The organism is Brevibacterium permense (genome assembly GCF_025506275.1).
In the GTDB taxonomy this organism is placed as follows: Bacteria; Actinomycetota; Actinomycetes; order Actinomycetales; family Brevibacteriaceae; genus Brevibacterium; species Brevibacterium permense_A.
In genome coordinates, this window is the sequence record NZ_QYCP01000088.1 from 1 (window position 1) to 115343 (window position 115343).

Consider the following 115343-nt stretch of genomic DNA (forward strand, 5'->3'; position numbering starts at 1 on the left):
GGGCAGAGGCATCCGTCGCTTCGGCGTCGGGGGCCTGGTAGCGCGCAGCGTCGGCCTGTTCCCGGGCGGCGCGTTCAGCGGCTTCGCGTTGCAGCCGCAGTTCGCGGCGGGTGATCACATGTCCCTCCGATAGAAATTGAGGTGCGAACGGGAAGCGGTCGGGCCGCGCTGGCCCTGGTAGCGGTTGCCCGTGGCTTGGGAACCGTAGGGGTTCTCCGCCGCCGAGCTGAGTCGGAAGAAGCAGAGCTGGCCGATCTTCATCCCCGGCCACAGCGCGATCGGCAGCGTCGCGACGTTCGACAGCTCCAGGGTGACGTGGCCGCTGAAGCCGGGGTCGATGAATCCGGCGGTCGAGTGGGTCAGGAGACCGAGACGTCCGAGCGAGGACTTGCCCTCGAGCCGAGCCGCGACATCGACGGGCAGAGTCACGAGCTCATGAGTGGATGCGAGGACGAACTCCCCCGGGTGGAGGACGAAGGGCTCCCCCGGAGCGGCTTCGACGAAACGGGTGAGCTCGGGCTGCTCGAGGCTCGGGTCGATGACCGCGTACTTGTGGTTGTCGAAGAGTCGGAAGTAGCGGTCGAGACACACGTCGACGCTGGCCGGCTGGATCAGCGACGGGTCGTAGGGGTCGAGGGCGATGCGTCCGGAGTCGAGCTCGGCGCGGATGTCGCGGTCGGAAAGGAGAGTCACGCTTCCGATGGTAGTCGCTGCGAGCCCCGTACGCTTGAGCTTCCTCTCCTCTCCCCTCCGCCGAACCAGGGGTCGAGCACGCATCACCGGCCGGCAAAATCTACCGACACGCCGAAACTATGTCACAACACGGTAACGATTCTCGGGAATTCTCCTGATTTTTACCCGTGTGTCTCCCCATAGCGGCGGATGAATGCTTTAGGGTAATGAGCTGTACGGACCCGCGCACGATGGTGCCTTCCCCTTCTTAAGCCAAGGAATGCCGGGAGTCCATCGTCTTTCGTGGGTAGACAACAATCGAAAGGCATTACTGTGAAGACCTCGCGTCTTGTGCTTGCCCCCGCAGTAGCCGTTGCATTGACAGGTCTTGCTGGCGCCCCGGCGTTCGCAGCGACAGAGTCCACCGCTTCGGTCCCTCAGCAACCGCTGTGCGCCCAGGGTGATCAGCAGTCATCGAGCAGCTCCGAATCGGATTCTTCGGTTCCCGACGAGTCGGACCCGCAGGCGACCCTTGCGCAGGCGCAGGTGACCCGCGCCGACATCGCTGACGACAAAAAGGGAATCGGCTTCTCCGGCACCGGATTCAGCCCGGACCAGAAGGCCACGGTGACCGTCGTCGGCACCGATGGCACCGAATACTCGCCGGACAAGAAGCTCACGGTCGACGAAGACGGAAAGGTCTCCGGCACCTACTTCTTCACCGTCACCGACGGTGCCCAGGTGCCTGTCGGCGAGTACTCGCTCTACCTCACCGATCTCAAGTCCGAGAAGAAGTCTTCGAAGGTGACTTTCGAGGTCGTATCCAAGGCCTCCGAGGTCGACGAACCGGGCAAGGGCGACGACGACAAGTGCGATTCGGCCACCGGTCCCATCAAGACTCCGGACGAGACTCCCAGCGAAACGAAGTCCCCGGAGCCCTCGGAGACGAAGACCGAGGAACCCACCACCGAGGCGCCCAAGCCTTCGGAGACCAAGACCGAGGATCCGACCACGAAGGCTCCCGAGCCGTCGGAGACCAAGACCGAAGAGCCCACCACCGAGGCACCGAAGCCCAGTCCGTCGGAAACCGCCAAGGGCGAGGACAAGGACGACAAGGCTCCCGCTGATGGTGTGAAGCCGGGACCGGCCGAGGGCCCGAGGGACGAAGCGCCGAAGTCCGACGAACCGACCGGCCAGCCGTCGGAGTCCGAAGACGCGACCGAAGACGACAAGAAGGCCGAGGACGAGACTCCCGAGTCCACCGGTCCGGCCAGCCCCGGCACCGAGGACAAGAAGCCTGCCGCAACTGCTCAGGCCTCCATGTTCATCAACCCGACCGAGGTCAGCTCCGAGGACTTCCTCGACGACGGCATCAAGATCGGCGTCAGCGGAGCTCAGCCCGGCGAGAAGGTCTCGATCACGGTCGAGCATGCCCAGGGCAAGGTCGACCGCTACACGATGTCCAAGGAAGCCGATTCCGAAGGCAATGTCACGTTCGGTGTCCAGGCCAAGGTCAAGGCCGTGCTCGGCACCTACAACGTGCGCGCCCAGGCCGAGAGCTTCGATGAGCCCCAGGGCGGAAGCTTCACCGTGCTCACCAACGGCACCGCCGTCGACGAGGGCGGAAACGGGGCCGGGAACGGCAGCGGCTCGAACGATTCGGGCAGCGACCTGCCGCGCACCGGTGCCGAGATGACCGGACTGGCACTCGGTGTCGGTCTGCTCGCAGTCGGTGCAGCAGCTGTCATCATCACCCGTCGGCGGATGAACGCCTCCGACGATCCCGCGGAGTTCTAAACCGCATTGAACGATGAATTGTCCCTCGCGGGGCTGCAGCTCGACGGACGCGAGATCGACCTCGGACGTCTGCGAGCAGGGACAATGCTCGGACTCATGGGCAGCCCGGACAGCACCACCTCGGTGGTGCTGTCCGCGGCGGCCCTGCCCCACGTCGCACCACCACCACGCTTCCCGACCGGTCGCCGGTCGGGCCGCTTGCGTGTGCGCAGCTGGATGAAGAGCTATCTTCGCGAAGCCGATGCCGGATCTGGGGAGGCGGCATCGGCAGCGGATCCATCGGCTGCATTGACATCATTCGGACTGCGTCCCGATGTTCTGCGCAGTCGTCTCGGCGACCTCGACGCGACCGATCGTGCCCGCCTCGCCCTGGCCGCGGCCTGGGCGAGCGGCGCGAAGTGGCTGGCTCTCATCGACCCGTTCGGTTCGGTCCCCGGCCATCTGCGCACCGGGCTGCGGGGTCGCTTCGCCGAACTCGTCGCCCAAGAGGGTCGCGGTGTCGTCTTCAGCTCGAATTCGCTGACCGACCACACCATCGCCGAGGCGGGGGTGGCCGATATCGAAAAGGACCAACTCGTCGCGCTCGGCTCCTTGGAGCAGATCGTCACCGAACCGCGCGGTTCGCTGCCGGCCGAGCTCAGCGGCGTCAATGTCTATTCCGGGCTGGCCCGGAAGGGGTGGCTGTCCATCGGCCACTCAGCCGTGCGCGCCCGCACCGAACTCGACGGGAAGGTGTTCGTCACCCTCGGGTGGCGTGCCGCCCTCCTGTCACTGGACGAACACGACCCGGCGTTCACCTCGGCGACGGTGTTCGAAGCCATCGTCACGGGACTGCGCGATCGCGGTTCCTGTCTGCAGGCGAAGCTCTCACCGGTCGACACGGAGATGGGACTCGCCCTCGACGTCGACCTCGCCGACCTCGCCGGAGTGCCGAGAACGCAGCCGGATCCGACCATCGGTTTCGGGGTCCTGCACCCGGGACTCGGCGCGACGATCTCCGAACTGCGCACCAACGTCAAGGTCGGAACGCACGTCTTCGTCGAGGTCGACACCTCTGCCCTGCATGCCTACCCGGTCGAGTGAACCGCGGAAGATAGACTGAGAACTGCCCAGCCCCCTCAAGTCCCCAACCGAATCAGGAGCGCCATGCGAACGTCGCGCAGACTTCTGATCTCAGCACTGACGGTCGTCGTCCTCACAGTGGCAGCGGTCCCCCTCCTCAACTTCACCGTCTACACGCCCGCGCGAGCCGCCGAATCCTATATCTCGGCGATCGAACGCGGCGATGCGCAGAGTGCCTTCTCCTACCTGTCCACGCCGACTCCGACATCGACCTTGGCGCTCAGTGACGAGGTGCTCTCCGCAGCTCCCGACCTGCCGCGCGAGCCCGAGGCCGAGACCGTTTCCGTCGACGGCGATCATGCGAAGGTCCGCCTCAGCTACGACCTGTCCTCGCGGGAGCAGACCGCCGATCTCACCATGGTCCGCCTGCCTGCCAGCGCGGGACTCTTCAACCGCTGGGCCATCGAACAGGAAGAATGGCCGACCTTGACCCTGGACGTCTCCGGTTCGTCGACGGCGACGGTCAACGGATACGGTGTCAGCACAGGGAGTGTGCCCGTGCTGTTCCCGGCGAGCTACCTTGTCGGTTTCGATGCGACGTATCTGAAGTCGCGATCCCAACGCACCGAGGTGACCGCCCCCGGCGACTCCCCCACCGTGAAGCTCTCGCCCGAGCCCACGGCCAAGCTCGAGCAGACCGTGGAGGAGCAGGTCACCGAACATCTGCAGGACTGCATGAAGTCGAAGACGCTCATGCCGGCTGGCTGCGTCTTCGGCTACGACACAGACAACGAGATCATCGGCGATGTCTCCTGGTCGCTCGAGCGCAGTCCGCAGATCGGGCTGACCTCGTCCGGCAGTGATCTCGAACTCACTCCCTCGACGGTCGAGGTGCGGGTCAAGGGACGCTACCGGGACATCGTCACCGCCGCCGAACACGACTTCGACGAGAAGCTCGCCTTCGTCCTCGGCGGCTCTGTGGTCGTCAAGTCCTCACAGGTGAGCTTCGAACCGCGCCGCCTCGGCGACGTCACCATCGCCTGAGGGACGCTCCTCCTGCTGGGGGCCCAGTCCGGCTCCACAGGCCCGTGTCCGGACCTCCGACGGATGCGCCTCTCGCGGTTCTCCTTGCCACAGTGATTGTTGGGTCGATCTACGGCGTTCAGAACGCCGAAACCACCGTAGATCGACCCACCAATCTCCGTGTATGGGCTTTCAACGATGACTGCCCGCCTGATCGACATCGGCCCTCGTTCCGGTGGCCGAGCGCTCAGGCGCCGCGGAGGTCGAGGGTGAGTGCGTTCGGAGCCGAATCCACGAGTTCGACGGGGATGCCCCAGTCCTGCTGGTAGAGGTGGCAGGCCGCGTGCAGCGGGATCTCTCCCCCGGGCTCACCGTCGCAGGCTGCAGCACGCGCTGTCACGTGCAGCACTCCCTCGGTGAACTCGGGATTGATGACGATATCTCGGCTGAGCCCCTCGGCTCCGCCTTCTCCGGACGAGATGAGTTCCGGCGGCGTCGCGGACACCTGCAGGAACGTGGGATCACCCCACCGGTCGTCGAGCTTCTGACCAGCCGGGACAGTGAAGCTCACGGTCAGCGACACCGGACCGGAGGCGATCTCCGTCGAAGGGCGCTTCGTCGTCAATACGCCTTCGTCGACCTTCTGGGCGTCCTTGGGCAGCTTCACCCGGGTGAGTGCGTGTGCGGCGGACTCGACGACGATGAGTTCCGCGTCATCGGGGGTGCCTTCGTTGTCGATGAGGACGATGTCCGAGGGTTCGCGCAGGCCGCGCGCCAGGGTCGTGACTTCCTCGGTCCTCGGGTCGAAGCGACGGATCGCGCCGTTGTAGGTGTCGGCGATCGCGACCGACCCGTCAGGCAGGCTGCGCACTCCCAGGGGGTGCTGCAGGCGGGCTTCGGCGGCCGGTCCGTCGCGGAAGCCGAAGTCGAAGAGTCCGACGCCCACCAGCGAGGACACCTTACCTGTGGCGGGGTCGAGGCGGCGGATCGCCGAGGTCTCGGAGTCGGCGACGAACACCTCGCCCGCTGACCCGAGGTCGAGACCGGAGGATTGGGCGAACCAGGCTGACTCGCCGTCGCCGTCGACCAGGCCCTCGTTCATCGTGCCCGAGAGGATGCGGATCGTGCCGTCCTTCGGATCGAAAGACCAGATGGTGTGGTTGCCTGCCATCGCCACGACCACCTCGGCGGTGGAGGGGACGAAGAGGACATCCCACGGCGACGACAGCTTCACATCACGCGCGGGTCCATCGTATCGTCCCAGCTCACCGGGCTTGCCGCGGACGTTGTCGATGGCTCCGACCATGTGCTGCTCACCGGTGCCGGCGATGGTCGTGACTGTTTCGTTCGTCAGGTCGATCCCGCGCAGGGCGTGGTTGACGGTGTCGGCGACGACGAGATCGTAGCCGACTTCGGCCGCCAGATCGGCGGGCAGGACGGTGATGCCGCCGGGTTCGCTGAAGCTCGCCGAGTCGAAGTCACCGTCGTCCGCGCCGCGCTCACCGGTGCCGATACGGCGGATGATCGTGGCTGCATCGTCGTCGTATTCGACGAGGCTGTGGTGTCCGGAATCGGCAACGATGAGGTGGCCCGAGGGCAGGCGGGTGGCCTTTCCGGGGTAGAACAGGTCTGTCTCCGGGGCCGGGGGCGGAACGTAGGGTCCGTCGCCGGAGTGGAGGGTGCCCTTGGCCGAGTGTTCCTCGATGAGGCCCTCGATGATCTCGGTGAGACCGGCCGCGTGACCTTCACCGGACATGGTCGCTACAAGGTAGCCCTCGGGGTCGATGACGGCCAAGGTCGGCCAGGCGCGGGCGGTGTAGGCCTGCCAGGTGACGAGGTCGGGGTCGTCGAGGACGAGGTGCTCGACCTGGTACCGTTCCACGGCCTGGTCGACGGCTTCGACGGTGCGTTCGAACTCGAATTTCGGCGAGTGCACGCCGATGATGACGAGCTCTTTGGAGTACTTCTCCTCCAACGGGCGCAGTTCGTCGAGGACGTGGAGGCAATTGATGCAGCAGAAGGTCCAGAAGTCGAGGAGGACGACCTTTCCGCGCAGGTCGGCCAGGGTCAGATCCTTGCCGCCGGAGTTCATCCACCGGCGGCCGACGAGTTCGGGCGCACGGACCTTGACGTCCCGTGCCGACGAGGTGGCTGACGCGGAGAATTCTGGACTGCTGTTCATGGTTCCATGATCGCAGATCCCCCACCGAGGCGGCCTCCCCGGTGTCATTGTGTGACAGTTCCGCTCGCGCCCGGCCCGGCATTGGCTCTGTCCGCAGGCAGACCGGTGCCGGTTCCGACTGCGATCGGCCCGGCGTTGGTTTCGGCCGCTGCCGATCAGCGGAGGGAGGGACTGTCGTTCAGGAGTAGTCGCGGGCGCCGAAGATGCTCGAGCCGACTCGGACGATCGTGGCGCCTTCGGTGATGGCGAGTTCGAAGTCGTTGCTCATACCCATCGACAGCTCGGTCGCCTCGGCGGGCATGACCCCGGCCCCGCGCAGCTTCTCGCTGAGTTCGCTCAGGTCGGAGTAGCTGGGGCGGATCTCTTCGGGACTGCTGCCGGGCAGGCCGATCGTCATGAGTCCGCGCAGCCGCATCCGGCCGAGCTCCCGGGTCGCGGTGATGAGCTCCTCGGCGTCTTCGGGCGCGACACCGAACTTCGAGTCTTCGCGGGAGGTGTTGACCTGGATGAAGTAGTCGATGGTCTCATCGAGGACGTCGAGACGGTTGTTGATCTTCTCGGCCAGCGGGAGGTTGTCGACGGACTGGATGCAGTGAGCGTGCCGCAGGGTGTGATTGACCTTGTTCTTCTGCAGGGGTCCGATGAGGTGGGTTTCGGGGTTGAGGTCGGCGAGAGCTTCGGCCTTGCCGGTGATCTCCTGCACCTTATTTTCGCCGATGAGGGTGAACCCGTGCTCGAGGGCAACGCGGATCTTCTCTGCAGGCTGCGTCTTCGTCGCCAGCAGCACGCGCACGTCGTCACCGCTGCGACCGCTCGACTCGGCGGCGGCGCGGGCACGATCGGCCACCTCGTCGAGGTTGCCGGTGATGGCTGCGATGTCGTCGGCGGACAGTGAGGGGGAATCAGGCGTACTCATGTCTCCAGTCTTTCATGAGCCGCGCGAAGTTTCAGGTCGCCGAGGATGCCCGGCCGGGAAACGAAATGCGGACGATCCAGGTCGAAATCATCGTGATTCCTCGACTTGGATCGTCCGCAGCCCAGTGCCGCCGTTGTGAGCGGGCAGTGCTTGTCCAACCGCCTCGACGTCGGTTGAGTGCTTACTTCGGCAGACCCTCGGCGTTCGGGTCGATGTTCCTGATTAGCGCGGAGGTGTCGAGACCGCCGAGGTCTTCGTCCATGAGCTTCTGCAGCTGGGCATGGACGAGGCTGGCCGCCGGGAGGTCGACACCTTGGGTCTCGGCGCCGGCGAGGGCCAGGCCGACGTCCTTGTGCATGAGTGCGGTGGCGAAGCCGGGCTTGAACTCGTTGTTCGCCGCGGCCGTGGTGGTCACGCCGGGCACCGGGTACCAGGTCCGCAGCGGCCAGGAGTCGCCGGAGGACACCTTCGCAATATCGTGGAAGACCTTCGGATCGAGGCCGAAGCGATCGGCCAGCACAGCGCCTTCGACGACACCCTGAAGGCTGATCGAGAGCATCATGTTGTTGACGATCTTCGCGGCCTGACCTGCGGCGTCACCGCCGGCGTGGAAGATGTTCCCGGCCATTGCCTCGATGACGGGTCGGGCCTCTTCGATGTCGGCGTCGTCGCCGCCGAGCATGAACGTCAAGGTGCCGGCCTCGGCACCGGTGACGCCGCCGGAGACGGGACCGTCGATGAGGCGGAAGCCTGCCTTCTTCGCCTCAGAGTGGAGGAGGCGGGCCGAATCGAAGTCGATCGTCGAGGAATCGATGAGGAGGGTCTTCTGGTCTGCGTTGGCCAGGACGCCGTCAGGCTCGAGGTAGGCGGTGCGCGCGTGCTCGCCTTTGGGCAGCATCGTGAAGACGATATCGGCACCGGCGACCGCCTCGGCGATGGAATTCACGGGGTTCACCCCGCTCTTCGCGGCTGCGTCCACCGCCTCGGGGACGAGATCGAAACCATTGACGGTGTGACCGGCCTTGACCAGATTCGCAGTCATCGGGCGGCCCATGTTTCCCAGGCCGACCCATCCAATCGTCGACATAATATGCCTCCTCGCATCATGTTCAGCAACTCTTACGTGTTCCCTCTCACAGTACGCCAGTCGATCGCCGGAAACCCGGCGGGGAGCCTCACCTCTTCCGCACCGGTTATGTGCGCGTACGCAGATAGAATGGGTTCACTATGGCTTCCTATGCACCTGGCAGTTCCGGTCCGCAGATCGCCCCCGAGGATCTGCTGACTCTGCTCGCCGTCGCCCGGCTGGGGAAGTTCACGGCCGCGGCACACAGCCTCGGCCTCAACCACACGACCGTGTCCAGGCGCATCGCCGCGCTTGAGAAGGCATACGGCGATCGCGTGCTCGTGGCCTCGCCCGACGGGTGGGAGCTCAGCGCTGCCGGGCGTCAGCTGCTGCCGATCGCCGAGGACATCGAGGCCGCTCTGGGGCGCATCGATGCGCACTCGAACTCTGCTCTGTCAGGGACGATCCGGCTGGCCTGCCCGCAGGCTTTCGCTCTTGAGTACGCCGTTCCGGCTCTCACCGCACTGCAGGGGCAGCATCCGGGACTGCAGATCGAACTGATCACCGCCACGCAGCGGGCCCGGCAATATCGGTCGGGCGTCGATATCGAGATCGTCGTCGGTCGTCCTGATGCCCCGCGCTCGATCGCCAAGCACATCCGCGACTACCGGCTCCAGCTCTACGCTTCGCAGGATTACATCGCCTCTCATCCGGTGCCGCAGACGCTGGACGATCTGGCCGACCACCGGATGGTCTACTACATCGAGAATTCGCTGCGGGTCGATGATCTCGACGAGGCGGCCGACGCGCTTCCGCGCGGGAAGGGATTCTTCCGGTCGACTTCAGTGCATGCGCATGTGCTCGCGACCTCACACGGGGCCGGGATCGGCATCCTGCCTGACTTCCTCGCCCACGGCAATTCCCGCTTGGTGCAGGTTCTGCCCGAGCTGTTCTCCAAGCAGGTGTCGTATTGGGCCTCGGTCCGTCACGAGTCCCTGCGCAACTCCGGAGTCCGCAAAGTCCTAGAATCCCTCTAATTGCTACCTGACGGCGGCCCAGCAACCTCGCGCGAGGTAGCTGGGCCGCCGTCAGGTAGTGCTGGGAGGGGAGCGAGGAGCTGGACAGTTCAGGCGGCCACCCAGCCGCCGTCGATGCTGTGCGCGCTGCCGTTGATGACCGCGGCACGGTCCCCGGCCAGGAAGGTCGCGATCGCCGCGACATCCTCGGGTTCGGCGAGCTTGGGCACCGCGGAATGGCCGAGGAAGACCTGCTCGAGGACCTCGTCCTCGCTGATGCCGTGAGTCTTCGCCTGATCGGCGATCTGCCCCTTGACCAGTGGCGTGAGCACGTAGCCGGGATTGATCGCATTGCACGTCACTCCGTGCGGGCCGGCTTCGAGCGCGGTCGTCTTCGTCAGCCCCATGAGACCGTGCTTGGCCGCGACGTACGCGGACTTGTTCGCTGAGGCGCGCAGACCGTGGACGGAGGAGAGGTTGATGATGCGTCCCCAGCCGCGTTCGTACATCTTCGGCAGCACCGCCTTGGTGAGCACGAACGGCGCTTCGAGCATGAGCGTATTGATCAGCCGCCAGTCCTCGAGCGGAAATTCCGTGATCGGGTGGATCCGCTGGATGCCGGCGTTATTGACGAGGATGTCGACGTCGAGCTCGGTGCCGTCCAGCGCCGAGGTGTCCGTCAGGTTGACTGCCCACGCTTCGCCGCCGATCTCCTCGGCGACGGCCTGTGCAGAGTCAGCGTCGACATCGGCGACGATGACAGATGCTCCGGCCCGTGCGAACGACTGAGCGATCGCTTTTCCGAGCCCGGATGCTCCGCCGGTGACGAGGGCGCGTTTGCCGGTGAGGTCTCCCATGAAATGTGCCTTTCGTGGTTCGGGTCTGTGGTGCGTATCCATCTTCCACCCCGAGGAGGCCGAGGATTCATCGAGGTGGGCGCCGAGGCGGCTGCCGCGAGCAGGTTGCACTCCGACAGGCGAGCTCGGTGCCAGGCAGACGGGCGGTGCCGACTTTCACCGACACCGCCCCGTCACCTGGTCACCATCCGGCCTCAGTTGGCGGTGGCGACTCCGCGGCGCACCTTGTCTGCGTGGTCGAGCGAGCGCAGGTCGATGCCCTTGGTCTCGCGGGTGAACATGAGTGCGATGAACGAGATGATCGCAGCGGCCAGCAGGTAGAGCGCGATCGGCACCGAGGAGCCGAAGGCGTCGAGCAGTGCGGTGGCGATGATCGGCGCGAAGGATCCAGCGACGATGGCCGTCACCTGGTAGCCGGTCGAGACGCCCGAGTTGCGCATGCGGGTCGGGAACATCTCGGACATGATCGCCGGCTGGCCCGCGTACATCAGTGCGTGGAAGACGAGACCGATGAGGAGGGCGAGGAAGATCATGCCGGCACTGCCGGTGTCGTACATCGGGAAGGCGAAGAAGCCCCAGGTTGCGGTCAGGATGATGCCCACGGCGTAGGGCATCTTGCGTCCGATCCGGTCGGTGGCGGCACCGACGAGCGGAACGAGGACTGCGTGGATCGCGTGGGCGCCGAGGAGGAGACCGAGGATCTCGGAGGATTCGATCTTCACCTGCGTAGCGAGGTAGGTGATCGAGAAGGTCACCACGAGGTAGTAGTGGATGTTCTCGACGAAGCGCAGGCCCATCGCGGCGAAGACCTCCCGCGGGTAGCGCTTGAATACGGCCTTGATGCCGTAGTCGACGCCTTCCTCGATCTCCTCGGCCTGAACCTCGTCGAAGATCGGCGCGTCGGAGACTCGGGTGCGGATGTAGTAGCCGATGAGGACGATGACGGCCGAGAGCCAGAACGAAATGCGCCAGCCCCACGACAGGAAGTGCTCTTCGGTCAGCGTTGCAGTGAGAACGAAGAGAACCGCGGTGGCCAGCAGGTTGCCCAAGGGCACGCCGGACTGCGGGAATGAAGCCCAGAAGCCGCGCTCCTTGTTCGGAGCGTGCTCGGCTACGAGGAGGACAGCTCCGCCCCATTCGCCGCCGACCGCGAAGCCCTGGACCACGCGCAGCAGCACGAGCAGGATCGGAGCAAGGTAGCCGATCTGGTCGAAGGTCGGCAGACAGCCCATGAGGAACGTGGCCACACCGACGAGGACGATCGAGAGCTGCAGCAGCTTCTTGCGTCCGTACTTGTCGCCGAAGTGACCGAAGACGATGCCGCCGACGGGGCGGGCGATGAATCCGACGGCGTAGGTGGCGAAGCCTGCCAGGATCGGTGTCAGCGGATTGTCTGAAGGTGGGAACAGAATGTGGTTGAACACCAGCGTGGCGGCCGAACCGTAGAGGAAGAACTCGTACCATTCGACGACCGTTCCGGCCATCGAGGCAGCGACGACCTTGCGCAGCTGAGCGCGGATCGACTTCCTCTCAGCATTGTTCTGAGAACTCATGGGACTCCTTCGTTTCCACAATCCGCGTCACCGTTGAATGCGCGAATAGGCTTGTTCTGGCGCCGACCGGCTGACAGTCCGGGACCCGAACCGCATCGGCGCGGCCGGCGAACCCCTGCCTCAGCGCAGTGTTTCGGGCGCTTGGATATTTCTCATCCAAGGATCAGTGTGCGCCACGTTACGGAATTTTTGGTAACGACCTGGCCATAATCCGAGAATTTCCGGTGCACATTCGTGCACAGCAGATGTGCAACAGTCAGCCGTGACTGCTGCGAGCGAGCAAGGCCCATTGCGGCGCGAATCGTCCCTGCGCGTCAGGCCAGCACCCCCGCGTCTAATCACCACGCCAGCCATCGAGGTACCACCGCAGTCAGCGCAGCGAGCACAACCCCGAACCTCACCGTCGGCGCGGAGGCGCCTTCGCATCGCGTTCGGCCATCGAGGCGAGCATCGCATTGTAGGCGCGCAGCTCGGCGTCGTTCGTGCGGTCTTCGCTGCGGTCGATGCGCTTGGCTTCCCGGTCCGAGGACTTCGCCCATTGGACGCAGACCATGATCGCGATGAACAGGGTCGGGAACTCACCGATGCCCCACGCGATGGAACCGCCGAGCTGCTGGTCGTCGATCGCCGTGTAGCCCCATCCTGCGCCGACGTTGCCGAACCAGTCTCCGGCGATCAGCACGTTCGAACTCATGATCGAGATGCCGAAGAATGCGTGGAAGGCCATCGTCACCAGCAGCATCACGAGCCGCATCGGGAAGACAGGGCGCTTGACGCCCGGATCGATGCCGATGAGGGCTTGGGCGAACAGGTACCCGGCGCCGAGGAAGTGCGCGATCATCAGTTCGTGCCCGATATGAGTATCGAGCGCGTAGTACATGATTCCCGAGTAGTAGAAGACGACCAGCGAACCCGCGAAGTTCACGCTCGCCACGATCGGGTGCGCGAAGAAGCGCAGGTACGGAGTATGGACGAGCCAGAGCACCCATTCGCGCAGGCCGGCGGACCCGTCCGTGCGCGCCTTCGTTCCGCGCATGAGCATCGTGATCGGTGCTCCGAGCACGAGCGGCAGGGGCACGACCATGACCAGGAGCATGTGCTCGATCATGTGCGCGGAGAACTGGACCTCGCCGTAGACCCGGGGTCCTCCCGAGGTGACGTAGACGAGGAAGACCATGCCCACCAGCCAGCTGATGAGTCGCAGTACCGGCCACTTGTCGCCTCGGCGGCGGAGGTTGATGAACGCCACGACGTAGGCGATGGAGGCGCCCGCTGCGATCGCGATCCACAGCGGATCCATCGACCATTCGCTGAAGTAGCGGGACAGGTTCGGCTTCGGCGGCAGCGGATCACCGGTGAGGATCTCGGCCGGGGTGGGGTCGCCGACAGGCTCCTGCGGCACGGGCGGCTGCGACCGGGCCAAGGCCACGGCCATTCCCATCGTGACCCCGAAGAGGATGAATTCGACGGTGATGAGGCGCCAGAATTCCACCGTCGCCGAGGCGGCTGTGCCCAAGCGTGAAATGACGAACTGACGGTGCCAGAATCCGATCAGACCGAGCAGGACCGTCGCGAACGCCTTTGCGAGGATGACCTGCCCGTACGTGGTCATGAGGTCGTCGAAGCCCTGCACGCGCAGGAGCGAGTTGACGACTCCGGAGAAGACGATGAGGCCGAAGGCGATGAGGGCGATCGTCGAATACCGTTCGACGATCGGCTTGAGGTTCTTCGAAGCGGCCAGACGCGTGCCCAGCAGGGCGATGACGAAGAGCCCACCGAGCCAGAGGACCGCGCCGAGGATGTGCAGACCGAGGCTGTTGACGGCCTGCGTGTGCCCGGAGGCCTCTGCGGAGTGGCCCATCAGAGCCAAGGGGAGGATCACGGCGACGCTGAGCACTCCGGCGGCGGCGATGCCGATATGGGAGCGGGTGCCGAAGCTCAGGGTCGAGGCGACGGCGATGAGGACGACGATGAGCACCCACAGCTGCCCGTAGGCGATCTGAGTGACGAACACGCCGAGTTGGTTCGAGAAGTCGAGATAGGCCTGGGCGCCCACAGTATCGACGAACGAGAAGACGAGCACGGCGACCGCGGACAGCGTCCACACTACCGAGGAGTATTCGGCGATCTGAATGGCCTTCGTCCACAGCGGGTCGAGAGGCACGTCCTCGTCCGTGTCCTTGTGCCGGCGGGCGCGACCACCGGCCGTGCGCGGGAGGATGAGGACGGCGAACATGAGGGCGCCGACGGTCAGCGACATCGCAATATTGAAGACGAACTTCGCTGTGGGAAGACCGAAACGGACGACGGAGCCGGGGTCGTTGAGCAGAGTCGGGTTGGCTGCTCCGGTGAAGAAGAGTGCGGCCAGACCGGCGATCACCCCGACGAAGACGACGATGGGGACCGCGGCACGTTGCACGAACCGTGTGATCGGTTCGATTCTTGGAGAACTCACTGCGCGCGGACCGCCCCTTCTGACATGACCCAAGGATATCGTTCGGCGTCGCCGCACTGCCAACCGGGAGATCTCTTCGTGGCCGAGATCTCGGGGAGCCGCCTCGGCGAGGATGGGGTCAGTCGTACGGGACGACGATTCTCCACATTGGAAGGCAGTCTGAGACGCTTGAAGACGCTCAGAGACAGCAAATGGCCCGGATCAAACGATCCGGGCCATTCGACGCTGCTGCGTTGATCAGTTCGGGCTGCCAGCGGCACCCTTCAGCTTCGAACCAGCGGACAGCTTCACGGAGTAGCCGGCCTTGATCTGGATCTCTTCACCGGTCTGCGGGTTGCGACCCTTGCGAGCGGCACGCTCGGTGCGCTCAACGGAGAGCCAGCCGGGGATGGTGAGCTTTTCGCCCTTGGCCACGACGTCGGAGAAGACATCGAAGACACCATCGAGCACGTCCGAGACCTGCTTCTGGGTCAGGCCGGACTTCTCGGCAACTTCTGCAACGAGCTCACTGCGGTTCTTAGCCATAAAAGTGTCCTCCTTAGGACAAGTCGGTAGGTCACCGGTCCGTTTTTCCGATGACGAACTTCCTCGAGATTACCAGCTCGACTTGGTAACGCCGGGCAACTCGCCGTTGTGTGCCATTTCGCGGAAGCGAACTCGCGAGAGTCCGAACTTCCGGAGGTAGCCACGCGGACGACCATCCACCTGGTCGCGGTTGCGAACGCGAACCGGCGAAGCATCGCGGGGAAGCTTCTGCAGTGCGAGGCGTGCTTCCTCGCGCTGCTCATCGGTGGAATCGGGGTGGGTCAGCTGACGCTTGAGAGTCGCGCGGCGCTCTGCATAGCGTTCAACGATGACGCGACGCTGCTTGTCTTTTGCGATCTTTGACTTCTTAGCCATGTGCGCTCAGCGCTCCTCTCGGAAATCGACGTGCTTGCGGACTACGGGATCGTACTTCTTGAGCACGATGCGGTCCGGGGTGTTGCGGCGGTTCTTGCGGGTCACGTAGGTGAACCCGGTGCCGGCCGTCGACTTGAGCTTGATGATGGGACGAACATCCTGTGCCTTAGCCATCAGAGCTTCACTCCCTTGGCGATGAGTTCGTTGACCACAGCGTCGATTCCGCGAGCGTCGATGACCTTGATGCCCTTAGCAGACAGGGTCAGAGTGACGTTGCGGCGCAGCGACGGAACGTAGTAGCGCTTTTTCTGAATGTTCGGGTTGAAGCGGCGCTTCGTGCGGCGCTTCGAGTGGGACACGTTGTGTCCGAAACCGGGGACTGCCCCGGTTACCTGGCAGGTTGCTGCCATGTCTCTCCTCCAGTTCACAAGTTACCGACTCTCGAAACAAGCCCCTGCGGGATTGCACTTGCGCGCTCTCTCCGCTTGCTTGCGCCGATGTCGGAAGACATCAACAAATTTTCTCGACTGTCACCGTGAAAATTGTGTACGCCAAAACAGGTCTGCCCGTTCGGGCGAGATGTCTCACCAGCGCTGAAGCCGTAGCCTGTGAGAGATGGCCGAAGCTGGAGTGCAGCGGTGGGTGAGCACCATGCGTGTCCTAGCAGATCGATCGGTGACCTGCCTGCTACGACACAACAAGAATCAATCTTAGTGAGATTGCGGGCCAGAGGGCAAATTCATCCTGGTTTCTGCGGTGGGGCCTTCGTCACTGACATCGTCCGCGTGGAAGGGCTCGTACGGTCGCCATCGATGCTCGGAGGGACCTTCGTCGACGCCCGGAGGGACTTTCACAGCTGGAGCCAAGCCAACTCGGTGATTTCCGCAGTAGGCTTTCGACGGCAACGCGTCCTGTCGGCGATCCTGTTGAACGACTGCTCGACTCGTGCCAAGGTAAGTAGATGATTGCCACCACATCTGGCATTCAGGAGGACTGATGAGCGACGTTCCACAGAGGCCGCGCATTCGTCCGGCGACTAGCGACGACTGGCACAAGGGTTCAGGTGAATCCGCTGGTCAGACCCCGTCGTACGGGAATGAGGCGGACCGTTCGTCTGCCGTTTTCGACAACTCGACCTACTACGAGTACCTCGAACGGCACACGGGGGAACAGTCGATCTCGAAAGCTCGCAGCGGCAATGTCTTCGCCCCTGCCGGAGGCTCACCCTTCGATGACGCTCACTCTGCCGGTTCCCACCAGTATGCGAATTCTCAGCAGTCCCAGCAGCCTGCCGGCGGTGGTGCCGGCAATGGCGTCGGCGGGCCGGCACAGAATGGAGCCCAGGCTCCTCCTCCCCCGCAGTTTCCGCCCGCCGTCCAAAACGATTCTTCCTCGCGCAGTGGTCTGAAGATCGCCGTTGTCATGATCGCCATCCTCATGGTTCTGGCCTTGGTGGGATTCTTCGGCATCCGGTGGCTCGCGCCGTCGTCGGGAACCGTCCCTGTCGATGTCGGGTCCAGCGAGCCGGCGAGTCCGTCGCCCAGCCCTTCGGATGACCTTGTCCAACCGACGAAGAGCCCGGAAGACCAGCTCGACGCCTATACCGAAGAAGGCACCGAGAAAGCCGCTGACCTCGAAGGTGAGTGGGTGACTCAGGTGAGCGCGAAGAACGTCGGCCTCAAGGCCGACGGCAAGACCTGGTCAGCGCAGGACATCCTCAACGAATACGAGGCCAACAAGGTCAAGTATCCGGGCGCGATCCTCATCCACAGCGGCGACTGGGCCTCGTACAAGGACGGCAGCTACTGGGTCACGGTCGTCGACACCGGCTACAGCAATCCGGAGCAGGCACTCGACCAGTGCCGCTCGTGGGGTCTCGACCGCAACCACTGCATCGCCAAGCGACTCGTCAAAGACGGCAGTCCCAAGGACAACAGCGCCTACCTCGATCAATAGGGCGGACAGCCGCGCCGGCCGGAGCACATGCAGGTCTGCCCGTCGACGAGCATCCCGCTCAGTGCTCCAACTGCATCGTCAGCAGGTGGTAGCTCAGCGTCTTCCCATGTCCGTCGAGGTGGCTGACTCCCGTGACACCGCCGCCCAGCATTCCCTTGAGTTCGAAACTCATGGCATTGAGCCGCGGCAACAGGCAGCGGCGGACTCGCGCGACCGGCAGCCCGAAGTGATTCGCCACCGCCTCCTCGGTGACGGCGCGACTCAGCTCGGAGAATTGGGCCCCTTCACGGACGACGACGCCGAGGATGAGCGTATCCCCTTTGTCTCCGGTCCTGACTGTGGCCAGGTCATCGACGGTGAGCATCTGCTCAGACTTCGCGGTCATGGGACACCTCCTCATGGTCAATGAGTTCGTCGGCGTGAATGACGGAGACCTTCGTGAGTGCACGCGGCAGCGAACATGACTTGACGCTGAGGCTCTCCCGAACGGATGTCCTTGCGCCGCCTCCTCCCGCTGGTCCGTTGGTATAGAGCGCCTCGACCTCGGCTCCGATCGCGGAGGCACGTCTGCGGCTCTGAGCAGCCCCTGCCACCCGCAGTCGCACTTCGGGCGGATCCGACACATCGCTGAGGCCCCTGAAGCTGGCTCCGGCGCCGATGAACTCTACCGAGAGTTCGGATTCCTCATATCCGTGTATGCGCTCCAAACGACGAACGACGATGTCTGCAGCGAGCTGAGCGCGCAGCAGGGCCCGCGGGCCGGCATAGGTGATCTGTCCTTCTGCTTCCCACCCGCCGAGGTAGCCCAATGTCACCTTGAGATCGACTGGTGCGGCAACTCCTTTTCCACCCGTGACAGCGATCCGATCGGTCCCGTCCTCTCGGAGCACCGTTCCAGTGAAGTCTGCGACCACGTCAGGGGTGATATAGGCGCCTGGGTCGGCCACCTCGTAGACCAGCTGCTCCGTACAGGTCCGGACGGTGACGGCTCCCCCGGTACCCGCAAGCTTCCCGATCACGGCGTCGCCGTTGCGTGAGACATCGGCGTAGGGGAACCCTAGACGATCCAACCCTGCCACGGGCTTCGTCATCGGGTCGGCGAAGTATCCACCGGTGACCTGGCCTCCGCATTCGAGGAGGTGGCCGATGACCGTGGCTTGCCCGATGAGGTCGGCGTCGTCGTCCGACCAGGAGAAACTGTGGCTCAGCGGCCCGACATACAGCGAGGGGTCGGCGACTCTGCCGGTGATGACGATGCGGGCACCTTCGTCGAGCGCACGTCGGATTCCGGATGCGCCGAGGTAGGCGTTGGCAGAAGCGAGCCGGGGCTCCGAGCTGGCAGCCGGTTGGGAATCTTCCCACGTAAGGGGATTCGTCGCAAGCACTTGGTTGAGCACATCGTCACCGATGACAACTGCCACCGGCATGTCAATGCCCATGTCGTCGAGAAGCCCAGCGACGGCGCGCCCTGCCGCAAGCGGATTGGCTGCTCCGCCATTGGTGATGATGCGAGTTCCGTTAGCCGCGCAGGGCGGTGCGGTGAGCCGAATCCTATCGAGCAGGGTCGGATCGTAGCCCGCAGACGGGTCATTCAGCCGGGCTTTCTGAGCGTTCGCGACAGTCCGTTCACCGAGGAGCTCGAAGACGAGGAAGTCGAGATGCCCAAGCTGCGCGAGTTCGAGGGCCGGGTCGAGACGGTCGCCGGCGAACCCTGCTCCCGATCCCATGCGAACTGTCCCAGGTTCTGGCGGATCAGCTTCTCTGGCCGTTGAGCCCAGATCCTGTGCTTTTACGATACCCACAGCGGAATCACTCCTAGTGCGATGGCGACGATGGTGACGACGATGCTGACCAGCCACAGCCAGCCGGTGGCGCGGATGATGTGCTTGCCGATCGGGACCCCGGCTAAGCCGACAAGCAGATAGAAGGAGCCGGTCAACGGGCTGATGGGGAAGCCCAATGTCTCCTGCCCGATGATCGATGCATGGCCGAGGACGACCGGATCGATGCCGTAGGTGCTGCCGACGCTCGCCAGCACGGGTAAGAGCCCGAAATAGTATGCGTCCGGGCCGAACAGCAGACTCATAGGCACGCCGAGCACAGCGACGATGATCGGCAACACCGGCATGAGGCCGGCGGGAAGCACAGCGGTCGCCGACTTGGCCATCGCCTCGATCATTCCGCTTTCGTCGAGCACTCCCAAGAGCACACCGGCTGCCAACAGAGTGCTGGCCATGAGCATGCATGATTTGGCGTTGAGGTCGAACTGTTCGGACTGACCCGCCATTCCGCGATGGTTGATCAGCAGAGCGAGGATCGTTGCAACCATAAAGGTCAGTGCGGGTGAGATCACGCCAGTCATCATCGTCGCCAGGGCAGCGACGAGCACGACGCCGTTGAGGATGAGCGACAGCACCGTCGGACCAGCCTCCGCTGGACCACGAATGGAGTCCGAATCACCCTCAACATCGGTTCCGTCGGGTGAGCCCGAAACCGCCGTCCGGTCGGTTCCGGCCGGTTCCTCCGAACCCGGTGCTGATCGGATTGTGCTGGATGCCTCCGCCGAACGGCCGGCTTCTGCGGCCGACGTCGCTGCGACCATCACCGAATCGGCAGACTCGTCAGCAGGCAATCGGTCGAGCCGCTTTGCTTCACGATGCCCGAGGTACCAAGCCACTGCCAGCGCCGCAATGATCCCAGCGATCTGAGCCGGGATGAGAGGGACCCACAAATCGTTCGCATCGACCTTGATCGTTGCCGCCGCACGGGCAGTCGGCCCTCCCCAGGGCAGCATGTTCATGACGCCGGCGCCCAGCGCCACGCACGTCGACAGCGTCAACCGGCTCATCCCGAGACGTTGGTAGAGCGGCAGCATGGCTGGGATCGTGACCAGGAACGTCGTCGCACCTGCACCGTCGAGATGAACGACACATGCCAGAAGTGTGGTCGCAACGGCTACATTGCGCGGTGAGGATCCGCCGAACCTGATGATCCGGTCGATGATCGGGTCGAAGAACTTCGCATTGCGCAGGATTCCGAAGAAGACGATGGCGAAGATGAACATGACGACGACGTCTGCGACTCCAGCGATTCCGGCTGAGACGAATTCACTGATGTCGGTCGGCGACTGTCCGGCGATCAGCGCCGCGACGAGCGGCACTCCGGCCAATGCGACGACCGGAGAGACCTTCTGCGTGAGCAACAACGCCAGAATGATGAGCATGGTGACATAGCCGATAAGTGAAAGCACCTTTGATTCCCTTCTCGATGAACGTATTCATCCTTGTTGAGCATGAGTAGGGCCGTCCAATATCCATTGCGGCTAGACTCATAATTCATGGTTATCAATCTGTCATTGCACCACCTGCGAGCAATCGAAGCGGTGCAGCGCACGGAGAGTTTCACCCGTGCGGCCGAGGAGATCGAGGTCAGCCAGCCGGCTCTCAGCCGTACCGTTGCGGAGGCAGAACGACGCATCGGCACACAACTGTTCGAGCGCACCACCCGCAAGGTCACCGCAACGGTTACCGGCACCGAAGTGGCACTGTACGCCGCACACGCAGTTCGCTCGTTCGACTCGGCACTGGAACGGATCTCCGGCTTCGTCACCGGCAGTTCGGGGCAGGTGAGAATCGCCTGCCTGCCATCGTTGGCAGCAACTGGCCTGCCCGAGGTCGTTCACGCGTTTCGCCGGGAGTTCCCGGAGGTCGAACTCGTCATCCGTGATGCGGCTCAGGATCAGGTCGTGCCGATGGTGACCGAAGGGACGGTGGACATCGGCCTCGTCGCCTTCACGGATTCTCTCCCTGCCGATCTGGCAGTGACTCCATTCCTGTCCGACCCCTTCGTCGCAATCGTTCCACGCGGTCATCGATTGGCTGCGCGCGCATCGGTGCGGTGGGAGGACTTCCACGGCGAAGAGTTCGTCGGCTTCAATTCCGTGACGAGCATCGCGCCGATGGTGCGGCGAGCTCTGCTCAAGGCAGCAGCAGAACCCCATGAAGTGCAGACGGCGGATACGATTCCCGCGGTCGGCGGCATGGTGGCAGCAGGTATGGGCATCACCGCAGTGCCGAGGTTGGTCGTCCCGCTGATGAATTTCAGCGATCTCGTCAGCATTCCGATCACGCCCGCGACCGAACGCAGGCTGGTATTGACCTATCTTGCCGAGGCTCCGCTTCCTCGCCCGGTCTGCAATTTCAAACAGCGGCTGATTGCCGCAGCCGCCCACTGACCGGCGAAATGCTCGAGCACCCCGCGTCCGCTGTCAGGCCCAGTCCTTCCATGCGCTCACGGCCCCGTCTGAGTCAGATAGCCCAGATTCGAACATGTGCTGTCTGACTCGAACTGGGCCGCGACCATCTAAGAGAACAGAACGCCCCAGCCTCGCACTATGCGAAACCGGGGCGCTCAAGCTCCCAGAGCCGGCTAAGAGCCGACGTCAGGATGAGAATCAGGCCAACATCAGGGTCGGGTCCTCCAGACCCCGTCCGACGTCGGCGAGGAACTTCGAGATGATCTCGCCGTCGACGACACGATGGTCGGCGCTGACCGACAGCGTGGTGATCTCGCGCGGAACGATCTCGTCGTCCACCACCCACGGCTTCTTCCTGACCTGTCCGAACGCGAGGATCGCAGCCTCACCAGGATTGATGATCGGCGTACCGGCATCGACTCCGAAGACGCCGACATTCGTGATCGTGATCGTGCCCCCGGCCTGATCAGCCGGCGGCGTCTTGCCCGACCGCGCCAGAGCGGTGAGATCCTGAATGCCCTGCGCCAGTTCGCCCAGCCCCATGGCCTGCGCGTTCTTGATGTTCGGCACGATCAGTCCGCGCGGAGTGGCGGCCGCGATGCCGAGGTTGACGTACTTCTTCACGACGATCTCGTCACCTTCGAGGCACGAGTTGATCCGCGGGTTGCGTCCCACGGCCCACGCCACTGCCTTGGCGACGATGAGCAGCGGTGAGACCTTGACGTCCTCGCCCAGGAACTTCGTCGATTTCAGCCGGCGGACCATCGCCATCGTCTCGGTGACGTCGACGTCGAGGAACTCGGTGACGTGCGGCATCGTGAATGCCGAATCGACCATGGCCTTCGCCATCATCTTCGTCACGCCCTTGAACGGGATCCGCTCTTCGAGCGCTCCCTGATCACTCGCCGAGGCGGCCGCCGGTGCCGTCGCACCCGACGAGGGAGCGGCGGCCCGGTTGGCGGCGGCGTGCACATCGTCGCGCGTGACGTCCCCGCGGGGCCCGGTCGGTGTCACCTGGGAGAGGTCGACCCCCAGATCCTTCGCGAGCTTCCGCACAGGCGGCTTCGCCAGCGGCTTGCTCGGTGAAGCGGGAGCCGAAGCGGACTGCGACTGCACTGCCGGAGCAGGTGCCGACGCCGACTGTGCTTGAGCTGCCGGAGCCGCGGCCAGTGCAGGCGCGGCCGCCTCCGCAGCCGGGGCAGCCGACGCTGCGGGATCGGCGCCAGCGGCGGGAGCGGGGACGGAAGCACCCTTGCGTGGACGCCGCTTCGACGACGTCTCCTTCGCTCCATAACCGACGAGAGTGGCTCCGCCGTCGGCATCACCGGAGGCATCGGCCGACTGCTCAGCCGGACCGGAAGCCGGCGCATCAGCGGAGGCGGGGGCCGCCTCGGTGTTGGAATCATCTCCGCCGAACCGGATGATCGGGGTGCCGACCTCGATGGTCTGGCCCTCCTCGACAAGGAGCGCACCGACGGTGCCTGCCTGCGGACTGGGCAGCTCGACGAGCGATTTCGCGGTCTCGATCTCGACGAGGATCTGGTTGACGGTGACAGTGTCGCCGGGGGCGACCTTCCATGCGACGATGTCGGCCTCGGTCAGGCCCTCACCGACGTCGGGAAGAGGAAATTCGAATGACATTCTTGACTCTCCTCGAAATCAGTAGGACAGGGCCCGATCGACACCATCGAAGATGCGATCGAGGTCGGGCAGGTAGTGCTCTTCCATCCGCGAACCGGGGTACGGGGTATGGTAGCCGCCGACCCGGATGACCGGGGCTTCGAGGTTGAAGAAGCAGCGTTCGGTGATGCGCGCGGCGATCTCCGAACCCAGTCCCAGGAAGGTCGGTGCCTCGTGGGCGACGACCAGTCGGCCGGTCTTCGTCACGGACTTCTCGACCGCGGTGAAGTCGATCGGATTGAGGCTGCGCAGGTCGATGAGTTCGACGCTCTTGCCCTCCTCGGCAGCCGCGGTGACCACGTCCTGCGCCGTCGGCACCAGCGGCCCGTAGGCGACGAGCGTGACATCGGTGCCTTCGGACACGACGCGTGCGTCGTGCATGCCCAGCTCGCCTCGGGCCGACGTGTCGACGTCCCCGCGCATCCAATAGCGACGCTTGGGTTCGAAGAACATCACCGGGTCCTCGCTCTTGATCGCGTCCTGGATCATCCAGTACGCGTCATGAGCGTTCGACGGGGAGATGAGCCGCAGTCCCGCGTGGTGGGCGAACACGGTCTCGGGGCTCTCCGAATGGTGCTCGGGCGAGCCGATGCCGCCGCCGTAGGGCACGCGGATGACCAACGGGATGTTCTCTTTGCCCAGGGTGCGGTTGTACAGCTTCGCCACCTGGGTGACGATCTGGTCGTAGGCCGGGAAGATGAACGCGTCGAACTGTATCTCGATGACGGGACGGTAGCCGCGGATGGCCATGCCGATCGAGGTGCCGACGATGCCGGACTCGGCCAAAGGGGCATCGATGACGCGCTGCGGGCCGAAGTCCTTCTGCAGACCCTCGGTGACGCGGAAGACGCCGCCAAGTTTGCCGATGTCCTCACCGATGAGGACGACCTTCGGGTCGTCCTCCATGGCCCTGCGCATTCCGGCGGTGATCGCCTTCGAGAGGGGAAGTTTCTCCATCAGGCCTCACCCGCATCGGCGAACGAGGCCTGGTATGCCAGGAATTCGGCACGTTCCTCGTCGACGAGGGAGTGGGGTTCCGCGGTGACATGGGCGAACATCTCGACGCCATCGGGGTTCTCCATGGTCATGCAGTTGTGGCGGATGCGGGCGGCGAGGGTGTCGGCCTCGGCATCCACCTCAGCAAAGAATTCGTCGCTGGTCTCGGTGTGCTTGTCCAGGTAGGCCTTGAGGCGGGTGATCGGGTCGCGGTCCTCCCAGATCTCCTCTTCGGCTTTGTCGCGATACTTCGTCGGATCATCGGCCGTGGTGTGGGCGCCGCGACGGTAGGTGAAGGCTTCGATGAGCATCGGGCCGTGGCCGGCGCGCACGGAGTCGAGGCTGGCGCGGGCGACGGAGTACATCGCGATGATGTCGTTGCCGTCGACGCGGATGCCGGGGACTCCGAATCCTTCTCCGCGGGTCGACAGCGGGGCTGCGGTCTGGACGTGAGTAGGTTCGGAGATGGCCCACTGGTTGTTCTGGCAGAAGAACAGGACCGGGGCGTGGAAGGCTCCGGCGAAGGTCAGCGCCTCGGAGACATCGCCCTGCGAGGTCGCGCCGTCGCCGAAGCAGGCGATGGCGACCGTGTCGCGTTCGATGTCGCCGGTGCCGACGTCGCCGTCCAAGGAGATGCCCATGGCGTAGCCGGTGGCATGCAGGGTCTGCGAGCCGATGACGATGGTGTAGGTGTGGAACCGGTGCTCCTGCGGATCCCAGCCGCCGTGGTTCTGACCGCGGAAGATGCTGAGCAGGGTTTCGGGTTCGACACCGCGGGTATAGGCGAGGCCGTGTTCGCGGTAGGTGGGGAAGACGAAGTCTTGGGGGCGAGCGGCCCGACCCATGCCGATCTGGGCTGCTTCCTGTCCGAACAGAGGTGCCCACAGGCCCAACTGTCCCTGACGCTGCAGAGCAGCTCCTTCTGCGTCGATGCGGCGGACCAGGACCATATCCCGGTACAAGCCGCGCAGATCCTCATCGGTGAGTTCTGCTGCGAAGGCATCGTACTCACCGGATTCGACGCGGTTTCCGTCTTCGGTGAGCATCTGGATCATTCTGGGCTCCGAGGACTGACTGTGGGCAGCGCCGGTTCCCACTGAAATGTTGGAGGTCATTTCAGTTCTCCTTTGTTCGAGGTCCATCTTCACCGGAGGTGACCAGTGGTGGACCGTGTCCGTCGGGCAGGCCCTCGGATGTGAGAACTCGCCCTCGAGTGATCTGATTCACAGGTGATATCACAATACCGAATCCACTCACTGCTTGCCACTCTCCCCATGCGGTTCGAGTATCAAAAGTGCAGGTCAGGAACAGACTATGGCCCGAGCTCGACACATGTGGCCGAGTTCCAAAGCGTTCCGTGGACAATTGTCGATCACGGCAGAGATGCTCCATCGTCCGACCAATGCACATCCGAGCACCGAGGCGGCCCATCTCCGAGAGGTCGTGTGCAGGATTCGCACGATCCCATATCGCGCCGAGGCGGCCCATCTTCGGGAGATCGAGGCAGGTTCCATGAGGTCCGTTGGTGCGCCGAGGCGGACCATCTTGTCGATGCCGAGTGCCGTACCGCGAGTCCGAGTTCAATGGCGTCTGCGCTTGCCCTGGTAGTCGCGCGTCTTCCCGAGGTCACCGGTGAAGAACCCTGAGTTCTTCGAGGTGAAGCGGTCGATTGCGGAATTCCCGCCCTTCAGCAGCAGACCGATCGAGGCCGCATAGGCGACGGAGGAGTGCGCCGCCCCGGCCGAGGCGAACATCTCATCGAGTTCGGCATCGGTCTTGTCCGCCAGTTCGGGGACCTTGCGCAGTTCGTCGGGGTCGTAGTCGACGGTGATCGTCGACCAGTTCTTCGTCGCCGGGTTCTCGTTGCCGTCGAGATCGGGCACGAGGTCCTGTTCGTGTTCGATCGAAAGCACGTCGATTCCCGAATCGATGGCGAAGTCGGAGACCGGAGCACCGACCGTCATCAGGGCAGTGACGTTGACATCGTCGAGGAACGCCAGGTCCGCGGCGAGAGAGCCTGCGGTGATTCCTCCCTGTGAATATCCGACGAGCATGACCTCGGCGCCGCGGCCGATCCCGGCATCGGCGATCGCCTGGCGCACCATTTCGCGCATCACGGTGTCGTTGCCGGCCATGCCCTGCACGTTCGTCGTCAGGTCCGTCGTATTGTCACCTGACTTCGGAGACCAGTCGGTGGTGGCGGGGACGTAGACGATATAGCGGGTCGTCCCATCGGGTCCGACGACCTCCTCGATGCGGACCTGTCCGGAATCGGCTCCGCGGTGGCAGTTCGCTTCGCGGGAGAAGAGGTCTTCGACGTCACGCGGCGGTTCTTTGTGCGGAGCAGTCAGGCCATTCGCCCTCCATACCTCGACATCGGAGGGCAGCAGCAGTCCGAACGCGTTCGCACCTGCCAGGACCCAGATCGTCATCGAGGTCGAGTCGTGCGGCCAGAACGCGTGATCGCCTTCGGAATCGAGGATGAACGGAGGCAGCCCGAAGAATCCGACGACGAAGCCCGGCAGCACATGCTCGATGACGGCCCCGGTGACGTCGGACTGTTCGAACGCGAACGTGATCAGCGCTTCCTTCGCTTTCGCCTTCGTCTTGCTCAGGTCGATGCCGAACTGCTTGGTGATGACATCGTCGAGTCCGGTGACGTCGAGGATCTTCGTGACCACGACGACCTGGGCGCCTACGACGAGAGCGACGGGAATGATGACGGGCAGGCTGAGCGCGATGATGCGGCCGGTCGCGTAGCCGAGAGCGTCGAGCAGTCCGCCGAAGACTTCGCTGATGCCCTTCTCCGCCTGCCGGTAGGCGAAGGCAGCGGCTCGAACGGCGAGCAGTGTGGCCTCGAGTTCGAGCACCGAGACGGTCAGTTGGGCGTGGAACTGGATCCGGCAGGCATCGAGGTTGAGCGCCGTCACCGGGGCGGGGACCTGGGTGAGCAGGGTCGCGAGATCGAAGTCTCCGACAGCGGCGTCGATGGACAGATCGCCGATCTCGGCGATGACGGTCTGCAGTGCGTCTCCGCTGCCGTCGGCACGTTCATCGACGGTGATCCGTCCGCCTCCGCGGGTCGTCGAACAGATCATCGCGGGTCTCCTCTCATGTCTCGCTCCCGACCGATCTCAGTCCTGAGTCCCCGCCGGCTTCGGAGGCCACGAGTTCCCAGCGGTCAGAGGCTGCCGGCGTCAACTCGGAGCTCCTGCCGTCAGCGTCCGCGTGAGCACGGCGCTCAGCAGCATTCGCACCGCCGATTCGCCGGCGTCGACGTCATCGTCGACGGTGACGGAATCGCCGGCGCGCTCGATGACCGGCCGGAACCATGTCCCGCCCTCTCGGCGGAGGAATTCCAGCCCTGTCGCACCCCGTCCGGACGCCCAGCTGAGCGTGAGCACACAGTCCTGGTCGACGAGCTCGGTGAGATCCTCGACGACGTGCCCGATTCGTCCCGGCTCGATCCGGCGCAGCAGTTGGTGCCGCGCGAAGTCCTCGAACCCCTCCCCCTGCAACGCGAGGATCGCATGCGCGATGCCCGGCCCCAGGCACAGTGTCAGGTGGACGGTTTCGACTCCCGATGACACGACGACGCTGATGCGCGTGCGCGCCCTATTGAGTTCGGAGGCGAAGCCGCGCAGCCATGCGGTGAGCACATGGAGGTCCCGTCTCGCGCCCCCACTGCCCTCGCCCATTCCCGACGTTCCGGCACCAGTCCCCGAACCTGCGGCCGCAGTCCCTGCGGTTGCATTGGATCTTTCCTCCTCCGCCGAGGCGGCTCGGGAGTCCCGGTCGACCCGGCGAGGGAGCAGATCGGGCGGCCAGAGACGACGGAGCCGTTCGGGCAGTCTGCTGATCCGGTCGAGGTCGACGACGATCCAACTGTCGATGCCGGCGCCCTCACGTTCGGCGGGGTGAGTGTTCACAGCTGGATCCGTCCGCCCACGGACACGACCTGCAGGTGGAGGTCATACGCCTCGGCGAGCTTCTCCGCCCTCTCGCCCAACTTGTCGATCGATTCTGCGCACGAGGCCACCCGGTCATCGAGCAGCCCTCCCGCCGGGGAATCCCATCCGTCGATCTGGCGGCAGCTCTGCGCCAGGGAGTGCAGCACCTCCGCTCGCCGTCTCCACTGCTCGCGATTGCGCTCCAATTCGTCAGTGATCATGCCCCAGTCCTCCCACCTGCCTGTTCGGCATCCGAGCCCGAATCACTCGACCGTAGGCGGCAGCGGCTCGAACAGAGAAGCTTCGATTCCAAGGCTGGGGAAGAGGCTTGAGCGTCCACAGGGCACAGGCGTCGAAGTCACCACCGAATCCACAAGGGGCGATGCTCGAGTCCCGTGGTCCCGCCGGCCCCTGGCGATCGGTCGGCGCGGACAGGTGCCGCTCCGCTTCGCCGCTCATGAGAAAATGAGAGCATGCCGACTGTTTCCCTTGCCGAAATCTCGCCCGCCATCGCTCTCGGACCGCTTGATGGTCGCTACCGCAAAGACACCGCTGACCTCGTCGATCATCTCTCCGAGGCGGCGCTCAATCGCAACCGCATCATCGTTGAGATCGAATGGTTCATCCATCTCGCACAGAACTCGGTGATCGAGGGCGTTCGCACCCTCACCCCCGATGAGATCGACGCACTGCGTGCCTTCGCCGCCGACTTCGACGCCGACACCATCGCCACGCTGGCCGCTCATGAAGCCGTCACCGTCCATGACGTCAAGGCCGTCGAATACACAATCAAAGAAGCCCTAGTGACGATCGGCGCCGAGGACCTCGGCGAGCTCGTCCACTTCTGCTGCACGTCCGAAGACATCAACAACCTGTCCTGGGCGCTGGGCATCAAGGGTGCCACCGAACAGGTGTGGCTGCCGAGAGCGAAGGCCCTCATCGACGCTCTCGCCGAGTCCGCCGCGGAACTGGCCGAAGTTCCGATGCTCGCCCACACCCACGGACAGCCGGCCACTCCGACGACGATGGGCAAGGAGCTCGCCGTCTTCATCCACCGCCTGCGCCGTCAGTACGAACGCATCGCCGCCACCGAGTTCCTCGGCAAGATCAACGGCGCCACGGGCACCTATTCGGCCCATCTGGCCGCTGTGCCGGGAGCGGATTGGCCGCAGATCGCCCGCACCTTCGTCGAAGACCGTCTCGGGCTGACCTTCAACTCGCTGACCACGCAGATCGAATCCCACGACTGGAACTCCGAGCTGTTCGCCGATATCGCTCGGTTCAACCGGATCGCACACAACCTGGCCACCGATATGTGGACCTACATCTCGATGAACTACTTCAAGCAGATCCCCGTCGCGGGTGCGACCGGTTCGTCGACGATGCCGCACAAGGTCAACCCGATCCGCTTCGAGAACGCCGAAGCCAACCTCGAACTCTCCTGCGCCCTGCTCGATTCCCTCGGCTCGACGCTGATCACCTCGCGGATGCAGCGCGACCTCACCGACTCGACCTCGCAGCGCAATATCGGTGTCGCCTACGGCCACTCGGTGCTTGCGCTCAACAACCTGGTCAAGGGCCTCGGTGCGCTTGCCATCAACGAGGATGCTCTGGCCGCCGACCTCGACGGCAACTGGGAGGTCCTCGGTGAAGCCGTCCAGTCGGTCATGCGTGCCGCCGGGCTGCAGGGCGTGCCGGGAATGGACAACCCGTACGAAACGCTCAAGGAACTCACTCGCGGCAAGCGCATCAACCAAGCCGATCTGCAGGCGTTCGTCGACGGTCTCGGACTGCCCGAGGAGCGTGCCGAACTGCTCAAGGCCCTCACGCCTGCCACCTACACCGGTGTCGCGGCTCAGCTCGCCGAGTCCGAGGTCTCGGACTGGCAGGCCTTCAGCGAAGGCTGATCTCAGGCCCTGACAACGCGTCGAGGCCGGTCTCCGAATTCGGAGATCGGCCTCGAGGCGCATTTCGCTGGTCGGCGGACGCCGCCCTGCCTCATGCTTGGCGGGTCGCAGCCACATGACTCACGGTTCGCAGCCGCCGCCCTCGCGAGTCGGCCTCGAAAGTCAGACGGAGGGGACGTCGAAGGTCGTCGTGAACTCCGGGACCTTCTCGTCGGTTCCCAGCACCTTGCCGGGTCCGCGTTCGTAGCGGATCGTGTAGGCGTCCTGCTTCTCGTTCGGAACATAGGCGAGCCAGCCCTGGTGGGTTCCGCCGTCTCGGCGTCTGACGTCTTCGAAGGGTTCATAGCCGGCAGCTCGCATTTCGGCTTCGAGGCCGTCGGTCTGGTCGTATCGGTAGTCCGCCCCGCCGTCTTCGGAGATCTTGAATGCTCCGGACTGGATGAGTCCGCTGTATTTCTGCCCTGGGGTGATCTTGACTTCGAGGAGGACGACTTCGCCCCCGAGTTCGATCGCCGATGCCCTCTTGGACGACTCGAAGTTCCGCACCGCAGAGAGCACCTCGATCTTGTCCTGCATCTCCGGATCCTCGAAGTTTTCGCCGATGCTGACCTGCCCCTGGCTGCCGGACGACGCTCCCGAGTCCGAACCGGTGGACCCGTCAGCCGCCGAGGTCGATGACGAGGCGTTCGAGGTCGACTGATCGGAACTCGAGTCCTGACCACCGGTCTGGTCCTGTCCGGTCTGATCCTGGCCGTTCTGGTCGGCATTCGACTCCTGGCCGTTCTGGTCGCCCTGATCCTGACCGTTCTGATCCTGGCCGCCCTGATCCTGAGCGTCGGTGTTCGACTGTTCTCCGGTCTGGCCCTGTTCGGGCTGGACGGCCTGGCTGATGAGCGAGCAGCCCGAGAAGGCGAGTGTGCAGCTGAACAGGGCGGCAGCGGTGAAGGTGGCACGCTTCATGCGTTTCATGATGACTCCTTGATCGGTCTCTCACACCCGGGAGTCGTTCGCCCGAATGCGTGTTCTGAAACCAACCTATGAGCTCATCGAGCGCGAGATGTGCGCAGAGTGTGGCAGAACGGCAACGCCTGTCACCGATCCGCCGCAGCCCCCGGCCACGCTCTCAAGCAGGGACGAGATGTTTGTCCGCGTCCACCTCGGCGAGGGTCTTCTTGCCCATGCTGCGGGCGAGGATGAGGGTCGGGACTCCGGCGACGACGATGACCACGGTGGCATAGATCGCCGGCGCCAGAGTGATGCCCGTCGACGACATGAGTGCCGTGGCGATGAGCGGGGAGAGACCGCCGAAGAGCACGGTGGCGACGTTGTAGCCGATCGCCATGCCGGAGAAGCGGCTCGTGCCGGTGAACTGCTCGGGCACCATGGCAGCGGCCACCGCGCTCCACCCGGCCGCGGGAATTGCGAGGAACGCCGACCCTGCGATTGCGATGCCCGCAGACTGGTTGGACAGCAGCACGTACGCGGGAATCGTCGTGAAGACGAAGACAGCCATGAGTGCTGCCAGCGTGATTTTGCGTCCGAACCTGTCCGAGGCGAGGCCGAAGAACGGGGTGACGACGATGGCGACGACGGCCGCGACCGTGCCCAGTGCCAGGGAGCCGGAGTTCGGGATCTTCGCCACCTCTTCGATGTACGTGGGCACATAGGTGATGTTGAGGAAGTAGCTGACCGAGCCGATCGAGGAGATGAGGAACGCCACGAGGATCGCCCGCGGCTGTTCGAGGATCGCAGTGATGAGCGGGGAGCGCTCGAGGGCCGTATCTTTCGTGCCCTTATTCTCCTTCTCTGCCTGCTGCAGCCGTTTGAAGGTCTCGGTCTCCTCCATCATCGACCGCAGCGGAACCATGAGGATGGCGAGCACAGCACCGAGGACGAACAGCAGCCGCCAACCCCAGGAATCCATCGCCTCGGGACTGAGCGTATTCGCCAGCAGCGCACCGGATCCCACCGCCAGGAGCGCACCGACCTCGCTGTTGGCCGCAGCCCAGCTGGCCGCCAATCCGCGCTTTCCCGGTCCCGCCGATTCCATGAGGAAGACCATGATTCCCGTGTATTCCGCGCCGACGGAGAATCCGGACAGGCAGCGCAGGGCGACCATGAGGACGCCGGCCCAGATGCCGATCGTGTCGTAGTTCGGGATCACCGCGATCCCGAGCATGGAGATCGCCATGAGGACCGCGGAGATGATGAGCGTCGATCGTCGTCCGATCCGATCACCGAGGTGGCCGAAGACCATCGCGCCCAAGGGCCGAAAGAGGAATCCCGCCGCACCGACCCCGAGGGTCAGCAGCAGAGAATCCGTCTGATCGCCGAAGAACTCCTTGGTCAGGGTCGTGGCGACATAGAAGAAGATCGAGAAGTCGTACCATTCGACGACGGTGCCGAATGCGGCGACGAACATCGACCTGCGCCGGCCTCTCTCCCGCTCGCGGCTGGTCGCCCGGCTGGGAGATGCGGGATGGTTCCGATCCGACGCGGTCATTCTCTGAGCGTACCAGCAGGCTCGGACATGGGATCCCGCGAAGGAGTTCGGTGAATTCCTGCCGAGGATTGCGGCGGGGACGGGCCGGGGGCTGCAGCGGGAGGGTACCGAACACGCCGGCACGGATGGCAACGCCAAGAATTATATTACCGACTAGTAGTGCCCTGGCGTCACGGTGATTACGCTGAAGGATATGGACTCACTTCTCAAGCAGGACGTACGCATCCCGGTGCCGAGCCGGTACGGATCCAGCGACCTCGAGGGGCATCTCTTCCTCCCCACGGCCGACCCCCGTGCGGTGCTGACGATCCACCCGGCGACCGCGACTCCGGAACGCTTCTACTTCTCCTTCGCCGAGGCGGCCGCCGCGAGAGGGTTCGCCGTGATCACCTACGGCTTCCGCGGCGTCGGCGATCGAACGGAAGCTCGCGCACATCGCCACATCCGCATGCGCGACTGGATCTCCGAAGATGTGGCGGCAGCGGGAGCCTGGGCGGAGGAGAGATTCCCTGATCTGCCGCATACGGCGTTGGGCCACAGCGTCGGCGGGCACGCTCTGCTCCTGGGATACGGCGGTCAGCGTCTGAGTGGAATCGCCACGGTCGCCACAGCGATGGTGGCGGCGCGCCAAATCGCACCCCGCAGCGAGCGCTTCCGAGTGGAATTCGGCCTCGGGGTCTGCGGCAGAGCGATTACTCGGGTGTTCGGGTACATGCCCGGCAGCCGAGTAGGACTCGGTGAGGACATTCCCGCTGCCGCTCTCTACGAGTGGACGAAATGGCTGCGCCGCCCCCACTTCTTCTTCGATGACCCGAGCTTCGACGCCGAGGCGCGAGCCTCCCGACTGCGCACACCTGTGCTCGCCATCGGCACCTCAGACGATCCGTGGGCGACACAGGCGTTCATCGATGCGATCACCGACCGGCTGCGACTGGCCCCGGTGACTCGTCGCACTTTCGCCCCGGAGGAGCTCGGGGTGACGAGCATCGGACATCACGGCCTGATGCGCAGATCGACCGCCGAGGCGGCCTGGCCGGAGATCCTCGACTGGCTCGGCGCGCGAGCAGCCGAAGAATAGGTCACTGCCGGAGACTTTCCGCGCCCAGGAGTATCCGTTTGCGACCACTTGTCGACTGACCTCCCCTCAGCCGCCGACGACGCTGACCTCCCCTCAGCAGCGGGTGACGCTGACCTCCCCTCAGCCGCGGGTGACGCCGAACAGCGAGTCGGTGAAGCGGTTGCCGAACATAGCCTCCGGATCCAGTCGAGTCCGCAGGTCGCAGAAGTCCGCGAATCGCGGATAGAGCTCGTGCAGGTCAGCGGCGGTACGAGTGTGGATCTTGCCCCAGTGCGGGCGGCCGCCGTGCCGGCACAGGATCTCCTCGACGACGCGGAAGTACTCGGCGAAGTCCTCTTTGATGAAGCGGTGGACGGCGATGTACATCGTCTCCCGCCCGGATGCCGTCGACAGCGGCACATCATCGGCGGCGGCGCACCGAACCTCGAGGGGGAATGAGATCGCCCACCCCTTGGCCCCGATGACGTCTCTGATCTCCCGCATCGCCTCGGGCCCGGAGTCGAAGGGCAGCGCGTACTCCATCTCGTTGAACCGCACCCGCCGCGGGGTGACGAACACATCGTGACCCGGCGCCCGGTACGTCCGGTCCGCCACGACTGACTGAGCGATCCGATTGATCGACGGCACCACGGCCGGGACTTTGGCACCGAGCTCGACGGCCAGCCGCAGCGCCCCGTTCTCCACCACCTCTTTGTCGAGGAGGTTGAGCCACCGATTGCGCACCCCCGCCTCGGCGAGGTGACCCGGCCCGGCCTGTCCCGGCTCCACTCGGGTGTTCGTCTTCGTCAGCACCGAATCGGTGTGCGGGAACCAGTAGAACTCGAAATGGTCTGCCCCGCGCATCCGCTCGGTCAGCTCGTCGAGGAGCTCGTCGAATCCGGCGACCTTCTCCTCGGCGATGAGGTCGAAGGCCGGCACGCACTGGAGTTCGACCTCGGTGATGACTCCGAGGACGCCGAGGCTGACCCGTGCGAGGTCGAAGATCTCCGGTTGCGCCTCGGCCGACAGTTCCCGTACTTCACCGTCGGGGCCCATGAGGCTCAGTCCGGTGACGGTCCCGGCGAACCCGGTGTACCCGATCCCGGTGCCGTGTGTGCTCGTCGAGATCGCACCGGCAAGGGCCTGCGGATTGACGTCACCCTGGTTCTCCAGGGCCAGGCCGAAGGGTGCGAGGAGGGCGGGAATGTCCCGCAGTCGGGTGCCGGCGTGGAAGCGGACCCGGCCGGCCGCCTCGTCGACGGCGACGATCCCCGACAGTCCGTCGAGGCTGACCATGACGTCACCGCCGGCGGCCACGGGAGTGAAGGAATGCCCGGCCCCGACCACCCGCAGACGGTCCCCGGCCACTGCAGCGGCCGTGACGATTCCCGCTAGCTCCTCCGCCGAGGCGGGGCCCGAGAAGGTGTGCGGATGTGCGTGGACGTGCCCGGCCCAGTTCCGGAACGCTCGTCGCTGCGCGGTCCGAGCGCGCGTTTGCGTGCTTCGGCCTCTGTTCATCGTGCTCACAGCACCAGTCCCTCTCCCCTGTATGTCGACCAGGTGTCGATGATCGTCGATCCCGAGACGACGAGGAATTCGTTGAAATGTTCGGCCAGTTCGCCTGCTTTCGCATGCCTGAACCACACGAGATCCCCGATGCGCAGCACTTCCGTGCCGGGCCCGGTCAGCGGAGTCTGCACCTCGCCGGGACCCTCGAGCCCGGAGTACTCGAGGCCCGCAGGCCAGGCGATGGTCGGCAGACGGTCGGAACCAGGAACTCCCGAGGCGATGAATCCGCCTTTGAAGACCGTCACCCAGCCGGGGCCGGGTCTGCGCACGACGGGTGTGACGAAGTACGCGGCCGGCCGATGCCGAAAGTGCGTATAGCCGTCGAAGAGGCCTGGGGAGAAGAGGCCGGATCCGGCGGCGAGTTCGGTCAGAGTGCCTTCGACGGAGCTGGATTCGAAAGAGCCGGTCCCCCCGCCGTTGACGAATTCGAGGTCGGCAACCTCGCGGACTGCGGCGATGACGGCTGCTCGTCGTTCGGCGAGTTCGACGACCGAGGCCTTCTGCATGGCGCGCACGATCGCCTGCCGCACCGTTCGTCCGGCATCGGCGGTGCCGGCGATCTGCCCCTCGTAGAACATCATCCCGACGAGGTCGAAACCTGGCCTGGCCGCAACCTGCCTGGCGAGCGCAATGGCCGCTCGCCCGTCACGGATCGGCGAGCGCCTGGCCCCGATATGGACGCGGTCGCCCAACCAGGATTCGGCGGGTCGATAGGAGGAGTCGACGTCGATGCACACCCGCACCGAGGCGGCTCCCGCCTCGGCGAGGTCCTTCCCCTCCCCTGTGGGACCGGTCCCGTCCGAGGAGGACGTCCGCCCCGCCTCGGCGAGGTTCTCTCGGACGTCGTCGATGATGTCGAGGTGGTCCACGGAATCGATCATCAGGGTGATGTTCGTGCACGCTCCCGCCTCGGCGAACATCCGACTCAGGGAGGCTCGGTCGAGGCTGGGATAGCCGATGACGATATCGCGGACGCCGCGGGCATGGAGGAACAGCGCCTCGGGGACGGAAAAGGCGAGCACCCCGGAAAATGCGGGGTGGGCGAGCGCCCGGTCGATGGCGGCGGGCACGCGCAGGGACTTCGTGGCCAGGCGGATCGGCAGTCCGCGAGCCCGCTCGGCAAGGGCATCGAGGTTCGCGTCGAAGGCGTCGAGATCGAGGACGGCGGTGGGTGCGCCGGTCCCCTTCAGCGCCCTCCGCAGATCACTCGAAACCATATTCGGTAGTCTAGCCTGCGATGACCTACGTCACAGAAAGAGGAAGCCGATGAGTACAGAGACCACCGCACGCACCTCCGAAGCAGACACTGCCGGGACCCCCTCCGCGCATGTCACCGCGGCGCTGCGGGACTTCCTCGACACCGAACCGTATGCTGACGCCTCCGGCTCGGGCGAGGTGATGCGCGGAGTCGAGCCGTTCACCGGCCAGGAGGTCGACCGGTTCGCCCGGAACACTCCCGACGATATCGAGGCCGCCTACGCCACCGCGCGCATTGCCGGCGAGGCATGGGCCGCTCAGTCGGTCGAGCATCGAGCGAAGGTGCTCACCCGTCTGCATTCCGCACTGGCCCGGAATGAGGATCTGCTCCTCGACATCATCCAGTACGAGACCGGCAAGGCCCGCATCCACGCCTATGACGAGATCCTCGATACCTTCAATGTGCTCCGCCACTACGGGGTGATGGCCGCCCGCTATCTGCGCCCCGAACGTCGGCGCGGGGCGATCCCCGTGCTCACCCGCACCGAGGTCACCCGCACCCCGTTGGGCGTGATCGGGTTCATCACACCGTGGAACTACCCGCTGACCCTGGGGGCGACCGACCTGTTCGCGGCCCTGACGGCCGGCAATGCCGTCGTCCACAAACCCGATTCGACGACGACGCTGACCTCGGTGTTCATGCGCAGGCTGGCGATCGCCGCCGGCCTGCCCGCCGAGGTATGGCAGCTTGTGCCCGGGCCCTCCGCCGAGGTCGGACCCGCGCTCATGGCCGGCGCCGACGGAATCTCGTTCACCGGGTCGACGGCCGCTGGGCGGTCGATCGCCGCCGAGGCGGGGCAGCGTCTGCTCCCTGCCGCGCTCGAGCTCGGAGGCAAGAATCCCCTGATCGTGGCCGCCGATGCGGATCTGGAGAAGGCCGTCGAGGGTGCCGTGCGCGGATCGTTCTCGTCGGCCGGGCAGCTGTGCATCTCCATCGAGCGCATCTACGTCCACGAGGACCTCTATGAGACCTTCTGCGCCCACTTCGCCGAGGCGGCCCGTGCCTACCGTCTCGGTGCCGCGTTCGAGTACGGCCCGGACATGGGCACCTTGGCGGGACCGAAGCAGCTCGAGACGATCACCAACCATGTCGAGCAGGCGCGCAGCGCCGGTGCCACGGTTCTCGCCGGCGGACACCCGGTGCCCGATCTCGGCCCCTACTTCTACGCACCGACCGTGCTCACGGATGTTCCTCCTGAGGCGGAGCTGCATCGGGAGGAGACATTCGGTCCCGTCGTCTCCGTCTATTCGGTGCCGTCGGATGCCGCGGCGATCGCTGCGGCCAATGACAGCGACTACGGACTCTCGGCATCGGTGTACTCGCGCTCCCACGGGCGTGAGATCGCGCGGCAGGTCGAGGCCGGAATGGTCAACGTCAATGAGGTCTACCCGGCCAGCTGGGGATCCATCGACGCTCCGGCGGGCGGAGTCAAGGCCTCGGGAATGGGCCACCGGCACGGCCCTGAGGGCCTCTTTCAGTTCATGCACTCGCACACGATCGCCGAACAGCGCCTCCACCCGATCGCACCGGCCGGCCCCCTCGATCAGGCGAAGTTCGCAAAGGCCATGACCGGGGCGCTGCAGGCCATGCGGTCCCTGCGCATGAAGTAGGCCGACGAATACAGGTCACCATCGGATACTTCTGGCGCCGAAGAGTATCCGATGGCGACCTATGTTTCGGGCTGATGGTCCGATTGTGACCTATTCTCCTGCCCGGGCCGAGTTGGGGAGGAGATCCTGCGGCGTCAGGCAAAGCTCCGCCGATGAGTGGGGCTCAGAATCTCAGCGGGACTCAGCACTCGGTGGCGTTCAACGCCTCGGTGGAGTCAGTTGACGTTGTCGAAGAATTCGTGCGCCACCGGCACGGCCGCCTCGGCGCCGAATCCGCCGTCTTCGACGAGCACGGCCACGGCCAGGTCGCCCTGGAATCCGGCGAACCACGAATGGGTGCGCGGCGGGGAGTCATTGCCGTATTCGGCCGTTCCGGTCTTGCCGTGGACGGGATCGCCGGGAACGTCCTTGAGATCGGTGGCGGTGCCCTCGGTGACGACCGCTCGCATCATCTCCGAGATCCCCTTCGCCGCTTGGCCATCAAGGGCCGGAGGATCGTCAGCCCCTTCCGCGCCCGACTCGTCGACGCCTGCATCGTCGAGGGCATCACCGAGCACGAGCTGCGGGTCCACGGTCTCCCCTGCCTGCACCGAGGCGGCCATCGTCGCCACGGACAGCGGGCTCGCCTGCACCTTGCCCTGACCGATCATCTGCGCAGCATGCGTGACCTCGTCGTCGGCCGGCACCGAGGCGGTCTTCGCTCCGATGCCCAATGTCGCAGCCGTCATGCCCAGCTGCTCGGCTGCTGCGGTCAGGTCGTCCCCGGTGACCTCGTCCCCGGAGGAGACGAAAGCGGTGTTGCACGAGTGTGCGAAGTCGTCGGCGAAGCTGACGTCGCCGAGCACTTCATCTTCGGCGTTCTTGAACCTCTTGCCACCGACCGTGACTGTCTGCGGGCAGTCGATCGTGTCGTCCGGCTTCACTCCGGATTCGAGGAGCGCGAGGCCCGAAGCGATCTTGAACACCGAGCCGGGAGCGTACTGACCGCTCAGCGCTCGGTCCCAGGCCGCTCCTTCCGGGTCGTAGTTGGCCACGGCAAGGACGTGACCGTCGCTCGGTCGGATGGCGACGAGAGCTGTCGGTTTCCTGCCGATCGCAGCCGCCTTGTCCGCGGCTTCTTGGATCCGTACGTCAAGGGTGGTCTCGAGATTCTCGCCGTCTTCGGCTGTGAAGGCATGGAGACTCGTCAGCTTCGTCGTTCCGCCTCTGTCATCGCTCGCGTCGCCTTTCGCGAAGACTTCGACGCCGCCAGGTCCGCTCAGCCGATTGTTGAATGTCTTCTGCAGGCCCGTGCGGCCGATGATCTCGCCGGGGATGATCGCAGCCTGGGATTTCTCGATGTCGTCGGCGCTGGCCTGCCCCACGGAACCGAGGGTGGCCTGGGCGAACCCGCGGGACCGGGTCAGGGTCTGGGTATCCTCGGTGAACAGCACTCCCGGCAGATCGTGGATGGCGTCCTTGACCGACTTGTAGTCGTCTTCGCGCAGCGTCACGACGGGGACGAGCTGGTTGCCTTCGGCGTCATCGACGGACTTCTCGAGATCATCGGCATCGAGGTCGAGGGCGTCGACACCGTCGTTGAGTCCGCTGACGAGTCGGCCGATGGTGTCGGGTTCGAGTCGATTCGGGTGGACGCCGATGTCGACGACCTCCCCCTCCTCCATGAGCACTTCATCATCGGCGCCGAGGATGTTCCCCCTCCTTCCCTGGTTCGCGCGCAGAGCGAAGCGACCGCCCTTGCCGAGCTTCGGGTGGATGGCCTTCTCAGTGAGATCTGCCCACCAGAAGAGCCCGTTCTTCTCCAGGGGCAGCTGAGAACTGTACTCCCAGGACTCTCCGTCGTTGTTCGCCCACGTCCAATCGAGTGTGGCCACGTCCCGACCGTCGGCCTCGGTGATGTCGTCGACGGTGACCGACCGCAGGGCCACTCTCGTGCCCAATGCCTTCGTGACGCGATCGAACAGGCCCTGGGCGAGGTCCTTCTCATGCCAGATGTCCGAGCGCAGCTGCTCCTCGGCGAGGTCGTGGGCGGCCGCCTCTGCGGCGGAGGACTTCGTCATCGGCAACCGGAAGAGGGCGAAGACTCCGGCTCCGGCGAGCAGCACGAGGATGAGGGCGACGGCCAGCCAGACCCGGGACTTCTTCGACATGGGCCCATCCTCTACCGAGGGTCGCCCGATGTCCATTGCTCTGCGGCGAGACCGGCGCAACGTCGGCCCCACGACCGATTGTTGGGTCGATCCACGGCGGTTTCGGCGCGTTCAGAACGCCGTGGATCGAGCCAACAATGCTTGCGGCGTTGGTCACGGGCGCAGTGCCAGAGCGATCAGCCCGCGGCGTCGGTCACGGTGGGCTGCTCGCGCACGTAGTCCGCGGTCAGCCTGCGTCGGGGACGACGGTGTATTCGAGGACGGGACGACCGGCCGAACCGTATCGGGGACGGCGTTCGAGCATACCGGCGTCGGCCATGGATTCGAGATAGCGACGAGCGGTGACTCGCGAGACGCCGAGGCCTTCGGCCAGCTCTGCTGCGGACTGTCCGGGATTCTCATTGAGCAGGCTCTTGACCTCGGACTGGACCGCATCGGGCACGCCCTTCGCGGTCGCCGCCACGGTGTGCGTGCGCAGGGCCGAGATCGCTTTGTCGACCTCGGTCTGGGTGACCTCGCCGTCGTTCGAATCCCCGCCGAGGCGGTTGCGGAAGGACGAATACGCCTCGAGTTTGGATTTGAAGACGGGGAAGGTGAACGGCTTGATGATGTACTGGGCGACGCCGTAGGACAGAGCTTCCTGCACGATCTGCATATCCCGGGCAGCGGTGACCGCGATGATGTCGACGTCGACGCGTTGGCCGCGGATAGCGCGGCAGACCTGCAGCCCGTGCCCGTCGGGCAGATTCATATCGAGGAGGACGAGATGGACGCCGGAGGGATCGAGGCCGTAGATCTGACCTGTGAGAGCAGCCATCGCCTGAGTGGCGTTCTTCGCCACTCCGGCGACGTGATAGCCGTCGATGCGGTCGATGTACTTCGCGTGAGCACGGGCGGCGACCACCTCATCCTCGACGACGAGCACACCGATGCTCGATTCAGGCGCAGTTGTGTCCGACATGCCGCCAGTCTATCTTCACCCGTTTGACAGCGTCCCGGATCGTGTTGCAGTCCCGTCACATCCGGTTCCGGCCCACCTGAGCGGTTGCGGCCCACCTGAGCGGTGCCGGCATCACCGGCGATCGCCCGCCCCTATCCGACCTGCCCGTCGCCGGACTGTCCGGAACCCGACTGGCCTGCCGCGGTCTGACCCGCATTCCCCGGGTCGGGCAGCCACACCGTGAGCACTGCGCCCTTGAATCGGTCACAGTCCTCCCCGTGGCCCTGCACATCGACGGCGCCCCCGAGGCGGCGGATCGCCTGCACGACCAGGGACAGCCCGACCCCGCGGGTGCCCGTCTGCTGGCGACCCTGTCCCTGGTCGGTCTCGACGCCATCGTGCTTCGTCGACCAGCCGCGCTCGAAGATCGCGTCGAGGTATTCCTCGTCGATTCCCGGGCCGTCATCGCTGACCTCGATCGTGAATCCGCCGGGACCGCCGGAACCGGAGAGCTCGACATGGACTCTCTTGTCTTCGGACAGAACATCCTGCCTGCTCAGGGCGTCGAAGGCATTGTCGACGAGGTTGCCGAGGATCGTTGCGAGGTCGCGATCATCCCCGCCGAGGTTGCCCGTGAGGTCCGCGGTGTCCACCGTCATCTCGATGCCCGCCTCGGCGGCTTGGGCGATCTTCGACAGCAGCAGGGCCGAGAGGACCGGGTGGTCGAAGGTCATCGATCCGTCCCCGTTCACCCGGTTGAGGTCATCGATGTCCTTGGCCGCGAAGTCGATGGCCTCATCGACGTGCCCGGTCTCGAGCAGGGACACGACCATGTGCAGACGGTTCGCGTACTCGTGGGTCTGCGCGCGCAGGGAGTCGGAGAAGGACCGCACGGAGACGAGCTCGCCGGAGAGCTCGGCCAACTCCGTGTGATCGCGCATGGTCACGACCCACGTGTCGCTTTCCGCCTCGGTGGGCTGCTGATTGACGACGAGGACGCGGTCGTCGGTGTAGTGGATCTCGTCGCGGGCCCATCGGCCGGAGGCGAGCAGATCATGCAGCGCCTCGGGCAGTTCGAGTTCACGCAGCGGCATCTCCTCCGCCGAGGTGGGGCCTTGGTCTGCATCGTCGCTGGCGGGCGGCATGCCCAGCAGTTCCCGGGCCTCAGCGTTGATGAGCACGATCCCGCGGGCTCGGTCGACGAGCAGCAGACCTTCGGAGACGGCTGTGAGAACGGAGGAGTAGAAGTCGAGCATGCTGCGCAGCTCGTCGGCACCGTAGTCACCGGTGACCCGGCGCAGTCCCCGCGATGTCACCCAGGACGAGCCGATGCCGAGGACAAGGGTGAGGGCGGCGATGCCGATGAGCCATTTGCCCTGCGCCAGGAAGCCTTCGCGGACCGAATCGGCGGAGCTGCCGACGATGACGGCGCCGACCACGGTGTCCGATCTCAGTCCGTCGAGGCCGACGTGTTCGGCGTAGACGGGGGTGACGACGTACATGGTGCCGTCGGCCGGGCCGCCGTCGTTGATGAAGCGCACGGTCGACCTGCCATTCTGCAGGGCCTGTCCGTCGACGGCCTGGGCCAGCTGGTCGATGGAGTCCTCTGGAATCTTCCCGGAATCCGCCGAGGCGGTCTTCGCCTCCAGCGCCTGCTGGCGTCCGGGTGAGCCCAGGGTCGGCGGGGTGAGGAGGAAGTCGATGGGCACGACCGCGGCGATGTCGAAGCCGTATTGGCTGATGACGTTGTCCAGCAGCGTCTGAACGTCGTCGCGGGATTCGGAGTCGAGATAGTCGTCCTGACCGACGTCACCGGTGCCGATGAGGCCCAGCGACATCGAGATGTTGTCCGCGGCCGACCGCAGCAGGTCCTGTTCGCGCTTCGTGTTCAGTTGGGAGAGCTGGAGGTAGAGCAGACTCGTCGTGAGCACCATGATGCCCACGAGCATGATCGAGTTCGCGAACATGATCCGCCCGGCCGCGGAGAGGCGGACCCACCGACTCAGGCGACCGACCGGTCCGGCGGGCCCCTTCGACAGCACGGTGCGCTTCTTCTTCGGCATGGAATCCATTGTGCCACCCGCCCAGCCGCTGTCTGCCTGATCGGGCCGGCAGCTCATTCGGCCGGTTCGGAGGGCCTGCTGGGTCAGTCTGCCTGGTCGGTCAGCCGGGCCATTCCGGCCGGTCAGCCTGCCGGGTTCAGAGCGCCAGACTGATGGGTCCGGCGGGGACCGCGGAGCACACGAGCACCTCGTCGCTCTCGACGCGGGCGGCAGGTTCGATCGGATAGAGCACGGACCCGGCGGCCAGGGACACCGAACAGGTTCCGCAGGATCCGCCTCGGCAGGAGCTGGGCGAGCGGAATCCGCGCGCTTCCAAGGATTCGAGCAGGGTGCCTTCCTGCGGCTGCCAGACGAAGCTCGTGCCCGATTCCTCCAGTGTCACCTCGGCGGGCGAGCATGCGGCGATGGCCTCGCTCATCCCCGTGTTCGGAGAGGCGAAGGTCTCCTGGTGGACGGCGGGAACGCCGGCCTCGTCCGCGGCGGCGAGCACGGCCGCCGTGAAGTCGCGGGGTCCGCAGACCATGACGTTGTCGCAACCGGCCACCCAATCCACGAGTTCCCGGTGGCCGGGTCGACCGGCCGTCGCGGTGTCGCGGTGGTGGGTCTCGACGGGCACGGCACCCGAGTGGGCACGATCCTGCAGCCGGTTCCACAGACAGGCGGTGCGGTGATCGCGGTCGACGTGGACGAGTCGGATCCGGTCGGTGGCGGGCAGGTCGGCCAGCCCATCGCTGCGCAGCAGTCCGAGGCTCGGGGTGATGCCGATTCCCGCGGTGATCAGGGCCGTTGTGCCGCCGAAGACGCGGGAGGCGGTCATGGTTCCGTGCGGGCCGGAGGTGAGGATCCGCTGTCCTTCGTCCAGCGAAGCCACGGCGCGGGAGCCCTTGCCTTGCGTGCGCACGGCGATGCGGACGATGTCGTCGTCGACGTCGGTGATCGTATAGGTTCGCCAGAACGGTGCGCCCAAGTCGAGATGGACGCGCAGGTTCGTGCCCGGTTCGTCGAATTCGCGGATCCAGCCGAGGTCGTCGCGCAGGGCCACCTCGACGATGTCGTTGCAGATCTGCCGGCGGCCGACGACGGTCATGAACCGCGGAGTTCGTGCGACCTTGACCAGTTCGCGTGGGGCCGGGCCTTCGACGGTGATCTCGTCGCCGGCCGCGACATCGCCGGTCTCGAGGATCTGCCCGTAGATTCCGCAGTGCAGATGCCCGCAGGCGGAGTTGAGCAGCCGCGGCACGTTGACGTCGACCTCGGTGGTCGTCGGGTTGACGGTCGTAGCCGGGCAGCGTTCGATCGTCGAACGGATCGCCAGGCGCACGCCGCCGAGGCGGATGATCGAACCGATGAGCGCGAACTCCTCGAACGGTGCGAGTCCATCGACGAGGATGTTGCCGCGGAACCGCAGCGGGTCGAGCTCGGCTGTGGGAGTGGCCGGGTCGTCCGTGTCCGCCGGGCCGACCGCCGTACGACCAGCAGCTTCCGCGCTCAGGCCGAGGGCCGCGCGGGCCTCGTCGGTATCGGCGATCGCGGCGACCGTGGCGGGGTTGATGAGCGAGATTCCGGAGCGCTGCGAGTCGAACATCCCCTGGTCGGCGACGGCCAGGCAGCGCGGGAATGCACCCTGAGGGGGTATCCGCTCGGAGAGGAACATCGCCGAGGCGGCCCTGCCCTCTTCGTCATCCGTGGAGAAAGTCGTCGACTCCCCCGTCGGGGCTGTGAGGGTCACGGTCGCGGAGATATCGTCGACCGCCTCGGCGGTGGCGCTCCGGCCATCCGGTTCAGGCGCGGTCACGGATTCGGTGCCGACCGCCTCGGGGAGGGTCGCTGCGACCCGCCATTTCTGCAGGTCGGTATCGTTCTTGAGCACGGTGAAGGCGGAGTACGAGTGCCAGGCGTCGGCGGGGACGTCGAGGCTGCCGTTCGTGAACGCCGCGATCCGGTCGCCGCGGATTCCGCGGTCCTTGACCACTCGGGCCTCGGTGAGCTCCTCGGCGGGGAATCCCTTGACCGGGAACCGGAACAGTCTGGCAGCACGCATGATTCGATTGTAGGAGCCGGAGAACACGTCAGGGTCAGGGTGAGAGCAAACGCACAGTCGCCTCGGCGAGGATCGGTCTTGATTTATACCCTATAGGGGTATACGGTGTGATTATGACTGAGCAACATGGATACACCCCGCAGAAGGACGCTCTCGCACGGAGGATGAAGCGGATCGAAGGTCAGGTCCGCGGAATCGGGAAGATGATCGATGAGGACAAGTACTGCATCGACATCCTCACCCAGGTCTCCGCCGCGACAGCCGCGCTGCACGCGGTCTCCATCAACCTCCTCGAAGAGCACATCGCTCACTGCGTGGTCGACGCCGCCTCGTCGGGCGACGACGAAGAAGCGCGGAAGAAGGTCGAAGAGGCATCAGCCGCCATCTCCCGACTCATCAAGAGCTGAGTGGAGGGCCGCGTCCGCCCGATCGGGGTGCGACGACGCCTGAGGCTCTGACATCGGGAAACACTCACAGCTGATAGGAGAGCACAATGACGACCACCACCATCACCGTTTCGGGAATGACCTGCGGACACTGCGAAGCCGCTGTCAAGGAAGAGCTCGGCGCACTTGCGGGCGTCTCGGACGTCGCAGTCGACCTCATTGCCGGGGGCGATTCCCCGGTCACGATCACCTCGTCGGCCGCACTCGACGACACGGCGATCCGTGCCGCCGTCGATGAGGCCGGTTATGAGGTGAAGTGATGCCTCGCGAGCTCGAGCTCGACATCACGGGCATGACCTGCGCGTCGTGCTCGGCGCGGATCGAGAAGAAGCTCACCCGCCTCGACGGGGTCACGGCGGAGGTCAACCTGCCGCTGGAGACCGCGCATGTGGTCATCGACTCCGAACTCAGTGACGACGACATCACCGCCGCCGTCGAGAAGGCCGGCTACGGCGCCACGGTGCGCAGCCCCGGCGCGGGCGGTGCCGGTCCGGAGATCGTCGACTACGATCCCCGCCACCTGCGACCGCGCTTCATCGGCTCGCTCATCCTGGCCGTGCCGATCGTCGCGATCTCGATGATCATGAGCTGGCACTTCACCGGGTGGCAGTGGATCGTCGCGCTCCTCGCCCTGCCGGTCGTCACCTGGGGTGCGTGGCCGTTCCACTCGGCGGCGTACAAGGCCGCCCGCGGTGGCTCGACGACCATGGACACCCTGGTCAGCGTCGGTATCACCGTTGCGAGCCTGTACTCGTACTTCACACTGGGTCGGGCCGTCGCCGACGGTCACGGCTGGGCGATTCCCGCCGAGTATCACGTGTGGTTCGAGGCGGCCGCGGCGATCACGGTGTTTCTGCTCATCGGCAAGCTCACCGAGGACCGGGCGAAGAGCCGAGCGACGGCTGCGCTCAAGGCGCTGCTCGATCTCGGCGCGAAGTCCGCGACCGTACTGCGCGAGGGAGCCGCCGCGGACAGTGGGGCCGCTTCGGGCGAGGCTGCCGCGAATGGCGGCCGTGTCGAAGTGCAGGTGCCGATCGACGAGCTGACCGTCAATGATGTCTTCCTCGTCCGTCCCGGCGAGAAGATCGCCACCGACGGCGAGGTGCTGACCGGTCATTCGGCCATCGACGAGGCGATGCTCACCGGCGAATCCGTGCCGGTCGAGGTCGGCCCCGGAGATTCCGTCACCGGAGCCACGATCAACACCTCCGGTGTGCTCGAGGTCCGCGCCACCCGAGTGGGTGCGGATACGACGCTGGCGGCGATGGCCGATCTCGTCTCTCGTGCGCAGAACGGGAAGCCTGCCGTGCAGCGACTGGCCGATCGGATCTCGGCGGTGTTCGTGCCGATCGTCTTCGGCGTCGCCATCCTCACCCTGCTCATCTGGGGCTTCGTCACCGGTGACTGGGCGGCGGGACTGCATGCCGCGCTCACCGTACTCATCATCGCCTGCCCCTGTGCCCTGGGTCTGGCCACGCCGACGGCTCTGGCGGTCTCGTCTGGACGCGGATCCCAGCTGGGCATCCTCGTCTCCGGGCCCGAAGCGTTGGAGTCGACGCGGTCGATCGATACGGTCGTCCTCGACAAGACCGGCACCCTGACCACCGGCGTGATGCGCCTGACCGGAACCGAACTCTCACCCGCGGACTTCGATGTCCTGTCCCGATTGGAATCGCGCAGCGAACACCCGATCGCCCGCGCCATCGTCGACGCCGCAGCCGAGATCGCCGGGACGGGCTCAGCGGGAGCTGCCTCGACCGGGACTGTCTCGACCGGATCTGTCTCGTCTGTGCCCGATTCGATGGGATCGACCGAGGAGTCGGCCAGGGCCGCCTCGGCGAGGTCGGTCGAAACCGCGGCCGGGCCATCGGTCACGGATTTCGAGAACATCGCCGGCGGCGGACTGCGGGCCACGGTCGACGGCGCCGAGGTGCTCGCCGGTCGCCCTGATCTGCTCCGGGAGCGCGGAATCGCGGTCGACTGCCCGACCGATTCGATTCCGCGTGGGGCCACGATCGTCGCACTGGCGATCGACGGTCAGTTCCGTGGGTTGAGCTTCGTCTCCGATGAGGCCAAACCGACGGCCGAGGCGGCGATCGACGAACTGCATTCGCTGGGACTGAGCACCGTGCTGCTGACCGGGGACAATGCTCAAGCCGCCGAGGTGGTCGCCGAGGCCCTCGGGATCACCGAGGTCCGCGCGGATGTCCGCCCGGAAGGCAAGGTCTCCGTGGTCAGCGAACTGCAGGGGCAGGGCCGGGCCGTGGCCATGGTGGGCGACGGGGTCAACGACGCCGCCGCACTGGCCGGTGCCGATCTCGGCATCGCTATGGGGTCGGGCACGGACGCGGCGATGGCGGCTTCGGATGTCACCATGGTCAGGTCCGATCCGCAGCAGATCCCGCAGGCGATCCGACTCTCGCGCCGAACCTTGGGACTCATCAAGGGCAACCTGTTCTGGGCCTTCGCCTACAACACGGCAGCGATCCCGATCGCGGCGTTCGGCCTGCTCGACCCGATGATCGCCGGTGCAGCGATGGCGTTCTCGTCGGTGTTCGTCATCCTCAACAGCCTGCGCCTGCTGCGCTTCAAGTAAGCGGGGAGGGGCGGACCGCGACCGAGCTGCGGGCAAACGTCGGCCGCACAGCGGTGACCGACAAGCAGCCTCTTCCCGGACTGCGAGCATCCCCCACTGAAAGCGCCATAACGCCCTGCAGGAGCAGGGCGTTATGGCGCTTTCGGTGTCTGATGCCTCAGCAGCTGTAGGAAATGACAGCCATGCGAGAGTGTGCCGCAGGAGACGAAGACGGCGTCCGGCGTCTCAGCGCAGGACCGGGGCGTCTTACCGCATGACCGGGTAGGACTGGTTCTGGTTCTGCGTATCCTTGCGCATCACCCAGTTGAGGTAGCTCGTGAAGCCCGACACCAGGACAAATGCTGCTCCGGCGTAGATGAATGCGTAGCCGAAGGCGCGGCCGTCCTGCCAAGCTCGGGTGACGATGATCGCGAGGACGAGAGTGACGATTCCGCAGACGGCGCCGACTTTGATCGCGTCCTTGTAGGACACCGTGCTGGTGGGCTTGCCGCCTGTGGACTTCTTCTTCGGGGTGTGCGTGGGCGCCATGCCCCTCATTCTACCGGTCCGACCTGAGAGCCGACTCGCCTCGGTGCCCGAGATCCCTCCGGCACCGAGGCGGGCCCCGCCAACCGTCCATCCCAGGCACCGAGGTGGCCACAAGACGCCTTGAACCCGGCGGAAGACACGAACGCGGGCGGATCCGACTACGGCACCGAGCTCCCTGCGCCGATGATCAGGTGGACTACAGGCTCGGAACAGGCAAAAATGAGGATGTGCCCGTCACTGTCAGACGCGCCTCCGGGGAGGCGCTGTGCTCGTTTCACTCCAGCCAGGCCCCGCCTGGCCGTGAGCCGTGCGCGGGCGCCGTGTCATGCGCAGACGCCGCTGCCCCGAAGGCCATCAGTCGCACCGTCCGCACGGTCACCGCTCTCCTCCTTGCAGCGGTCATGACTCTCACCTTCACAGCATGCGGCCCCGATCGCGGCCTCAAGGTCTCCCCCGAGGGCAACCCCTCCCCCTCTCTCTTCGCGCCCAACACCGAGGCCGCCGGCCAGGCGAACGAACCGTTCTCGCTCGACGAGGTCCGCAAGGCCATCGAATCGTCCTCGGGAATCGCCGTCACCGGCAGCGCCTCGGAGACCGCCGAGGTCGTCGCCGACTGCAAGGACTGCCTGAAGTTCGCGTCGCCGTTCCTCAGCGGCAAACAGAAGTTCCAGCTGGTCACGGTGGCCAACCCCAAACAGCGGAATGAGATCATCGCCGGCGCTGTCATCAGCGAACAGAAGGGCGAACCCCGCCTCGAGCTCATCGCCACAGGCAATCAGCTCAAGGTCAGTCCCGGCAGAAATGGGACACTGGTGGTGCAGGAGGCCATGTTCGCCGACGGGGACAAAGCATGCTGCCCCTCCGGCTGGTCGGTGCAGGTGTTCCGCCTGCACGACGGTAGGTTTGAACCAGGTCAACGCTTCACGCGGCTTAATGGAGAAACGTAATGCACATAGTTCTGGTCGAGGATGACGAGGTCATCCGCGAAACGACGCAGATCGGACTCGAACGCTTCGATTACACGGTCTCGGCATTTGCCGACGGCCGCGAGGGCTACGAGTTCGTCTCCGCCAACGGCGCCGACGTCCTGCTTCTGGATCTCATGCTGCCAACGATGAACGGCGCGTCCATCTGCCGTGCCGTGCGCGAGCGTTCGACGATCCCGATCATCATCATCTCCGCCCGCTCCGATGCCATCGACATCGTCCAGGCGCTCGAGGCAGGAGCCGACGACTACCTCACCAAACCCTTCGACATGCAGGTGCTCAACGCCCGCATCCGCGCGGTCGTCCGCCGATTCATCACCACCGGCACAGACCGGTTCGGCTATTCTCCCGCCCCCGAGGCGGATGAGCATCATGAAACCGTCATCGGTCCCGGCGGCTTGGTCACGGGCGACGGCATCCCCGAGGTCCTCGGCGCCAGCCCCGGAATGGACACCCGGGATCGGTTGCGAGCACAGCTCGAATCCGATGACACCTACCTCGGTGCCGGTGGGAAATTCACCACTGCCCCCGAAGCGGATGACGACGAAGAGCCGATCGGCGGCACCGGGGTCCCGCCCCGCCCGAGCGGATCGCCCACGGTGGCCCAGGAGTCGTCCGACTCCGACGCCGGGATGGGTCCGTTCCGCACACGACTGGGATCCCTCGTCCTCGACACCGGCCGGCTGACCGTCGAGGTCGACGGAGAGGAGGTCCACCTCACCCCGACCGAGCTGCGCGTCCTTCTGCTGCTGACCGAGCAGCCCGAACATGTGTACTCCCGGGAGAAGATCGCGTTCACGGTATGGGGATACGAATGGGCCGGCGATTCGCGCGTCGTCGACGTCCACATCCAGCGCCTGCGGAAGAAGATCGGGGCGAACATGATCGAAACCGTTCGCGGATTCGGTTACCGCTTCGCAGGCTGATCGCATGTCGCTGCGCTGGAAGATCTCTCTGCTCATCGTCGCCTCGGTGATCATCGCCGTGCTGTCGTGCTCGATCGTGCTGCGCCAATCCGCGGCACGGGCCGAGGACGACAGGATGCGCTCGACCGTGACGGAGCAGCTGACGAATGCAACGGCCATCTTCTCCGAAACCGGAGTGCTCACACTCAACGCCCGCATCGATGATCCCGAGCTGCCCAGGGAAGCGCGCAAGTCCGCCCTCAATGGTCAGAGAGTGACGATCCGGTCCGAGGTCGACGGCGAGGAGATCGTGTGGGCCGCCGCCCCGATCGAGGTCGGCTCGCACACCCAGGTGATTTCAGTGCGCGCCTCGACGAAGGACAGCCAGGAGCTCATCGGCCGCATCGACCAAGCACTGCTGGTGGGCATGATCGGCTCCGCCCTCGTCGTCGGCGGTGTGGGATCGATCGTCGCCGGCCGCATCTCCCGCAGGCTCACCCTCGGTGCTCAGGCCGCCAGGAAGATCGCCGCCGGTGACACGACCACGCGCATCGCCGACGTCATCGACGAATCCGATCAGGAAGTGTGGGCCTTCGCGACGGCCGTCGACACCGCGGTGGCCCGCCTGACCGAACGCATCGACTCCGAGCAGCGCTTCACCGCAGATCTCGCCCACGAGATGCGCACCCCGCTGACCGGTCTGGTCAACGCCGCCAACCTGCTCGAAGAGGATTCCCGCCCCGCTGAACTCGTCAAGGACCGGGTCGTGCGCATGCAGGTCCTCGTCGAAGATCTCCTCGAGATCTCCCGCCTCGACGCCGGCCGCGCCAACCCGGAGTTCACCCGCGTCGACGTCGATCAGGCGATCCGTTCCCTGCTGGGCACGATGGAAGCCTCGGGCGCCCTGGCCGGTCATCAGATCGACACCCATCTGGCGGCGCTGAATTCGACGCTGGTCACCGATGTCCGCCGTTTCGAGCGCATCGTCTCGAACCTGCTCGTCAACGCGATCAAGCACGGCGGAGATCCCATCCGCCTGGAGACGAGCACGCGCAGCATCGTCATCACCGATTCCGGTTCCGGCTATCCGCCGGACATCGTCAACACCGGCCCGACCCGCTTCGTCTCCGCCGGCGGCGGCGGAATGGGCCTCGGTCTCGTCATCGCGCAGGGGCAGGCTCGCCTGCTCGGAATCAAGCTGATCTTCAGTAACGACCCCGTAACGGGAGGCGCGCGAACCGAGGTGATCTTCCCCGACGAAGAAGCCCAGGAACGTGCGCTCCGATAGTGCATCGAGAGCCGATCCGAATGATTTCGCCGAGGCGGCCCTCAACGCCCTTCAGGGCGATGACCTGGCCTGATACCGGGCTTCCGGGGTTTCGCTGAACCCGGCCTGAACATCGGCTGACCGCCCGTGAGTGCGACTCGTCACCAAAATATGACAGGTTCTATATATTCCCGTTACACTTTTGTGATGTTGTATTGAAGTCGTCGAAACCTCGGCGGACTTCGACGAGTCACAGTCACACGGAGAGTTATGTCAGAGTCATCATCGGCCACAGAACCAACGGTGCGTCGACGGGATCTGCACAGGCGCCGCTCATCGTCCCCGTTCTCACGCGCACGCACCTCGTCGCACAGCACCGGGGCGCCGACCGCGCCTGCACCCACTGACTCTTCAGCAGAGTCTCTGTCGCCCAGGCGCGCAGCAATGGCCGCCGAGGCGCGGGCCGCTCAGACGTCTCCGCGTCGTGCCGCAATGGCGCGTGAAGCAGCCGCGGTCCCCACGACCTTCGGCTCACCGTCTGCCTCATCTGCCCGTCGGGTCAGCGCAGGAGCCGCCGAGAGCCGCGGGTCCGATGGTGCGCTGCTCAAGTCCGTGCGAAAGAAGAAAGTGCGGACCGTTTCGACCCTGGCTGCCGTCTCAGTGGCGGGTGCCGCCACCGCAGTGACCATGCTGGTCAACAACCTCAGCGGAGGTGCCGAGGTCAAGACCGACCCGACCGCCGCCGGTGAGCCCGCCGCCATCAACGCGGAGAAGGTCAACGCCGACGTCCCTGAAGTCAAGGGAAAGTCCTCGATGGAGATCGGCGTGCCGAGCGCCGAGCAGAAGAAGGTCGAAGCCGCGTCCCGCGCTGTTGAGAAGAGCGCCCTGCCCGGCTGCGATGCGAAGCAGAACTTCGATCAGTCCGCCGGCAACGGCGAGCTGCCCGATGAGTGGCTGTGCGACCTCGGCAAGGAAGACCATCGACTCCGCGCGGACGCCGCTGTCTCCTTCGCGAAGATGAACGCCGCGTACAAGAAGGACACCGGCAAGGAGCTCGAGATCACGGACTCCTACCGCGACATGGCCGGACAGCTCTCTGTCGCCGGCAGGAAGCCGGGACTGGCCGCCAAGCCGGGCACCTCACTGCACGGTTGGGGCATCGCCCTCGACCTCGGCGGCGGAGTCGCCAACAAGACCGGAGCCTGGAACTGGCTCGTCGAGCACGGAGACGAATACGGCTGGGAGAACCCGGACTGGGCCAAGGCGAGCATGTACGAGCCGTGGCACTGGGAATACACTCCCGCCCGCGACTCGATTCCCGGCAAGTGACCGATCAGCTGCGCAGTGCCCGTCCGTAGCGCCGGCGGCAGATGATCTGAGCGAGCCGGACGAACGGTTCGCCGAGTCTCCAGATGCCCAGCCCCGCCCGCGAGACCGATCGCAGGACGAGGAAGACCCGGTCATCGGCGGTGCGGATGAGGATGAATGACTCCTCTCCGGTGATCGGATGTCCCGGCTTCGTGCCATAGGTGAAGCCGCATCGGGCCTCCGTTTCGAAGACGTCGATGACTCGTGAGGGCTCAGGCAGGCGGAAGGGCCCGAGGCGCACGCGGATCGTCGGCTCCTGGCCCGGCTCCACTCGAGGCGGCAGGCCAGAGCCCACTCCGTCCGTGCGAGCGTCGACATCGGCCGTCGACTCCGCTCCAGCCGCTCGACTGACCGTGTCCGCACTTCCGACGAGGACGTCGTCGACGTCCACCTCGATGTCGAACCCGCTGCGGATCTTGACCTCCCAGTGCAGGAGCTCCTCGGCGCAGCGCTCGAACGTGTCTCTCCCGTGGCCGACGAAGTACGCGGATTCGAAGTGACGGTAGCCGTTGGGACGCTCCAGCCACCTCGGCGAGAGAGGATTCGTCAGTGTCTCCGGGCGCTCCTGTGATTGTTCGGCTATGCCTCCAACCTAACGGACTCGAACCGTCAACCTAACGGACTCGGACCGTGGGACTCACAGTCCGGACGGCTGTGTGGCGTCAACCGGACGGCCACGTATGATGCCAAGAACAGCGGACCTCAATCGAATGTCCGCTCAGCATCTGAGCCAGGATCAAAGGAGAACCACGTGCGCACAATCAACGGCATCGACGAGATCGAATCACTCATCGGCCAGGGGCTCGGCTCCTCCGAGTGGATGACGATGGATCAGGACGCCATCAACACCTTCGCCGACGTCACCGGCGACCACCAGTGGATCCACGTCGACGAAGCGCGCGCGGCCGAGGGGCCATACGGCGCGACGATCGTCCACGGATTCTTCACCCTATCCCTCATCCCGAAGTTCTCCACGGAGGTCTTCACGATCGAAGGCGTCTCGATCCGCGTCAACTACGGGCTCAACAAGGTCCGCTTCCTCCAGCCCGTCGTCGTCGGCTCCCGACTGCGCGCAACCATCAGCGTCAAGGACGTCATCCGCGGCGACAAGGGCACGCAGGTCATCCTCGAACACACGATCGAGATCGAGGGTCAGGATCGCCCCGCATGCGTCGCCGAGGTGGTCACCCTCCTCGTCGAGTGAGCTGATCGCGACAGGACTGCTGGCACTACTGAGTATCCGCCGTCTGACAGCAGGATAAGTGTGCGCAGATTGCCCATTTCCAGCTCGGAGTTGGCAATCTGCGCACACTTATCTCTCGCCGAGCGGCCCTGCGGCCGCGCCGCGCGCAGGCCAGTCGGCAGAAACGGCGCGGCGCATACTCAGATCAGGCCACCGGCACGCAGGTGGTGACCGATCAGACGGCAGGTCTCCGCCATATCCGAGTCTTTCGAGACTCGGATGACCGTCCACCCTTCAGCCTGAAGTGCCGAGATGCGCCGATTGTCCTCGGCGAATTGGGCTGGTGAGCTGCGATGGTGATCGCCTTCGTACTCGATGGCGAGCCTGATGGACGGATAGCCCATGTCCGGGTGGAGCAGCGCGCCGATGAGTGAGCACATGACAGCCGGATGGACCACAGGTTCAGGCAGTCCTTCGTCGATGAGCCGAAGCCGCAGCCTCGTCTCCGGCGGAGAGTCCACATTCTCCCGCACCAAGTCGAGCGCACGCTCTGCGGTGAGGCGTCCATTCACTCGGCGACGGGCGGCAAGCTCAGAGCGGATCTCGTCGATCGTCGTCAGCGGCCCTCCGTGCCATCGGCCGACGGCGGCGTCACCGAGCTCCACCAACTGTCTCACCGTCAGCACCCGCGCAAGTTCGATGAACAGATGTGCCGCCGTGATGAGCGGCAGGCCGAAGAAGATCTCCGACCGAAGCCATTCGTACCGATGGAAGGCAACATTCTTTCGGCGCTTTGGCCAGCCCTTGTCCTCGCGGGCCACATGCACCCGCGCGTCGGCGTTCCACGGCACCGGCAATCCATACAACCGCGCCGCAGTGACGTTGCAGGCGACTACATCAGGATCGATGCACACCAGGCCCGTCAGCTTCACTCGCTCGTCGATCCACTCAGAATCCGCCCAGGTCGGAGCGACGACCCGAGTGGTGGGAGCGGTCTCGACCCACACGCCGTATTCGAGCTGCTGATACCGCTTCTCATCGTCCAGCGCGCGACGGGTGATTCCCCGCGACATGGCCTGTGCCCTTGTGAACGGAATCGCGGCGGTCATGAGCTGGCGGGGTTTCTCAGTCCAGGAGCGAACCCGCAGCTTCCGCGGATTGGCGCGCTGAGCAGCGCCGAGAGACTGCTGCGCTGAAGCCTGATTGTTCATAGGCAGAGACTGCCCGGCCGCGGCGAAGAAGGCCAGTGGTGATCTCACGCTTGTGGACAGAGCCTAGTTATCCACAGACCAACTACGTATGAGTCGCCGCACCCTAGCTGCGCAGACCGCTCTCAGCGCTGATCGCACGCTGAGCCGGTCGCGCGCTGTAGGAAAGCGGAGAAAAGTGTGCGCAGATTGCACAGATCCGCGTTGAAAATGGCAATCTGCGCACACTTATCGCGTCGCGCGGACAGGGTCCGCCGCGGCAGGCAGCGTTGCCTCAGCTCGGGCGGTGGGCGTCGAGCTGCTGGGCGACGCGGATGTAGCCGAGGTGTGAGTACGCCTGCGGGTGGTTGCCCAGGTGCATCTCGGCAACGGGGTCGTATTCCTCCGACAGCAGCCCGGTGGGGCCGAGCAGGTTGTCGATCTGCCGGAACAGATCCCAGGCATCATCGATGCGGCCGACCTTGATGAAGGCTTCGATGAGCCACGTCGTGCAGATGTGGAATCCGCCCTCGAGCCCGGGCAGCCCGTCATCGTAGCGGTAGCGGAACACCGTGGGGCCGACCCGCAGTTCGCGTTCGATCGCGTCGACGGTGGACACGAACCGCGGATCGTCGGCGTCGAGCAGCCCCGAGAGTCCGACGAACAGAGCCGCCGAATCCAGATCCGTCTCACCGTAGGCGACGGTGAATGCTCCTATTTCCTCGTTGTAGCCATGCGTGAGCACGTCGTGGGCGATCTCCTCGCGCAGCTGCCGCCACGCACCGGGCGGCTCCCGATCGAACCGGTCTGCGATCCGCAGCGCCCGATCGACCGTCACCCAGCACATCACCCGCGTGTACACATTGTGCTTCGGCGGACGCCTGGCCTCCCAGATCCCGTGATCGGGTTCGAACCATCGCTTGCTCACGGCCTCGACCATCTGACAGGTGAGCGTCCAATAGTCCTCCGGCAGCTCGCCGAGGTGGTCGCTGAGTTCGTCGAGGAGCTCCGTGACCGGGCCGAACACGTCGAGTTGGACCTGATGTTCGGCGGCGTTGCCGACTCGCACCGGCCGTGATCCGGCGTATCCGGGCAGGTGGTTGAGCACCGCCTCGGTGGTCAGGGCCGAGCCGTCGACGGCGTAGAGCGGATGCAGCTGTTCGGGCGAGACCGTGCGCGCGAGGATGCCGGAGAGCCAGGCGAGGAACCCCTCGGCCTCACCGGTGGAACCGAGGGCGAGCAGGGCGCGGACGGTCATCGATCCGTCGCGCAGCCAGGTATAGCGGTAGTCCCAGTTGCGGACGCCGCCGATGCCCTCGGGCAGGGAGGTCGTGGGGGCGGCGAGGACTCCGCCGGTGGGTTCGTGGCACAGAGCGCGTAGGGTGATCGCGGAGCGGATGACCTCTTCGCGGTGGTGACCGGGCAGAGTCAGCGATTCGACCCAGTTCGTCCAGAAGTTCAGGGCACGTTCGCGCACATGATGCTCGCCGCCGGTGGCCATGTATCCGGCGTCGCCCGTGCCCGTCCCACAGGCGAGAACGAGGACGACGGATCCGCCGGGCTGCTGCGAGGGGACGACGGTCGCCTCGGCGGTGTGGGAGTCGCCGTTCTCGACGATGTCGAAGTCGACTCCGGGGGCGTGGAGTTCGATCGGCTCCGCGGTGCCGAGCACCGCCACACCGTCATCGGTCCTGGTCATGCGGGTGGGAACCGTGGCGTAGTCGAGCCTGGGTGCGAAGCGGATGCGGGTCGGGGTGTCGCCGGTGAGCACGCGGACGACGATCGTGTCGTCGCTGTGCCCGTCGACGGGAGCGAGGTAATCGACACAGCTCAGTCCGGCCCACCGGGTCTCGAACAGGGTCGAGTTCCCGAGGTAGCGCTGGGTCAGCGGTGCGGCCCCGTTGGCCGGGGCGACTGCGAAGAATCCGGCCGCCTCGGAGCCGAGGATCTCGGAGAACATCGACGCCGAGTGCGGCAGTGGGTGCGGCATCCAGCAGATGCTGCCGGTGGGATCGATGAGCGCGGTCGACTGTCCGTTGCCGATGAGGCTGTGCCGCTGGATCGGGGTGGCACGACGCCCGAAGAGCCAGGACTTGCGCAGTTCGAACAGGGCGCTGAGGACGGTGGAGACCTCGGCCGGCGAGTCCAGTCGGAAGTCGGCGTGAGTAGGCGCGGTCTGAGTTCCGACCTTGAGTCCGAGGTCGTCGGCGCCGAGGGTTTCGAGAGCGACTTCGTCGGCGGTGTCATCGCCGATGAAGACGACGGCTTCCGCCCCTGTCTGGCCGCGCAGTCGGGTCAGCGCGTCGGACTTCGAGGAGGGCACGACGGAAAGGTCGATGACCTGTTTGCCGCGAGTGGGGTGGATCGGGTGGGCACCGGCGAGCTTCTCGACGGCGGCTTCGATCTCCCGCCTGTCGGTCTCGTCGAGTCCGCGCAGGTGCACGGCCGCGCCGGTGGTCTTGTGCTCGATGACATCGCGCGGCAGGGCGCGGGTGAGGTCGGCGCGGAAGTCGGCGAGGACCGCCCGCTGCGTCTCGGTGAGGGTGTCGACGGTGAATGTGTCGGTCTCACCGCCGTGAGATCCGAAGAGGTGGACCTCGCGGGGCAGGCGCGACATCGCCGCGAGGTCACGCAGGCTGCGACCGGAGATCACCCCCGCCGAGGTGGACGGCAGCAAGGCGAGCGCGCGCAGTGAGTCGACCGAGCTCTCCAAGGGAAAGGCTTGGCTGGGCACGTCGACGATGGGGGCGATCGTCCCGTCGTAGTCGGTCGCCACCAGCAGCGATGGGGCACGGGAGAGCGCGAAGAGTCGCCGGAAGAGATCGGGGTCGAGGGCTCGGCTGGCTTCGGCCAGGTCGCCCAATAATTCGGAGGACCTCACCGAGGCGGCAATGGTGGCCAATCGGGATTCGGTTGCGCTCTCGTGCTCGACAGTGCTCATCTCACCTCGGGTGTCTCGGTCGGCTCGGGTACCGGTCAGGGCTCTTTCGTCACTGGGGTGCCGGTGTCCGGATCGTCCGGATCACCGGAATCGGCGGCGTCGGCTTCGCCGGCAGCATCGGCTGAGTCGGACGTGTCCGCGGCCTCGGACGGGTTCGCATCGCCGGCGGCGTCAGCGGAACCCGAGGGGGCAGCATCAGCGGACCCGACCGCCTCGGCGGGGGTGTCGATCTGTTCGGGCAGGGCACCGAGCTTCGCCAACTGGCGGCCCTTACTCAGGCGGGAGTAGCCGCCGATGATGAAGATCACGCCGGCGATGAGGGTCGCCGCTCCCGTGAAGCCGAGGATCGACAGCGCCTCCATGCCGTCGCCGAAGACGAGGATGATGCCGAGCAGGACGTGGACTCCGGAGGCGATGAGGAAGTCCGAGGCCATGGGCTGGGACCGCAGCTGCCGGTAGGCCCAGAATTCGAGGGCGCCGTGCAGCAGGGCCCAGATGCTCAGGGCCGCGCGCAGTTCGGCGGGCTGGTCGGCCAGGAAGAGGAAGACGATGGCCGGGATCGCGATGACGGCCTGTCCGAAGATCGCGGTGCGCACGTTCAACGGCGAGCGCACAGCCTGGAAGACCACGGCCACGGCGAAGAGGATGAGGTAGCTGATCGCGAGGTGGTCGACGACCTCGGTCGGCAGGCTCAGCTGCAGCGGATTGCTCGAATCGCGGGGCCAGAAGACGGTGACGATGCCGAAGGCGACGCCGAGGATTCCGCGTACGATCATCGGCCAGCCGAGTCGACTCGCTGCGGCAATGGCCTGCGGGGCGGCTTCGTTGCGCGGGGCTGTGGATTCGGTGCGCGGATCTTCGGTACTCATCACGGCACCAGTCTAGGTCGCCTGCCTGAGTCTGTCCGATCAGCGTCGGTTCAGGGTCGGGTGAGAGGCGCTTCTCTGCTTTTCATGTATTTACGTAATTACGTACTTCCTGTATTGTCGAAGCATGGAACCAACACCGTCGGCAGAAGATCGCCTCTCCGCTCTCGAACAGCGAGTCGCCGAGCTCGAGGCTGCTGCTAATGGGCCGAAGCGGACTGCAGCGACTCAGAAGGACGTGGGCGAAACGTCGTCGGCTGGAACGGAGTCGCCAGCATCGTCCGGCACTGCGGGCTCGCCTGCAGAGCCCAGCGAAACGGGATCCGCCCTGCCGGGCGACAACGAGACGTTCTGGGCGCTGCATGGGCTCGTCGACCACCTCGGCGAGGACGGAGGAGTGACCTACACCGGGTACACCACTCCCCCGGGCGGCACCGGACCCGTGGCGTGGCAGATGGGTCTGAGCAGCGCAGGGCTGGCGCAGATCGATTTCGCCGAGGCAGCCGGATCCCTGGCAGCCCTCGGTCACCCGGTCCGCCTGCAGCTGCTCCAGGAGATCTATGAGGGCACGTGCACCGTGGCCGAACTCGGCAAGGACGAACGTTTCGGCACGTCCGGGCAGATCTATCACCATGTGCATGCTCTCGCCGGGGCCGGCTGGTTGGAGAGCGCGCGCCGCGGACACTGGCGTGTGCCTGCTCAGCGGGTCGTTCCGCTGCTCACCCTCGTCCTCATCGGAACGCACTGACAGAACCTCTCGCCGGCGGGCAGCTCGCCCACCGCACGCCCCAGTCCCGACCACCACACTTTCCACCCCTGCTGACCAGGAGGAACGATGACCGCCTTCGACAATCACCGCATATCGGCGGCTGCGGGACGGCCGCCTCGGCGAGTGTTGATTGCCGTGATCGCGGCAACCATCACGGCTGCTGTGCTCGCGGCGATCACTCCGTGGCCGCGCGGCTTCCAGGGCACGCCGACAGGGGACGCCGAGCTCATGACCGAACTCGAAGGCGCACTCGGCAGCCAGCATTGGCAGCACGTGTCCGCGGCTCGCATCGACGGCGACGGAGTGACCTTCGCGGGAACCGGAGCCGATGAGCATACCGAATTCGAGGTCGGCTCGATCACGAAGACATTCACGGCAGCGCTCTTCGCCGAGGCGATCGACCGGGGCGAGGTGAAGGCGGACACCCGCCTCGGCGAGGTGTGGCCGAACCTGGAGGGGAAGGTCGCCGAGGTGACGCTCGAGTCGATTGCGATGCAGCGGTCGGGGCTGCCCTCCCAGGAACCCGCTCCGAGCTTCAGCGACGGAGTGATGAGCGTGCTGTCGAACTACCTGCACACCGACCCGTACCGCGGGGACCCCGGGGACATCGTGGCGAGCCTCAACGACGTGGACGTGGGCGAGCCGGAACCCGAGTATTCGAACTACGGGTTCGCCGTCCTCGGCCAAGCCCTCGCCGAGGTGGCCGGAAAGGACTATTCCGAGCTCGTTCGCGACCGCCTCACCGAACCCTTGGGAATGAAGGAGACGTTCGTTCCCGACTCCGCCGACGGCCTGTCCCACGGGTTCACGGCATCGGGGCTGCCGGCCGCTCCGTGGACTCTCGGCGGCTCGGCGCCTGCCGGCGCGATTCGATCGACGACCCATGACCTGTCGATCTGGCTGCGAGCCGTGAGCGACGGAACCGCGCCCGGCGCCGAGGCGGCCGAACCTCGGGCCGACTTCGAGGACGACCGCATCGGCTGGGCGTGGTTCACGACGACGCACGACGGATCGACCATCACGTGGCACAACGGGGGCACCGGCGGCTTTCGGTCGTACCTCGGATTCGACAGGGAGACCGGTGACGGCATCGTCGTCCTGAACGACTCAGCCAACGACGTCGATGCTGCCGCGACGCTCATCGGTACAGCATCCGCGGACGAAGGCTCAACGAAGGGAGAAAGCTCATGAGTCCCGAACTCGTCTCAACAGTCATCGGGGCCCTCATCGTGGCGTGGGGTGCATTCACCTCGTGGCGAGCTCCCCGTGCGGCTTCCCGAATCGGGCTGCTCTCGGGGATGGTCACGGCGGTCGTATTCGTGCTGCTCATCCGCCTCATCACACCGTTCGGAGGCTGGGAGAGCTGGTTCATCTATGTCTGGTTGGCCGGAATGTTCGTCATCGCCGTCTCCGTCTTCCGGGGTGCGCTCGTCTGGGCGGACCTGCCGTGGCGATCCGACGATGCGAAGGCACGCCGGAACGAAGCGAGTGGGCTCGGCTTCTCCGCCCTGCTCGCGCTCCTCATCGCCGGCGCCCTCGTCCTCCCCGGGCTCTTCCTCTGACGGAGTGTGCCCGACTCCGCGAACGGCCGACCACGGCGGGCTGCGTAGGACGGCGGCGGCTTGAGTCGGTCCCTACGTGCCCTACTGCCCCTTGACGGTCAGTGTGCCGCCGCTTTCGGAGACCTCGTACTTCGGCAGCGGTTCCTCGGCCGGACCGGAGATCACCTCTCCGGTCGTCACCGAGAAGTTCGAGGAATGGCACGGGCAGATGATGGCCTCCTCGGTGATGCGAGTGACCTGGCAGCCCTGGTGGGTGCACACCGATGAGAACGCGAAGAACTCGCCTTCCTTCGGCTGAGTGATCACGTAGGTGTCCTCGATGACGGTGCCGGAACCGACGGGAACGTCGGAGGCCGACAGGCTCGAGTCCTTCGTCGGCTCCGCATCCTCGTCGGACGAACACGCCGAAGTGGCCGCCACCGAGCCGCCGATGACCGCCACCGTTCCGGCCACGCCCGCTGTCTTCATCACACGACGTCGGGTCGGATCCGCTGGCGCGGCCGGGACGGTGTCGACGGGGCTGTTCGGAGTCGTCGTCATCGGAATCTGCTCCTTCTCGCGGGTGCGCACAATCCGCCATGCCGCCAACAGGCATGGACTCGTAAGTTCCAGCGTACAATCGCAATCGGTTCACCGCCTGCAGGCACCTGTCAGGATCGAATGGCACCGGACCGGTCCTCGGACGATCGGGGCGATGGGTGCGGTGGGCCACCTCGGCGAGGGACGATCTCAGACGGAAAAGGGGTGCGGCAGTGGCCGACGAAACGGCGGCAGCACACCGGCGACATCCGGAACCGCGCGTCGCGACGGGATGGGGATTGGCCGCCTCGGTGTACGTATTCACCGTCGTCATGATGGGCACCACCCTGCCGACGCCCCTCTATCCACTCTATGAGGAGCGGTTCGGGTTCGGCACCGCATTCACCACTCAGCTCTTCGCGATCTACGCGGTCGGGGTCATCGGCGCGCTCATCGTCTTCGGTCGGCTCTCCGACGGACTGGGGCGTCGGCCGGTGCTCAGCCTCGGGGTGATCTTCTCGATCAGCTCGGCGGTGCTCTTCCTCATCGGGTCCCACATCGGCCTGCTGCTGACCGGCCGGGTCCTGTCCGGGCTGGCCGCGGGGATCTTCACGTCCACCGCCACCGTCACCGTGCTCGAGAATGCGCCGGCCGGTCGCGAGCGGCTCGCCGGATCCTTGGCGACGGCGGCGAATATGGGCGGGCTGGGACTCGGGATCCTGTCCTCCGGGCTGCTCGCCCGCTTCGCTCCGGCTCCCCTGCTCACGCCGTTCCTCGTCAACGCGCTCATGCTCGTCATCGCAGGCTTGGCGCTCATCCTCGTGCGGGACCGAACGCGGGGCGGGGCGACGGCTGTGCGGTTGCAGCTGCCGGGGATTCCCGCCTCGGCGAAGCGCATGTTCCTGGCCGCCTCACCTGGGGCGATCACCGGCTTCGCGGTGTGCGGGCTGTATTCGGCGATCGCGCCGAGCTTCATCGGGCAGACCCTGCACCTGACGTCGACCGCGGTCACGGGAGCCGTCGTTTTCCTCCTCTTCGGTGCCTCGGCGACTGCGCAGGTGCTGCTGCGCGGGTTGAACGACCGTCGGCTCATCGTCGGCGGGACCGTGACCATGATCGTGAGCATGGGTGCGCTCGTCTTCGCACTCGTGGCGGGGTCGCTGCCGGTGCTCATCGTCTCCGCGGCGTTGGCCGGGGCCGGGCAGGGGCTCGTGTTCATGACCGGGATGCGCGCGATCACCGCGGTGACCGCGCCCGAGCACCGCACCGAGGCGACCACCTCATACTTCATCCTCGCCTACGTGTTCATGTCGGTGCCGGCGATCGGTGCCGGATTCCTCGCCGCCGAGGTGGGACTGGCGAATGCGACCGTCGTCTTCGCCGTCGCGGTGGCCGTGGTGTGCGTGTTGGGACTCGTGGCGGCACGGAGGTTCGCGGGCCGTTAAGTATGGGATTGCCAGGTCGCTGGGCCGTCGAGACCAGGTCGCTGTGGTGACGGGGCCAGGTCGCTGTGGTGTCGGGTGGTGGGTAACTGGACTGTCGAGGCCGTTGGGGCCGTTGGGGCCGGGTTCGCACGGAACCGCGCGGCGGACGTCGGCCAGAGGCCTGATTTCCGGAGATCTGCCTCCCGGCTCCCGATTAATGGTCACTTTCGGATACTTTCCGGAAAATGTAGGTCACCATCGGATATTTTCCGCGCTTCGAAGCATCCGATGGTGACCCATATTTCTCGGCAGGTCCCATCTCCACTCTCTCCCACACCTCGACTTGTCGCATCGGGACCTCGGTTTGTTTCCTCCGAGGTCTCAAACCACTCCTCCGTAGTCTCGTCTCCGATGGAGGTTCGGGTCAGTGACGTGAACTAGGGTGGGAGCCATGACCTCCGCAGCCACGACCTCCGCCCTCGATGTCCTTCACGATGTCTTCGGCTATGAGGAGTTCCGGGGTCAGCAGGCGGCCATCGTCGACCAGGTCGTCGGCGGTGAGGATGCGGTCGTGCTCATGCCCACCGGCGGCGGCAAATCCCTGTGTTATCAGATTCCTGCCCTGGTCAGAACCGGTACGGGTGTCGTCATCTCCCCGCTCATCGCGCTCATGGCCGATCAGGTCGCGGCACTGGAGAACCTCGGTGTGCGGGCCGCCTATCTCAACTCGTCCCTCGACTTCGAGACCGCCCAGCAGGTCGAACAGCAGCTGCTCGCCGGAGAGATCGACCTGCTCTACCTCGCGCCCGAGCGTCTCGTCCTGCCGCGGACGATGCGACTGCTCGAGCAGGCACAGATCTCCCTGTTCGCCATCGACGAAGCCCACTGCGTGTCCCAATGGGGACATGACTTCCGCAGCGACTACCTGGGACTCGGCGTCTTGGCCGAAAGATTCCCCGATATCCCGCGCATCGCCCTGACGGCCACGGCCACGCCGGCCACCCACGCTGAACTCACCGAACGACTCCACCTCCAGGATGCCGAGCACTTCGTCGCGAGCTTCGACCGACCCAACATCACCTACCGGATCGAGCCGAAGGCCTCGGCGAGATCGCAGCTGCTGAGCTTCATCACCACCGAACACCCCGGGGATTCGGGCATCGTCTACTGTCTGTCCCGGCGCGGGGTCGATCAGCTGGCCGAAGCACTCGTCGCCCGCGGCCTCACAGCCCTGCCGTACCACGCAGGGCTGCCCTCCGAGGTGCGCGCGGAGAACCAGGCGAGGTTCCTCCGGGAGGACGGCATCGTCATGGTTGCCACCATCGCCTTCGGTATGGGCATCGACAAACCCGATGTCCGCTTCGTCGCCCACCTCGATCTGCCCCGCTCGGTCGAGGGCTACTATCAGGAGACCGGTCGCGCCGGCCGTGACGGACTGCCCGCAGACGCGTGGATGGTCTACGGCCTCGGCGATGTCGTCTCCCAACGCCGGCTCATCGAATCCGGCGAAGGCGACCAGGTGTTCAAACGCCGCCAGATGAGCCACCTCGATTCGATGCTCGCGCTCTGCGAGACCGTCGACTGCCGACGTGTGCAGCTGCTGCGGTACTTCGATGAGGTATCCGCACCGTGCGGCAACTGCGATACCTGCATGACACCCCCGGTGACCTGGGACGCGACCGTGGCCGTGCAGAAGCTGCTGTCGGCCGTCATCCGACTCGACCGAGAACGCGGGCAGCGTTTCGGTTCGGGCCAAGTCATCGATGTGCTGCGCGGCAATGACAACGACCGGTCCCGGGCCTCGGACCATGAGAGCTTGAGCGTCTGGGGCGTCGGCGAGGACCTGTCCGAGAGCCAGTGGAAGACCGTCATCCGGCAGGTGCTCGCCCGCGGCCTCCTCGAATCCCATGGTGACTACGGTGTGCTTGTGGTCGGCGAGAACGCCGGCCCCGTACTGCGCGGAGAAGAGGAGATCTCACTGCGTGTCGACCCGGTGAAGAAAGCCGGAGCGAAGAGGGCCGGATCAAGTCGCCGAGGCGGCCCCGAAGTCGAGCTCGACCCGGCCGAAGCCTCCCTGTTCGAGGCTCTGCGCTCCTGGCGCGGAGAGCAGGCGAAGGAGCAGGGCGTGCCCGCCTACGTCGTGTTCCCCGATGCTACGCTCTACGGCATCGTCGAGGTCAAACCGACGACGATCAGCGAACTCGGTCAAGTCAGCGGCGTGGGTCTGAAGAAGCTCGACCGCTACGGCGATTCCGTGCTCGAAGTCCTCGCCGCGCACGCAGGCTGAACCGCCTCGGCCCCCTCAATCACCCCTATTACTACCTGACGGCGGCCCAGCAACCTGGCGCCAGGTTGCTGGGCCGCCGTCGGGTAGTTCGGCGTCCCGGCCGGCCCCAAATCGGTTTCGGGCTGATCAGGCTCAGTTCTGCTCGAAGGCCTCGGGACCTTGCTCGGCTGCCGCCGGGTCCATCCACATGAACTCGAGGATGTTGCCGTCGGGGTCGGTCATGCTGATGCCGTACATGAACCCGAGGTCCTGCGGTTCTTTGTTCTCCCCGCCGCCGGCGTCGAGGATCGAGGCGCGCATCGCATCGACCTCGTCGCGGGATTCGCGGCTCATCGCAGTCAGCGCCTGAGCCGCGGTGTGCGGGTCGACGATCGGTTTGTCCGTGAACGTGGCGAGATAGTCCCGGGTGAGGACCATGAAGAAGATATCATCGGTCCATTTGATGCACGACGCGTTGTCATCGGTGAACTCGGGCACCACCTCGGCGCCGATGGCTTGGTAGAACGACTTAGCGCGCTCGAGGTCGGTGGTCGGAAGGTTGACGAAGATCTGGGTCATAACTGCTCCCTTGCAGTGACGGCGACGGATCGGGAGACGCGACACCGGACGGTCCACGACAGCTGGATGGCTGGACGGTGGGAATTCGATTCTTACCGCGCCCAGGCCCCCTGTCAACACCCATTTGCTACCTGACGGGTGCTCAGCAACCTGGCGCGAGGTTGCTGGGCCGCCGTCGGGTAGTCCTGGGAGGTCAGTTGGTCTTCGTGACGGTGACGTCGATCGGGGTCGGGTTGGTGAAGATGTCGAAGACGGGGCAATGAGCGTCCACGGTCTCCTGCAGCTTCTGGTAGTCCTCGTTGCTGTCGGGTCCGGCGATGTTGACGCTCACGCGCACGGACGAGAATCCGGGGCGCACTGTCTCATCGGCGCCGAAGAGTCCCCGCACATCCAGGTCGCCTTCAGCGCTGACATCGAGTTCGTCGATGGTCAGTCCGAGGTTCTGGGCGTAGAGGCGGTAGACGACGACCTGGCAGGAGATCAATGCGCCGAGGGCGTATTCGACGGGGTTCGGGGCGGCGTCGTCGCCGGCCAGCGGGGTCGGTTCGTCGACAGTGAAGGTGTGGCGGCCGGCGGTGATGACCGAGGACACCGAACCGCGAGCGGTGCCCGAGGCCGAGAACGTCAGCTGCCCGTTCTTCGCCGAGGCGGCCAGTCGTTCGTTCCATGCGTTTCCGGCTGTGGTCAGCCGCGTGGCGCGTTCTTCGTCGCTGATGGCGATGGTGGTGTCGAACTCGGTGGTGGCTGCAGTCATGATGGTGGGCTCCTGATCGAGTGGGCGAGCGTGCGGTCGAGATCATGCGGGTCGGTGCTGATCTCAGACTAGAAACGATCGCCTGGCGGTGTCCTCCGCACCGTCGGCTGCCGTCGTCTGGCGTCATGAGCAGGACTTAGATCGTAATCAGCCGACGCACGGTAGCCTGGAAGGCAGACGAACCCACAGGTCCCCCCACCACGTGGAAGGCGACGATGACGACCTCTGACCGGACAGCCACCTCGGCGAACTCAACTGGCTCCCCGACTGCAATCACCCGCGCGGACTGCGAACAACGCGATGCGAACGATCCCCTGCACGGCTTCCGCGAAGAGTTCCTGCTCCCGGAAGGCACGATCTACCTCGACGGGAACTCTCTCGGCCCGCGCACAAAGGGAGCCGCAGACCGCGCCCAGGAAGTCATCACCGACGAATGGGGCACCGGCCTCATCGGGTCATGGAACACCGCCGGCTGGTGGGATCTGCCGGCAAAGCTGGGTGAGAAGGTCGCCGGGCTCGTCGGCGGCGGGGCCGGGTCGACCGTCGTCACAGACACCACGTCGATCAATCTGTTCAAGGCTGCCTCGGCCGCGCTGAAGATGCAGGCCGAGGACAACCCGAACCGGCGCGTCATCCTCACCCAGCGGGAGAACTTTCCCTCCGATATCTACATGCTCGAAGGATTGGCCGAGCAGCTCGGCGACGGCTACGAAGTCCGCCTCGTCGACGATGAGGAAGTCACAGCAGGGTTCCCGACCACGATGTCCGACGAGGTGGCCCTCGTCGTCCTCACCCATGTGAACTACCGGACGGGTCGGCTCTTCGAAATGGGCACGACCACCTCGGCGATCCATTCCGGCGGCGCCATGGTCATCTGGGACCTGTGCCATTCGGCCGGTGCTCTGCCCATCGATCTGGCCGGAACCGGTGCGGACATGGCGATCGGCTGCACGTACAAGTTCCTCAACGGCGGTCCCGGCTCTCCTGCGTTCATCTGGGTCGCCGAGGCGCTGCAGAACCGATTCAGCCAACCTCTGTCGGGGTGGTGGTCGCATGCGCAGCCCTTCGATATGGCCCCGGACTACCGGCCCGCCAACGGCATCCGCCGCTACCTCACCGGAACGCAGGGAATCCTGTCGATGTCCGTGGCGGAGCTCGGCCTCGACATCCACTCGCGGGTGGACATGGAACAGGTCCGGGAGAAGTCCCTGGCATTGTCGGACCTGTTCATCGATCTCGTCGATGAGCGTTTGGCCGATCACCCGGTCGAGGTCGTCACTCCACGTGAGCACGCTCATCGCGGTTCCCAGGTCTCGATCCGGCATCCGGAGGGATTTGCGGTGATGAGCGCGCTCATCGAGCGCAGAATCATCGGCGACTACCGTGAGCCGGAGGTGCTGCGGTTCGGATTGACCCCGCTCTACATCGGGTTCACCGAGGTGTGGGACACCGTCGAGGCCCTGCGCGACATCCTCGACAACCGACTCTGGGACACCCCGGCGCACAAGATCCGCGGCGCCGTCACCTAATTGCTACCCGACGGCGGCGCAGCAACCTGGCGCCAGGTATCTGGGCCGCCGTCACCTGCGTTGGGACGTCGCCGCTCAGGTGTCCGGAGCAGCAGAGGTTTCGATGATCTCGGCATTGACTCCGAAGTACGGTTCACCCGCCTCATTTCGCGGGCGGCTGGCGGCAAGCGTCTTGAGCAGATTGCTGCCCCGCTCCCCAGTGATCGGGTCGAGATCGAGGATGGCGCACCGCGCAATCGGACTCCCGATCCGCACACGCAGCGCGCCGATGCCCGGCACGTTCACCGTCACATCCCGGCCTCGCCAGGTCTCTTCGATGAAGGGTTCGTCCGTGTCGAGGACGAGGGTGGCACGAAAGCGGGCAGCCTCATCAAGCAGCTCATGATGACCCGACCGATCGGCGAGTTCCCTCATCGAAGCAGTAGTGACGATCGACAGGCCAGCTCCGTAGACCACGTCTCCACGATGTGCGCGGGCCAGCCGAACCGGCTTTCCCAGCCACTCGGAGGCGAGTTCCGAATGCGGACCGTCAGTGAGTTCGAGTTCGACCGGTCGCTTCCAGTAGCAGCAGATCAGGTGCTCGCCCGAGCCGACTGGCACCCCAGATGCAGAGCGCCCGTCGGGCAGGGTGATCGTCAGCGTGCCGTCGGCGAGTGAGGTGGTCATGCGGATGAGCCGAGGATTCTGCACGGTTTTGAGCACCTGCCGTCGTTCGACATCGACGAAGCAGAACTCACGATCGCCGACCGGACCATGAGCGTCGACGACTGCTCCCGGCCGAGCCTCATGCCGTGTGCCTTTGACGTGGGCGAACCCGAGCGATGGCACCCTGAATCCCCGCGCAGAAGCAGGTGACGGCGGCCCAGATACCTGGCGCCAGGTTGCTGCGCCCCCGTCAGGTAGCAATTGGGGCATGGGGGTTGCGCCTTCCTGTGATGGCGTAAGTGCCGATGGCCACCGCTCCGATGGCCAGGACCGTGCCGCCGATGATGACGGCTCCGGGGATCGTGGCGATCGTGCCGAGCACTCCCACGGTGACTCCGGAGAAGGTCTGCATCCCCGGCCCGAACGTCGCATAGGAGCCGATGACGCGGCCGCGGATCTCCGGCGGCGCTTCGAGTTGGATGATCGCCATCTCGGTCGACTCGGCGGTGATCTTCGAGACTCCGGCAATGACGAGCATGATGACGGCCAGCCACAGGTGCGAGGTCAGGGCGAAGAACAGAGAGCTGATGCCCATCGCCGCGGCGGCCAGTGCCGCGGCAGCCGGGACGGCCTTGATCCACCCGGTCGCCTCGAGCCCGAAGCCCCCGAGCACCCCGCCTGCACCCATGGCGAAGAGCAGCACGCCATAGGTGAAGTCGCTGTCCCCGCCGACCGGGTTGAGAATGTCGCCGAACACCGGCATCGCCGTCTGCAGCACCGCCCCGATCGTCGTCGAGGCGAGCGCGGCCAGCAATAGCATGCCGACGATTGCGCGATTGTGGCGGACGTCGATGAGCACCCGCAGCGACTGGATGAGAGTCGTCCGCGCAGTGCGCACTCCTCCGCTGCGCAGATGTCCGGTGAAGGGGGTGCGGATGAGGAAGATCGTCAGCGGCAGATAGAAGACGATGTTGATGAAGATGCCCCATGTGGCACCGACCCCGAGCAGCAGAGCGGAACCGACGACGGGACCGAAGAGGATGCCGAGGCTGCGGAACGTCGCATTGAGCCGGACAGCGCTCGGCAGCTCCTTCCGATCGACGAAGTCATGGAGCATCATCTGCTCGGCCGGACCCCACAGGCATCCGGCCAGGCCATGGATGACGAGCAGCACGCAGGCCTGCCACAGCTGCAGAGAGTCCGTGAGGAAGAGGATCCCCCAACACAGGGACACGACCATGAACATGATCTGTCCGATCTGGATGAGGCGGCGGCAGTCGAAGCGTTCGGCCAGTGACCCGGCATAGACGGACAGGAGCAGGAAGGGCAGCCAGTGGCTGATGAGCTGGAATCCGACGAGTGCCGGGGATTCGAACTTCTGCCACAGCACCCAATAGGTGATGACGTGCTCGATGTTGTCGCCCATCATCGCCGTGCCCGATCCGATCAGATAGGGCGCCGTCTTCCAGCTGCGCAGCACGCTGAACCGGCGCGGACCGGCGGCACCGCCGTTGTCCTGAGAGAAATCGCTCACTCCCCCATTCTCACACTCGCGGAACCGACCGGCACCGACCTCTTGTCTGCTGGGATCGAGGCGAGGACAATGATCCTTGATCAAGGAGGATCATATGTCCACATCCCAACCGCCGACGTCCACCCGCCCGAACTCCGCCCTCGTCGTCATCGATGTCCAGAACGGGGTGATGCAGGCCAGTTGGAACTCCGAATCGGTCATCTCCACGATCTCCGATCTCGTCGACCGTGCCCGGGACACCGGCACCGAGGTGGTCTGGGTCCGGCACAGCTCCGGTGAGCTGCCGATCGATTCCCCGCAATGGCAGATCGTCGACACGCTCTCCCCGGCCGACGGCGAATCCATCGTCGAGAAGACCCACGGCAATACCTTCGAGGACACGGACTTCGAGGAAGTGCTCGCCGGAAAGGACGTCGGCCACCTCGTCGTGACCGGTGCCCAATCGGATGCCTGCGTGCGCTCGACGATCCACGGCGGCTTCGCCCGCGGCTACGACGTCACCCTCGTCACCGACGCCCACACCACCGAGGATCTCACCGAGTGGGGTGCTCCCCCACCGGAGCAGGTCGTCTCCCACACAAACCTGTATTGGCAGTTCGAATCCGGTCCCGGCCGGCAGGCTCGTGTGCAGGAATCGAGCGAGGTCGACTTCACCAAACCCTGATCGTTCCAGCTCCTGCCACCCTGGAGTCTGCCATCATTAGTCCATGAGTGAAGACATCCGCAGCATCGAACTGACCCGCATCGCCGAAAACCACTACCGCGCCACCGCCCCCAGTGGAGCGAGCATCGAATTCGGCCGCGGCGAGGGCCTCATGACCCCCGTCGAACTGCTCCTGGCCGCCGTCGCCGGCTGCTCGTCGATCGATGTCGATACCGTGACCAGCCGTCACACCGAACCGACGAAGTTCGACGTCTCCGCGACCGCAGACAAGATCGACGAGGACGGGGCCTCCCGTGTGGACAACGTCCACCTCGATTTCGACCTCGCATTTCCCGACGACGAGCAGGGCCGGAGGGCCGATGCCCGCATCGAACGTCTCGTCGGGCTCTCTCACGACAAATACTGCACGGTCTCCCGCACCGTCGAACACCCCACGAAGGTCGACTTCAGCATCCGTCGCGACTGAGAACCTCAGCTCTCGACGAGCCGTTTCTTCTCGACCTCCACGTTGAAATCGGCGGCGGGCCACTGCGGGTCGATGTCGACCAGGACATCGAGCAGCAGCCGCTGCACAGCCAAGCGTGCGTACCATTTCCGGTTCGCGGGCACGACGAACCACGGTGCCGCCTCGGTGGAGGTGCGGTCGAAGACGGCCTGGTAGGCGTCCATGTAATCCGGCCACAGGAGTCGTTCGTCGACGTCTCCGGGGTTGTATTTCCAGTACTTGTCCGGCCGGTCGAGGCGTTCGGCCAGGCGCTTCTTCTGCTCGTCCGGAGAGATGTGGAGCATGACCTTGACGATCCGCACTCCCGCCGCGACCAGTTCGGCTTCGAAGTCGTTGATGACTGAGTAGCGGAGCTCGATCTCGGCCTCGTCGGCGAGTTCGCGAACGCGGCCGATGAGCACATCCTCGTAGTGTGAGCGGTCGAAGACTCCGATCATTCCCGGCCCGGGCACGCGCGGGCGGATGCGCCAAAGGAAGTCGTGGGCGAGCTCTTCATCAGTCGGTTTCTTGAAGGCGGCGAGCTCGACGCCCTGCGGATCGACGGCGCCGACGACATGGCGGACGATTCCGCCTTTGCCGGCTGTGTCCATGGCTTGCAGGACGAGGAGGACAGCGGGGCCGGAGTCCTCGTCATGGTGAGCAGCGAAGAAGCGCTCCTGCAGGTCATTGAGTTCAGCAGACAGCGCCTCGAGATCCTTCTTGCCACTCTTTTTGTCCCCGTCGTAGCCGGGAGTGGATTCGGGATCGACCTCGCCGAGGCGGAATCCCTCCCCGGCGCGAAGAAGTGGGGCGGGATCGGTCGTCCAGTTGCTCGTCGGCTCACTCATGCGTTCATCTTTCCAGGTGGGAATGGCCGCGTCTATACCGATGAGTCACCGGTGAACGCTCACCGCCTGGGGCCTTGTGGAGGCCGATGACGGGGATGAGGAGGACGCTCCTGGACCGGCGGACCGGGCCGCTGACCTGGAGCAGGACCCGGCTGGTTCCTCTGCGGCGGCTGAGGTCCGTCGATGCCCGGCAGCGGGTTCTCGTTCGTCAGTCCACGCCGACGCCTATCATCCACGTATCTCTGGTGGGCCACATCGCGTTCCGCCGCGGTCATCTGGGCCTTCGGCTTGTCGATGACATTCCGCAGTGCCGCCAGCACGGTCAGCACCGCCAGACCGGACAATGCCACGGCCAGCCAGATCATCGTGGCGAGCAGGCTCGGCGGATTATCGAAAACCCTCACACCGGCGAAGCAGATGAGGAAGACGAATCCGAGATATGGCAGCAGCAGCCACAGTGCCACCTTGTATCCGCCGATCATCATCGGCATCATCATGCACATACTCCACGCCATGCCGCCGATGAAGAAGAGCAGGACGAGGAAGAAGCTCGCCGGATCGGCGTTGAGTTCCGCTGCAACCGTTCCGGGAACGGCCCGCTCGCCGAGGAAGAACGGCCAGACCAGCGCCGCCAACGTGACGATGACTGCGGAGGCGACGACGCTGAAGAGAGCCAGCGGGATGAGACCCTCACGCCGGAACCCGTCGTCCGGGCGCTTGTGCTTCATGAACAGGAATGGGAAGAAGAAGGCCAAAATTCCGGCGCAGATCCCCATCCAGACTGCGTCCGCTTCGATGACTTCAAAGTTCTGCTGCAACATCAGCTCGGTCGAGGCGAACCAGATGAGGAAGGAGAAGAACAGTGCCCCAGACAACGAGACCCCGAGGACGCGCAGGAAGTCACGCGTCCATGTCGGGACCTGCTCCACCTCGTGCAGCGGAAGCGGTCCGAGAGGGGGCGGTCCGGCCGGTGTCTCACTCATGATTTCATCGTCGCATAGGTCACGACGGCCGGTACCCGCAGCGATGTGTCAGCCTCGACACCGCGGACTGCAACGAAGCGAGACTCCGACACCCCCTCAGTCCGGTTTCCGGAACACCGACGGCAGCTTCTTCTTCACGCGCTGTCCGGTGTCCCGGTACGACCATTGCCGCATCGGCTGCGGCACCCGCCACTGCAGCTTCCAGGCGAGCATGCGGAAGCCGAAGGCGGCGGCTGCGATGATGAGTGAGGCGATGGCACCCAACAGTCCGGTCACCTCGGCGAGGATCGTCAGCCCCGAACCGAACAGGGCGGGGATGAGGTAGAGGTCGGTGCCGCGGAAGATCGCCGGATCCTCACTGGCCACGGCATCGCGCATGAGTCCGCCGCCGCACGCGGTCAGCGCACCCATGAGCAGCGCCGCCGGATAGTTCGTCCCGGCGGCGAGCGCGATCGTCGTGCCGGTGACGCTGAAGAGGCCGAGGCCCATCGCGTCGAAGGCGACGATCCAGATCCGTGCCCGGGAGATGTGGGAGCCGATGATGTAGATGAGCAGGGTCGCAATCACCGGCGGGGCGAGGTAGATCGGTTGGCCGATGGCGTTGGGCACCCGGTCGAGGAGCACATCGCGGATCATGCCTCCGCCGATGCCCGTCATCGTGCCCAGCACCAACCCGCCGGTGATGTCGAAATTGCGTCGCGCGGCCAGCAGCACTCCGGAGACTGCGAAGACGAAGGTGCCGGTGAGGTCGAGGGCGAGGAACAGGAACTCCTGCAAGTTCATCTCCACCTCGGCTCCTCTCGTCGCTCCGTGCCCGGCCCGGTGCCAAGCGACCTACCAGCCACTGTAATCCGCTTCGGCATCCAGTGAGCCATTTGTCTGGTGTTCCGTTCCCATCGCCGAGGCGGGCGCTAGGCTGAGGAGATGACGCAGCCGACGTTCATCCTCGTCCACGGCGCTTTCGCCACTTCCTTCTCCTTCGCCCCGCTGCAGGCCGAACTCGCCTTCCACGGAGTGCGCTCGGCTGCGGTCGACCTGCCGGGTCACGGTTTCGCCGCCACCTTCCCGCTCGGGTATCAGGCGCCTCAGGACGTCGCCCAGTTCACCTCGGAGCCGGGATCGATCAGGGGTGTGACCGTCGACGACAATGTCCAGGCTCTCACCGAGGCGGCCACCCGTGCCGAGGAGCACGGACCGGTGGTCATCGTCGCCCACAGCCGCGGCGGGGCCACATTGACCGCCTTGGCGAACGAGCATCCGGAGCTCATCGACCACATGGTCTATGTCTCCGCATGGGCACCGGTGGACCTCCCGGCCGCCGAATACAATGTCGAACCGGAGATGGCCGACGTCGACAATGCGGCTCTCGCCCGGGCCCTGGCCGGTGATCCCGGGCAGTTGGGACTGCTGCGCTGCAATTTCCGCCAGGCCGACCCGGAGGTCCTCGACGGCCTGAAAGCACTCTTCTGCGCCGACGTCAGCGATGACGAATTCCGCATCTTCCTGAACTCACTGCAGCCGGATGAGAACCTCGACGCGGGAGGCCCCGAACACCGAGCGCAGGCGGGCACGTGGGGGACGATTCCGCGTACGTTCGTCCGCCTCGGCGAGGATCGGAGCGTGCCGACCGCGATGCAGGATCGCCTTATCCGCGAAGGTGATGCGCTCACCCCGGACAATCCCTACCGGGTGCGCACACTCGCGTCGTCCCACGTGGGATGGCTGATCCGCCCCGCCGAGGCGGCCGTGCACTTGGCGCAGATCGCCGCCGACGTTGCCGCGGAGTCCGACAGGTAAAGCGCAGGCGCCGACGGAAGAGGCCCCGACCGTGACAGTCGGGGCCTCTCGTTGTCTGCTCAGCCGGTTCAGCTGAGCTGGAAGTCGTCCGGGTTCTTGTAGGGTTCGATCTCGACGACCGGGGTGCCCTTGCCCATGAGCAGTTTGGAGATGGGGCAGCGAGCGTGGGCGCGGGCAGCGTACTTCTCGGCGTCGGTGTCCGAGACTCCTTCGATGGAGATGAACGCCTTCGGGGCGAAGTAGAAGCCGTTGCCGGAGGGTTCGTTGTGCAGCTCGACCTCGACGCGCACGCGTGAGAGCGCCTCGATCTCATTGACCGCGAGGACGACCTTGAGCGTCTCGCCGAGGCAGGTCGACCAGGCCATGGCGAGGAACTGTTCCGGGTTGTTGCCCTCTTCGACTCGTGAGGTCGGGGCGGTGGGCAAGGTCTGGCCGTCTTCGACGCGCACCTCACCCGAGGTGCCGCCGAGGTTCTCGACCTTCGCGGTGTAGATCGGCGCACTCGGGCTCTTCGGCTCATCCGCATCTCCGGTCGGAGCCTGCGGCTGGGCGTATCCGGGTTTCTCAGTCATTGCACCATGCTACGACAGGCACGCAACAAGGTCACTGGCGTTTCAGTGAATGGTCAGTAACAAAACCCGCAGACCCATCCGCTGTCCCGGCGGCTCCGAATGATCACTATGAATCGGAAAACCCGTGCAACCCACCGTTTCCGCGGCGTCGTGGCAGGCATCGTCGCCACAGTCATGATGTTCGGTCTCGCGGACCTCATCGCGCGTGCCTTCACCCCGAGCGCGGCACCCCTGCTCACCCTCGGTCAGGCGATCATCCCACTGGCTCCCCCGGCGGCGATCAAACCCGTCATCGCCCTGTTCGGCGACAACGACAAACTCGTCCTCGTCCTCTCCACCGGCCTCGGTGCGATCGTCCTCGCCGGTCTCATCGGAGCCCTGGCCGTCTCCAGCCGGTGTCTGGCCACGACGCTGTTGGTCGTCGCCGGGCTCGTCCCAATCATCGTCATCATCATCCGCCCCGAGGCGGGTGCCATCGACGTCACTCCCACGCTCATCGGCATCGCCGTGGGCATCGCGGTCTTCCTACTTCTGCTGCGCTTCGGAGCACCGGCAACCCTTGCCGAGGCGACCGACAGTTCCGATGTCGCGCGCGGTTCGCGAACCTCGGAACCCTTGAGCCGCCGCCGTTTCTTCGGCCTGGCCGGGGCCGTCGGCGCCATCGGGGCCGTCACCATCGCCGCCGGCCAGACCCTCGTCTCTCTCACACAGGAAGCCGGAGCAGCGGTGGCCAAGCTGGTACTGCCCGACCCTGCGAAGAAGGCGGCAGCGATCCCCGCCGCCGCGAGCACCGACCTCGACGGCACGGTCCCCTTCGTCACCGAGGCGAAGGACTTCTACCGCATCGACACGGTGCTCTCACCACCGGTCATCGACCCGGAACAGTGGTCCCTGCACATCCACGGCATGGTCGAGAACGAGGTGACCCTGACGATGGACGACGTCCTCGACCTGCCGCTCGAAGAACACCACATCACGCTGACCTGCGTATCCAATCCCGTCGGTGGGGATCTCGTCGGCAATGCGACTTGGCTCGGCTATCCCGTGCGCGAGCTTCTCGCCCGAGCCCGCCCCAGCTCGCGAGCGGATATGGTCCTCTCTCACTCGTTCGACGGATTCACCGCCTCGACCCCGATCGGTGCACTGACCGATGACCGTGCCGCCCTCCTGGCGGTGGGAATGAACGGCCAACCGCTCACCCCGATCCACGGCTTCCCTGCCCGTCTCGTCGTTTCCGGACTCTACGGTTTCGTCTCCGCGACGAAATGGGTGACCGAACTCGAGGTCACCCGCTTCGATGTGAAGACCGCCTACTGGACCGACCGCGGGTGGGATGCCAAGGCCCCCATCCTCGTCGCTTCGCGCATCGAGGTGCCAAGGCCGTTGGCCAAGGTCCCTGCCGGGGACCTCCGGGTCGGCGGCACCGCCTGGGCGCAGCGTTCAGGGATCGACCGCGTCGAGGTCAAGCTCGACGACGGCGAATGGACGCAGGCGGATCTGGCCGAGGAGGTCACGATCGACACCTGGCGACAGTGGCGGGCGGAATTCGCCGAGGTGGCCGCGGGGTCACATACCCTCACCGTGCGTGCCACGGACAAGGACGGCACAGTGCAGACAGCGAAACGTCGGGATTCGATCCCGAATTCGGCCACCGGGCACCACCACATCCAATTCCGCGTCGAATGAGCCCGCAGCCGCCTCGGCGAAGAGATTCTCAAGATTTCTTCCCCATCCACCCATCCGAACCGAGCACCGCACCGAATACCCAGTACACAGCGAGCAATGGAGATCACTTCACAGCTGTGCGCGAATACGCATCACTGTTGATTAGGAGAAGAACAATGAAGACACTGCTTCGCACACGCACCGCCACCATCCTCTCGGCCGGTGCCATCGGCCTGTTGGCTCTGAGCGGCTGCGGAATGGATTCCAGTTCCGGCGGGGAGGAGTCCGGTTCGGAATCGGGCAGCTCCGAATCTCAGCCCGCTGACTCGGGCGAGTCCGAGATGCCCGGCGAGTCCGGCGACTCCTCCATGGCCGATTCCGACCTCGTCGGCAAGGGCTGCTCGGCTTACGCGGAGGCGAACCCGGACGGGGCCGGTTCTGTCGATGGCATGGGCCAGGACCCGGTGGCCACTGCCGCCTCGAACAACCCGATGCTCACGACCCTGACCAAGGCTGTCTCGGGCAAGCTCAACCCCGATGTCGACCTCGTCGACACCCTCAACGGCGACGAGTTCACGGTCATCGCCCCAGTCGACGATGCCTTCGCCGATGTGCCGAAGGACGACCTCGACGCCCTGGCCAAGGACTCGGACCAGCTGACGAAGGTGCTGACCTACCACGTCATCCCCGGACAGCTCTCCCCCGATGAGATCGCCGGTGAACACGAGACCGTCGAAGGTTCGAAGGTGAAGATCTCCGGTGAGGGCGAGGACATGAAGTTCGACGATGCCGGACTGGTCTGCGGCGGCGTCAAGACCGCCAACGCCACGGTCTACATGGTCGATGCCGTGATGATGCCGAAGAAGTGACCGCAGAGTCCACAGCGAGAGAACATCACGATGCAGGGGCCGGGAACCGATCAGCAGCAACAGGATCGGCTCCCGGCCGCCTCGCTCCCCTGCGAAGGGCGCGGTCGGTTTCTGCATGCATGGCATGATTGGGCAATGAGTTCTGATCACCAGTCGGCGGATTCCGCCGATCCCGGCGGTGCCCTGCTGATCCGCATCGCCGAGGGTGACCAGTCCGCATTCGAAGAACTGTTCACCACTCACTCCCGCATCCTCATGGCCGTCATCCTGCGAATCGTCAAGAGCCGAACACTGGCCGAGGAGGTCCTCCAGGACTGCTTCACCGAGGTCTGGACCCGGTGTGCGGGATTCGACCCGGGGCGCGGCAGCGGACGGGCGTGGCTGATCACCCTGTGCCGCAGGCGAGCCATCGACTGTGTGCGCAGCGTCCAGGCTCAGCAGGACAGAGACTACGCGGACGGGCTCCGCACCACCGCCGAAGCAGTCGACCAGGTGGAGCAGACCGTCATCGCCCGTGCAGAGTCGGACCGGACCGTCTCGGCTCTGCGGATCCTCCCGGATGAGCAGGCCGAACCGATCGTCATGGCCTTCTACCAAGGCATGACCCACACCCAGATCTCTGAGAATCTCCAGGTGCCCCTGGGTACCATCAAGTCACGGATCAGGGACGGAATGAAGAAGCTGCGAGAAGAGTTGGAGGCAAGCCGATGAGCGCAGATCGTGACTATCTGGCTGCCGGGCTGGCCCTCGGCGGGCTCAGCGACTCTGAACTCACGAAGGCTCAGGCGCTGGCCGATGCCGACGCCGACTTCCGCGCCGAAGTCGCCGCCTATGCCGACGTGACGGCCGAAGCGGCCGAATCCGATGAACCGGTTGAAGTCAGCTCGGCGACTCGAGAGGCGATTCTGTCGATCCCCGAGAACTACCGCCAGGAGTCGGCACCGGAGACCTCACCCGCTGTCGAGCCTGAGACTTCGTCGGTCGCCGAGGCGGAAGGTGCATCGGTCGCGCCTGCCGCCACCGATGCACCATCTGCACCGCTTGCACCGACATTGCTCACCGAACATCGGGAGACACGCCGATCCGTTAACCGCGATGGGGGCCGAGGTGAGCCGCAGTCCGGCCGCATTTCCTGGCTGCCCTGGGCGGCAGCTGCGGCGGCGATCGTCGTCGCCGCAGGACTCGGCGCCACCGTCTGGCAGCAGAATCAGCGACAGAATTCCTTGGAAGAGGACCTGGCCGCGACCCAACAGCAGTTGGATGATTCCGCTCGCCTCATGGAGGCCGGCGACCTGAAGACGAGCACCGCAGATATGCCGGAGGGCGGAACCGTCACTGTGATCTCCTCTGAGAGTGAGCAGCTCATCCGCCTCAGTCCAAAAGACATCGGGCGGCCACCGGTCGGAAAGTCTATGCAGATGTGGGTCATCGGTGCCGACGGACCGGAGAGTGCCGGACTGATGTCGGATCAGCCGGTGACCATCGCCGGCGAGAGGTTCTCCTCGGGCAGCGTCTTCGGCATCACCGTCGAACCCGAGGGCGGCTCGAGGCAGCCGACCACGGATCCGATCGTTGCCATCGACCTCTAGGTGCTGCGGGGCGTAGGCTCGGTCGCATCGACGGCTAAGGAGCTGAGATGTCCGATTTCGAGTGGGACCCGGAGACCTACCGGTCACTCATGGCCGAGGAGATTCCCGATTATCCGCGGCTGCAGACCGAGGTGGCCGCTGCGGCAGCCACTGGAGCACCGACGTCGATCCTCGATCTGGGCATCGGCAGCGGGCTGACCGCACAGCGCGTTCTCGAAGCTCTTCCGGAGGCGAAACTGCTGGGCGTCGACGCGAGTTCCGAGATGCTCGCCGCCGCCGAGGCGACCCTTGACCCTGACCGGACCCAACTGCAGCTGGGTCGCCTCGAAGAACCGCTGCCGCAGGGGCCATTCGATCTGGTCATGTCCATGCTCGCCGTCCATCACCTCGACGGCCCCGGCAAGGCCGGCCTCTTCGCCCGCATCGCCGGTGTGCTCGACCCCGGAGGGCGGTTCGTCCTCGGTGACCTCGTCGTGCCCGCAGACCCGTCTGATGTCGTCACACCGATCGACTGGATCGATGACACCCCCAGCTCCTTAGATGACCAGCTGTCCTGGCTCGCCGAGGCGGGGCTGACCACTCGTGTGCACTGGCAGCACCGGGACCTGGCCGTAATCGTCGCGCAGAAGGAGCAATAGGCTCCCCAGCTTCCCCTTCCTCCGCCTCCGGCGGGAGAAGCACATCGCGATTTCCCCACTGCGGCGGATACCGGCGGGGCACGGCACTGTCTAAGCTGGAAAGATGACGGCCGACGAGTCACCCACGCGAACCACCAGGGGCGATGTCTATATCGTCGTGGCTCTGGCAGTGTCCTCAGTGCTCTTTGCCGTGCTCTACAGCGCCTCCAGCATTGAGATCCTCAATGCACCTCTGTGGGCGAGCGCGCTTGCATCAGTTCTTCTCACGGCCCCTCTGCTCTATCGCCGCCGCTATCCGAGCCAGAGCGCTTTCGTCATCTGCCTCGTCTATTCAGTGGCTCTGGTCAACAGTGCCATGGAGATCGGCGTCTCGCAGATCATCCTGTTCTTAGGCATCTATTCGATCGGACCGTGGCAGCGCAGCCGACGAGTGGCATTCTGGTCGCGACTGCTGCTGTGCATCGGCATGGCGGTCCTCTTCACGGTGTCGCTGACTGTCCAATTCCGGGCTCTCGGGGACTTCACTGTTCTTCAGTTCGCGGCATCGGGCGGGGTGTCCTTCTTGACGAATGTCGCCTTCTTCGGGGGAGCATGGGTCTTCGGCAACAGGGCATGGAAACAGCGGAAGCTCATGGCCGACCTCCGAGCCGCCAATGACGAGGTCCGCGAACAGGAACAGCAATTGGCTCGGCAGGCCGTCGACCTCGAACGGGTGCGCATCGCGCGGGAACTCCACGACGGAGTCGCCCACCACATCGCCGGGGTCGGCATCCACGCCGCTGCTGCTCGGCGCAGCCTCGAGAGGAACCCCGACAAAGCGAAGGAATCGCTCCAGGTCATCGAATCCTCGACCCGCGAGACCGTCGACGAACTCCGAGCCCTCGTCTACACGCTGCGCGACACGGACTCATCGACCGAGGAGACCTCCGCCACGGACGACACAGCCAAGTCCGGCGACCGCGCGGCTGAAGCGCCGAACGACAACGCAACGGCGGCATCGACGAAAGGCAACCCCAGCCTCGGCGACCTTCCGGAACTCATCGAATCGGCCCGACGATTCGACCAAACAGTCGAGTACGCGACGATCGGGGATCCGCGCCCTCTCACTCCGATCACCGAGATGTCGATCTACCGTGTGATTCAGGAATCCTTAACCAACTGTTCTCGATATGCGGGCGCCGGCGCCGAGGTGGATGTGCGTCTGCGCTACGGCAGCACCGGCCTTGAGGTAGAGGTCAGCGATACGCGCTCCGCCGGGCGGCCGTCAACAGGGTCCAACAGCGTCCGATCGGACTCTGGGCCTCGTTCCAAGAGCGAAGGGCTCGGCCTCGGCATCGTCGGCATGAGAGAACGTATGAATGCTCTCGGCGGCAACCTCGAGGCAGGGCCGAAGTCCCGCGGCGGCTGGATCGTGCGTGCCCGCATCCCCTACCCTCGCAGCACCGCAGAACGCTCGTCCCCCGATACTCCAGCGAAGGCATCCACATGATCCGAGTCCTCCTCGTCGACGACCAGTCCATGGTCCGCACCGGCTTTCGCACGATCCTCGAATCCGAAGATGACATCACTGTTGTCGGCGAGGCCGAGAATGGGCAGATCGCCATCGATAAGGCACTTGAGCTCGCCCCGGACGTCATCTGCATGGATGTGCAGATGCCGGTCATGGACGGGCTCCAGGCGACGGAGGAGATCGTCCGCCGCGGGGCAGCCGGGGCCGTTCTCATGCTCACGACCTTCGACCGCGACGACTTCCTGTTCCGCGCGCTCGATGCCGGTGCCAGCGGATTTCTGCTCAAAACCGCCGAAGCAGAACAGCTCATTGACGCAGTGACCGCTTTGGCGGCAGGCGACGGTCTGCTCTCCCCCGAGGTCACCCGCCGAGTCATCGAACGGTCCGTGTCGACCCCGGAACCGGCGGCACCAAGCGCGCCTGAACTCGAGTACCTCACCGACCGTGAGCTCGAGGTGCTGCGGCTGGTGGCTACCGGGGCCAGCAATTCCGAGATCGCAGGGAAGCTCTTCGTCGGTGAGGCGACGGTGAAGACGCACGTGTCGAACCTGCTGTCGAAACTGGGAATCCGAGACCGCATCCACGCGGTCATCTGGGCGTATGAGAACGGAGTCATAGCCATCGGTCAACAGGAACGAATGCGATGAGGTGGTCTGAGTCAGCCGCCTCGACGAGGGGATCGTCCCTTTCGCCGGAGGTAGCGCATAACAATTTCGGGCAAAGAATACTCACCATCGACAACGGGAGTAATGTTGTTCGCGTCGAGTCCCGAAAAGCGACTCGGCCCTCCCCACGGATACCCACCATCCCATTCACGGTCACCCCCGGCGAACAGGACTGCGGCCCGCACGGCTGCTCGGCCACCGGAACACGAACCGATGACGCGCAACAAGAAGTCAGTCGCCGACGCTGCGGTCGATCATCTCGCGCACGATGTCCGCGTGTCCCGCGTGCCGGCTGGTCTCCAGGATCACGTGAAGGTACACCCACCGCAACGTCAGCTCCCCGCCTGGTGGTACGCAGTCGAGGCTGTGCTGGGCGGCGATCTCTCGGGAGCGGTCGCACTCCGCGTGGTAGGCACCGATGACATCGTCCAGCTTCTCGTCCGGCTCCAGCCGCAAGTCGGCCTCCGGGTCTGCGTCGGTCCACGGCGGCGTGGGTAGCTCCGCGGCGGGGATCTGCCCGATCTGCTCGGCGAACGCTCCCAATTCCACCCACCGCAGGTGTTTGATCAATCCGCCGAGGCTGGTGCCGCTCGACACTGGGCTGCGCCGAGCATCCTCCTCTGACACGCCGCGAACTTTGCGCACGACGGCGTCGCGCAGATAGTCCAGGAACGTGTCGGGCTGCTCGCGCTCGCTGGCGGCGACTACGCTGCCGAGGATCTCACTCGGTCTCGTCATGGGCTGAATGATACTCGCGTGCCGACCCACGCAACAGGGGATATTCGGACTCTTCGCAGGCGCCAACCGGCCCCGATTGCACCTTCGATTGCGAAGAGCCGCGATCCCCCGCAGGCAGGGTACGGAATTCACCCTCAAGACTGATCCGCTCACGCCGATCTCCGCATAGCGTTGAAGCATGATCACCTTGGAGAACATCAACCGCAGCTTCGGCGACAAGCAGGTGCTGCACGATCTCAGCTTCGACATCGGCGACGGCCGGATGACCGGATTCGTCGGTTCGAACGGGTCCGGCAAGACCACGACCATGCGGATCCTCCTCGGCGTCCTTGCCGCCGATTCCGGACGCATCCTCGTCGACGGTGAACCGATCACCGCGAACCATCGCAGCGCGATCGGCTACATGCCCGAAGAGCGAGGTCTCTACCCCAAAATGCCGATCATCGATCAGCTCGTCTACCTCGCCCGCTTCCACGGACTCACCCGCCAAGCGGCGAAGAAGCGCGGTCTCGAGCTCCTCGAGCAGCTCGACCTCAAGGGCGAACCCACCGACACCCTCGAATCGGTCAGCCTCGGCAACCAGCAGAAGGTCCAGATCGCCGCGGCCCTCATCCACGACCCGCAGGCACTCGTTCTCGACGAACCGTTCTCCGGCCTCGACCCCGTAGCCGTCGAACGCACGCTCGGCGTCCTCACTGCTTTCGCCTCCTCCGGTGCCCCGGTACTCTTCTCCAGTCACCAGCTCGACCTCGTCGAACGCCTCGTCGACGACCTCGTCATCATCAATGACGGCCACCTCGTCGCAGCCGGCACCACCACGGAACTGCGACGGCAGCGCAGCCTGCCCGAGTGGACGCTGCAGACGGATGCGGACCTCGGCTGGGTGCGCGGTCTGCCCGATATCTCCGTCATCGAACTCGACGGCAATTGGGCCCGGTTCACAGCCCCGAACGCCGATTCCGCCGAGGCGGTCCTGCGCAAAGCGCTCACCGTCTCATCGGTGTCATCCTTCGCTCCGCACGAAGTCGCCCTCAACCGTCTCTTCCAGGAAGTCACGCAGGCATGAGCACCACCGACACGACCACCGCAGCCGACAGCACCCGCAAGGCTCCAGTCAGCACGAACCGAGCCGGATTCACCACCGCGATCGGGCTCGTCATCGAACGCGAGATCATGGTGCGAATCAAGTCGAAAGCGTTCATGGTTTCGACGATCCTGAGCATAGTACTCTTCGGCGTCCTCGTCGGGGTCTCCGGAGCGCTGCCCTCACTGTTCTCCTCCACGGACAAGGTGGCGGTCACCTCGGCGGGAGCGAAAGCCGTCGAGGGGATCGACGATATCGAGACCGTCCAAGTCGATGACGTCGTCGAGGCAAAAGCCCTGATCACCTCCGAGAAGGTCGAATCCGCCGTCGTCGAATCGCAGGATTCGCCGACCGGGGTCTCGGTGCTGTCCCTGCGCTCGGCACCGGAATCACTCATCGGGGCACTCAGCCTCACTCCCGAGGTCGAACTCCTCGATCCCGATGCCCCGGACCCAGCGCTCACCTACTTCATCGGCCTCGGCCTCGGCCTGGTGTTCTTCATGGCGGCGATGACGTTCGGGAACACGATCGCCTCATCCGTGGTGGAGGAGAAGCAGTCGCGGATCGTGGAGATCCTGCTCGCGTCCACCTCGGCGCGGGTGCTCATGTTCGGCAAGGTCATCGCCTGCACGATCCTCGCTTTCGCACAGATCGGACTCACCGCGATTGCGGTCCTCGCGGGCGCCGCCATCAGCGGAAACGACCTGGTGCTGGGCAAGGTCGCCGAACCGATCGCCTGGTTCGTCCCGCTCTTCATCGTCGGCTTCGTCATGGTCGCCGCCCTCTACGCGGCGGCGGCATCGATGGTCTCGCGCACCGAGGACCTGCCGTCGACGAGCACGCCGATCATGATGCTCATCTTCCTGCCCTACATGGGCGTCATCATCTTCTCGTCGAATGAGACGGTCATGGCGGTGCTGTCCTATATTCCGTTCTCCGCGGCGGTGGCAGTGCCGATGCGTGTCTTCCTCGGCACCGTCGAATGGTGGGAGCCGCTCGTCTCGCTGCTCATCCTCATCGTCACCACTGTGTTGGCACTGCTGCTGGCGACGAGGATCTTCGAGAACTCGATCCTCAAGTCGGGACCGAAGCTGACGTGGGGGCAGGCGCTGAAGAAGTGACGATCTCCATGGCGAAAAGTTCGGTCGAGTTCTTCTGGCTGGCCTGCTGAGCCCCGCTTCCGGCATCGTTCTTTGTCTCCACAGGTCGACCTGGCAGAGTAGGCACATGGAACCCATCGAACTTCCGCTGACCACCGACCGACTGCGGCTGCGCACCTACGTCGAATCCGACGTCGAGGAGCAGCTGCGGATCTTCTCCCGCGAGGACGTCTCCCGGTTCCTCCTCGAAGATCCCTGGACCGCCGAGGTGGCCCGGACCAAGGTCTCAGAACGCATGCAGCGCACGGGGCTCGAGACAGAATCCCGTGCCCTGGCCCTGGTCATCGAGACGGCCGACGGTCTCGATTCTCTTGAAGGTTCGCACGTCATCGGGGACATCGCTATCTGGCTCGACAACGACAGTGATGAGAAGGCCGAGATCGGCTGGATCCTCGATCCGGCCGCCAGCGGCCACGGCTTCGCCACCGAAGCGGCCATCGCGGTCCTCAACGTCGCCTTCGACCGCTACGGTCTCCACCGGGTGTTCGCGCAGATGGATTCCCGGAATACCGCCTCGGCGAAATTGGCGCGCAGGATCGGGATGCGGGAAGAGGCGCACCTGCGCAAGGACTGGTGGTCGAAGGGCGAATGGACCGACACCCTCATCTTCGGGATGCTTTCCAGCGATCGGCAGACAGCCTGACTCTCGGCCGGCGGTCCGACCCGAATTTCTGAGATCTCGGACTCTTTGTGCCAACTTCCGTATTCGCCCGCCGCCTCGGTGTGAGAATCTGAGGTGGCCGTGGAGCCGGGTCCGTCGATCGCATCGGGGCCGAGGCGGCCACGGTCAGTCGAGAGAAGAGGACAGCAGACACCGATGGCTCCAGCCGACAAGGACCGCAACGAGGCGCTCCCCAGCGACGCAAACACTGACGGACATGAAGAGAACGCCGGCCTGAAAAGGGGCCTGACCGCCCGACATATCCGCTTCATGGCCCTCGGCTCCGCCATCGGCACCGGCCTCTTCATGGGATCTTCGGAGTCGATCCAAGCCGCAGGACCGGCAGTGCTGCTCGCTTATATCATCGGCGGTGCCGCCGTCTTCATGGTCATGCGCGCCCTCGGCGAACTCGTCGTCCGCCACCCCGTCTCCGGCTCCTTCGGCCAGTATGCCTCCCGCTACATCCACCCCTTCGCCGGCTTCCTCGTCGGCTGGACCTTCGCCTTCGAGATGGTTCTCGTCGCCGTCTTCGACGCCACTGCGATCGGCGTGTATATGGGCTTCTGGTTCCCGGGAGTCCCCCGCTGGATCTGGGTGCTCGCCGTCGTCTTCTTCATCGCCGCGATCAACATGATCGGCGTCAAGGTCTTCGGTGAGCTCGAATTCTGGTTCGCTCTCATCAAGATCGTTGCGATCATCGCCCTCATCGCCGCCGGGGTGGCCATCATCATCTTCGGCTTCGGCATCGCCGACCACGATCAGATGGGCCCGCAGGCTCTGTTCGACCACGGCGGCTTCTTCCCCAACGGGTTCTGGGGTCTGCTCTCATCGTTCACCATCGTGATGTTCGCCTTCGGCGGCATCGAGATCATCGGCGTCACCGCCGGAGAAGCACAGAATCCGAAGCAGGTGCTGCCGGCCGCCATCAACTCGGTGCCGGTGCGCATCCTCCTCTTCTACGTCCTCACCCTCGGCGTGATCATGTGCATTCTGCCGTGGAACCAGATCACCTCCGAGATCAGCCCCTTCGTCGCGATCTTCGACTCGGTCGGCTTCAGTGCAGCGGCCGCCATCCTCCAGGTCGTCCTCATCACGGCAGCTCTGTCAGCCATCAACGCCGACATCTTCGGCGCCGGCAGGATGCTCCACGGCTTGGCCGAACAGGGGCAGGCCCCGCGATCGTTCGCTCGCACCTCACGCAACGGCGTGCCCGTGATGACCGTGGTCACGATGATCGTCGCGCTCCTCGCAGGCGTCGTCCTCAACTACCTCTACCCTGATCAGGCCCTGTTCCTCCTCGGAGCGCTGGCAACCTTCGCCACGGTGCTCGTGTGGCTGATCATCCTCGCTTCCCATATCCGGATGAAGAAGGTGATCGCCGAGGAGGCTCGCCTTCCCAGCGAATTCCCCATGCCGCTGTGGCCGGTGGGATCGTGGATCACCGTCGCGTTCATCGTCTTCGTCGTCGTCATGGTCGGCATAGTCCCCGACTCGCGACCGGCTCTGTGGGTCGGTCTGCTGTGGGTCGTCGCGCTGTGGCTGTGCTATTTCGCCTTCGTCCGAGGTCAGGGCCGCCGGCCGTACGCGCTCACCGACCGCACCGAACCCATGGGGTCCGGAAAGAACTGACGACCCTGCTCGCAACTGTCCGCGCCGTCGCGATGCCTCACGGCGTCCGGCGACGCAGGGTCAGCGAGCCGACGATGATGGCTCCGACGATCCAGCAGGCGATGAAGAGCACCCGCAGCCAGATATAGGCGTCATCCTCGTGGCCGGTCGACACGGCATCCAGCGCATCGATCGCGTGCGAGAGCGGCAGCCAGTCGCCGATCACCTGGAGGACATCCGGCAGCTGATCACGGGGCAAGAAGATCCCTCCGAGCAGGATCTGCGGGAACACGAACACAGGCATGAACTGCACGACCTGGAACTCCGTGCGGGCGAAGGCGCTGGCCAGCAGGCCCAACGCCGTGCCGAGCAGGGCGTCGGCGATCGCGACGACGAAGAGCAGCCCGACGGATCCCTCGATTTCCAGACCGCACACCAGAGTCGCGTAGCCGACGGCCACGGCCGTCTGCACCACGGCGAGCAGCCCGAATGCCAGGGTGTATCCGAGGATGAAGTCGCCGCGCCCCAACGGCATCGACAGCAGTCGCTCCAGGGTTCCGCTGCGACGTTCGCGCAGGGTCGCGATGCTCGTGACGAGGAACATGACGATGAACGGGAAGAGCGCGAGCATCGCCGGACCGATATCGGCGAACACCTCGGTCTCGTCGAAGATCCACGCCACCAGGCCGATCAACAGGCTGGGCACGATGAGCAGCAGGGCGATGGTGCGCGGATCGTTGCGGATCTGGACGAGGACACGCCCCGTCGTGGCCAGGGTGCGCAACGGGTTCATCGCCGACCTCCCTTCTTCGTCCCGTGGCCCCGCCGATCATGGCTTGGCCGACCCTTGCCGTTCACGTCCCGGGAGAGCAGATGGGTCCCCGACTGCCGCCCGTGCCCGGCGGGCCTTTCACCTGCCGTGTCCTTCTCGATGATGTCGAGGAACGCCTCCTCCGCCGAGGCGGCCCCCGTGCCTGCGAGCAGATCGTGCGGTGTCGTGTCCGCGATGATCGCGCCCTCCCGCATGAGCAGCAGCCGGTCACAGCGTGTGGCCTCATCCATGACGTGACTCGAGACGAGCAGCGTGGTCCCCTCCTCGGCGAGCCCACGGAAGAGATCCCACAGATCATTGCGCAGAACTGGGTCGAGTCCCACCGTCGGCTCGTCGAGGACGAGCAGATCCGGGGAACCGAGCATCGCTGCGGCCAGCGACACCCGGTTGGCCTGACCGCCAGAGAGCGTCCGGGCCAGCTGATCGGCCTGCCCGATGAGATCCGTGCGTTCGAGCACACGGTCGACATCGGCCTTCGGAGCCCCTTGCACCCGTGCGAAGTAGCGCAGATTCGCCCGCACGCTGAGGTCCTCGTAGATGCTCGCCGACTGGGTCATATAGCCGACCCGATGCCGCAGATCCGCCGATCCGGCAGGCCGGCCGAGCACCTGCACACGTCCGCCGGCCACGATCTGCACGCCGACGATCGCGCGCATCAGCGTCGTCTTCCCGCTGCCGCTGGGACCCAGCAGACCGACGATCGCGCCCCTGGGCACATCTAGATCCAATGAGTCGATGACGGTCCGCCGACCTCTGCGGATCGTCAGCGCTCGTGCTTCCACCGACTTATTCATCATGTGCTGAATATGACATCTGAGGGGGCTCCGGTCAAGGGTTCTCACGGAGAGATTTCATAACTGCCGTCCAGTCCCCGATGAGCGGTACCTGCACGGCCGCCGTTCGGGCTCACATCGAGTCGCCGACTCCATCGAGATGGCCCTGCACCGCCGGCGCCAGGCGCGCAGTCAGGTCGTCGACCGGCATCGATGCCAGCGGTTCGAGTTCGAGGACATGGCGAAACATGAGCGCACCCGCCATCTGCGTGAGGACGAGCGTGGCCCGCAGATCTGCTTCAGTGCGGTCGACTCCTCCGTCCGCGATCCTTCCCGCCACTGCTCCTTTGAGCTCGCGCAGGAGAAATTGCCTGATCAGTCGGCCGGCTGCCGAATCGCTCACCGCAGAACGCAGAACGGTCACCCCGATCGACTTCACGCTTGTCTGCTCCCAGGCGCTGAGCACCGTGCGCACGAGGGACTCGCCGAGGCGGTCGTCCGATACGTCCAAGGCCGCGCGGACGATGCGGTCCGGCCGAACGGGAAGCCTGACGACCTCGGCGAAGAGACCCGCCTTCGACTCGAAGTAGTGGTGGACGAGCGCGGAGTCGACCTGGGCTCTGCGAGCGATGCTGCGCAGAGACGCCTTGTCGTAGCCCTTCTCCGCGAATTCGACCGAGGCGGCATCCGTGATCGCCGATCTCGCATCGCTGCTGCTCGCCTTGCGCGGGCGCCCCCTCCGGCGGGGCCCCGGGTTCACATCCGCCATGTGTCCCAGAGTAGCGCGGCGGACTTTCCGATACTGCAGTCGGGGCGATATAGTTCCAACATGGAAGTAACTGATTCTGTGTGGAGAATCGTCAGGTCCCTCGATGCGATCGCATCGCTCCAACGCCGCGTCTCTGCCGATTCGGAGCTCGGGTCGGCAGCACTCGGAGTGCTCAATCTCGCCGCCCAGTCACCGATCACCCCGTCCGAAGCCGCCGACACCCTCCACGTGCGCCCGCAGTCGATCACCCGAGCCGTGACCGATCTGCTCTCTCGCGATCTGGTCACCCGCACAGCGCTCGACGGCGACGGACGCTCCTACTCGATCGCATTGACTGCCCGAGGCAGGCGGGCACGAATCCGCTTCCGCCGCACACTCACCGACGACTTCCTCCGCCATCTCTCGGACTGGTCCGACGAGGAGATCCACGATTTCGCGTCGCACCTCGCCCGACTGTCGAACTCGCTGAGTGTCGGGCCGCGAACTCCGGAGTCGTCCGAGGCGGGAAGTGGGCGCACGAGCGCCGGCGCGGCCCCAGCCACCAGAGGTGCCCGTCGCCCCAACCCGTGGAATCGTTCATGATGCCGAATCGGATTCCCGGAAGGCTCCGTACCGAAAACCACGACGCCGGCCGCGACGCCGGCGACGGCTGCTTCGTCGATGCCCTCGTCGTCGGAGGCGGGCTCGTCGGCCTCGCCGCGGCCGCGTTCCTCGCCCAGCAGGGGGTATCGGTCGTCCTCGCGGAGCGGCACCGATCCACCTCGCTGCATCCCAAGGCGCGACTGGTCACCGTCCGATCGATGGAGATCTACCGCAGCCTCGGCGTCGAGGACGAGATTCGCAGCGCCGGAGAGCCCAACGGTGGGTTCGCCGTCGGCGATTCACTCGCGGACGAGCACGAGTCCTGGATCCCTCCGGCGGGTGGCGGCGCACCGGCCGTCCGCCTCAGTCCCGTCGATCCGTATTCGTGCGATCAGCAGAGGATCGAGCCGATCCTCTGCAACCGTGCCGAGGAGCTCGGTGCTCGACTGCTGTTCGGCACCGAGGTCGTCGATGTCGACGAGGACGCCCACGGTGTCAGCGCTCGACTCAGCAGGGACGGGGCGGACTCCGGACTGCGGGCACGCTTCGTCATCGCCGCCGACGGCGCCCACAGCCAAATCAGGCGGCTCGCGGGCATCGAGCTGATCGGCCGCCCCGTGCCGGGAACGGCGGTCAGCGCACTGTTCCGGGCGGATCTCGACCCCGCCCTGAGGGGTCGGCATGTCGATGGGTTCATGGCACGCAGCGCCGAGGCCTTCCTTTTCGCCCGCGGCAACGTCGACGATCGCCTGTGGCAGCTCGGCACCCACATCAGACCCGAGTGGAGGCTGCCGGACGACGGAGAAGGACGGATCGAGGAGTCCGCCCTGATGAGCCGCCTCGGCGATGTCATCCGCGCGGCGACGGGTCTGCCGGAGATCGAACCGAGGATCGAGGACGTCCTCACCTGGTCGACGGGAGCTTGGATCGCATCGAAGGTGCGTCGGGGCAGGATCCTCTTCGTCGGCGATGCGGCTCATCAGATGCCGCCCTACGGCGGATTCGGCGGGAACACCGGCGTCCACGACGCCCACAATCTCGCGTGGAAGATCGCAGCGGTGTGCCGAGGCGAGGCGTCACCGGGTCTTCTCGACACGTATGAGACGGAACGGATCCCGATCATGCGGCTGATGATCGCACAAACGCTGCTGCGGTCGGCGAAGACTCCTGGACAGCCGGCACCGCCCGACCAGGTCGATTCGACCACCCTGTCACTCGGATTCGTCTACCCCGGCGACGCGGATTCCCCCGACACCGCATCCGACGATGCCACTCCCATCGATCCCCGGGTCGAGGATCCGGCGACACCGAGCGGCCGTCCCGGCACTCGCGCCCCTCATGTGGAGCTCACCTGCTCCGGGTCCGAGGACCGACTCCGGACCGTCAGCACCCTCGATCTCCTCGACCCGACCGGCTTCACTCTGGTCACAGCGACCGGCAGCGTCATCGCCGAGGCACTGAGACGAGACCCGGTCCCCGGCATCACGCTGCAGGTCGTCGACGAGGTCGCGGACGGCTCTCAGGGGATCTGGGAGAGTGCCTACTCGGGCTCGGGCCGCCAAGCGCTGCTCATCCGTCCTGATCAGGTCATCGTCGACAGCGTTCCGACCGGCGCCGCCGATCCGAGAGCGCGCGTGTCGGCGGCACGAGATCGTGCGCTCCGGTCCTGATCGGGAGCGTGCGCACGCGGCAGGTCACAAAAGGTATGCACAACGATCCGCCGAGGCCGTCAAAGGTCCGCGAAACGGGCCTCTGTTTGGTCACGACCGCCTCGGCGAGGATCATAGCGTGGAGATAGCGGAAGTCCGACGGAAAGGTTTCACGGTTCACATGTTCAGGCAGTCGTCGAAGTTGGCCAATGTCCTCTATGACATTCGAGGCCCCGTCCTCGAAGAGGCCCAGGCGATGGAGGCCGCCGGGCACACGATCCTCAAGCTCAACATCGGCAACCCAGCCCCCTTCGGATTCGAAGCCCCCGAGGCGATCGTCCAGGACATCTCCGCGAACCTGCCCGTGACGCAGGGCTACTCCGACTCGCGGGGAATCCTCTCCGCTCGCCGCGCCGTCGTCCAGTACTACGAGACCCGCGGCATCCACAATCTCGGCACCGACGAGGTCTTCCTCGGCAACGGAGTCAGCGAGCTCATCACGCTCAGCCTGCAGGCCCTGTGCAACCCCGGTGACGAGATCCTCGTGCCCGGACCCGACTATCCGCTGTGGACCGCCTCGGTGGCGCTGTCCGGCGGCACCCCCGTCCACTACCGCTGCGCGGAAGAGGACGCCTGGCAGCCGGACCTGGACGACCTCGAATCCCGGATCACCGAACGCACCCGCGGAATCGTCGTCATCAACCCGAACAACCCGACCGGTGCGGTGTACTCGAAGGAGACGCTGCAGAAGATCGCCGACATCGCCCGCCGTCACGGCCTCATCGTCTTCTCCGACGAGATCTACGAGAAGATCACCTACAACGGCGTCGAACTGGTCAACATGGCCACACTCACCGGCGACGACGTTCTGTGCCTGACCTTCTCCGGACTGTCGAAGGCCTACCGGGTCGCCGGCTACCGTTCCGGCTGGCTGGCGATCACCGGACCGCTGGACGAGGCGCACAGCTACCTCGAGGGCATCAAGCTGCTCGCGAATATGCGCATGTGCTCGAACGTTCCGGCCCAGCACGCCATCCAAGCGGCTCTGGGCGGGAAGCAGTCGATCGACGACCTCATTCTGCCGACCGGCCGCCTCGGCCAACAGATGCAGGTCGCCTACGAGGGGCTCAACTCGATCGACGGCGTCTCGGCCCACCGGGCCGACGGTGCGCTGTACATGTTCGCGAAGCTCGATGTCGAGAAGTTCGGCATCACCGATGACGAGCAGTTCGCCCTCGACCTGCTGCGCGAACAGAAGATCCTCGTCTCCCACGGCACGGCCTTCAACTGGCCCAGGCCCGACCACTTCCGACTCGTCACCCTGCCCTCCGTCGAGGTGCTCACCGAGGCGATCGAACGCCTCGACACCTTCCTCTCCGGCTACCGGCAGGTCGCTCCGACGACGTGCGAGCTGCCCGTGGTGCGCGAGCATGAGGTACGCGGAGCCGCAGCTGCCGGCTGACGGCGACGACCGCTCGGACGAAGCACGCGTCCGATGCCGGGAGCGGCACAGACGCCGAGCCCCTGCGACACTGGTCTCATGACAGAGATCGATGATGAGTCGGGGACCGTGTCCGCGGCCGCCGTGACCGAGATCGTCGGAGCTCTCTCCCGCGGGGTCGATCTGGACCGCGCTTCCCTGGCCCGCGGTCTTGAGCACCACCCCGACCTCATCGACTCCTTCTCCGATCTCTCGGCGACCATGACCCGGTGGAAGCAAAAAGATCGCGAGCGTTCGGCCCTCCTGGAAAGCGCCTCGGAGCTCATCCGTGTGCGAGACACCGAGAAGCTTCTGCAGAAGCTCGTCGAGCGTGCCCGAACACTCATCGGGTGCGACATCGCCTACCTCTCCCAGTACTATCCGGAGACCGACGACCTGCGCGTGCAAGCAAGCCACGGAGCGATCTCGGCGAAACTGAAGGTGCTGCGGGTACCTCCCGGGGTCGGACTGGCAGGACAGGTCGTGCGCGATCGCGCCGCGCAGTGGACATCGAACTACGATCTGACCAGTCTGCCTCACGAAAGACGCGTCGACTCCGCGGTGAAGGCCGAGCGGATGGAATCGCTCCTCGGAGTGCCGATGGTCGTCGACGGCGAAGTCCTCGGAGCGCTCTTCGCCGCCAACCGCTATCCACATGAGTTCACCACCGACGAGATCACGCTGCTGTCAGCCCTGGCCGACCACGCTTCCGTGGTGCTGAAGACTGCGCAGCTGATGGGAGATCTCGCTGAGGCGGCTCAGACGTCCGCGGAGGCCGAGGAGACGGCAGCCGCGCAGGCCAGCACGCTCCAGCGGCTTGTCGAAGTCGAGGAACAATTGACGCAGCTCGTCCTACAGGGTCAGGGGGTCCCGGCAGTTCTCGACGCCATCTCCGAACTGCTCGAGGCCGACGTGATCATCGTCGACAGCGGTCGCCTCGACTCTCCGAGCTTTCCTGCCGATGAGGAGTTCTTCGAAGGCATCACGGTCGACAATGCCGACGTCCGAGCGGCGCTGAGTCACAGCCGAGCGACGGGCCGAAGCGCACAGGTCGCCGGTGCCCAGCACCTGTACGTCGCCTCGGTGGCGTCCCACCGACGACAGCACAGCGGACTGTTCGTGCGTTTCAACGACGAACCGGCGGACGGCGACGCGAACATCGTCGCCCAGGCGGCGCAGACGCTCGCGCTCATCCGAATGAACGAACAGGCCCGGGCCGATGCCGAGAACCGGGTCCGCGGAGAACTCGCAGTCGACATCATTGCCGGCACGCGTGATCTCAGTGAGCTCGAGGCCCGCTCCCGAACCGGCAGCTTCAGTCTCTCCGGCCCGTGGAGACTGATGACGATTCAGGGCGACATCGAAAACGATGACCGCATCGGCGCTCGCCTGGTCCGCGTCGAGCCGCGTATTCTCATGACTCAGCGATCTCCCGGAATCACAGTGCTCATTCCCAGCGCCGTGACCCGCGACAGGCCCTCCTTGGACACCCTGTTCGATGAGTCCGGGGCCCTCGACAATTCGCTGGTGATCATCTCCGAGACAGATTTCGACAGGACGCAGCTGCGCACCGCTGAGGACGAGATGTGGTCGTGCATCCGCATCCTCAATTCGCTCGGCATCAGCGAAGGGATCTTTCCCACGGAGGACTTCGCACCTTATACCGCGATGTTCGGCACTGCGCCGGAGCAGGTGGAGCGATTCATGGAACGGATGCTCGAGCCCCTGCGCCGATGGGACCGAACTCATTCGGCCGAACTGCTCTCGACGCTGCGGGAGTATTTCGAGTCCGGTATGAACATCCGCAGAACCGCGACTCAGATGTCAGTGCATGTCAACACCGTCAAGCAACGGCTGGAGAGAGCCGATCTCGTGCTCGGCGAGGAGTGGAGGTCACCCGAGCGGGCGTTCCGTCTTCAGGTCGCTCTCCGTCTGGACAAGCTGAAGCCATCCCTCTAGACCTCTATGTCCGGAACGGCTATGACCACCGTGTTTTCGTGTCCGAAAAAGACATGGAACATTCGTGCGCACATTGTTTGACTGTCTCTGCGGAGGAACTCCGACTGAAGGCCGATGCCGGCCGAAGACGACCTGACTGGAGACTTACGATGGCAGAGAACAGCCGAATTGCCGACTTCCGAAACATGTCGGTCGATGACCGCAGGGAAGCCGTCGCGGCTTCGACCGGTCTCGACGCCGAACTGTTCAGCCAGATCGATGCCGACGCCTTCGGCCCCGAGGATGCCGCGAACCTCAGCGAGAACATCTTCGGAGTGTTCTCGCTCCCTCTCGGCGCAGCAACCAACTTCACGATCAACGGCACCGACGTCCTCGTTCCGATGGCGACCGAAGAAGCCTCCGTCATCGCCGCCGCCAGCAACGCAGCACGGATGGCACGTCCGCACGGCGGATTCTTCACAAGTTCGACCGAGCCCATCATGCAGGCACAGATTCAGCTGATCAATGTGGCGGATCCGCAGGCCGCTCGGATACGTGTCCTCGAACGGCAAGCCGAGATCATCGACCTGGCCAATGCGCAGGACCCCAAGCTCGTCGAGGTCGGCGGCGGAGTCAAGGGTCTCGAGGTCCGCCTCGTCGAAGCGCGGACGACGACGTATGTTCTCGTCCATCTCCTCGTCGATGTCCGAGACGCAATGGGGGCGAATGCGGTCAACACGATGGCTGAGGCGGTCTCCGGATCTGTGGCAGCCATTGCCGGAGGCGACGCACTCCTGCGCATCCTCACCAACAAGGCGGACCGTCGACTGTCTCGGGCACGGGCAGTCTTCGATAGGGATCTGCTCGGCGGGAATGAGGTCATCGACAACATCCTCCATGCCTACGACCTCGCCGCAGCCGACCCCTATCGAGCGGCCACTCACAACAAGGGCATCATGAACGGCATCTCCGCGGTCGTCCTTGCAACCGGGAACGACACCCGTGCAGTAGAGGCCGGAGCGCATTCCCATGCGCTCGTCGACGGCCGATACTCTTCTCTCTCGACGTTCGAGAGGAATGCCGACGGAGACCTGGTCGGCACCCTCGAGATGCCCATGCCCGTCGGCCTCGTCGGGGGCGCCACCAAGGTCCATCCCGCCGCGCGCACTGCTCTGCAGATCGCCGAGGTGGCGACCGCACAGGATCTCGCCGAGATGATCGTCGCCGCCGGCTTGGCGCAGAACCTCGCGGCACTGCGAGTTCTCGCCACCGAGGGCGTGCAGCGCGGACACATGTCTCTGCATGCGAAGAACCTCGCTGCCTCTGCCGGAGCGAACGCCGAAGAGACCGCGATCATCGTGGGCCGCCTCATCGAGGAGAAGGCATTCCGGTTCGACAGGGTCCAGTCGATCCTCGACGAACTCCGCTCCGGTGCATCGCGATGACGGCACAGCTCCCACAGCAGTTCGTGCCGTCGAACCTGCCGACCGAGGTCAGCGTCTGCGAAGTCAGCGCTCGAGATGGTCTGCAGTCGCAAGCACGCACACTTCCTATCTCAACCCGGCTCGAACTGATCCGGCGGCTTTCCGGAGCCGGCCTGAAGACCATCGAAGCCGGAAGCTTCGTCTCTCCGCAGGCTGTTCCGCAGATGGCCGACACCCGATCGGTGCTCGCAGGGCTCGACCTGGACTCCGATATCGCCTTCCCCGTCCTCGTCCCGAACCGACGGGGCCTCGATGATGCCGTTGCGGCGGGGACGAAAGATGCCTCGATCTTCATCAGCGTCACCGAATCGTTCGCGCAGGCCAACCTCGGCGGTTCCCTCAAACACACCACAGACCGCAGCCTGGACGCGGCACGCGCAGCGACCGCTGCGGGGCTGCGGGTGCGCGGCTATCTGTCGATGGTCTTCGGGGATCCTTGGGAAGGCGCAGTCGACCCCGAACGCGTCGCGACGGCTGCGCGTCGCCTCCTCGACGCCGGGTGCCTGACGATCTCGCTCGGCGATACCATCGGGACCGCGACTCCCGGTCATGTGACCGCTGTTCTTGATAGCCTGGTCCGCGCCGGGATTCCGATTGATCGGATCGCCCTGCACACCCACAACACCTATGGCCAGGCGCTTGCGAATGTCTACTCCGCGCTTCAAGCAGGTGTCAGTCAGTTCGACGCATCGGCAGGAGGGATCGGTGGCTGTCCCTTCGCTCGCACCGCCTCCGGAAACCTGGCTACAGAGGATCTTCTCTGGATGCTGCAGGGCCTGGGCATCTCGACCGGCGTCGACATCGACGCTGTGGCTGCGGTCAGCCAGTGGCTGGGCGAGCAGCTGGGCATCCCGCTTCCATCCGCAACATCCTCGGCCATCCTCGGCCGGTAGTTCCATCGTTCACGTTCCCGACAGTCGTCGGCCGACAGAAGGCAGGCAATGATGCCGCAATTGCTCGAGGTGTGGAATGACACCGTCGACCCCAAACATCTCATCGGCGGTATCGCCATAGCCGTCGGGACAGCAGTCCCGGCCTACCTCATCGCCGATCATCTCTTCGCCGCCGGAGGAGATGAAGCGCTGGGTCACTCCTATGCGCTCCTCGTCGGCATCGTCGGCTGCATCGTCGGCGCCGTGATCTCCGGGTTTCTGTTCAAACCCAAGAGAGTGATCACCACCTCGGCGGCCGACACCCGCAACCGGCAGGAGATCATCGACGAAGTCGTCGAGGAATACGGGGATCTCGGCGACCCCCGCGACCTCGGTCCGGCGGTTCAGGCAGAAGTCCGAGCCCTCGGTCTCTTCGACGCCCTCGTCGACAACCATGAGGCTCGCGCCCGCGAGAAGGGTGGGCACCAGTGACCGCGGAACTCATCGAACCAGTACTGTGGGCCGTCGGGATGGCGCTTCTCTCCGGGGTGCTCTTCACCGGAATCGGACTGATCTCGGGCACGGACGAGACGGCGATCGTGGCACCGCTGGCGTTGCTTGTCATCCTCATCGGGGTGCCTCCTGCCGGAGTGCTCGCGTTCTTCCTCGCCGCGATCATTTCCAAACACATCTCCCACGCCGTGCCGACGACTCTCCTCGGAATCCCCGGTGACACCACGGCGGTGCCGATGCTGCGTGAGGCGCAGCTGCTGAGGTCTCTCGGAATCCCGCATATCGCACTTCAGAAGGCGATCTCCGGAGGAGTCGTCTCAGTTGCCATTGCCATTCCGCTGTCGATCGTGTTCGCCCTCGTACTCACCCCTTTCGCCGAGGCGATCGGCGCTGCCGCTCCCTGGATCTTCATCGCTGCGGCCGTTCTCGTCGCCTACACCTCGAAGGGCAAGCTCGCTGCGGTTGCGGGGCTCGTCCCGTTCGTCCTGCTCATCGTCGGCCTGCAGGCCTTCATCATGGAGCAGAAGGAAGCGACCTTCACCACTTCGTTCTTCCTAGGCATCGCCACCGGGCCGCTCATCTTCGACCTGTTCGCTGCGCTCTCCCCCGCCGGACGCCGCTCGATGCAGCAGTCGGGCAAGCGGGAGTTCAATCTTGCTCCCGACGTCCGGCCCGCAGGGGGATCGAGGATGCCGAACCCCTTCAAGGTGCTGACCGGAAAGCAACTGGCATACACGGGCGGTTCGGCGGCGATCACCAGCGCGACCTTCGTCTTCTCCCCCGTGGCCATGGCTGTGCTCATGGGCGAGATCGTCGGAAGCCGGGTCAAGAACGGGTATGAACGACTCACCACCGTCATCACTGTCCGCAACGGAACCACCGAGTCGACCTACATTGCTGAGACTCTCATCCCGCTCATCGCAATCGGCCTGCCGCTGTCACCGATGGCGGCCGGTCCCGCAGGGCCGCTGTTCAACGCTCCGCCCGTCTACACCCTCGATGCCGAAGCGGGAACGACGAACAATCTTCACGACCTGCTCACGACTGGTCAGTTCGCTCTCTTCTCCGTCATCGCGGCGATCATCGCCGTCGCCATCGCCTACCCCTTCGTCATGACGAACGCCCATCGGGCGGCGACCTGGGTGATGAAGTCGGTCTCCCACGAGGCGATCATCGCCGGCTTCGCCGCCCTCATCTGTGTCATCTGCCTCTACGAAGGAGGGCTGCTGGCCCTGGGTGTGACGCTCACCGTCGGCCTCGTCGGGGGACTCTTCAACCGGTTCATCGGCATGCATGCCGGCGTCCAGTTCATGGGCTACTACGTCGCGGTGCTCACGGTGCCCGCGATCCTCGCGCTGTGAGGCGCGTTCTGACCGCCGCTCTGAAACCGCGGCTCACCGCCACTGCCGCGTGACGGTGCGGACGTCGGCGACCACCTCGGCGATGGCGGAATTGTGCGCATCGACGATCGGATCGAGACGGGCGCGCCCCTGTGGTCGCGAGGACCGGGAGACGAGCAGGACGTCACGGCGGCAGTCGCTGAGCGGCATCGGGATTACGGTGATGTCCGGGTCGGTCGACAGTGATGATTCGGGGATCATCGCCACCGCCAAGCCGGCCGAGATCATCCGGTTGATGGCCGCATAGTCATCCATCCGCATCCCCACGCGGGGTTCGAACCCAGCACTCAGACAGAAGGAGCGGACCACCTCGTCGATGGCGTCGCCGGGGTCGATGCTGAACGCCCAGGTCTGCGACACGAGCACGGCGAGGTCGGGCATGCCGTGGGAATCGCGCTCGATCGGCCCGATCGAGCGCGGCACGCACAGGAACAGCCGCTCCGAATACAGGTGGGCGGCGGTCAGCGTCGCAGGGATCCACGTCCGGTCGAGATCGGTCGACACGAGCAGCGCGAGGTCGAGGTCCCCGGACTCGAGCCGGGAGACGAGCTTCGCGTGCTCGTCCATCGTCACATCCAGGGCCGCGGTGAGCACGTCGGTCCGGTCGCCGGCAACCGCCTCGTCACGGGTCTGCCACCTCGGGCGAGCCTGCAGCTGATCGTGGAGGCGCGGGATGACGCGAGCACCGACGGTGGGCACGGCCCCGATGCGCACCGGCACGGCCTGAGATTCCCGCCAGAGAGTCACCTCGGCGCCGAGGCGCTGGCACAGTCCGAGGATCTCCACGGCTCGGGTCACCACGAGGCTGCCCACGGTCGTCGGCTGTGATCCGCGCGGTGTGCGATCGAGCAGAGTCGCGCCGAGGGCCCGTTCGAGATTGCGCAGATGATGATTGACCGTCGGCTGGCTCCACTGCAACTGGGCGGCGGCCGCGGCGACGGATCCGGTCTCCGCGACGGCATGCAGAGCGGTGAGGCCGCGGGTATCGAGTGGTTCCATTGATCTCCCCCATTGAGTTCAATACTGACTATAGAGCAACAGAGGAAAGTTGCTATTCTCTCGTACCTGCTCGCCTCCTTAATCTGGACGCATGACCGTGCACCAGGACTCCCCCATGCCCCCAGCCCCGCACTCCTCCTCGGGGTCGCCGATGCATCCTGCCCTCACGCAGTCACGCGCGCCCTATGCCGAAGCTCTGGCGCACGCGGCCGACCGCAATTCGCTGTTCCTGTCCACCCCCGGACACGGAGGCACAACCGAGGGCATCTCCGCAGGTCAAGCCGAATTCTTCGGCGAGCACACCCTCTCCCTGGACATCCCCCCGCTCTTCGACGGAATCGACCTCGGTGTCGACACCCCCAAGGACGAAGCCCTGCAATTAGCCGCCGAGGCCTGGGGCGCCCGCCGCACCTGGTTCCTCACCAACGGCTCGTCGCAGGGCAATCGCATGGCCGCCCTGGCCATCGGCACCCTCGGGTCCGGCGTCGTCGCCCAGCGCAGCGCGCATTCGAGCTTCATCGACGGCATCGTGCTGGCCGGGCTCAACCCCGGCTTCGTCTACCCCAACGTCGACGAAGTCAACGGCATCGCCCACGGCGTCACCCCCGATGCCCTGCGCCGGGCCATCCGCAGCCATCCCGAACCGGTGACCGCCGTCTACCTCGTGACCCCGAGCTACTTCGGTGCTGTGGCCGACGTCGAAGCCCTCGCCGAGGCGGCCCACGAAGCAGGTGCGGCACTGATCGTCGACGCCGCCTGGGGTGCCCACTTCGGCTTCCACCCTGACCTGCCGGCCTCCCCCGTCACCCAGGGCGCCGACATCGTCATCATGAGCACGCACAAACTCGCGGGCTCGCTCACCCAGTCCGCACTGCTCCACCTCGGCGACACCGAATTCGCCGATCGCCTCGAACCGGCTCTGGCCCGGGCCTTCATGATGACCGCCTCGACGAGCGAGAATGCCCATCTCATGGCCTCGATCGACCTCGCCCGCCGCGCACTCATGACGTCGACCGAGGCGATCACGGATTCGCTCGAGAACATCCGCCACATCCGCGCGCAGATCGAAGCCACCGACCGCTACCACCTGCTGTCCGGCGAGTTCCTCGGCCATGCCGACGTCGTCGACATCGACCCGTTCCGCCTGCCCATCGACATCACAGCCACCGGACTCGACGGCCACACGGTGCGCAAACGCCTGGCCGAGGAGTTCGATATCTTCCCCGAGATGTCGACAGCGACCACCCTCGTCGCCCTCATCGGCATCGGAAAATCCCCGGACATCGGCCGCCTCATCGACGGCCTTGAGACTCTGCGCCTCGAAACCGCGGACTCCGCCACGGCGACGAGCCCGGCAGCCGCCCTTCCGCCGCTGCCAACGGCCGGTCGACTGGCGATGACCCCGCGTGAGGCGTACTTCGCCGATTCCGAACTCGTCACCGCCGCCGAGGCGGTCGGACGAGTGAGCGTGAGCTCGCTGGCCGCGTACCCGCCCGGGATCCCCAATGTCCTGCCCGGCGAGGAGATCACCGCCGAAACCATCGACTTCCTCCAGGCCGTGGCCGCGAGCCCGTCCGGCCACGTCCGCGGCGCCGTCGCCCCCGGCCTCGCGACCTATCGCGTCGTTCGGAGCTGAGGGCTCGCTTCAGCACTCTGTGCATGCTTCCTCCGACACTGCGTCGCTTCCATCTGCGACTTCCCACGACCTCGCAGCACTTAGATTGATGACTGCATCATGACCCATTCCTGACTCACTGAGTGATTCAGAATGCGAAATTCCGATCAATACGCTACGGTCCTCGGTGTGGACGTCTTCAAGCCCGTCCGACCTGCATTCGAGCGATCTTCCCCCTCGCTGTCGAACCGACACAATGCGGGCAGCCGATCGACTCCCAGTGACACAGGACACGATGGACAAGAACGAACATCTCCCTGGAGACTCTCTCGCCGATTTCACGGAAGAGGAGCTCTTCTCCCTCATCGACGCGGGGACCACCGGAGCTTTCTCAGAACTCTATCGTCGCCACATCGCCTCCGCTGCGGCTCTGACCGCCGCAGATACGCCGAACCCGCGCCTTCGGGCCGACGCAGCCTTCCTTGCGATCCTGAAATCGCTGCTTGACGGCACCGCCGATAGGACCTCGGGCTTTGCCGCCCTCATCCGTGACGAGATCGGCTGGAAAGCCGACGAGGACTCCGCCGCGTCATCGCCCGAGTTCGCCGAAGCAGAACCGGAAAATCTCTCCTCCCGTGCCCTCATCGCCTCCGCGTTTTCATCGCTGCCCGACAATTGGCAGCGGATCCTCTGGCTGCGAGAAGTCGAGGGCCAGTCGGCACAGTCGGCCGCCGAATTGCTCGGCATCACCTCAGCCACAGCAGAGCGACTCACCGCTCGGGCCCACGAGGAGCTTGAGAACACCTGGGCGCAGACTCGTCCCGCTGACGGGCCGCGTTCGATCGCCGACCGCGCCGAGCTCGTTCCTGCAGTACTCACTTCGCCGATACTCATCGAACGCCTCTCCGACACCTTCGTCGCGGTGCCCCAGGCCGGTCTCGACACCGAGGCGGCAGCCGCAGGCTCGGCCGACACCGATGAACTCCCCGCTGCAGCCGAACCACCGGACTCCGCATACTCCGGAGAGGCCAGCGCCGACGCCTCAGCGACCTCCGCTGCCACGCCCGCCCCCGAAGCTCCACAGGCAACCGGCGAGCCTTCGACAGAGACCATTGACGAACCGACCACGGCCGCAGCGGCAGCTCTGCAGACGACGGCAGCGCCTTCGGCTTCAGCGCACTCGGCAAACCACCCTTCGGCCGCGCCCGATGGCCCGACCGACCACGACGAGAACGCGAAGTTCACGCTGCCCAAGCCGGTGCTCATTCCTCTGATTGCCGCGTGCCTCGGCCTACTCTGCACTCTTCTCGGGTTCGCGATCCTGCCGCACGAGGCTTCCGAACCGGGCCCTCGCACAAACAGCGTCACAGATGCAGGCACCGGCTCAGCACCTGACCCGACGAGCACCGCCGGCGCAAGCGACACAACGAGAGCCTCAACCGGGCCTGCCGGTTCCGCATCCCCTGACGCGGCGCACAGAGACGATACACCGAGTCGGCGCGGCGAGAGCCGCGATGCGGATACCGGCAAGACGAGCAGGGCCGGAGACCGGTCCGCCGAATCACCCGAGAACTCCCCCGGCTCGACCACTTCCGATTCCCCGTCGAGCCCCTCCGACTCCGATGACCCCACGACCCCGGAGGAGCCGTCGACACCGGATGAGCCGGAGTCGCCCGATACGCCTTCCCAGCCGGAGCCCACCGACGATCCCGGGACGCCGTCCGAGCCCGGCACTCCCTCCGAGCCCGAGACGCCGACCGACCCCGGCTCTCCCTCCGACCCGGAACCCAGCGACGACCCTGGCCCGCCGTCCGAGCCCGAAACCCCCAGTGCACCTTAGGGATCGTCTACATCCATCTGCGCCGTGCCCGTCAGCCTCAACCGACAACATCACTGGACAAGTGACACTGAGAATTAACCAACATCTATTTTGCGTATTTTCGTGACCGATTGACGAAATTCAACGAAGGCAACTACCCCCGGGCGCATTCGGCGTGAACTGTGTCACAATTTTTATTGACACTCCCTGAGTACCAAGCAAGGATGTTCTGCATTGTCGAAATTCGACAGCAACTGCCGCGCAGAGTTCGCACCATTCCGGCGACTCGGCCCTGCAACTTGCCTAGCAGCAGCTGAAACGAGGAACCACTGATGTCAGAAGGCCACGACAGACCCGCGCAGAAAGACAAGAAGCCGACCCGCAAGGAACGGCGTGCAATAAAGAAACAGAAGCGGTTCGAGGCCGATGACTGCATCGTCGTCGAAACCAAATCGATCCGCACCGCCATCGGCGGCACCACCGTCGGCAATTTCATGGAATGGTTCGACTTCGGTGTCTACGGCTACCTGGCCGTGACGATGACCTCCGTCTTCACCGAAGGCATGGACCGACAGATGGGTCTGCTCGTGACCCTCCTCGGCTTCGCCGTGTCCTTCCTCGTCCGCCCGCTCGGCGGCATGGTGCTCGGACCGCTGGGTGACAAGATCGGCCGCCAGAAGGTCCTGTTCTTCACGATGGCCACGATGGCCACCGCCACCGCCCTCATCGGCGTCCTGCCCACCGCGGCCCAGGTCGGCCTGTGGGTGATCGTCCCCCTCTACCTGCTCAAGATGATCCAGGGCTTCTCCACCGGCGGCGAGTACGCCGGTGCCACCACCTATGTCTCGGAGTTCGCTCCGGACAAGTCCCGCGGCTACTGGGCCTCGTGGCTCGATGTCGGCTCTTACCTGGGCTTCGCCGCCGGTGCCGGAACTGTGGCTCTCACGACCGTGATCACCACGTCCATCAACGGCGAGAACGCCATGCTCGACGGCGGCTGGAGGATCCCGTTCCTCATCGCCATCCCGCTCGGCGCCGTCGCCATCTGGTTCCGCCTGAAGATCCCGGAGACCCCGAGCTTCGAATCGAGCGAAGAAGCCGGCCGCGACGTCAAGGTCAAGGACGACAAGTACGCCCGCCACGGCCTCATCGGCGTCATCCGCCACTTCTGGAAAGAGATCCTCATCGGCATCGCCGTCGTCGCAGGCTCCCAGACGGTCGGCTACGCGCTGACGAGCTTCATGCCCACCTACCTGGAGGAGACCGTCAAGGTCTCGAACGTCCAGGCGGCCGTGGCCACGATCCCGGTCCTCGTCATCATGTCGCTGTGCCTGCCGCTCATCGGCAAGCTCTCCGACAGGCTGGGCCGCAAGTTCGTCTTCCTGGCAGCAGCCATCATGACGATCGTCCTCATCGTTCCCGCCTTCGCCGTCATGCAGATCGGTGAGATGTGGGCAGTGATGGTGGCTCTGTTCATGGTCGCCCTGCCCGCCGGGTTCTACATCGCCTGCCTGGCCTCGACCCTGCCGGCTCTGTTCCCGACCGCGTCGCGCTACGGTGCGATGGGTCTGACGTTCAACCTCGGCGTCTCTCTGTTCGGAGGCACCACACCGCTGTTCGCCCAGGCGCTCATCGATGTCACCGGCAACTCGTACATGCCCGCGTTCTACATCATGTTCTTCTCGGTCGTCGCACTCGTCGCGGTGCTGCTCATGAAGGAATCGGCGCACCGGCCGCTGCCGGGCTCGTTCCCGACGGTGAACACCCACGAGGAGGCCGAAGAGCTGGCCCGCACCCAGGCCGACAACCCGGACATGGACATCGAGTCCATGCCGATCGTCGACATCGACCCCGACAAGGCACCCGCCTGAGCGAGGTGAGAACCTGATCGGCTGCGATGCCTGATCGAGTGCAACGACGCTGGGCCGTCCCGTTACAGGGCGGCCCAGCGTCGTTTCGTCGTTTCTCGGTGCGGTTCGTGGGCGTGGGCAGGCAGCCAAGGGTCTTTTGGCACTGTCTTCTCTGAACTGCTCACGTTCCTCCCTGTGCAGTTGAGAAGAAGGTGTACCGATTCGCCAGGTCGCATTGATGCAACGGCGCCGCAATCGCCTCGTTCAAGCCGCAGCGCGTCTGTCGAAAGGTGCAAAGCTCGACAGTGACGAATCAGCCTTCGCCGTCCGCCGTGGCCGGGACGCGTTTGAAGAAGTAGAGGTTCGACGTGACGAGGTCGGCCGCCTCGGCGGCGTCCCCGGACTCGATGAGGTCGACGATCCTCGGCAGCTCGCGAGCGGAATCGACAGCGATGGCCCCGATCTGATCCTGGTGTCGGTAGAGGCGCGACTGATCGCGCAGGCGCAGGCTGATCGCGGCGGCACGCCCGCCGAGGCCGTGCTCGAGCAGAGCCTCATGGAACCTGCGGTCCTGCGTATAGAACTCGGCAAATTCGCCGGCCTCGGCCGCGTCCACGGTCGCCTCGGCGAGACTGCGCAGTCGGGTGACCGCGTCGGCCTTGGTCGTGGCCTCGCCGGTCTCGGTCACCGACCCGTCCGTCACCGCCTGCACGCCGTCAGCATTCAGGCCGCGACCGACGATGTCATCGCTGCCGGCCTCGGCCAGGCTGCGGGCGGCGGGGACCGCGAGGAGAACGCGGATCGCGATGATCTCCTCGAGGTCCGCCTCGGTGATGGTGACCAGGCGGAAGCCGCGATTGGGCACGGCTTCGACAGTCCCCTCGGTGACGAGCGCCATCATCGCCTCACGCACCGGGCTGAGTGAGATGCCGAGCTGCTTGGCCAGGCCCGCGGCCGAATAGATGCGATCCTCGGCGAGCTCACCTGAGGTGATGGCATCGCGGATGATGCCCAATGCCTGCTCGCGCAGAGATTCGGCTTGCGGTCTCACGCGCTCCATCGCACACTCCCCTTCGAATCCTGGTCGCCGACTATTGACAGCATAACCGCGAGATCGCACCATTGAACTAAGTAGTCGGTAACCGATTACCCATCCGGACTCCCCACGGAGTCGTATCCACAATGACGTTCCTGCAATGAAGGAGGAACCCATGACCGCCGACCCCGCAACCGGCACCCCCGCACCGACCACGTCTGCGACCGATGTGTCCGCCGATCCGCTGCTCCAATCCTTCGAACTCGGCAGACTCACGCTTCGCAACCGCATCGTCTCGACCTCGCACGAGCCCGCGTACACCGAACTCGGCATGCCGAAGGACCGCTACCGCCTCTATCACCGGGAGAAGGCCCGCGGCGGCGTCGGACTGACGATGATCGGCGGTTCGGCCATCGTGTCGAAGGATTCACCGGCCGCGTTCGGCAATATCGACCTGTCCACCGACGAGGTGGTTCCGTGGCTGTCCGCGATCGCTGGAGACTGCCACGACGAGGGCGCGGCGATCATGATCCAGGCGACCCACCTGGGCCACCGATCCTCGAACTTCGCCGGCGACTGGCTGCCCCTGGTCTCGGCCTCTCGGACCCGGGAGGCGGCGCACCGGTCGTTCACCAAGGCGCTCGAGGACTTCGATATGGATCGCATCGTCGCGGACTTCACCTCCGCCGCCGAACGCGTAGCAGCCGCCGGATTCGACGGACTCGAGGTCATGCACGCCGGTCACCTGCTCGACGCCTTCCTCGCCCCGTGGCTCAACGACCGCGACGACGAATTCTCCGGCGAACTGGAGAATCTCATCAAGTTCCCTATGCGCATCATCGACGCCGTACGCGCGGCCGTACCCGACGATTTCGTCCTCGGCATCCGCATGGCAGTCGACGAGCGCCGCGAAGACGGCATGGACGAAGCGAGGGCCACTGAGATCCTCCGGACCTACACCGATCACGGCATCGACTTCCTCAACCTCAACGTCGGGATGATCAACTCCGACCGTCAGCTCGCCGAGGCGATCCCCGGCATGGGCACCCCCTCGGCGCCCTGGCTCGAGACCTGCCGCCGCATCCGCGAGGCCATCGACATCCCCGTCCTCCACGCCGCACGCATCTCCGATGCCGCGACCGCACGGTTCGCGATCGCCGATGGCTGCCTCGACCTCGTCGGGATGACTCGGGCGCAGCTGGCCGACCCGCACCTGGCGCGCAAGGTGGCCGAAGGCCGTGAGGACGATATTCGCCCCTGCGTGGGCGCGAACATGTGCCTCGACTCGATCTACACCTCCGGTTCGGCCACCTGCATCCACAATCCCGCCACCGGGAGGGAGGCCGACCTGCCGCAGGAAGTTCCCCATGACGTCACCACCGGACCCAAGCATGTCGTCATCATCGGTGCCGGTCCGGCCGGGCTCGAGGCCGCACGTGTCGCTGCCGTGCGCGGGCACCGGGTGACCCTGCTCGAGGCCGAGGACGCCCCCGGCGGGCAGGTCCGCATCGCCGCCCGCTCGCAGCGCCGCCGCGACCTCATCGGCATCATCGACTGGCGTGTCCAGCAGTGCAGGAAGCACGGTGTCGACCTGCGACTGAACACCTTCGCCGAGGCGGACGACATCCTCGCACTCGCCCCCGACGTCGTCATCGTCGCCACCGGAGGGGTTCCCGATGCGGGGTATCCCTTCCGTGAGCAGGGCCCGAGCTTCGACGTCTGGGACGTCATGGACGACCGGCTCAAGTCGAAGCAGCGGGTGCTCGTCTTCGACGATCATGGGTTCTACCCGGCGCTCGACGCCGTCGAACGCTTGGCTCGGGCCGGTCAGCAGGTCACCTATGTCAGCCCAGAACGCACGATCGGCATCGATGTGGGGTCGATGAACTCTCCCGCCTATCTTCAGGTGTTCTCCGAATTCGGTGTCGAGGTCCGCCTCGGCGAGCGTTTGGCGAGGAAGCCGCGGATCGAAGGGAAGGAGATCGTGGCGATGCTGCGCAACGACTATTCGGATCGGGAGACGGAGGTCGTCACCGATGCGGTGGTCGTCGATTTCGGGACGACGCCCAATGATGAGGTCTATTTCGAACTCAAGTTGCGGTCGGCTAACCACGGGGCGACGGACCTCGAGGCGTGGGTCCACGGACGCCCGCAGCCGGAATACGTCGGTGTGACGAGCACTCACCCAGGTGCGACGGCAGTCGCGGAACCGACGACCACCTCCGCCACCACCTCCGCCGAGGCGGGGCCGACGTTCGCGCTGTATCGGATCGGTGATGCCGTCGCCTCCCGCAATGTGCATGCGGCGGTGCTGGAAGGGCTGAGAGTGGGAATGGGGCTGTGACGGAGACTGTGACGACGACCTGCACGAGTGTCGACTTCCATACCGCCGGCGAACCGTTCCGGATCGTCGCCGAACCCCCGCTCGAGATACCCGGTCGCAGTGTGGCAGAACGACGGGAACTGGCTGTACCCGGGTCGGCGGCCGATGATCTGCGCAGGCTGCTGTGCTTCGAGCCGCGCGGTCATGCGGACATGTACGGCGGTTTCATCACCGAACCCGATGACGACGGGGCCGAATTCGGGGTGCTGTTCTGGCACAAGGACGGCTTCTCCACGGCCTGCGGCCACGGGACGATGGCGCTCGGCGCATGGGCGGTGTCAGCCGGGATCGTCGCCGTCGACCCGTCCGGGACCACGGAGGTCATGATCGACGTGCCCTCGGGGCGGGTGCGCGCGCAGGTGCACACCGACGCGCAGGGGCGGGCCACCTCGGTGGACTTCGTCAACGTGCCCAGCCGGCTCGTCGCCTCGGGACTCACAGTGGAGACGAGCCTGGGCCCGGTGGCGGTCGACCTCGCATGGGGCGGGGCGATCTATGCGCTCGTCGACGTCGCTCAGTTGGGTGCTGCCGCCGGTTCCTCTCAGGCCGGCGAGGTGGGCCGCCTCGGTGAGCTGAGTCGTGAAGTCGTGCCCGAGAATCTCACCGGGCTCATCGCCTTGGGCAGGGAGGTCAAGGCGGGTCTCGCCGATCATCCGGACACCGTTCACCCCGAGGATGACAGGCTCTCCGGTGTCTACGGCACGATCTTCGTCGACCGGTTCGGCACTCTGCCGAGCGGCGAACTGCATCAGCGCAATGTCACGGTCTTCGCCGACGGTCAGGTCGACCGATCGCCGTGCGGATCGGGAACGGCGGCTCGAGTCGCCGCTCTGCACGCCGCCGGTGAGCTTCGCCCGGGGCGGACGCTCGTCCATGAGTCGATCGTCGGCACTCGATTCCGGGCGCGAGTGCTCGAAGAGACCGCCGACGGCGTCATCCCGGTCGTCACCGGCAGCGCCCACCGGGTGGCCACCTCGACGTTCGAGGTCGACCCGCTCGATGATCTCGTGCCCGGGTTCGTGCTGCGGTGAGTCTCTGCTCCTCCTCGATCAGTGTTCGAGGATGATCTTTCCGGTCGTCGCCCGGGATTCGAGCGCTGTGAAGGCGGCGGCCACCTCGGTGAGGGGGAATCGGTCCCCGATGTGAACGGTGAGGTCTCCGCTGCGGATCCATTCGAAGATCTCGTCGGTGCGCGAGCGCAGCTCCTCAGGCGTTCTGACGTGGTCGACGACGGTCGGTCGGGTGAGGAAGAGGGAGCCGGAGGCGCTGAGGGTGTTGACGTCGACGGCGGGAACGGGGCCGCTGGCATTGCCGACTACGACGAGGGTCCCGCGAGTGCGCAGGGCCTTGAGGTCGCCCTCGAAGGTCGTCGCGCCGACGCCATCGAAGATCACCGAGGCTCCTTCTCCGTCTGAGACCTCCCGGACCTTCTCAGCGAAGTCGTCGTAGCCGAAGACGTGGGCGGCGCCATTGGCTCGGGCGATCTCGGCCTTCTCTTCGGTCGAGGTCGTGCCGATCACGGTGGCTCCCTTGGCCGCGGCGATCTGCGTGAGCATCTGCCCGAGCCCGCCGGCCGCGGCGTGGATGACCACGACGTCGCCGGCCGAGATGGGGAAGGTGCTCGTGGTCAGGTAGTGGGCGGTGATGCCCTGCATGAGAGCGGCAACCGCGGTCTCGTCATCGATATCGTCCGGCAGTGGAACGGCTTTGTCCGTCCTGACGAGGGCAGTGGATGAGAAGCTGCCCTGTCCACCGGTCATCCAGCCGACGCGTTCGCCGACGGAGAAGCCGTCGACTCCGGCACCCACGGCGGTGACCGTGCCGACCCCTTCGACTCCCGGGGCGAACGGTGCCGTGACCGGTGTTCCTCCGCGGCGCTGGACGACGTCGAGGAAATTCACCCCGGCCAGACTCAGGCCGACCTGCAGCTGACCATCGGCCGGCGCAGCAGCACCCGCTGGTGAGTCGTCGGTGACCTCGTACTTTTCGGGTCCCCCGTGTTCGTTGACGATGATCGATGTCATTGCTGCCTCCTCGAAGTCGATTCCGATCCGGACTATAGTCCGTATATGGACGACATTAACGGACCGCAGTCCGATTATGGAAGAGGGAACGGGAAATTTCTCCCGCTGGTTCCCGCGCAGGCTCCTCTGCGCGCCGATGCGCAGCGCAATCGTCGGAAGATCCTCGATGCCGCGACCGACCTCCTGGCCGACAAGGGAGTGGACGGGCTGACGATGGATGAGCTGGCCCGGCGAGCGGGGGTCGGCAAGGGCACTCTCTACCGCAACTTCACCGACAAACCTGGGATTGCCTCGGCTCTGCTCGACGACCGGGTCCGGGACATGCACTCCCGCATGCTCCAGGGCCCTCCTCCTCTGGGCCCGGGTGCTCCAGGGGGCGAGCGCCTCACCGCTTTCGTCGATGCGTACCTGCGGCACATCGCCGGCAACCTCGACCTCGTCCTCCTCACCGAGAGCAGCTCGCCGAAAGGCCGGTTCGACCGGCAGAGCTACCCCTTCTGGCGACGCCACGTGGAGATCCTCATCGCCGAGATGTGGACGGCCACGGCTCCCGAGGCGTCGGATGCGAATCCGTCCGATCCGGTCCGGACCCGCGCCGAGGCGGTCATGGCAGTCCTGTCCGCCGCGCAGCTCGATCAGTGGCTGAACAGGCAGGGCCGCACCCTCGAGGAGCTCATTCCGCAGATCCAGACGATCGTCTCCGCCATCGCCGCTGCATAGAGGTCGACACGCCGATTCCCGCATCGCAACGACAAGATCTGTTGCGAATAGAATGACAAGTGTAATCCCGGTCACACTGCGAAGGGGTGGGTGTGGGCAAGTACATCCTCCGGCGTGTGCTGCTGATGATTCCGATCGTCCTCGGTGTCGCCACGCTGTCCTTCATCCTCATGAAACTGGCACCCGGCGATCCGGCCGCCGCATATCTCGGCGACAAAGCCACACCGGAGAATGTTGCTCAGCTTCGTCAGGCCTGGGGTCTCGACGAACCGATGATCATCCAATACCTCCAGTTCCTCGCAGGCCTCCTCGTCGGTGACTTCGGGCAGTCGTTCATCTTCCAGACCTCAGTCCTCGAGCTGCTGACGCTGCGGATGCCGGCCACTTTGCTGCTCATGCTCGTGTCTCTGGTGTTCGCCGTCGTCATCTCCGTCCCGCTCTCCCTATGGGTGGCCGCGAAGCGATCAGCCGCCTCGGCGATCGTGTCGAGGGTCTTCGCCGCCACCGTCCAAGGCATGCCGGCGTTCTTCGTCGGCACCCTGCTGATCCTCGTCCTCGGTGTGAACCTGGGCATCTTCCCCGTCGGCGGCTACGGCAGCAACTTCGGTGAGCACCTCTATTCCCTCGTCCTGCCCGGCCTCGCTGTCGCACTGACGATCTGCCCCGTCCTCATCCGCAGCCTCACGGCGGCACTGAACGATTCGATGTCAGCCGAGTACACGAACTTCGCTCTGTCGAAGGGGCTGAGCAGGAAGCGGACTGTCATCGACTATGCCTTCCGCAACGCCGGAATCACGGGTGTTTCGATCCTCGGCATCCAGGTCGGCCACCTTGTCGGCGGTGCGCTCGTCGTCGAGAACGTCTTCGCGATCCCCGGAGTCGGCTCACTCCTCATGGAAGCGGTCCTCGCCCGCGACTACGACGTCGTGCAGGCTCTGACCGTGATCTTCGGTGTCCTCGTCGTCCTCGTCTATCTGCTCACCGACGTCGTCTACAGCCTCGTCGATCCACGCGTGCGGCTGGGGGCCTGATGACCGAACCGATAACCTCATCACCTGCCGACACAGGCGCCGGCGGCGCCGGCGGAAAGCCGCCGCGGACTCGCGGTGGCACCGCGTCCCGAGCGACGCCGACCGCGCGATTCACGCTTCCCCTGCCGGCGTTCCTGCGACGGCACAATCTGCAGCTGTGGATCGGCGCGGTCATCCTCGGTGCGATGGTCCTGCTGCTCGCCATCGGACCGCTCTTCGTCACCGGCGACCCCAATCGGCAGGACCTGCTCAATACCTTCGCCCCGTCTTCGATCGCGCACCCGTTGGGCACCGATCAGCTCGGGCGAGACGTCCTCTCCCGCTTCCTTCACGGCGGTCGCGTCGACCTCATCGTCGCCGTCGTCGCCGTCATCGTGCCCTTCATCCTCGGCACGATCCTCGGTTCGCTGGCCGGGTACTTCGGCCGCTGGGTCGACATCGTCATCATGCGTCTGGCCGATATCGTCTCGGCCTTCCCCTTCTACGTCCTGGTCATCGTGCTCGTCTTCGTCATGGGCAACGGAATGGGCAGCATCTTCGTCGCCATCAGCGCCGTGTCCTGGGTGGCATACGCCCGCATAGTCCGCGGCGAGGTGCTCGTGCTCAGAGAGCAGGAGTTCATCTCCGCCTGCCGTGCCTCGGGTCTGAGCACTCCCCGGATCCTCACCCGCCACATCATTCCGAACACCGTCAGCCAGGGCGTCATCTATGCGATGAGTGACATCGTGCTCAACATCGGCGTCGTCGTCAC

General features: G+C 65.4%; 102 protein-coding genes (1 of these 102 running past the window's edge). 53 read left to right on the plus strand and 49 right to left on the minus strand.

What is annotated here, in order from left to right:
• Positions 1-114: 114 nt before the first annotated feature.
• Positions 115-693 carry a dCTP deaminase gene (gene dcd, locus D3I60_RS10145; protein ID WP_262776099.1) on the minus strand — a complete coding sequence of 193 codons (579 nt, stop codon included), beginning with the start codon at positions 691-693 and terminating at the stop codon, positions 115-117.
• Between the two features lie 312 nt (positions 694-1005).
• Between dcd and D3I60_RS19175 the strand changes: the two genes are divergently transcribed.
• The 3 genes from D3I60_RS19175 (at position 1006) to D3I60_RS10160 (ending at position 4575) form a co-directional block, all read left to right on the plus strand.
• Positions 1006-2469 carry an LPXTG cell wall anchor domain-containing protein gene (locus tag D3I60_RS19175; protein ID WP_262776100.1) on the plus strand — a complete coding sequence of 488 codons (1464 nt, stop codon included), beginning with the start codon at positions 1006-1008 and terminating at the stop codon, positions 2467-2469.
• A gap of 6 nt (positions 2470-2475) precedes the next feature.
• Positions 2476-3552, plus strand: coding sequence for an ABC transporter (locus tag D3I60_RS10155; protein ID WP_262776101.1), 1077 nt, complete (start codon positions 2476-2478; stop codon positions 3550-3552).
• A gap of 63 nt (positions 3553-3615) precedes the next feature.
• Complete coding sequence (locus tag D3I60_RS10160; protein ID WP_262776102.1) at positions 3616-4575, plus strand: hypothetical protein; 960 nt, start codon at positions 3616-3618, stop codon at positions 4573-4575.
• A 226-nt stretch (positions 4576-4801) separates the two neighbouring features.
• Here the strand turns inward: D3I60_RS10160 and D3I60_RS10165 are convergent, their stop codons facing one another.
• The 3 genes from D3I60_RS10165 to mmsB all read right to left on the minus strand — a co-directional run bounded on the left by D3I60_RS10165 (position 4802) and on the right by mmsB (position 8739).
• Positions 4802-6736 carry an NHL domain-containing thioredoxin family protein gene (locus D3I60_RS10165; protein WP_262776103.1) on the minus strand — a complete coding sequence of 645 codons (1935 nt, stop codon included), beginning with the start codon at positions 6734-6736 and terminating at the stop codon, positions 4802-4804.
• A 178-nt stretch (positions 6737-6914) separates the two neighbouring features.
• Entirely contained in the window at positions 6915-7652 is a 738-nt protein-coding gene (locus D3I60_RS10170; protein WP_262776104.1) for a YggS family pyridoxal phosphate-dependent enzyme, read from the minus strand.
• Between the two features lie 181 nt (positions 7653-7833).
• The gene (gene mmsB / locus D3I60_RS10175; protein WP_262776105.1) at positions 7834-8739 is read right to left on the minus strand and encodes a 3-hydroxyisobutyrate dehydrogenase; all 906 of its coding nucleotides are present in this window, start codon (positions 8737-8739) and stop codon (positions 7834-7836) included.
• A 140-nt stretch (positions 8740-8879) separates the two neighbouring features.
• Between mmsB and D3I60_RS10180 the strand changes: the two genes are divergently transcribed.
• Positions 8880-9755, plus strand: a complete 876-nt coding sequence (locus tag D3I60_RS10180) for a LysR family transcriptional regulator (RefSeq protein WP_262776106.1) — start codon at positions 8880-8882, stop codon at positions 9753-9755.
• A gap of 89 nt (positions 9756-9844) precedes the next feature.
• On the opposite strand, the gene D3I60_RS10185 is transcribed toward D3I60_RS10180, so the two are convergent.
• The 7 genes from D3I60_RS10185 to rpmB form a co-directional block, all read right to left on the minus strand.
• A complete protein-coding gene (locus D3I60_RS10185) occupies positions 9845-10591 on the minus strand; it encodes a 3-hydroxybutyrate dehydrogenase (RefSeq protein WP_262776240.1) in 747 nt (248 codons plus the stop codon).
• Positions 10592-10785: 194 nt separating this feature from the next.
• On the minus strand, positions 10786-12144 hold the full coding sequence (locus tag D3I60_RS10190) for an MFS transporter (RefSeq protein WP_276584534.1): 1359 nt from the start codon (positions 12142-12144) through the stop codon (positions 10786-10788).
• Between the two features lie 397 nt (positions 12145-12541).
• A complete protein-coding gene (locus tag D3I60_RS10195; protein WP_262776107.1) occupies positions 12542-14599 on the minus strand; it encodes a bifunctional copper resistance protein CopD/cytochrome c oxidase assembly protein in 2058 nt (685 codons plus the stop codon).
• Positions 14600-14836: 237 nt separating this feature from the next.
• A complete protein-coding gene (locus D3I60_RS10200; RefSeq protein WP_025779153.1) occupies positions 14837-15124 on the minus strand; it encodes an HU family DNA-binding protein in 288 nt (95 codons plus the stop codon).
• 69 nt (positions 15125-15193) lie between these two features.
• Entirely contained in the window at positions 15194-15499 is a 306-nt protein-coding gene (gene rpsN, locus D3I60_RS10205) for a 30S ribosomal protein S14 (RefSeq protein WP_025779151.1), read from the minus strand.
• A gap of 6 nt (positions 15500-15505) precedes the next feature.
• Entirely contained in the window at positions 15506-15673 is a 168-nt protein-coding gene (gene rpmG, locus D3I60_RS10210) for a 50S ribosomal protein L33 (RefSeq protein ID WP_039211931.1), read from the minus strand.
• On the minus strand, positions 15673-15909 hold the full coding sequence (gene rpmB, locus D3I60_RS10215) for a 50S ribosomal protein L28 (RefSeq protein WP_025779147.1): 237 nt from the start codon (positions 15907-15909) through the stop codon (positions 15673-15675). Before rpmB ends, rpmG begins: the two co-directional genes overlap by 1 nt.
• A gap of 586 nt (positions 15910-16495) precedes the next feature.
• Between rpmB and D3I60_RS10220 the strand changes: the two genes are divergently transcribed.
• On the plus strand, positions 16496-17455 hold the full coding sequence (locus D3I60_RS10220; RefSeq protein WP_262776109.1) for a protein kinase: 960 nt from the start codon (positions 16496-16498) through the stop codon (positions 17453-17455).
• A gap of 58 nt (positions 17456-17513) precedes the next feature.
• Here the strand turns inward: D3I60_RS10220 and D3I60_RS10225 are convergent, their stop codons facing one another.
• From D3I60_RS10225 to D3I60_RS10235, 3 genes are all read right to left on the minus strand, one after another.
• Complete coding sequence (locus tag D3I60_RS10225) at positions 17514-17840, minus strand: AtuA-related protein (RefSeq protein ID WP_262776110.1); 327 nt, start codon at positions 17838-17840, stop codon at positions 17514-17516.
• Entirely contained in the window at positions 17824-19182 is a 1359-nt protein-coding gene (locus D3I60_RS10230; RefSeq protein WP_262776111.1) for an acyclic terpene utilization AtuA family protein, read from the minus strand. The genes D3I60_RS10225 and D3I60_RS10230 overlap by 17 nt, the downstream gene beginning before the upstream one ends.
• Before the next feature lie 62 nt (positions 19183-19244).
• Positions 19245-20705: a CitMHS family transporter gene (locus D3I60_RS10235; protein ID WP_262776112.1), complete on the minus strand. Its 1461-nt coding sequence runs from the start codon at positions 20703-20705 to the stop codon at positions 19245-19247.
• A gap of 87 nt (positions 20706-20792) precedes the next feature.
• On the opposite strand from D3I60_RS10235, the gene D3I60_RS10240 reads away from it, so the two are divergent.
• Positions 20793-21689 (plus strand): LysR family transcriptional regulator, encoded by an 897-nt coding sequence (locus tag D3I60_RS10240; protein ID WP_262776114.1) that lies wholly within the window; start codon positions 20793-20795, stop codon positions 21687-21689.
• A gap of 219 nt (positions 21690-21908) precedes the next feature.
• Here the strand turns inward: D3I60_RS10240 and D3I60_RS10245 are convergent, their stop codons facing one another.
• From D3I60_RS10245 to D3I60_RS10270, 6 genes are all read right to left on the minus strand, one after another.
• Positions 21909-23351, minus strand: a complete 1443-nt coding sequence (locus D3I60_RS10245; RefSeq protein WP_262776115.1) for a dihydrolipoamide acetyltransferase family protein — start codon at positions 23349-23351, stop codon at positions 21909-21911.
• An 18-nt stretch (positions 23352-23369) separates the two neighbouring features.
• Positions 23370-24347: an alpha-ketoacid dehydrogenase subunit beta gene (locus tag D3I60_RS10250; protein WP_262776116.1), complete on the minus strand. Its 978-nt coding sequence runs from the start codon at positions 24345-24347 to the stop codon at positions 23370-23372.
• Positions 24347-25501 (minus strand): pyruvate dehydrogenase (acetyl-transferring) E1 component subunit alpha, encoded by a 1155-nt coding sequence (pdhA, locus tag D3I60_RS10255; protein WP_262776117.1) that lies wholly within the window; start codon positions 25499-25501, stop codon positions 24347-24349. The genes D3I60_RS10250 and pdhA overlap by 1 nt, the downstream gene beginning before the upstream one ends.
• A gap of 465 nt (positions 25502-25966) precedes the next feature.
• Complete coding sequence (locus tag D3I60_RS10260; RefSeq protein WP_262776119.1) at positions 25967-27484, minus strand: hypothetical protein; 1518 nt, start codon at positions 27482-27484, stop codon at positions 25967-25969.
• Positions 27485-27583: 99 nt separating this feature from the next.
• A complete protein-coding gene (locus D3I60_RS10265) occupies positions 27584-28315 on the minus strand; it encodes a hypothetical protein (RefSeq protein WP_262776120.1) in 732 nt (243 codons plus the stop codon).
• A complete protein-coding gene (locus D3I60_RS10270; protein WP_262776121.1) occupies positions 28312-28557 on the minus strand; it encodes a hypothetical protein in 246 nt (81 codons plus the stop codon). The genes D3I60_RS10265 and D3I60_RS10270 overlap by 4 nt, the downstream gene beginning before the upstream one ends.
• A 252-nt stretch (positions 28558-28809) precedes the next feature.
• Between D3I60_RS10270 and purB the strand changes: the two genes are divergently transcribed.
• Positions 28810-30243, plus strand: a complete 1434-nt coding sequence (gene purB, locus D3I60_RS10275; protein ID WP_262776123.1) for an adenylosuccinate lyase — start codon at positions 28810-28812, stop codon at positions 30241-30243.
• A gap of 162 nt (positions 30244-30405) precedes the next feature.
• Here purB and D3I60_RS10280 read toward each other — a convergent pair whose 3' ends face one another.
• Positions 30406-31212, minus strand: a complete 807-nt coding sequence (locus tag D3I60_RS10280; protein ID WP_262776124.1) for a transcriptional regulator — start codon at positions 31210-31212, stop codon at positions 30406-30408.
• 154 nt (positions 31213-31366) lie between these two features.
• Entirely contained in the window at positions 31367-32746 is a 1380-nt protein-coding gene (locus D3I60_RS10285) for an MFS transporter (RefSeq protein WP_262776125.1), read from the minus strand.
• Positions 32747-32939: 193 nt separating this feature from the next.
• Here D3I60_RS10285 and D3I60_RS10290 point away from each other — a divergent pair, with 193 nt between their 5' ends.
• Complete coding sequence (locus tag D3I60_RS10290; RefSeq protein WP_262776127.1) at positions 32940-33824, plus strand: alpha/beta hydrolase family protein; 885 nt, start codon at positions 32940-32942, stop codon at positions 33822-33824.
• A 120-nt stretch (positions 33825-33944) separates the two neighbouring features.
• Here D3I60_RS10290 and D3I60_RS10295 read toward each other — a convergent pair whose 3' ends face one another.
• Positions 33945-35321 carry a D-arabinono-1,4-lactone oxidase gene (locus D3I60_RS10295; protein ID WP_262776244.1) on the minus strand — a complete coding sequence of 459 codons (1377 nt, stop codon included), beginning with the start codon at positions 35319-35321 and terminating at the stop codon, positions 33945-33947.
• A gap of 5 nt (positions 35322-35326) precedes the next feature.
• Positions 35327-36589 (minus strand): amino acid deaminase/aldolase, encoded by a 1263-nt coding sequence (locus D3I60_RS10300; protein ID WP_262776128.1) that lies wholly within the window; start codon positions 36587-36589, stop codon positions 35327-35329.
• 49 nt (positions 36590-36638) lie between these two features.
• Here D3I60_RS10300 and D3I60_RS10305 point away from each other — a divergent pair, with 49 nt between their 5' ends.
• Positions 36639-38240 carry a succinic semialdehyde dehydrogenase gene (locus tag D3I60_RS10305; protein WP_262776130.1) on the plus strand — a complete coding sequence of 534 codons (1602 nt, stop codon included), beginning with the start codon at positions 36639-36641 and terminating at the stop codon, positions 38238-38240.
• Positions 38241-38455: 215 nt separating this feature from the next.
• Here D3I60_RS10305 and D3I60_RS10310 read toward each other — a convergent pair whose 3' ends face one another.
• The 4 genes from D3I60_RS10310 to D3I60_RS10325 all read right to left on the minus strand — a co-directional run bounded on the left by D3I60_RS10310 (position 38456) and on the right by D3I60_RS10325 (position 45434).
• Positions 38456-40390: a penicillin-binding transpeptidase domain-containing protein gene (locus D3I60_RS10310; protein WP_262776131.1), complete on the minus strand. Its 1935-nt coding sequence runs from the start codon at positions 40388-40390 to the stop codon at positions 38456-38458.
• Positions 40391-40616: 226 nt separating this feature from the next.
• Complete coding sequence (locus D3I60_RS10315; RefSeq protein WP_262776132.1) at positions 40617-41351, minus strand: response regulator; 735 nt, start codon at positions 41349-41351, stop codon at positions 40617-40619.
• Between the two features lie 131 nt (positions 41352-41482).
• On the minus strand, positions 41483-43393 hold the full coding sequence (locus D3I60_RS10320) for a sensor histidine kinase (protein ID WP_262776134.1): 1911 nt from the start codon (positions 43391-43393) through the stop codon (positions 41483-41485).
• A 136-nt stretch (positions 43394-43529) separates the two neighbouring features.
• Positions 43530-45434, minus strand: coding sequence for an MOSC domain-containing protein (locus tag D3I60_RS10325; RefSeq protein WP_262776135.1), 1905 nt, complete (start codon positions 45432-45434; stop codon positions 43530-43532).
• Between the two features lie 113 nt (positions 45435-45547).
• Here D3I60_RS10325 and D3I60_RS10330 point away from each other — a divergent pair, with 113 nt between their 5' ends.
• The 3 genes from D3I60_RS10330 (at position 45548) to D3I60_RS10340 (ending at position 48476) form a co-directional block, all read left to right on the plus strand.
• Positions 45548-45841: a metal-sensitive transcriptional regulator gene (locus D3I60_RS10330; protein ID WP_062862662.1), complete on the plus strand. Its 294-nt coding sequence runs from the start codon at positions 45548-45550 to the stop codon at positions 45839-45841.
• Between the two features lie 86 nt (positions 45842-45927).
• Positions 45928-46140 (plus strand): heavy-metal-associated domain-containing protein, encoded by a 213-nt coding sequence (locus D3I60_RS10335; RefSeq protein ID WP_262776137.1) that lies wholly within the window; start codon positions 45928-45930, stop codon positions 46138-46140.
• On the plus strand, positions 46140-48476 hold the full coding sequence (locus D3I60_RS10340; RefSeq protein ID WP_262776139.1) for a heavy metal translocating P-type ATPase: 2337 nt from the start codon (positions 46140-46142) through the stop codon (positions 48474-48476). The genes D3I60_RS10335 and D3I60_RS10340 overlap by 1 nt, the downstream gene beginning before the upstream one ends.
• Before the next feature lie 246 nt (positions 48477-48722).
• Here D3I60_RS10340 and D3I60_RS10345 read toward each other — a convergent pair whose 3' ends face one another.
• On the minus strand, positions 48723-49004 hold the full coding sequence (locus D3I60_RS10345) for a hypothetical protein (RefSeq protein WP_262776141.1): 282 nt from the start codon (positions 49002-49004) through the stop codon (positions 48723-48725).
• 227 nt (positions 49005-49231) lie between these two features.
• Here D3I60_RS10345 and D3I60_RS10350 point away from each other — a divergent pair, with 227 nt between their 5' ends.
• From D3I60_RS10350 to D3I60_RS10365, 4 genes are all read left to right on the plus strand, one after another.
• Positions 49232-49951, plus strand: a complete 720-nt coding sequence (locus D3I60_RS10350; RefSeq protein ID WP_262776142.1) for a hypothetical protein — start codon at positions 49232-49234, stop codon at positions 49949-49951.
• Positions 49951-50916, plus strand: coding sequence for a response regulator transcription factor (locus tag D3I60_RS10355; protein ID WP_262776143.1), 966 nt, complete (start codon positions 49951-49953; stop codon positions 50914-50916). Before D3I60_RS10350 ends, D3I60_RS10355 begins: the two co-directional genes overlap by 1 nt.
• A gap of 4 nt (positions 50917-50920) precedes the next feature.
• Positions 50921-52183, plus strand: a complete 1263-nt coding sequence (locus D3I60_RS10360) for a sensor histidine kinase (RefSeq protein WP_262776145.1) — start codon at positions 50921-50923, stop codon at positions 52181-52183.
• Between the two features lie 423 nt (positions 52184-52606).
• Positions 52607-53491: a M15 family metallopeptidase gene (locus D3I60_RS10365; RefSeq protein WP_262776146.1), complete on the plus strand. Its 885-nt coding sequence runs from the start codon at positions 52607-52609 to the stop codon at positions 53489-53491.
• Between the two features lie 4 nt (positions 53492-53495).
• Here D3I60_RS10365 and D3I60_RS10370 read toward each other — a convergent pair whose 3' ends face one another.
• Complete coding sequence (locus D3I60_RS10370; RefSeq protein WP_346659566.1) at positions 53496-54113, minus strand: DUF1990 family protein; 618 nt, start codon at positions 54111-54113, stop codon at positions 53496-53498.
• 168 nt (positions 54114-54281) lie between these two features.
• Here D3I60_RS10370 and D3I60_RS10375 point away from each other — a divergent pair, with 168 nt between their 5' ends.
• On the plus strand, positions 54282-54734 hold the full coding sequence (locus D3I60_RS10375; RefSeq protein WP_262776148.1) for a MaoC family dehydratase: 453 nt from the start codon (positions 54282-54284) through the stop codon (positions 54732-54734).
• Between the two features lie 179 nt (positions 54735-54913).
• Here D3I60_RS10375 and D3I60_RS10380 read toward each other — a convergent pair whose 3' ends face one another.
• The 3 genes from D3I60_RS10380 to D3I60_RS10390 form a co-directional block, all read right to left on the minus strand.
• A complete protein-coding gene (locus D3I60_RS10380) occupies positions 54914-55924 on the minus strand; it encodes an endonuclease domain-containing protein (RefSeq protein WP_262776149.1) in 1011 nt (336 codons plus the stop codon).
• A 271-nt stretch (positions 55925-56195) separates the two neighbouring features.
• Positions 56196-58841 (minus strand): trehalose-phosphatase, encoded by a 2646-nt coding sequence (otsB, locus tag D3I60_RS10385; RefSeq protein ID WP_262776150.1) that lies wholly within the window; start codon positions 58839-58841, stop codon positions 56196-56198.
• A gap of 35 nt (positions 58842-58876) precedes the next feature.
• The gene (locus tag D3I60_RS10390; protein WP_262776247.1) at positions 58877-59710 is read right to left on the minus strand and encodes an HdeD family acid-resistance protein; all 834 of its coding nucleotides are present in this window, start codon (positions 59708-59710) and stop codon (positions 58877-58879) included.
• Between the two features lie 124 nt (positions 59711-59834).
• Here D3I60_RS10390 and D3I60_RS10395 point away from each other — a divergent pair, with 124 nt between their 5' ends.
• The 3 genes from D3I60_RS10395 to D3I60_RS10405 all read left to right on the plus strand — a co-directional run bounded on the left by D3I60_RS10395 (position 59835) and on the right by D3I60_RS10405 (position 62038).
• Positions 59835-60455, plus strand: coding sequence for an ArsR/SmtB family transcription factor (locus D3I60_RS10395; RefSeq protein ID WP_262776151.1), 621 nt, complete (start codon positions 59835-59837; stop codon positions 60453-60455).
• 87 nt (positions 60456-60542) lie between these two features.
• A complete protein-coding gene (locus D3I60_RS10400; protein WP_262776152.1) occupies positions 60543-61667 on the plus strand; it encodes a serine hydrolase domain-containing protein in 1125 nt (374 codons plus the stop codon).
• Entirely contained in the window at positions 61664-62038 is a 375-nt protein-coding gene (locus D3I60_RS10405) for a hypothetical protein (RefSeq protein WP_262776153.1), read from the plus strand. The genes D3I60_RS10400 and D3I60_RS10405 overlap by 4 nt, the downstream gene beginning before the upstream one ends.
• 81 nt (positions 62039-62119) lie before the next feature.
• Here D3I60_RS10405 and D3I60_RS10410 read toward each other — a convergent pair whose 3' ends face one another.
• The gene (locus D3I60_RS10410; RefSeq protein ID WP_262776154.1) at positions 62120-62578 is read right to left on the minus strand and encodes a Rieske (2Fe-2S) protein; all 459 of its coding nucleotides are present in this window, start codon (positions 62576-62578) and stop codon (positions 62120-62122) included.
• A gap of 212 nt (positions 62579-62790) precedes the next feature.
• Between D3I60_RS10410 and D3I60_RS10415 the strand changes: the two genes are divergently transcribed.
• On the plus strand, positions 62791-64002 hold the full coding sequence (locus D3I60_RS10415) for an MFS transporter (RefSeq protein ID WP_262776155.1): 1212 nt from the start codon (positions 62791-62793) through the stop codon (positions 64000-64002).
• Positions 64003-64432: 430 nt separating this feature from the next.
• On the plus strand, positions 64433-66268 hold the full coding sequence (recQ, locus tag D3I60_RS10420; protein ID WP_262776156.1) for a DNA helicase RecQ: 1836 nt from the start codon (positions 64433-64435) through the stop codon (positions 66266-66268).
• A gap of 132 nt (positions 66269-66400) precedes the next feature.
• Here recQ and D3I60_RS10425 read toward each other — a convergent pair whose 3' ends face one another.
• Together D3I60_RS10425 and D3I60_RS10430 are read right to left on the minus strand one after the other, a co-directional pair.
• Positions 66401-66826, minus strand: a complete 426-nt coding sequence (locus D3I60_RS10425; RefSeq protein ID WP_262776158.1) for a VOC family protein — start codon at positions 66824-66826, stop codon at positions 66401-66403.
• A gap of 193 nt (positions 66827-67019) precedes the next feature.
• Positions 67020-67580: an OsmC family protein gene (locus D3I60_RS10430; RefSeq protein WP_262776159.1), complete on the minus strand. Its 561-nt coding sequence runs from the start codon at positions 67578-67580 to the stop codon at positions 67020-67022.
• Between the two features lie 215 nt (positions 67581-67795).
• On the opposite strand from D3I60_RS10430, the gene kynU reads away from it, so the two are divergent.
• Positions 67796-69109, plus strand: coding sequence for a kynureninase (gene kynU / locus D3I60_RS10435; protein ID WP_262776160.1), 1314 nt, complete (start codon positions 67796-67798; stop codon positions 69107-69109).
• 75 nt (positions 69110-69184) lie between these two features.
• Here kynU and D3I60_RS10440 read toward each other — a convergent pair whose 3' ends face one another.
• Positions 69185-69937, minus strand: coding sequence for an MOSC domain-containing protein (locus D3I60_RS10440; protein WP_262776161.1), 753 nt, complete (start codon positions 69935-69937; stop codon positions 69185-69187).
• A 67-nt stretch (positions 69938-70004) separates the two neighbouring features.
• The gene (locus D3I60_RS10445; protein WP_262776162.1) at positions 70005-71288 is read right to left on the minus strand and encodes an MFS transporter; all 1284 of its coding nucleotides are present in this window, start codon (positions 71286-71288) and stop codon (positions 70005-70007) included.
• 94 nt (positions 71289-71382) lie between these two features.
• Here D3I60_RS10445 and D3I60_RS10450 point away from each other — a divergent pair, with 94 nt between their 5' ends.
• Both D3I60_RS10450 and D3I60_RS10455 read left to right on the plus strand, forming a co-directional pair.
• Positions 71383-71952, plus strand: coding sequence for a cysteine hydrolase family protein (locus D3I60_RS10450; protein ID WP_262776163.1), 570 nt, complete (start codon positions 71383-71385; stop codon positions 71950-71952).
• Between the two features lie 43 nt (positions 71953-71995).
• Positions 71996-72418 (plus strand): OsmC family protein, encoded by a 423-nt coding sequence (locus tag D3I60_RS10455; RefSeq protein WP_262776165.1) that lies wholly within the window; start codon positions 71996-71998, stop codon positions 72416-72418.
• 5 nt (positions 72419-72423) lie between these two features.
• Here D3I60_RS10455 and D3I60_RS10460 read toward each other — a convergent pair whose 3' ends face one another.
• The 3 genes from D3I60_RS10460 to D3I60_RS10470 all read right to left on the minus strand — a co-directional run bounded on the left by D3I60_RS10460 (position 72424) and on the right by D3I60_RS10470 (position 75050).
• Complete coding sequence (locus tag D3I60_RS10460; protein ID WP_262776166.1) at positions 72424-73284, minus strand: PPK2 family polyphosphate kinase; 861 nt, start codon at positions 73282-73284, stop codon at positions 72424-72426.
• A 59-nt stretch (positions 73285-73343) separates the two neighbouring features.
• Positions 73344-74267: a hypothetical protein gene (locus D3I60_RS10465; protein WP_262776167.1), complete on the minus strand. Its 924-nt coding sequence runs from the start codon at positions 74265-74267 to the stop codon at positions 73344-73346.
• 96 nt (positions 74268-74363) lie between these two features.
• A complete protein-coding gene (locus D3I60_RS10470; RefSeq protein ID WP_262776248.1) occupies positions 74364-75050 on the minus strand; it encodes a trimeric intracellular cation channel family protein in 687 nt (228 codons plus the stop codon).
• A gap of 141 nt (positions 75051-75191) precedes the next feature.
• Between D3I60_RS10470 and D3I60_RS10475 the strand changes: the two genes are divergently transcribed.
• Positions 75192-76064, plus strand: coding sequence for an alpha/beta hydrolase (locus tag D3I60_RS10475; RefSeq protein WP_262776169.1), 873 nt, complete (start codon positions 75192-75194; stop codon positions 76062-76064).
• Positions 76065-76132: 68 nt separating this feature from the next.
• On the opposite strand, the gene D3I60_RS10480 is transcribed toward D3I60_RS10475, so the two are convergent.
• On the minus strand, positions 76133-76636 hold the full coding sequence (locus tag D3I60_RS10480; protein WP_262776170.1) for an OsmC family protein: 504 nt from the start codon (positions 76634-76636) through the stop codon (positions 76133-76135).
• Positions 76637-76744: 108 nt separating this feature from the next.
• Here D3I60_RS10480 and D3I60_RS10485 point away from each other — a divergent pair, with 108 nt between their 5' ends.
• The 7 genes from D3I60_RS10485 to D3I60_RS10515 all read left to right on the plus strand — a co-directional run bounded on the left by D3I60_RS10485 (position 76745) and on the right by D3I60_RS10515 (position 83554).
• Positions 76745-78322: a molybdopterin-dependent oxidoreductase gene (locus D3I60_RS10485; protein WP_262776171.1), complete on the plus strand. Its 1578-nt coding sequence runs from the start codon at positions 76745-76747 to the stop codon at positions 78320-78322.
• Between the two features lie 155 nt (positions 78323-78477).
• On the plus strand, positions 78478-79170 hold the full coding sequence (locus D3I60_RS10490; RefSeq protein WP_262776173.1) for a fasciclin domain-containing protein: 693 nt from the start codon (positions 78478-78480) through the stop codon (positions 79168-79170).
• Between the two features lie 135 nt (positions 79171-79305).
• Positions 79306-79881, plus strand: a complete 576-nt coding sequence (locus D3I60_RS10495) for a sigma-70 family RNA polymerase sigma factor (RefSeq protein WP_262776174.1) — start codon at positions 79306-79308, stop codon at positions 79879-79881.
• A complete protein-coding gene (locus tag D3I60_RS10500; RefSeq protein ID WP_262776176.1) occupies positions 79878-80759 on the plus strand; it encodes an anti-sigma factor in 882 nt (293 codons plus the stop codon). The genes D3I60_RS10495 and D3I60_RS10500 overlap by 4 nt, the downstream gene beginning before the upstream one ends.
• A 47-nt stretch (positions 80760-80806) precedes the next feature.
• The gene (locus D3I60_RS10505) at positions 80807-81397 is read left to right on the plus strand and encodes a class I SAM-dependent methyltransferase (RefSeq protein WP_262776177.1); all 591 of its coding nucleotides are present in this window, start codon (positions 80807-80809) and stop codon (positions 81395-81397) included.
• 103 nt (positions 81398-81500) lie between these two features.
• The gene (locus tag D3I60_RS10510; RefSeq protein ID WP_262776178.1) at positions 81501-82886 is read left to right on the plus strand and encodes a sensor histidine kinase; all 1386 of its coding nucleotides are present in this window, start codon (positions 81501-81503) and stop codon (positions 82884-82886) included.
• Complete coding sequence (locus D3I60_RS10515) at positions 82883-83554, plus strand: response regulator (RefSeq protein WP_262776179.1); 672 nt, start codon at positions 82883-82885, stop codon at positions 83552-83554. The genes D3I60_RS10510 and D3I60_RS10515 overlap by 4 nt, the downstream gene beginning before the upstream one ends.
• 249 nt (positions 83555-83803) lie before the next feature.
• On the opposite strand, the gene D3I60_RS10520 is transcribed toward D3I60_RS10515, so the two are convergent.
• Positions 83804-84310 (minus strand): DinB family protein, encoded by a 507-nt coding sequence (locus D3I60_RS10520; RefSeq protein ID WP_262776180.1) that lies wholly within the window; start codon positions 84308-84310, stop codon positions 83804-83806.
• Positions 84311-84488: 178 nt separating this feature from the next.
• On the opposite strand from D3I60_RS10520, the gene D3I60_RS10525 reads away from it, so the two are divergent.
• The 4 genes from D3I60_RS10525 (at position 84489) to D3I60_RS10540 (ending at position 88844) form a co-directional block, all read left to right on the plus strand.
• Positions 84489-85376 (plus strand): ABC transporter ATP-binding protein, encoded by an 888-nt coding sequence (locus D3I60_RS10525; protein WP_262776181.1) that lies wholly within the window; start codon positions 84489-84491, stop codon positions 85374-85376.
• A complete protein-coding gene (locus tag D3I60_RS10530; protein ID WP_262776183.1) occupies positions 85373-86515 on the plus strand; it encodes an ABC transporter permease in 1143 nt (380 codons plus the stop codon). Before D3I60_RS10525 ends, D3I60_RS10530 begins: the two co-directional genes overlap by 4 nt.
• A gap of 106 nt (positions 86516-86621) precedes the next feature.
• Entirely contained in the window at positions 86622-87197 is a 576-nt protein-coding gene (locus D3I60_RS10535; RefSeq protein WP_262776184.1) for a GNAT family N-acetyltransferase, read from the plus strand.
• 174 nt (positions 87198-87371) lie between these two features.
• The gene (locus D3I60_RS10540) at positions 87372-88844 is read left to right on the plus strand and encodes an amino acid permease (RefSeq protein WP_440588572.1); all 1473 of its coding nucleotides are present in this window, start codon (positions 87372-87374) and stop codon (positions 88842-88844) included.
• Positions 88845-88881: 37 nt separating this feature from the next.
• On the opposite strand, the gene D3I60_RS10545 is transcribed toward D3I60_RS10540, so the two are convergent.
• From D3I60_RS10545 to D3I60_RS10555, 3 genes are all read right to left on the minus strand, one after another.
• Positions 88882-89616, minus strand: a complete 735-nt coding sequence (locus tag D3I60_RS10545; RefSeq protein WP_262776185.1) for an ABC transporter permease — start codon at positions 89614-89616, stop codon at positions 88882-88884.
• Entirely contained in the window at positions 89613-90452 is an 840-nt protein-coding gene (locus tag D3I60_RS10550) for an ABC transporter ATP-binding protein (protein ID WP_262776186.1), read from the minus strand. The genes D3I60_RS10545 and D3I60_RS10550 overlap by 4 nt, the downstream gene beginning before the upstream one ends.
• A 109-nt stretch (positions 90453-90561) precedes the next feature.
• The gene (locus D3I60_RS10555; protein ID WP_262776187.1) at positions 90562-91197 is read right to left on the minus strand and encodes a TetR/AcrR family transcriptional regulator; all 636 of its coding nucleotides are present in this window, start codon (positions 91195-91197) and stop codon (positions 90562-90564) included.
• Between the two features lie 60 nt (positions 91198-91257).
• On the opposite strand from D3I60_RS10555, the gene D3I60_RS10560 reads away from it, so the two are divergent.
• The 8 genes from D3I60_RS10560 to D3I60_RS10595 all read left to right on the plus strand — a co-directional run bounded on the left by D3I60_RS10560 (position 91258) and on the right by D3I60_RS10595 (position 101076).
• On the plus strand, positions 91258-91779 hold the full coding sequence (locus D3I60_RS10560) for a MarR family winged helix-turn-helix transcriptional regulator (protein ID WP_262776188.1): 522 nt from the start codon (positions 91258-91260) through the stop codon (positions 91777-91779).
• A complete protein-coding gene (locus D3I60_RS10565; protein ID WP_262776189.1) occupies positions 91776-93449 on the plus strand; it encodes an FAD-dependent monooxygenase in 1674 nt (557 codons plus the stop codon). The genes D3I60_RS10560 and D3I60_RS10565 overlap by 4 nt, the downstream gene beginning before the upstream one ends.
• Positions 93450-93609: 160 nt before the next feature.
• A complete protein-coding gene (locus D3I60_RS10570; RefSeq protein WP_262776190.1) occupies positions 93610-94890 on the plus strand; it encodes a pyridoxal phosphate-dependent aminotransferase in 1281 nt (426 codons plus the stop codon).
• A 78-nt stretch (positions 94891-94968) separates the two neighbouring features.
• Positions 94969-96867: a helix-turn-helix domain-containing protein gene (locus tag D3I60_RS10575; RefSeq protein ID WP_262776192.1), complete on the plus strand. Its 1899-nt coding sequence runs from the start codon at positions 94969-94971 to the stop codon at positions 96865-96867.
• Positions 96868-97016: 149 nt separating this feature from the next.
• A complete protein-coding gene (locus tag D3I60_RS10580) occupies positions 97017-98291 on the plus strand; it encodes a hydroxymethylglutaryl-CoA reductase, degradative (protein WP_262776194.1) in 1275 nt (424 codons plus the stop codon).
• Complete coding sequence (locus D3I60_RS10585; RefSeq protein ID WP_262776195.1) at positions 98288-99223, plus strand: hydroxymethylglutaryl-CoA lyase; 936 nt, start codon at positions 98288-98290, stop codon at positions 99221-99223. The genes D3I60_RS10580 and D3I60_RS10585 overlap by 4 nt, the downstream gene beginning before the upstream one ends.
• A 48-nt stretch (positions 99224-99271) precedes the next feature.
• Positions 99272-99694, plus strand: coding sequence for a hypothetical protein (locus D3I60_RS10590; RefSeq protein WP_262776196.1), 423 nt, complete (start codon positions 99272-99274; stop codon positions 99692-99694).
• Positions 99691-101076, plus strand: coding sequence for a tripartite tricarboxylate transporter permease (locus D3I60_RS10595; protein ID WP_262776198.1), 1386 nt, complete (start codon positions 99691-99693; stop codon positions 101074-101076). The genes D3I60_RS10590 and D3I60_RS10595 overlap by 4 nt, the downstream gene beginning before the upstream one ends.
• Before the next feature lie 33 nt (positions 101077-101109).
• On the opposite strand, the gene D3I60_RS10600 is transcribed toward D3I60_RS10595, so the two are convergent.
• Entirely contained in the window at positions 101110-102114 is a 1005-nt protein-coding gene (locus tag D3I60_RS10600; protein WP_262776200.1) for a LysR family transcriptional regulator, read from the minus strand.
• A 91-nt stretch (positions 102115-102205) separates the two neighbouring features.
• Here D3I60_RS10600 and D3I60_RS10605 point away from each other — a divergent pair, with 91 nt between their 5' ends.
• The 3 genes from D3I60_RS10605 (at position 102206) to D3I60_RS10615 (ending at position 107419) form a co-directional block, all read left to right on the plus strand.
• The gene (locus D3I60_RS10605; RefSeq protein WP_346659565.1) at positions 102206-103750 is read left to right on the plus strand and encodes an aminotransferase class I/II-fold pyridoxal phosphate-dependent enzyme; all 1545 of its coding nucleotides are present in this window, start codon (positions 102206-102208) and stop codon (positions 103748-103750) included.
• A 274-nt stretch (positions 103751-104024) separates the two neighbouring features.
• Positions 104025-105569 (plus strand): RNA polymerase sigma factor, encoded by a 1545-nt coding sequence (locus tag D3I60_RS10610; RefSeq protein ID WP_262776202.1) that lies wholly within the window; start codon positions 104025-104027, stop codon positions 105567-105569.
• Between the two features lie 311 nt (positions 105570-105880).
• Positions 105881-107419 (plus strand): MFS transporter, encoded by a 1539-nt coding sequence (locus tag D3I60_RS10615; RefSeq protein ID WP_262776204.1) that lies wholly within the window; start codon positions 105881-105883, stop codon positions 107417-107419.
• Between the two features lie 292 nt (positions 107420-107711).
• On the opposite strand, the gene D3I60_RS10620 is transcribed toward D3I60_RS10615, so the two are convergent.
• Positions 107712-108449 carry a GntR family transcriptional regulator gene (locus D3I60_RS10620; protein WP_262776205.1) on the minus strand — a complete coding sequence of 246 codons (738 nt, stop codon included), beginning with the start codon at positions 108447-108449 and terminating at the stop codon, positions 107712-107714.
• 160 nt (positions 108450-108609) lie between these two features.
• Here D3I60_RS10620 and D3I60_RS10625 point away from each other — a divergent pair, with 160 nt between their 5' ends.
• Entirely contained in the window at positions 108610-110778 is a 2169-nt protein-coding gene (locus D3I60_RS10625) for an oxidoreductase (RefSeq protein WP_276584536.1), read from the plus strand.
• Positions 110779-110786: 8 nt separating this feature from the next.
• Positions 110787-111848, plus strand: coding sequence for a proline racemase family protein (locus D3I60_RS10630; protein ID WP_262776207.1), 1062 nt, complete (start codon positions 110787-110789; stop codon positions 111846-111848).
• Positions 111849-111866: 18 nt separating this feature from the next.
• Here the strand turns inward: D3I60_RS10630 and D3I60_RS10635 are convergent, their stop codons facing one another.
• The gene (locus tag D3I60_RS10635) at positions 111867-112841 is read right to left on the minus strand and encodes a quinone oxidoreductase family protein (protein WP_262776208.1); all 975 of its coding nucleotides are present in this window, start codon (positions 112839-112841) and stop codon (positions 111867-111869) included.
• A gap of 45 nt (positions 112842-112886) precedes the next feature.
• On the opposite strand from D3I60_RS10635, the gene D3I60_RS10640 reads away from it, so the two are divergent.
• The 3 genes from D3I60_RS10640 to D3I60_RS10650 form a co-directional block, all read left to right on the plus strand.
• Positions 112887-113561: a TetR/AcrR family transcriptional regulator gene (locus D3I60_RS10640; protein WP_262776209.1), complete on the plus strand. Its 675-nt coding sequence runs from the start codon at positions 112887-112889 to the stop codon at positions 113559-113561.
• 92 nt (positions 113562-113653) lie between these two features.
• Complete coding sequence (locus D3I60_RS10645; RefSeq protein ID WP_262776210.1) at positions 113654-114592, plus strand: ABC transporter permease; 939 nt, start codon at positions 113654-113656, stop codon at positions 114590-114592.
• A protein-coding gene (locus D3I60_RS10650; RefSeq protein ID WP_262776211.1) for an ABC transporter permease crosses the window boundary here: on the plus strand, positions 114592-115343 show its 5' portion. It continues 193 nt past the right edge of the window; only the first 752 of its 945 coding nucleotides appear in the window; it begins with the start codon at positions 114592-114594; the stop codon falls past the right edge of the window. The genes D3I60_RS10645 and D3I60_RS10650 overlap by 1 nt, the downstream gene beginning before the upstream one ends.

Excerpts from the sequence above, each read along its gene's own strand:
- D3I60_RS10395 (WP_262776151.1), top strand. The coding sequence starts at position 59,835 with ATGGAACCAACACCGTCGGCAGAAGATCGCCTCTCCGCTCTCGAACAG.
- D3I60_RS10320 (WP_262776134.1), bottom strand. The coding sequence starts at position 43,393 with ATGCCGAAGAAGAAGCGCACCGTGCTGTCGAAGGGGCCCGCCGGACCG.
- D3I60_RS10555 (WP_262776187.1), bottom strand. The coding sequence starts at position 91,197 with ATGGCGGATGTGAACCCGGGGCCCCGCCGGAGGGGGCGCCCGCGCAAG.
- D3I60_RS10470 (WP_262776248.1), bottom strand. The coding sequence starts at position 75,050 with ATGAACTTGCAGGAGTTCCTGTTCCTCGCCCTCGACCTCACCGGCACC.
- D3I60_RS10400 (WP_262776152.1), top strand. The coding sequence starts at position 60,543 with ATGACCGCCTTCGACAATCACCGCATATCGGCGGCTGCGGGACGGCCG.
- D3I60_RS10250 (WP_262776116.1), bottom strand. The coding sequence starts at position 24,347 with ATGGAGAAACTTCCCCTCTCGAAGGCGATCACCGCCGGAATGCGCAGG.
- D3I60_RS10200 (WP_025779153.1), bottom strand. The coding sequence starts at position 15,124 with ATGGCTAAGAACCGCAGTGAGCTCGTTGCAGAAGTTGCCGAGAAGTCC.
- D3I60_RS10625 (WP_276584536.1), top strand. The coding sequence starts at position 108,610 with ATGACCGCCGACCCCGCAACCGGCACCCCCGCACCGACCACGTCTGCG.
- D3I60_RS10335 (WP_262776137.1), top strand. The coding sequence starts at position 45,928 with ATGACGACCACCACCATCACCGTTTCGGGAATGACCTGCGGACACTGC.
- D3I60_RS10330 (WP_062862662.1), top strand. The coding sequence starts at position 45,548 with ATGACTGAGCAACATGGATACACCCCGCAGAAGGACGCTCTCGCACGG.
- purB (WP_262776123.1), top strand. The coding sequence starts at position 28,810 with ATGCCGACTGTTTCCCTTGCCGAAATCTCGCCCGCCATCGCTCTCGGA.
- D3I60_RS10610 (WP_262776202.1), top strand. The coding sequence starts at position 104,025 with ATGGACAAGAACGAACATCTCCCTGGAGACTCTCTCGCCGATTTCACG.
- rpmB (WP_025779147.1), bottom strand. The coding sequence starts at position 15,909 with ATGGCAGCAACCTGCCAGGTAACCGGGGCAGTCCCCGGTTTCGGACAC.
- D3I60_RS10615 (WP_262776204.1), top strand. The coding sequence starts at position 105,881 with ATGTCAGAAGGCCACGACAGACCCGCGCAGAAAGACAAGAAGCCGACC.
- D3I60_RS10540 (WP_440588572.1), top strand. The coding sequence starts at position 87,372 with ATGGCTCCAGCCGACAAGGACCGCAACGAGGCGCTCCCCAGCGACGCA.
- D3I60_RS10460 (WP_262776166.1), bottom strand. The coding sequence starts at position 73,284 with ATGAGTGAGCCGACGAGCAACTGGACGACCGATCCCGCCCCACTTCTT.
- D3I60_RS10285 (WP_262776125.1), bottom strand. The coding sequence starts at position 32,746 with ATGACCGCGTCGGATCGGAACCATCCCGCATCTCCCAGCCGGGCGACC.
- D3I60_RS10245 (WP_262776115.1), bottom strand. The coding sequence starts at position 23,351 with ATGTCATTCGAATTTCCTCTTCCCGACGTCGGTGAGGGCCTGACCGAG.
- D3I60_RS10570 (WP_262776190.1), top strand. The coding sequence starts at position 93,610 with ATGTTCAGGCAGTCGTCGAAGTTGGCCAATGTCCTCTATGACATTCGA.
- D3I60_RS10220 (WP_262776109.1), top strand. The coding sequence starts at position 16,496 with ATGAGCGACGTTCCACAGAGGCCGCGCATTCGTCCGGCGACTAGCGAC.
- recQ (WP_262776156.1), top strand. The coding sequence starts at position 64,433 with ATGACCTCCGCAGCCACGACCTCCGCCCTCGATGTCCTTCACGATGTC.
- D3I60_RS10280 (WP_262776124.1), bottom strand. The coding sequence starts at position 31,212 with ATGAAACGCATGAAGCGTGCCACCTTCACCGCTGCCGCCCTGTTCAGC.
- D3I60_RS10495 (WP_262776174.1), top strand. The coding sequence starts at position 79,306 with ATGAGTTCTGATCACCAGTCGGCGGATTCCGCCGATCCCGGCGGTGCC.
- D3I60_RS10180 (WP_262776106.1), top strand. The coding sequence starts at position 8,880 with ATGGCTTCCTATGCACCTGGCAGTTCCGGTCCGCAGATCGCCCCCGAG.
- D3I60_RS10605 (WP_346659565.1), top strand. The coding sequence starts at position 102,206 with ATGACCGTGCACCAGGACTCCCCCATGCCCCCAGCCCCGCACTCCTCC.
- D3I60_RS10450 (WP_262776163.1), top strand. The coding sequence starts at position 71,383 with ATGTCCACATCCCAACCGCCGACGTCCACCCGCCCGAACTCCGCCCTC.
- D3I60_RS10380 (WP_262776149.1), bottom strand. The coding sequence starts at position 55,924 with ATGAACAATCAGGCTTCAGCGCAGCAGTCTCTCGGCGCTGCTCAGCGC.
- D3I60_RS10490 (WP_262776173.1), top strand. The coding sequence starts at position 78,478 with ATGAAGACACTGCTTCGCACACGCACCGCCACCATCCTCTCGGCCGGT.
- D3I60_RS10565 (WP_262776189.1), top strand. The coding sequence starts at position 91,776 with ATGATGCCGAATCGGATTCCCGGAAGGCTCCGTACCGAAAACCACGAC.
- D3I60_RS10300 (WP_262776128.1), bottom strand. The coding sequence starts at position 36,589 with ATGGTTTCGAGTGATCTGCGGAGGGCGCTGAAGGGGACCGGCGCACCC.
- D3I60_RS10525 (WP_262776181.1), top strand. The coding sequence starts at position 84,489 with ATGATCACCTTGGAGAACATCAACCGCAGCTTCGGCGACAAGCAGGTG.
- D3I60_RS10310 (WP_262776131.1), bottom strand. The coding sequence starts at position 40,390 with ATGTCGAAGAAGTCCCGGGTCTGGCTGGCCGTCGCCCTCATCCTCGTG.
- D3I60_RS10530 (WP_262776183.1), top strand. The coding sequence starts at position 85,373 with ATGAGCACCACCGACACGACCACCGCAGCCGACAGCACCCGCAAGGCT.
- D3I60_RS10290 (WP_262776127.1), top strand. The coding sequence starts at position 32,940 with ATGGACTCACTTCTCAAGCAGGACGTACGCATCCCGGTGCCGAGCCGG.
- D3I60_RS10465 (WP_262776167.1), bottom strand. The coding sequence starts at position 74,267 with ATGAGTGAGACACCGGCCGGACCGCCCCCTCTCGGACCGCTTCCGCTG.
- D3I60_RS10590 (WP_262776196.1), top strand. The coding sequence starts at position 99,272 with ATGATGCCGCAATTGCTCGAGGTGTGGAATGACACCGTCGACCCCAAA.
- D3I60_RS10475 (WP_262776169.1), top strand. The coding sequence starts at position 75,192 with ATGACGCAGCCGACGTTCATCCTCGTCCACGGCGCTTTCGCCACTTCC.
- D3I60_RS10500 (WP_262776176.1), top strand. The coding sequence starts at position 79,878 with ATGAGCGCAGATCGTGACTATCTGGCTGCCGGGCTGGCCCTCGGCGGG.
- D3I60_RS10270 (WP_262776121.1), bottom strand. The coding sequence starts at position 28,557 with ATGATCACTGACGAATTGGAGCGCAATCGCGAGCAGTGGAGACGGCGA.
- D3I60_RS10425 (WP_262776158.1), bottom strand. The coding sequence starts at position 66,826 with ATGACCCAGATCTTCGTCAACCTTCCGACCACCGACCTCGAGCGCGCT.
- rpsN (WP_025779151.1), bottom strand. The coding sequence starts at position 15,499 with ATGGCTAAGAAGTCAAAGATCGCAAAAGACAAGCAGCGTCGCGTCATC.
- D3I60_RS10315 (WP_262776132.1), bottom strand. The coding sequence starts at position 41,351 with ATGTCGGACACAACTGCGCCTGAATCGAGCATCGGTGTGCTCGTCGTC.
- D3I60_RS10185 (WP_262776240.1), bottom strand. The coding sequence starts at position 10,591 with ATGGGAGACCTCACCGGCAAACGCGCCCTCGTCACCGGCGGAGCATCC.
- D3I60_RS10515 (WP_262776179.1), top strand. The coding sequence starts at position 82,883 with ATGATCCGAGTCCTCCTCGTCGACGACCAGTCCATGGTCCGCACCGGC.
- D3I60_RS10360 (WP_262776145.1), top strand. The coding sequence starts at position 50,921 with ATGTCGCTGCGCTGGAAGATCTCTCTGCTCATCGTCGCCTCGGTGATC.
- D3I60_RS10635 (WP_262776208.1), bottom strand. The coding sequence starts at position 112,841 with ATGACATCGATCATCGTCAACGAACACGGGGGACCCGAAAAGTACGAG.
- D3I60_RS10480 (WP_262776170.1), bottom strand. The coding sequence starts at position 76,636 with ATGACTGAGAAACCCGGATACGCCCAGCCGCAGGCTCCGACCGGAGAT.
- D3I60_RS10485 (WP_262776171.1), top strand. The coding sequence starts at position 76,745 with ATGAATCGGAAAACCCGTGCAACCCACCGTTTCCGCGGCGTCGTGGCA.
- D3I60_RS10640 (WP_262776209.1), top strand. The coding sequence starts at position 112,887 with ATGGACGACATTAACGGACCGCAGTCCGATTATGGAAGAGGGAACGGG.
- D3I60_RS10160 (WP_262776102.1), top strand. The coding sequence starts at position 3,616 with ATGCGAACGTCGCGCAGACTTCTGATCTCAGCACTGACGGTCGTCGTC.
- D3I60_RS10225 (WP_262776110.1), bottom strand. The coding sequence starts at position 17,840 with ATGACCGCGAAGTCTGAGCAGATGCTCACCGTCGATGACCTGGCCACA.
- D3I60_RS10600 (WP_262776200.1), bottom strand. The coding sequence starts at position 102,114 with ATGGAACCACTCGATACCCGCGGCCTCACCGCTCTGCATGCCGTCGCG.
- D3I60_RS10365 (WP_262776146.1), top strand. The coding sequence starts at position 52,607 with ATGGCCGCCGAGGCGCGGGCCGCTCAGACGTCTCCGCGTCGTGCCGCA.
- D3I60_RS10505 (WP_262776177.1), top strand. The coding sequence starts at position 80,807 with ATGTCCGATTTCGAGTGGGACCCGGAGACCTACCGGTCACTCATGGCC.
- D3I60_RS10230 (WP_262776111.1), bottom strand. The coding sequence starts at position 19,182 with ATGGGATCGGGAGCAGGGTTCGCCGGCGACCGTCTCGACCCGGCCCTC.
- D3I60_RS10560 (WP_262776188.1), top strand. The coding sequence starts at position 91,258 with ATGGAAGTAACTGATTCTGTGTGGAGAATCGTCAGGTCCCTCGATGCG.
- D3I60_RS10550 (WP_262776186.1), bottom strand. The coding sequence starts at position 90,452 with ATGATGAATAAGTCGGTGGAAGCACGAGCGCTGACGATCCGCAGAGGT.
- D3I60_RS10355 (WP_262776143.1), top strand. The coding sequence starts at position 49,951 with ATGCACATAGTTCTGGTCGAGGATGACGAGGTCATCCGCGAAACGACG.
- D3I60_RS10390 (WP_262776247.1), bottom strand. The coding sequence starts at position 59,710 with ATGAGTACCGAAGATCCGCGCACCGAATCCACAGCCCCGCGCAACGAA.
- D3I60_RS10535 (WP_262776184.1), top strand. The coding sequence starts at position 86,622 with ATGGAACCCATCGAACTTCCGCTGACCACCGACCGACTGCGGCTGCGC.
- otsB (WP_262776150.1), bottom strand. The coding sequence starts at position 58,841 with ATGAGCACTGTCGAGCACGAGAGCGCAACCGAATCCCGATTGGCCACC.
- D3I60_RS10580 (WP_262776194.1), top strand. The coding sequence starts at position 97,017 with ATGGCAGAGAACAGCCGAATTGCCGACTTCCGAAACATGTCGGTCGAT.
- D3I60_RS10190 (WP_276584534.1), bottom strand. The coding sequence starts at position 12,144 with ATGAGTTCTCAGAACAATGCTGAGAGGAAGTCGATCCGCGCTCAGCTG.
- D3I60_RS10545 (WP_262776185.1), bottom strand. The coding sequence starts at position 89,616 with ATGAACCCGTTGCGCACCCTGGCCACGACGGGGCGTGTCCTCGTCCAG.
- D3I60_RS10325 (WP_262776135.1), bottom strand. The coding sequence starts at position 45,434 with ATGCGTGCTGCCAGACTGTTCCGGTTCCCGGTCAAGGGATTCCCCGCC.
- D3I60_RS10305 (WP_262776130.1), top strand. The coding sequence starts at position 36,639 with ATGAGTACAGAGACCACCGCACGCACCTCCGAAGCAGACACTGCCGGG.
- kynU (WP_262776160.1), top strand. The coding sequence starts at position 67,796 with ATGACGACCTCTGACCGGACAGCCACCTCGGCGAACTCAACTGGCTCC.
- D3I60_RS10410 (WP_262776154.1), bottom strand. The coding sequence starts at position 62,578 with ATGACGACGACTCCGAACAGCCCCGTCGACACCGTCCCGGCCGCGCCA.
- D3I60_RS10345 (WP_262776141.1), bottom strand. The coding sequence starts at position 49,004 with ATGGCGCCCACGCACACCCCGAAGAAGAAGTCCACAGGCGGCAAGCCC.
- D3I60_RS10295 (WP_262776244.1), bottom strand. The coding sequence starts at position 35,321 with ATGAACAGAGGCCGAAGCACGCAAACGCGCGCTCGGACCGCGCAGCGA.
- mmsB (WP_262776105.1), bottom strand. The coding sequence starts at position 8,739 with ATGTCGACGATTGGATGGGTCGGCCTGGGAAACATGGGCCGCCCGATG.
- D3I60_RS10340 (WP_262776139.1), top strand. The coding sequence starts at position 46,140 with ATGCCTCGCGAGCTCGAGCTCGACATCACGGGCATGACCTGCGCGTCG.
- D3I60_RS10510 (WP_262776178.1), top strand. The coding sequence starts at position 81,501 with ATGACGGCCGACGAGTCACCCACGCGAACCACCAGGGGCGATGTCTAT.
- D3I60_RS10170 (WP_262776104.1), bottom strand. The coding sequence starts at position 7,652 with ATGAGTACGCCTGATTCCCCCTCACTGTCCGCCGACGACATCGCAGCC.
- rpmG (WP_039211931.1), bottom strand. The coding sequence starts at position 15,673 with ATGGCTAAGGCACAGGATGTTCGTCCCATCATCAAGCTCAAGTCGACG.
- D3I60_RS10575 (WP_262776192.1), top strand. The coding sequence starts at position 94,969 with ATGACAGAGATCGATGATGAGTCGGGGACCGTGTCCGCGGCCGCCGTG.
- pdhA (WP_262776117.1), bottom strand. The coding sequence starts at position 25,501 with ATGACCTCCAACATTTCAGTGGGAACCGGCGCTGCCCACAGTCAGTCC.
- D3I60_RS10455 (WP_262776165.1), top strand. The coding sequence starts at position 71,996 with ATGAGTGAAGACATCCGCAGCATCGAACTGACCCGCATCGCCGAAAAC.
- D3I60_RS10240 (WP_262776114.1), top strand. The coding sequence starts at position 20,793 with ATGGTTATCAATCTGTCATTGCACCACCTGCGAGCAATCGAAGCGGTG.
- D3I60_RS10260 (WP_262776119.1), bottom strand. The coding sequence starts at position 27,484 with ATGATCTGTTCGACGACCCGCGGAGGCGGACGGATCACCGTCGATGAA.
- D3I60_RS10520 (WP_262776180.1), bottom strand. The coding sequence starts at position 84,310 with ATGACGAGACCGAGTGAGATCCTCGGCAGCGTAGTCGCCGCCAGCGAG.
- D3I60_RS10430 (WP_262776159.1), bottom strand. The coding sequence starts at position 67,580 with ATGACTGCAGCCACCACCGAGTTCGACACCACCATCGCCATCAGCGAC.
- D3I60_RS10585 (WP_262776195.1), top strand. The coding sequence starts at position 98,288 with ATGACGGCACAGCTCCCACAGCAGTTCGTGCCGTCGAACCTGCCGACC.
- D3I60_RS10165 (WP_262776103.1), bottom strand. The coding sequence starts at position 6,736 with ATGAACAGCAGTCCAGAATTCTCCGCGTCAGCCACCTCGTCGGCACGG.
- D3I60_RS10405 (WP_262776153.1), top strand. The coding sequence starts at position 61,664 with ATGAGTCCCGAACTCGTCTCAACAGTCATCGGGGCCCTCATCGTGGCG.